Annotated in this window: 86 protein-coding genes and 2 tRNA genes (1 of these 88 running past the window's edge); 50 read left to right on the forward strand and 38 right to left on the reverse strand. The window is 54.6% G+C overall.

Going from position 1 to position 115,343, the window contains the following annotated elements:
* Positions 1-4,612, forward strand: a 4,612-nt coding sequence (locus tag JSS75_00005; GenBank protein ID MBS1902071.1) for a hypothetical protein, incomplete at its 5' end; no start/stop codon positions are given.
* Positions 4,612-6,633, forward strand: coding sequence for an OmpA family protein (locus JSS75_00010; protein ID MBS1902072.1), 2,022 nt, complete (start codon positions 4,612-4,614; stop codon positions 6,631-6,633). The genes JSS75_00005 and JSS75_00010, both read left to right, overlap by 1 nt.
* An 18-nt stretch (positions 6,634-6,651) precedes the next feature.
* Here JSS75_00010 and JSS75_00015 read toward each other — a convergent pair whose 3' ends face one another.
* On the reverse strand, positions 6,652-9,024 hold the full coding sequence (locus tag JSS75_00015) for a TonB-dependent receptor (GenBank protein ID MBS1902073.1): 2,373 nt from the start codon (positions 9,022-9,024) through the stop codon (positions 6,652-6,654).
* 50 nt (positions 9,025-9,074) lie between these two features.
* Entirely contained in the window at positions 9,075-9,680 is a 606-nt protein-coding gene (locus tag JSS75_00020; GenBank protein ID MBS1902074.1) for a TetR/AcrR family transcriptional regulator, read from the reverse strand.
* A gap of 271 nt (positions 9,681-9,951) precedes the next feature.
* Here JSS75_00020 and JSS75_00025 point away from each other — a divergent pair, with 271 nt between their 5' ends.
* Complete coding sequence (locus JSS75_00025) at positions 9,952-10,353, forward strand: hypothetical protein (GenBank protein MBS1902075.1); 402 nt, start codon at positions 9,952-9,954, stop codon at positions 10,351-10,353.
* A 20-nt stretch (positions 10,354-10,373) separates the two neighbouring features.
* On the opposite strand, the gene JSS75_00030 is transcribed toward JSS75_00025, so the two are convergent.
* Positions 10,374-12,185 (reverse strand): T9SS type A sorting domain-containing protein, encoded by a 1,812-nt coding sequence (locus tag JSS75_00030; protein MBS1902076.1) that lies wholly within the window; start codon positions 12,183-12,185, stop codon positions 10,374-10,376.
* 143 nt (positions 12,186-12,328) lie between these two features.
* Here JSS75_00030 and mpl point away from each other — a divergent pair, with 143 nt between their 5' ends.
* Complete coding sequence (gene mpl, locus JSS75_00035; protein MBS1902077.1) at positions 12,329-13,753, forward strand: UDP-N-acetylmuramate:L-alanyl-gamma-D-glutamyl-meso-diaminopimelate ligase; 1,425 nt, start codon at positions 12,329-12,331, stop codon at positions 13,751-13,753.
* A gap of 120 nt (positions 13,754-13,873) precedes the next feature.
* On the opposite strand, the gene JSS75_00040 is transcribed toward mpl, so the two are convergent.
* Positions 13,874-14,842 carry a glycosyltransferase family 9 protein gene (locus JSS75_00040; GenBank protein ID MBS1902078.1) on the reverse strand — a complete coding sequence of 323 codons (969 nt, stop codon included), beginning with the start codon at positions 14,840-14,842 and terminating at the stop codon, positions 13,874-13,876.
* 195 nt (positions 14,843-15,037) lie between these two features.
* On the opposite strand from JSS75_00040, the gene JSS75_00045 reads away from it, so the two are divergent.
* The 8 genes from JSS75_00045 (at position 15,038) to nuoB (ending at position 21,941) form a co-directional block, all read left to right on the forward strand.
* Positions 15,038-16,576 carry a magnesium chelatase gene (locus JSS75_00045; GenBank protein ID MBS1902079.1) on the forward strand — a complete coding sequence of 513 codons (1,539 nt, stop codon included), beginning with the start codon at positions 15,038-15,040 and terminating at the stop codon, positions 16,574-16,576.
* On the forward strand, positions 16,573-16,971 hold the full coding sequence (locus JSS75_00050; protein MBS1902080.1) for a DUF393 domain-containing protein: 399 nt from the start codon (positions 16,573-16,575) through the stop codon (positions 16,969-16,971). The genes JSS75_00045 and JSS75_00050 overlap by 4 nt, the downstream gene beginning before the upstream one ends.
* Positions 16,972-16,999: 28 nt before the next feature.
* Complete coding sequence (locus tag JSS75_00055; protein MBS1902081.1) at positions 17,000-17,614, forward strand: hypothetical protein; 615 nt, start codon at positions 17,000-17,002, stop codon at positions 17,612-17,614.
* 178 nt (positions 17,615-17,792) lie between these two features.
* Positions 17,793-18,728 (forward strand): hypothetical protein, encoded by a 936-nt coding sequence (locus tag JSS75_00060; protein MBS1902082.1) that lies wholly within the window; start codon positions 17,793-17,795, stop codon positions 18,726-18,728.
* Between the two features lie 306 nt (positions 18,729-19,034).
* Entirely contained in the window at positions 19,035-20,108 is a 1,074-nt protein-coding gene (locus JSS75_00065; GenBank protein MBS1902083.1) for a PQQ-binding-like beta-propeller repeat protein, read from the forward strand.
* Positions 20,109-20,327: 219 nt separating this feature from the next.
* Positions 20,328-20,879, forward strand: coding sequence for a phosphatase PAP2 family protein (locus JSS75_00070; GenBank protein ID MBS1902084.1), 552 nt, complete (start codon positions 20,328-20,330; stop codon positions 20,877-20,879).
* Positions 20,880-21,045: 166 nt separating this feature from the next.
* Positions 21,046-21,399 (forward strand): NADH-quinone oxidoreductase subunit A, encoded by a 354-nt coding sequence (gene ndhC / locus JSS75_00075; GenBank protein MBS1902085.1) that lies wholly within the window; start codon positions 21,046-21,048, stop codon positions 21,397-21,399.
* On the forward strand, positions 21,390-21,941 hold the full coding sequence (nuoB, locus tag JSS75_00080; protein ID MBS1902086.1) for an NADH-quinone oxidoreductase subunit NuoB: 552 nt from the start codon (positions 21,390-21,392) through the stop codon (positions 21,939-21,941). Before ndhC ends, nuoB begins: the two co-directional genes overlap by 10 nt.
* An 86-nt stretch (positions 21,942-22,027) precedes the next feature.
* Here the strand turns inward: nuoB and JSS75_00085 are convergent, their stop codons facing one another.
* The gene (locus JSS75_00085) at positions 22,028-23,149 is read right to left on the reverse strand and encodes a c-type cytochrome (GenBank protein MBS1902087.1); all 1,122 of its coding nucleotides are present in this window, start codon (positions 23,147-23,149) and stop codon (positions 22,028-22,030) included.
* Between the two features lie 761 nt (positions 23,150-23,910).
* Between JSS75_00085 and JSS75_00090 the strand changes: the two genes are divergently transcribed.
* From JSS75_00090 to JSS75_00110, 5 genes are all read left to right on the forward strand, one after another.
* The gene (locus tag JSS75_00090) at positions 23,911-24,405 is read left to right on the forward strand and encodes an NADH-quinone oxidoreductase subunit C (protein ID MBS1902088.1); all 495 of its coding nucleotides are present in this window, start codon (positions 23,911-23,913) and stop codon (positions 24,403-24,405) included.
* Between the two features lie 25 nt (positions 24,406-24,430).
* Positions 24,431-25,699 carry an NADH dehydrogenase (quinone) subunit D gene (gene nuoD, locus JSS75_00095; protein ID MBS1902089.1) on the forward strand — a complete coding sequence of 423 codons (1,269 nt, stop codon included), beginning with the start codon at positions 24,431-24,433 and terminating at the stop codon, positions 25,697-25,699.
* Between the two features lie 64 nt (positions 25,700-25,763).
* Positions 25,764-25,985 (forward strand): heavy-metal-associated domain-containing protein, encoded by a 222-nt coding sequence (locus JSS75_00100; GenBank protein MBS1902090.1) that lies wholly within the window; start codon positions 25,764-25,766, stop codon positions 25,983-25,985.
* Entirely contained in the window at positions 25,972-28,191 is a 2,220-nt protein-coding gene (gene cadA / locus JSS75_00105) for a cadmium-translocating P-type ATPase (protein MBS1902091.1), read from the forward strand. The genes JSS75_00100 and cadA overlap by 14 nt, the downstream gene beginning before the upstream one ends.
* 87 nt (positions 28,192-28,278) lie before the next feature.
* The gene (locus JSS75_00110) at positions 28,279-28,722 is read left to right on the forward strand and encodes a carboxymuconolactone decarboxylase family protein (GenBank protein ID MBS1902092.1); all 444 of its coding nucleotides are present in this window, start codon (positions 28,279-28,281) and stop codon (positions 28,720-28,722) included.
* Positions 28,723-28,735: 13 nt separating this feature from the next.
* On the opposite strand, the gene JSS75_00115 is transcribed toward JSS75_00110, so the two are convergent.
* From JSS75_00115 to JSS75_00145, 7 genes are all read right to left on the reverse strand, one after another.
* Positions 28,736-31,006: a carbohydrate binding family 9 domain-containing protein gene (locus JSS75_00115; protein MBS1902093.1), complete on the reverse strand. Its 2,271-nt coding sequence runs from the start codon at positions 31,004-31,006 to the stop codon at positions 28,736-28,738.
* 126 nt (positions 31,007-31,132) lie between these two features.
* Complete coding sequence (gene sdhD / locus JSS75_00120) at positions 31,133-31,516, reverse strand: succinate dehydrogenase, hydrophobic membrane anchor protein (GenBank protein MBS1902094.1); 384 nt, start codon at positions 31,514-31,516, stop codon at positions 31,133-31,135.
* A 12-nt stretch (positions 31,517-31,528) separates the two neighbouring features.
* Entirely contained in the window at positions 31,529-31,936 is a 408-nt protein-coding gene (sdhC, locus tag JSS75_00125) for a succinate dehydrogenase, cytochrome b556 subunit (protein MBS1902095.1), read from the reverse strand.
* A gap of 64 nt (positions 31,937-32,000) precedes the next feature.
* On the reverse strand, positions 32,001-32,864 hold the full coding sequence (locus JSS75_00130; GenBank protein ID MBS1902096.1) for a hypothetical protein: 864 nt from the start codon (positions 32,862-32,864) through the stop codon (positions 32,001-32,003).
* A gap of 4 nt (positions 32,865-32,868) precedes the next feature.
* On the reverse strand, positions 32,869-33,645 hold the full coding sequence (gene surE, locus JSS75_00135) for a 5'/3'-nucleotidase SurE (protein ID MBS1902097.1): 777 nt from the start codon (positions 33,643-33,645) through the stop codon (positions 32,869-32,871).
* Positions 33,646-33,708: 63 nt separating this feature from the next.
* Positions 33,709-34,710, reverse strand: coding sequence for a phosphate acetyltransferase (gene pta, locus JSS75_00140; GenBank protein ID MBS1902098.1), 1,002 nt, complete (start codon positions 34,708-34,710; stop codon positions 33,709-33,711).
* A 12-nt stretch (positions 34,711-34,722) separates the two neighbouring features.
* Positions 34,723-36,861 (reverse strand): peptidylprolyl isomerase, encoded by a 2,139-nt coding sequence (locus JSS75_00145; GenBank protein MBS1902099.1) that lies wholly within the window; start codon positions 36,859-36,861, stop codon positions 34,723-34,725.
* A gap of 167 nt (positions 36,862-37,028) precedes the next feature.
* Between JSS75_00145 and JSS75_00150 the strand changes: the two genes are divergently transcribed.
* From JSS75_00150 to JSS75_00200, 11 genes are all read left to right on the forward strand, one after another.
* A complete protein-coding gene (locus JSS75_00150; protein MBS1902100.1) occupies positions 37,029-38,099 on the forward strand; it encodes an ATP-grasp domain-containing protein in 1,071 nt (356 codons plus the stop codon).
* Between the two features lie 17 nt (positions 38,100-38,116).
* Positions 38,117-39,178 carry a D-alanine--D-alanine ligase gene (locus JSS75_00155; GenBank protein MBS1902101.1) on the forward strand — a complete coding sequence of 354 codons (1,062 nt, stop codon included), beginning with the start codon at positions 38,117-38,119 and terminating at the stop codon, positions 39,176-39,178.
* 178 nt (positions 39,179-39,356) lie between these two features.
* On the forward strand, positions 39,357-39,845 hold the full coding sequence (locus JSS75_00160; GenBank protein MBS1902102.1) for a GNAT family N-acetyltransferase: 489 nt from the start codon (positions 39,357-39,359) through the stop codon (positions 39,843-39,845).
* A 120-nt stretch (positions 39,846-39,965) separates the two neighbouring features.
* Positions 39,966-41,096, forward strand: a complete 1,131-nt coding sequence (locus JSS75_00165) for a KamA family radical SAM protein (protein ID MBS1902103.1) — start codon at positions 39,966-39,968, stop codon at positions 41,094-41,096.
* Positions 41,097-41,535: 439 nt separating this feature from the next.
* A complete protein-coding gene (locus tag JSS75_00170) occupies positions 41,536-46,599 on the forward strand; it encodes an S-layer family protein (GenBank protein ID MBS1902104.1) in 5,064 nt (1,687 codons plus the stop codon).
* A gap of 443 nt (positions 46,600-47,042) precedes the next feature.
* A complete protein-coding gene (locus JSS75_00175; GenBank protein ID MBS1902105.1) occupies positions 47,043-47,819 on the forward strand; it encodes a hypothetical protein in 777 nt (258 codons plus the stop codon).
* A 326-nt stretch (positions 47,820-48,145) separates the two neighbouring features.
* Positions 48,146-49,780 carry a hypothetical protein gene (locus JSS75_00180; protein MBS1902106.1) on the forward strand — a complete coding sequence of 545 codons (1,635 nt, stop codon included), beginning with the start codon at positions 48,146-48,148 and terminating at the stop codon, positions 49,778-49,780.
* 80 nt (positions 49,781-49,860) lie between these two features.
* Positions 49,861-51,972 (forward strand): hypothetical protein, encoded by a 2,112-nt coding sequence (locus JSS75_00185; GenBank protein MBS1902107.1) that lies wholly within the window; start codon positions 49,861-49,863, stop codon positions 51,970-51,972.
* A gap of 164 nt (positions 51,973-52,136) precedes the next feature.
* The gene (locus JSS75_00190; protein MBS1902108.1) at positions 52,137-54,383 is read left to right on the forward strand and encodes a hypothetical protein; all 2,247 of its coding nucleotides are present in this window, start codon (positions 52,137-52,139) and stop codon (positions 54,381-54,383) included.
* Between the two features lie 371 nt (positions 54,384-54,754).
* Positions 54,755-57,349 carry a hypothetical protein gene (locus tag JSS75_00195; GenBank protein ID MBS1902109.1) on the forward strand — a complete coding sequence of 865 codons (2,595 nt, stop codon included), beginning with the start codon at positions 54,755-54,757 and terminating at the stop codon, positions 57,347-57,349.
* A 368-nt stretch (positions 57,350-57,717) separates the two neighbouring features.
* The gene (locus JSS75_00200) at positions 57,718-62,799 is read left to right on the forward strand and encodes a hypothetical protein (protein ID MBS1902110.1); all 5,082 of its coding nucleotides are present in this window, start codon (positions 57,718-57,720) and stop codon (positions 62,797-62,799) included.
* A 284-nt stretch (positions 62,800-63,083) separates the two neighbouring features.
* Here JSS75_00200 and JSS75_00205 read toward each other — a convergent pair whose 3' ends face one another.
* Both JSS75_00205 and JSS75_00210 read right to left on the reverse strand, forming a co-directional pair.
* Positions 63,084-64,145 (reverse strand): HAMP domain-containing protein, encoded by a 1,062-nt coding sequence (locus tag JSS75_00205; protein ID MBS1902111.1) that lies wholly within the window; start codon positions 64,143-64,145, stop codon positions 63,084-63,086.
* Between the two features lie 78 nt (positions 64,146-64,223).
* Positions 64,224-64,922 (reverse strand): response regulator, encoded by a 699-nt coding sequence (locus JSS75_00210; GenBank protein MBS1902112.1) that lies wholly within the window; start codon positions 64,920-64,922, stop codon positions 64,224-64,226.
* A gap of 246 nt (positions 64,923-65,168) precedes the next feature.
* Between JSS75_00210 and JSS75_00215 the strand changes: the two genes are divergently transcribed.
* The 3 genes from JSS75_00215 (at position 65,169) to sixA (ending at position 68,646) form a co-directional block, all read left to right on the forward strand.
* Positions 65,169-66,194, forward strand: a complete 1,026-nt coding sequence (locus tag JSS75_00215; GenBank protein ID MBS1902113.1) for an HPr kinase/phosphorylase — start codon at positions 65,169-65,171, stop codon at positions 66,192-66,194.
* Between the two features lie 49 nt (positions 66,195-66,243).
* Positions 66,244-68,016, forward strand: coding sequence for a hypothetical protein (locus JSS75_00220; GenBank protein ID MBS1902114.1), 1,773 nt, complete (start codon positions 66,244-66,246; stop codon positions 68,014-68,016).
* Positions 68,017-68,148: 132 nt separating this feature from the next.
* On the forward strand, positions 68,149-68,646 hold the full coding sequence (gene sixA, locus JSS75_00225) for a phosphohistidine phosphatase SixA (GenBank protein ID MBS1902115.1): 498 nt from the start codon (positions 68,149-68,151) through the stop codon (positions 68,644-68,646).
* A 16-nt stretch (positions 68,647-68,662) separates the two neighbouring features.
* Here the strand turns inward: sixA and JSS75_00230 are convergent, their stop codons facing one another.
* Complete coding sequence (locus JSS75_00230; protein MBS1902116.1) at positions 68,663-69,952, reverse strand: hypothetical protein; 1,290 nt, start codon at positions 69,950-69,952, stop codon at positions 68,663-68,665.
* A gap of 230 nt (positions 69,953-70,182) precedes the next feature.
* On the opposite strand from JSS75_00230, the gene JSS75_00235 reads away from it, so the two are divergent.
* Positions 70,183-72,582: an aminotransferase class I/II-fold pyridoxal phosphate-dependent enzyme gene (locus JSS75_00235; protein MBS1902117.1), complete on the forward strand. Its 2,400-nt coding sequence runs from the start codon at positions 70,183-70,185 to the stop codon at positions 72,580-72,582.
* 1 nt (position 72,583) lies between these two features.
* On the opposite strand, the gene JSS75_00240 is transcribed toward JSS75_00235, so the two are convergent.
* On the reverse strand, positions 72,584-74,194 hold the full coding sequence (locus JSS75_00240; protein ID MBS1902118.1) for a glycosyltransferase family 39 protein: 1,611 nt from the start codon (positions 74,192-74,194) through the stop codon (positions 72,584-72,586).
* Between the two features lie 97 nt (positions 74,195-74,291).
* Between JSS75_00240 and JSS75_00245 the strand changes: the two genes are divergently transcribed.
* The 4 genes from JSS75_00245 (at position 74,292) to JSS75_00260 (ending at position 79,641) form a co-directional block, all read left to right on the forward strand.
* Positions 74,292-75,437: an AAA family ATPase gene (locus JSS75_00245; GenBank protein MBS1902119.1), complete on the forward strand. Its 1,146-nt coding sequence runs from the start codon at positions 74,292-74,294 to the stop codon at positions 75,435-75,437.
* A gap of 203 nt (positions 75,438-75,640) precedes the next feature.
* The gene (locus JSS75_00250; GenBank protein MBS1902120.1) at positions 75,641-76,168 is read left to right on the forward strand and encodes a hypothetical protein; all 528 of its coding nucleotides are present in this window, start codon (positions 75,641-75,643) and stop codon (positions 76,166-76,168) included.
* A 144-nt stretch (positions 76,169-76,312) separates the two neighbouring features.
* The gene (gene metG, locus JSS75_00255; protein MBS1902121.1) at positions 76,313-78,355 is read left to right on the forward strand and encodes a methionine--tRNA ligase; all 2,043 of its coding nucleotides are present in this window, start codon (positions 76,313-76,315) and stop codon (positions 78,353-78,355) included.
* 50 nt (positions 78,356-78,405) lie between these two features.
* Entirely contained in the window at positions 78,406-79,641 is a 1,236-nt protein-coding gene (locus JSS75_00260) for an MFS transporter (GenBank protein MBS1902122.1), read from the forward strand.
* Positions 79,642-79,707: 66 nt separating this feature from the next.
* Here JSS75_00260 and JSS75_00265 read toward each other — a convergent pair whose 3' ends face one another.
* A complete protein-coding gene (locus JSS75_00265) occupies positions 79,708-80,181 on the reverse strand; it encodes a hypothetical protein (protein ID MBS1902123.1) in 474 nt (157 codons plus the stop codon).
* 62 nt (positions 80,182-80,243) lie between these two features.
* Positions 80,244-81,767 (reverse strand): hypothetical protein, encoded by a 1,524-nt coding sequence (locus tag JSS75_00270; protein ID MBS1902124.1) that lies wholly within the window; start codon positions 81,765-81,767, stop codon positions 80,244-80,246.
* Positions 81,768-82,209: 442 nt separating this feature from the next.
* On the opposite strand from JSS75_00270, the gene JSS75_00275 reads away from it, so the two are divergent.
* Together JSS75_00275 and JSS75_00280 are read left to right on the forward strand one after the other, a co-directional pair.
* Positions 82,210-83,223 (forward strand): T9SS type A sorting domain-containing protein, encoded by a 1,014-nt coding sequence (locus JSS75_00275; protein ID MBS1902125.1) that lies wholly within the window; start codon positions 82,210-82,212, stop codon positions 83,221-83,223.
* A gap of 223 nt (positions 83,224-83,446) precedes the next feature.
* Positions 83,447-83,866 (forward strand): cobalamin B12-binding domain-containing protein, encoded by a 420-nt coding sequence (locus tag JSS75_00280; protein MBS1902126.1) that lies wholly within the window; start codon positions 83,447-83,449, stop codon positions 83,864-83,866.
* Between the two features lie 73 nt (positions 83,867-83,939).
* Here JSS75_00280 and JSS75_00285 read toward each other — a convergent pair whose 3' ends face one another.
* The 5 genes from JSS75_00285 to JSS75_00305 form a co-directional block, all read right to left on the reverse strand.
* On the reverse strand, positions 83,940-84,446 hold the full coding sequence (locus JSS75_00285; GenBank protein ID MBS1902127.1) for a DinB family protein: 507 nt from the start codon (positions 84,444-84,446) through the stop codon (positions 83,940-83,942).
* A gap of 147 nt (positions 84,447-84,593) precedes the next feature.
* The gene (locus tag JSS75_00290; GenBank protein MBS1902128.1) at positions 84,594-87,809 is read right to left on the reverse strand and encodes an efflux RND transporter permease subunit; all 3,216 of its coding nucleotides are present in this window, start codon (positions 87,807-87,809) and stop codon (positions 84,594-84,596) included.
* 22 nt (positions 87,810-87,831) lie between these two features.
* Entirely contained in the window at positions 87,832-88,842 is a 1,011-nt protein-coding gene (locus tag JSS75_00295; GenBank protein ID MBS1902129.1) for an efflux RND transporter periplasmic adaptor subunit, read from the reverse strand.
* Complete coding sequence (locus tag JSS75_00300; protein MBS1902130.1) at positions 88,829-90,103, reverse strand: TolC family protein; 1,275 nt, start codon at positions 90,101-90,103, stop codon at positions 88,829-88,831. The genes JSS75_00295 and JSS75_00300 overlap by 14 nt, the downstream gene beginning before the upstream one ends.
* Before the next feature lie 159 nt (positions 90,104-90,262).
* Positions 90,263-90,745, reverse strand: a complete 483-nt coding sequence (locus JSS75_00305) for a hypothetical protein (protein MBS1902131.1) — start codon at positions 90,743-90,745, stop codon at positions 90,263-90,265.
* 251 nt (positions 90,746-90,996) lie between these two features.
* Between JSS75_00305 and JSS75_00310 the strand changes: the two genes are divergently transcribed.
* Positions 90,997-91,083 (forward strand) — tRNA-Ser (locus tag JSS75_00310).
* Positions 91,084-91,208: 125 nt separating this feature from the next.
* Positions 91,209-91,646 carry a hypothetical protein gene (locus JSS75_00315; protein ID MBS1902132.1) on the forward strand — a complete coding sequence of 146 codons (438 nt, stop codon included), beginning with the start codon at positions 91,209-91,211 and terminating at the stop codon, positions 91,644-91,646.
* A gap of 41 nt (positions 91,647-91,687) precedes the next feature.
* On the opposite strand, the gene JSS75_00320 is transcribed toward JSS75_00315, so the two are convergent.
* Complete coding sequence (locus JSS75_00320) at positions 91,688-93,217, reverse strand: hypothetical protein (GenBank protein MBS1902133.1); 1,530 nt, start codon at positions 93,215-93,217, stop codon at positions 91,688-91,690.
* 654 nt (positions 93,218-93,871) lie between these two features.
* Between JSS75_00320 and JSS75_00325 the strand changes: the two genes are divergently transcribed.
* The 3 genes from JSS75_00325 (at position 93,872) to JSS75_00335 (ending at position 96,181) form a co-directional block, all read left to right on the forward strand.
* Positions 93,872-94,018: a hypothetical protein gene (locus JSS75_00325; GenBank protein MBS1902134.1), complete on the forward strand. Its 147-nt coding sequence runs from the start codon at positions 93,872-93,874 to the stop codon at positions 94,016-94,018.
* 32 nt (positions 94,019-94,050) lie between these two features.
* On the forward strand, positions 94,051-94,488 hold the full coding sequence (locus JSS75_00330; protein ID MBS1902135.1) for a hypothetical protein: 438 nt from the start codon (positions 94,051-94,053) through the stop codon (positions 94,486-94,488).
* A gap of 367 nt (positions 94,489-94,855) precedes the next feature.
* Positions 94,856-96,181: an FAD-dependent oxidoreductase gene (locus JSS75_00335; protein MBS1902136.1), complete on the forward strand. Its 1,326-nt coding sequence runs from the start codon at positions 94,856-94,858 to the stop codon at positions 96,179-96,181.
* Positions 96,182-96,187: 6 nt separating this feature from the next.
* Here the strand turns inward: JSS75_00335 and JSS75_00340 are convergent, their stop codons facing one another.
* From JSS75_00340 to JSS75_00370, 7 genes are all read right to left on the reverse strand, one after another.
* Positions 96,188-96,367 (reverse strand): hypothetical protein, encoded by a 180-nt coding sequence (locus JSS75_00340; GenBank protein ID MBS1902137.1) that lies wholly within the window; start codon positions 96,365-96,367, stop codon positions 96,188-96,190.
* 24 nt (positions 96,368-96,391) lie between these two features.
* A complete protein-coding gene (locus JSS75_00345) occupies positions 96,392-96,961 on the reverse strand; it encodes a hypothetical protein (GenBank protein MBS1902138.1) in 570 nt (189 codons plus the stop codon).
* An 824-nt stretch (positions 96,962-97,785) separates the two neighbouring features.
* On the reverse strand, positions 97,786-98,010 hold the full coding sequence (locus tag JSS75_00350; protein ID MBS1902139.1) for a type II toxin-antitoxin system HicA family toxin: 225 nt from the start codon (positions 98,008-98,010) through the stop codon (positions 97,786-97,788).
* Positions 98,010-98,396 (reverse strand): hypothetical protein, encoded by a 387-nt coding sequence (locus JSS75_00355; protein ID MBS1902140.1) that lies wholly within the window; start codon positions 98,394-98,396, stop codon positions 98,010-98,012. The genes JSS75_00350 and JSS75_00355 overlap by 1 nt, the downstream gene beginning before the upstream one ends.
* A gap of 139 nt (positions 98,397-98,535) precedes the next feature.
* Positions 98,536-99,804 (reverse strand): hypothetical protein, encoded by a 1,269-nt coding sequence (locus JSS75_00360; GenBank protein MBS1902141.1) that lies wholly within the window; start codon positions 99,802-99,804, stop codon positions 98,536-98,538.
* Between the two features lie 37 nt (positions 99,805-99,841).
* Complete coding sequence (locus tag JSS75_00365) at positions 99,842-102,910, reverse strand: N-6 DNA methylase (GenBank protein ID MBS1902142.1); 3,069 nt, start codon at positions 102,908-102,910, stop codon at positions 99,842-99,844.
* Between the two features lie 103 nt (positions 102,911-103,013).
* A tRNA-Ser gene (locus JSS75_00370) sits at positions 103,014-103,103 on the reverse strand.
* Between the two features lie 120 nt (positions 103,104-103,223).
* On the opposite strand from JSS75_00370, the gene lipB reads away from it, so the two are divergent.
* Entirely contained in the window at positions 103,224-103,901 is a 678-nt protein-coding gene (gene lipB, locus JSS75_00375) for a lipoyl(octanoyl) transferase LipB (protein ID MBS1902143.1), read from the forward strand.
* A 44-nt stretch (positions 103,902-103,945) separates the two neighbouring features.
* Here lipB and paaJ read toward each other — a convergent pair whose 3' ends face one another.
* Genes paaJ through JSS75_00400 form a run of 5 tightly spaced genes read right to left on the reverse strand, consistent with a single transcriptional unit; the run spans position 103,946 to position 107,206 of the window.
* Positions 103,946-104,422, reverse strand: a complete 477-nt coding sequence (paaJ, locus tag JSS75_00380; GenBank protein MBS1902144.1) for a phenylacetate-CoA oxygenase subunit PaaJ — start codon at positions 104,420-104,422, stop codon at positions 103,946-103,948.
* 7 nt (positions 104,423-104,429) lie between these two features.
* Positions 104,430-105,188 carry a phenylacetate-CoA oxygenase subunit PaaC gene (gene paaC, locus JSS75_00385; protein ID MBS1902145.1) on the reverse strand — a complete coding sequence of 253 codons (759 nt, stop codon included), beginning with the start codon at positions 105,186-105,188 and terminating at the stop codon, positions 104,430-104,432.
* Positions 105,185-105,565, reverse strand: a complete 381-nt coding sequence (locus JSS75_00390) for a hypothetical protein (GenBank protein ID MBS1902146.1) — start codon at positions 105,563-105,565, stop codon at positions 105,185-105,187. Before JSS75_00390 ends, paaC begins: the two co-directional genes overlap by 4 nt.
* Positions 105,566-105,580: 15 nt before the next feature.
* Entirely contained in the window at positions 105,581-106,570 is a 990-nt protein-coding gene (gene paaA, locus JSS75_00395; GenBank protein ID MBS1902147.1) for a 1,2-phenylacetyl-CoA epoxidase subunit A, read from the reverse strand.
* 60 nt (positions 106,571-106,630) lie between these two features.
* The gene (locus JSS75_00400; protein ID MBS1902148.1) at positions 106,631-107,206 is read right to left on the reverse strand and encodes a TetR family transcriptional regulator; all 576 of its coding nucleotides are present in this window, start codon (positions 107,204-107,206) and stop codon (positions 106,631-106,633) included.
* Between the two features lie 89 nt (positions 107,207-107,295).
* Here JSS75_00400 and JSS75_00405 point away from each other — a divergent pair, with 89 nt between their 5' ends.
* The 6 genes from JSS75_00405 (at position 107,296) to JSS75_00430 (ending at position 111,464) form a co-directional block, all read left to right on the forward strand.
* Complete coding sequence (locus JSS75_00405) at positions 107,296-107,748, forward strand: host attachment protein (GenBank protein MBS1902149.1); 453 nt, start codon at positions 107,296-107,298, stop codon at positions 107,746-107,748.
* 141 nt (positions 107,749-107,889) lie between these two features.
* On the forward strand, positions 107,890-109,065 hold the full coding sequence (locus JSS75_00410) for a thiolase family protein (protein ID MBS1902150.1): 1,176 nt from the start codon (positions 107,890-107,892) through the stop codon (positions 109,063-109,065).
* 37 nt (positions 109,066-109,102) lie between these two features.
* Positions 109,103-109,954 (forward strand): 3-hydroxybutyryl-CoA dehydrogenase, encoded by an 852-nt coding sequence (locus JSS75_00415; protein ID MBS1902151.1) that lies wholly within the window; start codon positions 109,103-109,105, stop codon positions 109,952-109,954.
* 149 nt (positions 109,955-110,103) lie between these two features.
* Positions 110,104-111,021, forward strand: coding sequence for a prolipoprotein diacylglyceryl transferase (locus JSS75_00420; GenBank protein MBS1902152.1), 918 nt, complete (start codon positions 110,104-110,106; stop codon positions 111,019-111,021).
* A gap of 6 nt (positions 111,022-111,027) precedes the next feature.
* Positions 111,028-111,297, forward strand: coding sequence for a glutaredoxin family protein (locus tag JSS75_00425; protein MBS1902153.1), 270 nt, complete (start codon positions 111,028-111,030; stop codon positions 111,295-111,297).
* A complete protein-coding gene (locus JSS75_00430; protein ID MBS1902154.1) occupies positions 111,294-111,464 on the forward strand; it encodes a hypothetical protein in 171 nt (56 codons plus the stop codon). Before JSS75_00425 ends, JSS75_00430 begins: the two co-directional genes overlap by 4 nt.
* A gap of 4 nt (positions 111,465-111,468) precedes the next feature.
* Here JSS75_00430 and JSS75_00435 read toward each other — a convergent pair whose 3' ends face one another.
* Together JSS75_00435 and JSS75_00440 are read right to left on the reverse strand one after the other, a co-directional pair.
* The gene (locus tag JSS75_00435; protein MBS1902155.1) at positions 111,469-113,673 is read right to left on the reverse strand and encodes a hypothetical protein; all 2,205 of its coding nucleotides are present in this window, start codon (positions 113,671-113,673) and stop codon (positions 111,469-111,471) included.
* 133 nt (positions 113,674-113,806) lie between these two features.
* Positions 113,807-115,343, reverse strand: the 3' portion of a protein-coding gene (locus JSS75_00440; protein ID MBS1902156.1) for a DUF1501 domain-containing protein. Its footprint extends 83 nt past the window's final position; only the last 1,537 of its 1,620 coding nucleotides appear in the window; its start codon lies off the right edge, out of view; the stop codon is at positions 113,807-113,809.

The raw sequence follows: 115,343 nt of genomic DNA on the forward strand, positions 1-115,343 counted from the left end.
CGATCTGGTGATCGATCCGTCTCGCACATGGGGCACGTATTTCGGGGGCAGTGGGACGGACGTGTCATTCGATCTGACGGTCGATCCGTGGGATAACATCCTTGTCGCTGGGCACACCACCAGTACCACTGGGGTTGCGACATCTGGTGCATATCAGACCACGTTTGCAGGGAATATAGACACGTACGTTGCAAAGTTCGATAGTGCGGGCATTCGCAAATGGGCTTCATATTTCGGCGGTTCCGCACAAGATTCCCCGAACGGCATTGCGTGCGATTCCACCGGCCATCCGATCGTGTTCGGATACACGACGAGCAATGCCGGTATTGCAACGAATGGTGCATACCAGACAACGTTGCAGGGTGGAGGAGACTTTTTTGCCGCAAAATTCGATTCAAGCGGAAGCCTGCAGTGGGCAACATACTATGGAGGCGAGACCAACGAAGCCAATCCAACGCAGTTGCACGGTGTAGCGTGCGATACTGCTGGAAACATATTCCTAGCGCTTGTGACCTCCAGTACGACTGGGATCGCTACGACAGGTACATATCAAACCTCGCTTGGCGGAGGTCTTGACGCTGCGCTCGTCAAGTTGAGCCCGTCAGGGGCGCGACTGTGGGGGACCTATTACGGCGGCTCGTCGGGCGACGGAGCGCTTGCTGTAGCGACCGACCGAGCCGGGAACGCCTACCTCGCCGGCAGCACGCAGAGCAGTGGTTCGATTGCGACGCCTGGTGCAGTGCAAACCAGTTACGGTGGGGGAACGAACGATGGTTTCCTCGCCAAATTTTCTCCCGGTGGCGCTCTCACTTGGGCAACGTATTATGGAGGAAGTCTCGGCGATTATATCGCAGCGGTGACGACCGATTCTGCCGGAGATCCGTTCGTGATCGGCTATACACGTAGTACTTCCGGAATCGCCACATCCGGTGCTGCGGTCACGACCGCTCCCGGCGGCGACGATTGCTTCCTTGCACGGTTCGATCCGAACGGCGCTCTGCAATGGTGTACGTACTTCGGCGCATCGAGTAATGAAGCGCCTTTCTCTATCGCCTGTCGCGGAACAAGTATTTCATTCGGCGGACAAACCTTCAGTCATAGTGGCATCGCGACATCGAACGGATTTCAAACGACATTTGGAGGTGGATCGTACGATGCATTCCTCGGGAAGATCAGCGGCTCCGGCAGCTTGATCTGGACATCATATTTCGGTGGCGGCGGAAGCGAGTATGCATCTGGAAGCGTAATCGATCATATGGGTAGCCTGATCTTTTGCGGATTCACTACCAGTACGTCGGGGATATCGACATCGGGCGCATTCCAGTCTACCTACGGGGGCGGGACGACAGACGGGTTCATCGTCAAGCTCTGCGACGTCATCACGCCGATACTCTCAGCTACATTCGATACGATCTGTGCCGGTACGTTCGACATCATCGCACTAAGCATGAGTTATTCTTCCGTTCGATGGTACGACGATTCCGTGCAGATATCACGGCTCGACGATTCGCTTCGCTTTGTGCGGTGCGATACGCTTTCGCCAGGGTTGCATCGCATCAGCGTTTCGGTAACGAACCCCACCGGGTGTTCCGGCTCCAGCGATACGATCTTTCTGTTGATTCATGCTTCACCGGTGGTCGATGCGGGTCGCGACACCGTGGTGTGCGGCGGGACACCCGTTGTTCTCTCGCCAACAATCACCGGGGGAACGAAGCCGTATAGCTATGCTTGGTCACCGTCGGCAGGCTTGAGCAGCACCACGATCGAAAATCCGGTGGCAAACCCTTCGTCCACCACGAGATATTATCTCATCGTTACCGATAGTAATGGCTGTCAATCGCAAGATTCGGTCTTGGTGTCGGTCTATCCCAAGCCTTTGCTTTCGATTACACGAGTAGTGACGCTTTGCGGGGGAGATACGGCGACGATCGGCGACAGCGCGAGCGGCGGAACGCCGCCGTATGCGTACTCATGGATCCCTGGCGTTGCGATCAATTCGCTAATCGCCCCTCGCCCATCCGTACACCCATCCGTGACGACAACCTACTACGAGACCGTGACGGACGTGCATGGTTGCTCGTCGTATGATTCGGTTACAGTGATCGTTAATCCTACTCCGCATCCGATCATTACTCCATCCGGAATGGTCGCTCGCTGCGGGAGCGACAGCATCGTCCTCCACGCAGAACGCGGGTATTTCTCGTATCGCTGGAGCACTGGATCCACAAGTGATAGTATTATTGTCGGTTCGAGCGGGACCTTCGCGGTTCGGGTAACCGATGCGCTCGGTTGTCACGGCACGAGTGACAGTGTAACGGTTATAAGCCGACCGCTGCCGATGGTGACGATTGCGGGGCCAAATTCGGTGTGCCCGAATTCTACGGTTCAGTATAGCGTCGCTTCGCTTGCGGGTGAACGATATGTATGGAGTGTGAACGGGGGAGGCTCGGTGGTATCCGGCGGAGGCACAAACACGGTGACGGTCCAATGGACGACGCCGGGTACATGGATGCTTTCGCTGCGCGATACATCTGCTTTCGGGTGTGTCAACGATACAACCATTGCGGTCTCCGTGACTTCTACGCTGACTCCGTCCGTTCTGCCTGCCGGCCCGCTAGCGCTGTGTAACGGGGACACGGTTGTGCTCCGCGCTTCGAGAGGGTACACAAGTTATCACTGGAACACTGGCAGCACTGGCGACTCGATCATTGTCACTGCAACAGGGAGTTACTCAGTAACGGTTACTGCTTCCGGAGGATGTCAGGGGACTTCCGTGCCGGTGAATGTGACGGTCAGACCTTCCCCAAAACCCCGTCCGATTCTACAACCGGCGACAACAGAGTTGTGCGCCGGAGATTCGCTTGTCCTCACACCGACGAGATCCTACACTACATATCGGTGGAGCACCGGGGCGACCACGCCGTCGATCGTTGTTGCTCAATCGGGTACATATAGCGTTGCTGTTACCGATAGTGTCGGGTGTGATGGACTGTCGAACACTGTCAAAGTCACTGTCCATCCGCGTCCGGCACTGACGGTCACCCCAAGCGGCCCGACGACTTTGTGCGAAGGAGATAGCGTCGTGCTGTCTGCGAGTACAATTCCGGTGTCGGGTTTCGTTTGGAGCACCGGCGACTCCACTACTTCGATTATCGTTCGAACGAGTGGTGATTACACTGTGACCGCCACAGACAGTGCGGGATGTTCGAGTCTGCAATCGGTCCATGTCGAGGTGAACCCGCTCCCGCATCGCCAGATCGGTGGACCTGCATCGGTGTGTCAGGGCGAGACGGCTGGATATTCAGTCGTACCCGATGCAGGCGCATCGTACTTGTGGTCGGTCGTTCCGGCGAACATGGCAACCTTGAACGGAACTGCATCAGCATCGACGACTGCCGTGTGGAGCACCGTCAATGGTTCTGCCACTGTCTATGTGCGCATTACTACCTCCGCAGGATGTACTGAACTCGATTCGCTTGTCGTGACCGTTGGCTCCACGCTTTCGCCGAGCATTCAACCTGCAGGGCCGCTGATGCTCTGTGAGGGCGATAGCGCAACGCTTACCGCCGGTTCGGGATACGCTTGGTATCAATGGAAGCTCGATGGTGCTGACCTAGCACAGGACACCGGCAATACGACTATCGTCACTAAACCTGGCTCGTATTCGGTGTTCGTATCGAACACAAGCGGATGTTCGGGATCTTCTGCACCGGTTACGGTCATCGTACATCCGCGGCCTGTGCCGGTGATCCGTTTCGTCGGCGGCGTGCTCGTGACCGATTCGTTCTCGAGCTATCAGTGGAGCAAGAATGGGTCTGCGATCCCCGGGGCGAACAGTGGAACACTCGCTTCTTCGGGTGGTGGCATTTATTCCGTCGCGGTGACGGACTCCAATGGATGTGAGGGCACATCGGCTCCGTTTGATCTTGGCTCGAACCCAACTGCAATTGTTGCGATCGGTCTGGTCGCCGGTGCATCGCCCGGTAGTACCATTGCTGTGCCGATCGAGCTTGAAAACGGCACGAATATCGTCGAAAGTGGCGCACGGCATTTCGTTGGTGTGCTCCGTTTCAACGGCTCGATGCTCGTCCCGATCGGGACGACCCCACTCGGCGTTGCAAGTGGCTCCGACCGGCTCGTCACGATCGACGGAGATACCTCGATCGCAAGCGGCACGCTCACGAGGGTGATGTTTCTTGCTGCGCTCGGAACCGACAGTTGTACTGAGATCGCACTGGATACATTCTATTGGACGGATGCGAATGTCGCGGTGACACGTGTGAACAATGAGTTTTGTGAAACGGGGATCTGCACGTCCGGCGGACATATCAGGCTCGTCGATGCAAGCGGCACGATTGCACTTGGTGAAAGTCGGCCGAATCCAGCCTCGCAGATTGCGCATATCGAGTTCAGTGTCAGTGAACCAGGAGTGACACGGCTCCTCATTTCCAATGTACTTGGTTCGCATGTACGAACGGTGCTCGAAGGAGAGTTACGACCCGGTCACTATGATACAGAGGTGGATGTCAGTACGCTTGCGTCGGGTACGTATCTCTACACGCTCCAAACGCCGACAGTCGTTCTCACGAAGGTGATGCAGGTGTCACACTGATGAAGACTCATACCACATATCGAGCCATTCTCTTGTTGCTGACGCTTGCCGTTCTCACGCCGGATGCACACGGACAGGATTCGGTGCAGTACCAGCGACGTGCGGCGTTTGGTGTATTCGGCGGATTATCTCTCGACCAGCAATATGCGAACGTTGTATCGTTGCCCGGTACCGAGAATTGCGGTTCTGTCTTTACGCATGGGTTTGGTACCGGGCCCGATCTTGGGCTCTCCTACCGCATGCCGCTCGGATCCGAGTTCTGGCTCGATCTTCGCGGCGCATTCCGAAGCCAACACACGACGTTCAATGCGGATGAATTCTTCCCGTTAGCGGTCAACGGGACGACCGTGCAGGCAACCGACCGGCATTCGCTTCAAGCGACGCTCTCGCGCGTCGCACTGCAGCCCGTCGTTGAGTATCCTGTGTTCGGATCGCTTAGTGTCATTGCGGGCGTGGAGATCGCGTATGCACTGAGCGGTAGCTTCTCACAAACGGAGACGTTGACCCAGCCACTCGGGAGTTTGTTCGTTGAGAATAACAGCCGGAGTCGCAATGCGCAGTCCGGGCAAATCGCACAACTCTCCAAAGTCGGTGTATCAGCTATCCTCGGCTCGCAATTGCGGCTGCCACTCAATCGCGACCGAACACTGCACGCCGTTCCGACTGCATCTTTTTCTATCGGTCTGACCCCGATTGTACGAGATGTCTCATGGTCAAGCTCCTCGTTCGCTATCGGTGTGGGGATCGAGTATGCACCGCTCCATGTAACTGCGGCACCGCCGCCTCCTCCGCCACCGCCTCCTCCTCCGCCGCCTGCGGCACCTCGTATTACTGCGGCAGTATCGGTATCGGGACTGGACTCGGCGGGTCAAGAGTCCGCCATCGTAGAACTACGTGTGGAAGAAATATCTCAAACAGAAACAGCGCCCATTGTGCCGTATCTGTTCTTCGACGCAAACTCCGCACATTTTCCGCCGCGCTATGCAGTGTCGGCCGATAGTCTGCATCGTGCCGATCCTACTCAGGCTCGCTGGCCGGACCGTCTGCAACTTTATGCTCATGTCCTTGACGTTCTGGGGGCCAGACTTCGAGCGCATCCCGATGCAGAACTTACAATTGCGGGATATACCGACGGCAACGAATCGAAGGGATCGCCGACACTTGCAATCGCTCGAGCCGAAACGGTTGCCGACTATCTTCACACTATTTGGGGCATCTCGAATGATCGGCTCCATCGATCGGGAGGTGGGTTGCCGTCTCATCCCTCGCCTGTGCAGGATACCGATGGAATGGCCGAGAACCGACGCGTCGAGTTCGCAAGCGATGACCCGGCGATCCTCGGGCCGATCGTGATCGTTGATACCATGCGCTCTGCAACCCCCCCAGCGATTCGCATCAGGCCGAATGTCACTGCCGAAGCGGGCTTGCGCGACTGGCATATCGATGCAATACAGAACGGGACACAACTTGCCCACTATGAAGGCACGGCGGCAATGCCGAGCATGATTGAATGGGATCTTGCCGCCGACCAGCAGCATATCCCAAGGGCGCCGGGGCGATTAGACTTCGAGCTGCATGCGATCGATCGTCTTGGGACTATCGCGCATGGCTCCGTGTCGATCCCGGTCGAACAACGGACGCTTCGCAAGAAACGCGAAGAGATGGCCGGCGACTATCGTTTCGAGCGGTTCAGCCTGATACTTTTCGATTTCAATTCTTCGGAGATGACATCTGCGAACGAGACGATCGTGCGGTTTATCCGGTCGCACATTACGCCCACGACACAAGTGTCGATCACGGGGTATTGCGATCGTATCGGTGACGCTTCGCTCAATCAAGTGCTTTCCTTGCAGCGCGCACGTGCAGCGGCGCTACGTTTGGGCACAACGAATGCCGTCATCGTCGGGAAGGGGAGCGCATCCCCGCTCTTCGATAATAACCTTCCCGAAGGTCGCATCTATAACCGAACCGTGGAAGTTGTGCTTCGAACGCCGCTCACGATTGCACCCCACCGGCCGTGAACGAGCGATAGAATCTCTTTAGAATTCTATTCGAAACCCGCCGTATGGGAAGATGCCGAGTTGGTTGATTGCGACGATCTGGTTCTTGCGTGCATCCCAGGCGTATTGGAGAATATTCTTTGCGTTCAGAGCATTCTCCGCGGTCACGAAGCCGACGATCGATACTGAGCCGAGGTTCTGTCGGAATTCAATCTTGACGTCGAGGCGCTTATAGTCCGGGTATCGCACGGCGTAGGCGCGGCTCTCGTCGAGATACTGCGGTCCGAACTCACCCGATGCATTAAACATCCGCGAGCGCACGGTGTCAACCGACGTGTACGGTGCGCCTCCTGCAAGTGTCAGTTTCCCCGAGAACTCGATGGAGAACGTCGGGCTGAGCTTCCATTCATAACCCGCGAGCAGGTTTATGATGTAGCGGTTATCGAACGCGCCGTCGCGCCAGACACGGTCGGAGCCTGTGAATCGTTGCTTGAAGAGCGATGTCGTGGCGGTGAAGTAGTAGCCGTCTTCGAAGTGCTTCATTAGTGTAAGCTCGAGTCCGTAGGTTCGGCCGAGGCCAGTACTGACGAGCGGGTGATTGCTCGATACGTTGCCGAACGTGCTGCCCGAGTTCAACAGACTGACGGGCGAAAGGGTATCTCGCTCCACCGGTGCATGCGAGATGTCTTTGTAGTAAGCCTCCGCCTTGAAGAGTAGATCGCTTGCCAAACGATTTGTGTATCCGAGGACGTAGTGCAGGCTTTGGGTGAAGTCGAGCGATTCGTTCGCACTCGTGCCGAAATACACCACCAGCGGTTGGGACTGTCGATGCACGCCGAAACCGAACGTGAGATCCTGTCCGTCGGCAACATTCCATTGTGCACCAAAGCGCGGTTCGATCGACGTTTGTTTGCTGATCGCGAGGTATTGTGTATGGACGCCGGTGTTGAACGTGAGGGCGTCGTTCGGGCGCCATTGCCAATTAATGTAGCCAAGCGCATGGAAGCTGCTGCCGTCTGCGCTGATCGAGAATGGCACACCGCTCGGCTCGTCGCGCACCGTGGTGCGGTGTTCGTCGATCGTATAGTACGGTAATCGTGCTTCGATGCCGGCAGTAAAGAAGTTCGAGACGTCGAGCGAGTAATTCAATTTGTACTTCGCCGAGTAGAATCCCTCGATCGAATTCGCAACGTAGAACAAGTCTTTGCTCGTGACCGTGTTGTTCAGCACAGTGAGCGAGTCGACGGTGGTGTGATATTTTTGATACACGTCGCTGAGTGAGAAGTCGCCGACCGTCTTGCTGCCGAACGTATGCTTCCACGTTGCACCGAGAACACCGATGTCGGAACCGCTTGTGATATCGAAGTTGCCGGTAAAGACGGAGTCTTTCTTGCTGTCGAAGAGGTCGATGGTGCCGGTGCCGCCAAGCGCGACCACGCTCAGTGCGTCGTTCGCACCGAGTGGGATATCCGCTTTTGCGGTGATGTCTTCATATTTCGGAATACCGGCGAAGCCGAAGTCGATGCCAAGCGCATCCATAATCTGAAGCGTCGATTTGCGATAGCTGACAATAAACGAGGAGCCGTTTCCGAAGAGCGGACCTTCGGCCATCGCCTCGACGCCTGCGAAGCCGAGCTGGCCGACGAATTCGAACCGTTCGGTATTGCCTTTTCGCGTGCGAAGGTCGAACACGCCGGATATCTTATCGCCGTACTCGGCAGGGAAGGCGCCGGTAAGGAAATCGCTGTTCGAGAGCAGATTCATATTGATCGCATTCACCGGTCCGCCCGTTGCACCTTGCGTGGCGAAGTGGTTCGGGTTCGGAATGTCGATCCCGTCAAGCCGCCACAGCAGTTCGATCGGCGAGCCGCCACGAATGATGATGTCGTTGCGTTGATCGTTGACGCCGACGACACCTGCGAACGTTTGGGCCATGCGCGCGGGATCTTCGCGGCTTCCGGCAAAACGCTTCGCTTCGTCAACCGTGAATGTTGTCGCGCTCGAGAGTGCTGCCTCGTTGATCGGTTTGAAATTATCGTTGGCCTGTACGACGACCTGTTCGCCCTGATACACTTTTGTTTTCATCTCGATCGTCACGACAACCTGCTTGCCGCTCGTGACGAGGATATCCTGCACCATTGTTTCATAGCCGCCGCAGACAATTTTGAGTTCGTGACGACCGACCGGGACTTTTTCAATGCGGAAATTACCGTCGGCCTTCGTGCGGGTACCCAGTTTTGTATCGACGACGAAGACAGTGGCGCCGATCACAGGTTGGCCTGTGCCTTGTTCGCTGATCGTCCCTTTGACGGTTTGCGTAGGGACAGACTCTTGCGCAATCGCATTCGGTCCCGATAGGTGCAGAAGAACTTGAGTCAGAATGAGAACAAGGATGAGGTGGATGGAGCGCATATTTATCAAAGACTATTTAATGAACATTGTTTAGTAAACCAGAAAAAAAATTACTTCCGAATCAGTACCAAGAAGTTATCGAGCATAGCCTGAACCATCGTCTCTTCCTGCTCGCGCGGGACAAGCACCCGACGTTTGATAATCAGCGAGACAATTCCGTGGAGCATGTTCCAAGTCATGAACGAAGCCAGTTGGACGTCTTTGATCCTGAGCTGTCCGTGCTCGATACACGCCTGAACTCTCGAAACGAGAATGGCAAAACACTCTGTCCCGAGGTCTTTGCAGTGCTGCCCGATGATCACGTTCATCGGCATTTCCTGAATGAACATGAGGTCATAGAGTTTGGGGTTCTCGAGTGCCCAATCCACGTATAGCTTGCAGCCGGCATAGAGAACATCCCACGGATCGTCAGTCTTGGGCTGGGCTTCGAGTGCCGCGATGAACCGTCCGAATGCAAGAGTATAGAGGCCATAGAAAATGTCCTCTTTGTCGGTATAGTAGAGGTAGATCGTCGCCGGCGAGAACTCGATGCGCTCGGCGATATTGCGGATCGTCACACTTTCGAGGCCGTTCTCGATATAGAGCTGCATAGCAGCATCGAGGATCGTTGCCCTCATCGATTCCCGCTCCCGCTCTTTGCGTTCTTGAATTCCCATAACAGTGGTCAATAACTAAACGCTGTTTAGTATGATTCCAAGAAAAATTGTATTTCTCGTACCCCACCCTTTGGAAGCACTACCACACATGTTGATATAGAATTCATACGGGCATTGTCACATGCCTCGGAAGAGACACGTTAAACCGGTAAGACACATGATGCTCTAATCGGTGTCGACGCCCCCGCTCATTACCAAACGATGAATTTTCAGTCACTTTGGCCCCCAAGTGAAACACTTGGACCCTTCGAGGGTTATTATGCCAAATAGTATGAAGTACGCATTAGTCATAACGCTTATAATGTCGCTCGGTCTCTCGGCCAAAGCCCAGCTGGTCGCGCGAAACGATCTGCCGAGTCCCGAACCACGATCCACGGTGACCCCGTCCGCGATTCCCGGCACCATCGAACATGCAAGCTATTCGGTGATCCTGGTACAGAACAAGAATAATACCGCATTCGAAGTGATCTCGCCCCGCGCAACCAAGGCGGATGTGAAGCTCGTCACGCCGGACGGCAACGACGTCTGCACCATTCACAAAGGCGCGATCCACATCGGCCGCAACCGCTTCTCGCTTGCCAAGAGCCGCAAACTCGGCAAAGGCATCTACTACGCGATCTCCAAACTCTCGAACGGCGAGCAGTTCGCCGATCGGATCGTGGTGGAAAAATAACCCACTCGCTTCTTCCGGTCTTACCGCTTGACGATCACACTGGTTGCCACTGTCCCTTGCTTCGTCTTCGCTACCAGTTGATAGCTCCCCTCCTCCACTTCTTGTAGCGGGAAGTACATCGTCGTGAGATTCGGGTCGGTGTCTACGGCGACGGACATCACTACGTGACCTAGAAGATCAACAAGACTTACCGTTACCCGCTCGCCGCTCGAGCGGAAGGTGACGGTCGTGCCGCGAGTTGCGGGGTTTGGGTATGCGCCGAGCTCTTCGCGGCTCTCGAGTTTGACTGGCACCGCATACTTCTGGTTCAAGTGGATCGGGATCTTCGGTGAGCCGTGCAACAGCAGCAACCCACTCGAGTCGGGCGTAAGGCTTCCGTTGGAGTAGGTCGAGTAGGCCTGAAAGAGTACATCGGCGAATTTGTCATTGTCAGCATTCACATCAACTGCTTCGACCGTTGCGCCTTGTTCGTAGCCGATCGCAATATCGGCCTTGTCGTCGATTGCGTCGCCAAGCACGTAGTAGTAGTCAGTGCCGGGCGAAAATGCTCCGCCTTCCCCGTTCGTCTTGATCACCGGGCGACCGGTGCCCGTAATATCACCACACTGCGTGATGAAGCCACCCCAATGATAGTTCTTGTATGCCGGATCGATCACTCCCGGATGCCGCAGGATGAACTCAGCCTGCTGGAATTCCCCTGAAACCGACGCACCGGTATCGACGGTCAATCGCTTCGTGCCAAACTCCACTCCGCCACGGAAAATCCAGATCGAGTTCTGCATGAAACCGTCGGTCTGGAGCGGAATTAGGAGATCGACCGAGTGGTCGTCCGGTTTGCGTGGAAGTGCCTGCATTGGTGGGTACTCGAACGAAGGAGGGAGTTGCGGAAGAAGGTGAAGATTCTGGGACACCGATATCAGAGTATCGAATTCGGATGCTTGATAGTACTTCGCAAGCGAGAATGCTCGAGAGGACTGGCAGTAGAAACAATTTCCATACGCATCAAAGTAAACGACATCAATTCGACCGTCACCGTTGAAATCGCCGATGAAGCCGTCACGAGTTGGATCGCGTTTCACCGTATCACGTGGCTTCCAATCAGGAAATTCGTATACAGAATCTGATAGTACCGGAGATACAGACTCATACAATTGTTCGCCACCGTGGAAGAAAGCAAATCCGTAGCGAGAGCTGTCCAAATCAACTTGATACGGTGTCCAATTGGTGTATAACTCCATTAGGATGTCGTCAACCGTGTCGTTGTCCATCGGACCAATAACTAAGGGGGCAGCCAGACTGAACCCGTATCCCCCTTCGGGATGATCGTTTCCCTGTAAAGAAGACCAGAGAAACGTCACATGGCTCGTATCATACCGCCCCAGCGAGTCTGCCCAGTAAATGGAGGGGCGCCCGTGATTCCTAACGTCAACAGGAATAAGCATATCGAGATCAACAGCATCATGAAAGTGACCAAACCGAACGCCATATTGTGGGCTGCCTCCGTCGTTCTTGATTCGTAGAACGCTCACGAACTCCAGTTTCGAAAGATCGAATGGCTTCGGGGACCGGTAGATCAGTGGGTAGTAGGGTTCAGTCTTTTCGTCGTTTATCGTGAAATACAGGTGATCCGTGTCATCCTTCGGCGCAGGAAACCACGCAATGTCGGCACCGAAGTATGGAATCTGTTTCATCGAGACCATTTTCTCGTCGATGCCATTTCCGATTCGCGGTTTCCAGCAGCTGGGGTCAAGAACGGTCTGGGCGTGTGCCAGAGTCGCCACCATTGTCAGGAGGATCAGGCTGACGAAGACAATTCTTCCGTAACGTTTCATAGAGAAAGGCCGGAGCGGGAAGCGATGCGTCTCGCGCTCATGAATTCCAACCGTCGACGAGGCACAATGTTTCCATTTCATGCGTTGGGGACGAACATTTCCCCACGCTCGGCACGGAGCGTCTGCACCCCACGAATACATTCATGTGCACCGGTGTTAACCACACTCGTATGCGAATCTATTTTATCGGGATCTGCGGGACGGCGATGGGGAACGGTGCACTCCTCATGCGCGAGATGGGCTATGAGGTGGTCGGTTCGGACGAGAACGTCTATCCGCCGATGTCGGACCTGCTGGCCGCGAGCGGCATCACGGTCTATTCCGGCTACTCGAGCGACCATTTTGCGCATAAGCCCGATCTCGTCGTGATCGGTAATGCGATGAGCCGCGGCAACGCGGAGGTGGAGTTCGTGCTGAACGAACGTCTGCGATATACATCGCTCGCGGAATTACTGAAGCATCACGTCATTCAAGGGCGCGAGTCGGTCGTTGTCAGCGGCACCCACGGCAAGACGACGACATCGGCGCTGGCGTCATGGACGTTCGAGTGCGCCGGCCTGAAGCCGAATTTCCTCGTCGGCGGAGTGCTTGAGAATTTCGGACGTGGATATCAGGCCAATCCCGAGAGCAACTACGTCATCCTCGAAGGCGACGAGTACGACACCGCGTTCTTCGACAAGCGCTCGAAGTTTTTGCACTACCTCCCGACGACGCTCATCGTCAATAACATCGAGTTCGATCATGCCGATATTTTCTCATCGCTCGACGAGATCAAGCTCTCGTTCCGTCGCCTCGTTGGGCTCGTGCCGCAGAATGGCGTCGTGATCGCCAACGGCGACGATGCGAATGTGATCGATGTCATCGCGAACTCGCTCGCACCTATCGAGACCTTCGGGATCACTGCGGGCTGTGCGTGGCGTGCCGAGAACATCGTCTATGGCGAGAGTTCGTCCACGTTCGATGTCGTCCACAATGGCAAGGTCGAATCGCGGTTGAAAGTGAACTTGCTCGGCGAGTTCAACGTCCGCAATGCGCTGGCGGTGACGATCTCAGCACGGCATCACAACATTCCCTACGACGAGATCGCCGTCGCGTTCTCGACGTTCGAAAATGTGAAGCGACGTCTTGAGTTCAAAGGAGAGTTCGGCGGAGTGAAGGTGTACGATGATTTCGCGCATCACCCAACCGCCATCCGCGAGACGCTCAAAGCCTTCCGAAATAAGTATCCCACCGAGCGCATCATCGCAGTCTTCGAGCCCCGCTCGAACACCACGCGCCGCAACATCTTTCAGAAAGAGCTCGCCGAGTGTTTCGCCGATGCGAACGTCGTCTTCATCTCACAGATCGCGCGGCTGCATCTTCTGAGCGAATCGGAACGCCTGAACCCCGAGCAAGTGATGAGCGACCTGCGCACGGCAGGGAAGGAAGCATACTATTTGCCGGATGCCGATACCATCAGCACAAAGGTAGCGGAAGTCGCAAAGGGCGGTAATGTCGTGATCGTGATGTCGAACGGCGGGTTCGGGGGGATACATGGGATGCTGAAGGAAAAGCTAAGCTCGAAGTGATCTGTCCTTAGCTGTCATTCTGAGGAGTGGCTTTAGCCCGACGAAGAATCCCTTTAGGATTGCCGAGAGAGTCGTCCATACCGAGAGAGATTCTTCGCTCTGCTCAGAATGACAGAGGGATCACGCGTTCTCTATCGCCACCATCACCTGCTCCGGTTCGATCTCGCGCATGCACCGGAAATGACCCTTCGGGCAGCGCGACATGCCGATCGTTGTGCATGGTCTGCATCGCAGCTTCTCTACCTCTAATACGATTGATGACTTCGCACGCGGGAAGAATCCGAGCGAGCGCACCGTCGGTCCGAACATCGAAACAGTCGGCACTCCGGCTGCAGCCGCGATGTGCATTAGTGCCGAGTCGTTCGTGACGGCGACATGCGCACGGGCGAATTCCTCGGGCAATGCTTCGAGCGGGACTTCGCCGCAGCGGATGCGAAATGAGTCCTTCGGCAAGTCCTCTGAGATGTACTGCGCTAACTCGCGCTCGTCCGCAGAACCGAAGCATTCGATGGTATATCCCTTCTCCACTAACTCTTTCGCAAGCGCCCGGTAGTATGGCGGCGGCCATTGCTTGTTGTAATGCTTCGCGCCAGGGCAGAATGCGATAAGTTTGTCGTCGGGCGTGATCGGCGCGAGATCGAACGTCGGCGCTTCGCCGGTGTCCTTCACGTCGAGCGCGGCTGCGGTCTCGAAGTAGCGGCCGATGGCGTCGGGATCGTGGCGGAGGAAATCAAACTTCAGATCGACGAGAAACCAGCGCTTGATAGGACGTTTGCGAATAATAGCAATCTTCGCGCCACTCAACTTGCGTAATACCCGAGAGCGCAGACTTCCGTGCAGATCGAGGACGTGGGTGTAGTTCTTCGCTTGCAGCTCAGCGCGCATAGCGCTGAGCTTCGTCGCTTTGGTATCGAAGGCGATGATGTTCGTCAGCCCCGGAAATCTGCGGGCGAGCGGCTCAAACTGACTCTTGACGATCAGATCGATCTCGGCATCCGGATATTTCCGACGCAGCGCGCGAATAAGCGGCATCATCAGTACGATGTCGCCAAGCGAACTGAGGCGGATCAGTAGGATGCGTGGGGTCATGAATAGTTATAACAGCCTCTCATTCTGAGTGAAGCGAAGAATCCCTTCAGGTCTGGCGAAACGATCCGTACACGCCTCAAGGGATTATTCGTTCGGGCTGAAGCCCTCCTCAGAATGACATGTGTGCACGAGTTGCATTCATTCGCAACCCGCACGTGTTTTATCGTATAATCATTCCTAACAACGCAGGCAACAATGAAAAAAGCACAAACGCTCGGCGAGCTTCGGGCCTCGGGCTACCACGTGCAGAGCATCAAGGATGAGGTTCGAAAGAATCTGGTCGAGAAACTTCGCGCTAAAGAGACGCTCTTTCCGGGCGTGATCGGCTACGAAGAGACCGTCATCCCCCAGATCGTGAACGCGCTGCTGGCTAAGCATGACATCATCCTGCTCGGCCTGCGCGGACAAGCCAAGACGCGCCTTGCGCGCAGCCTTGTGAATCTGCTCGACGAGTGGACGCCCATCATCGCGGGCTCCGAGGTCATGGATAATCCGTACGACCCCATCTCGTTCTACGGTCGTTCGCGCGTTGCCGAACTTGGCGACGACACGCCGATCGACTGGATCCACCGCTCCGAACGCTACGGAGAGAAGCTCGCGACGCCTGATGTCACGATCGCCGACCTCATCGGCGACATCGATCCGCTCAAAGCCGCCGCGCAGCGTTTGCATTATTCGCACGAAGGCGCGATCCATTTCGGCATCATCCCACGCACGAACCGCGGCATCTTTACGATCAACGAATTGCCCGATCTGCAGCCGCGCATTCAGGTGGGCTTGTTCAATATCCTCGAAGAGCGCGATATCCAGATCCGCGGATTCAAAGTTCGCATCCCGCTCGATTCGATGATGATCTTCACGGCGAACCCGGAAGATTATACGAACCGCGGCAATATCATCACGCCGCTCAAGGACCGCATCGCGGCGCAGATCATCACGCACTATCCGCTCGATCTCGACCACGCCATCGCCATCACCGAGCAGGAAGCATGGACGAAGCGCTGGGGCGAGGAAGGACTCGTCGTGCCATACTACTTCCGCGAGATTATCGAACAAATCGCGGTCGAAGCGCGCGCATCGGATTGGGTCGATCAGAAGTCGGGTGTCTCGGCACGTCTGAGCACCAGCGCGATGGAGACGCTCATCTCGAACGCCGAACGCCGCGCGCTCTCGAACGGCGATACCATCATCGCGCCGCGCATCACCGATCTTGCCGCAGTGGTGACGGGCATCACGGGCAAGGTCGAGTTGGTATTCGAAGGCGAAGAGGAAGGTATCTCGACCGTTGCGAAGGCGCTTATCGGTCGCGCGGTCAAGACGATCTTCAAAAAGTATTTCCCCGACCCGATGGCCAAAGCCAAGCGTAAGCCGGGCAACGAGCCGCCTGAGAAATCCGACTACGATGAGATCCTCTCGTGGTTCGCCAAAGGCAACAACCTTGCCATCAGCGACACGATGACCTTCGATGCATACTCGCACGAGCTTTCGCGTGTGCCGCGCTTGAAAGAACTTGCAGCAAAGAATATCAGCGTGCCGGAAGCCGACCGCTTCTCGCTCGCATCGGCGATGGAGTTCATCCTCGAGGGCTTGCACCAACACTCGAAGATCGCGAAGGCCGATTCGTTCGGCGATCCGAAGGTGAGCTACGGCGATATGGTCGGCGCTCTCTTTACCGGCGGCTTCGCGACCGATGACGAAGACGACGACAGCGAGGAGGAGATCGACGACCTGTGAGCCAACACGTCATCCTCTTCGATGGCGTCTGTAACCTCTGTAACTGGTGGGTCGATTTCCTGCTGCCGCGCGACAAACACAAGCGCTTCCTCTTCGGCGCGCTGCAATCGGAAAGCGGCGAAGCGCTCGTCAGTCGGTTTGGCACAAGTGACAAACGTCTTCGGTCGGTGGTCCTGATCGAAGACGAGCACAACGTCTATACCCGCTCGACCGCGATTCTGCACATCCTGAAGATCCTCGGCGGCCCGTGGAAATTGCTCTACGCCTTCATCATCGTCCCCCGCCCGATCCGCGATGCGGTGTACGACTTCATTGCCCTCAACCGCTACTCATGGTTCGGCAAACGAATAGTCTGCCGCGTCCCAACGGAGGGAGAGCGGGAGAGGTTTGTGTGAGGGATAGGCTGATCTAAGAGTGATCGCGATGACGATACTTGAGTCTCAGATCATTGATTGTGCCCGCGAGGACGAGCGCGTCCGCGCAGAGCTTGCTCAGAGCGAAGAGCTCTTTGGCGCTTACGCTCCGCGAATGGAAGAAGTGCATGTTCGAAATGCGACGGTTCTTGAGGCGGTGATCGCACAAATGGGTTGGCCAGTCTCGCAGAACGAAGAAGTGATGAATGCGGCGAAGCTCATCATTTTGCACGCGATCTCGCTGCCGTCGTTCCAAAAACGCATGCTTGAACTCCTCAAGTCAAGCGAGCACGGATACCCCGATCAATTTTCCGCATACCTTGAGGATAGGATACTTGTGTTCTCCGGCAAGCAACAGAAGTACGGTACGCAGTTCGACTGGAACGCGAACGGGATGCTGAGCCCGTACCCGATCGCCGACGCCGAACATGTTAATGAACGCAGAGCCGCGGTCGGCCTCGATTCGCTCGAAGCCGCCACCCAACGCATGCGTCGCCGCGCAGCGGAAGAAGGAGAATTGCCGCCCGCAGATATGAACGCATACACAATCAGACGGTTGGAATGGATGATGCGGGTGGGGTGGACGGGTGATACATCCGACAACCGCTTATGCGCAGTGTCGTGATCCGACAAGAGGAGTCGTGCGGTGAGAGGTTGAGAAGATTGGACGATGTTCCTGGGACAACTGCTGGGTGAAAAGGTCCTTTTAATCGTGACAATCGCTGCAAAAACCATAGGTAAAATCTCGGAGTTCATATTAGTTAGATAAACGGCACGCAATGTAACAACCGAACAACATCAATATGCAACCAGTTAGGTACAACCAGATTCTCCGACAGATTGCGAACAGACTTGAATTTCCGCGTTTGTCTGAGACTATTCATGAGATAGTTCTCTCGAATTTCGGCACAAATCGTGCATTGCCCGACACCGTTCGGACAGGCGCAATTGGACTCCTCCAGCGGCTTCTCGTCGAGCTTGATTCCGTCCAGAAGGATTCCGATATGAGTGCTGTTTGGAATTTGTGGTCAGGGAACGACTTTGTTAGCGTGGATTTTTTGGCTCAGTTTCTTGCCAATCTTAGGGTTCATGGCCACACGGGCCCGTTCAACTCACCCGCCGAAACAGCCAAGTATGCCACTGTTCATACGTTCATTCAAGCATTCAACACTAACATTCGCGTGAACGATGAGGTGCTTCACGTTGGACGGTTGAGGCGACTCGATGAGGAAGTGATAGTTTTTCAACTCTTGAGCGAAGATGAAGACCCACCGTCCTTGGAGCACGTAACGGAGACTCTTACCGAGATCCGGCGACTTATTGGATATGTTCAACAGCTCTACCAGCTCGCACAAGAGTCGGTTGATATCGTCTATCTTGAAACGGGGAGCGACATCGCACTTAGAGTCAAAGTCGGTGCGGCAGTAACGGCTTTTTTGCTCGGAGTTGCAACACTTATTTCTGAGAATATTCATTATGCAGCTTTGCAAACAGCAGATAGGCCACATCAACTTGCCACTCTCCTGGCCGTTAATCGTGAACTAGACCTCCAAGTTCAGAAGGGTGATCTAGACGAAGAACGCGTGAAGCTTCTTAGAGGCAAAGTGATTGAAGAGATCGATAAGTTGTATTCATTGAACGTTGTGATTGATGACAAAAGGTCAACTCCAACCTCACTTCGTAGACTGCTCCAATATAAGAAGGCGCATGAGTTGCCGCCGGGAGCCACTGAGAACTGATTGATGAATGCTTCAAACCAATGTGTGATCCAAGATGCTTCTTCGACACGAGTGAAAGGCCGAACTGCCCGGAGTGTCTCCTGCATAGTATCCTTCTATGCAAAAGAGCGCGCTTGTTCTCATCTCACCGTTGCACCCTGTTCGGCACTACTCCCGGTACATCTCTGCACAGTTAGTTATGTGTTAGGAAATGAGTTGCGGGACGAATTCTTCGGGCGGGCACTACTCAGGGTGGTGGTTGGTGGCTGGTTGTTTGTGGTTGGTAAACGGTTGCTTCGGGGGCGGTGTTCTGAGCTGCCGAAAACTATGAAGCCTTTACTTCTGACCCTCTTCTCCTGTCTCGCCGCGGTTTCGGCGGTGGGGCAGACGAACGATAGTGTGACGCTCCTGCGGCATTCGCGCTGCTATGCGGGTGCGCCGATCCGAAAGTTCTCGGATATGACCGATCTGGTGCGCTTGAAGGATGCGACCTTCATGCCCGCTTCGCCTGCAGTATATGACGGCAAGCCCTATTCGGCGACCTCGAAAGGCCAGGTGCTCGTGACCAGCTCGATGAGCATTGACGGCGGCTTCGAGGTCAAGGGCTCGATCGAAGCGACGCCCGCGGTGAGCGCGACGATGGTGGTCGTCGGCTCGACGGCGAAGTTCGTCACCGCGCACGACCGCGTGACGGGTAACGTTCGGTGGTATCACAAAACGAAGTCGGCGGTACGCACGTCGCCTATCATCGCTGGTGGGTTTGTGTATGCATCGTGCGAGGACGGGACGGTCGTCGCGCTCGATACGCTTGGGAAGCTGAAGTGGTCTGCAAAGCTTAAAGGTAAGCCGGGCTCGCCGGCCTTCGACGACGGCCTTGTCTTTGTAGGGACCTCCGAAGGCAAGTGCGTGGCGCTCGATGCCATCACGGGCAAGCAAGTCTGGACGAGCGATGCCGGTGGCCGAACGCCTGCGGTTGCGAACGCGATGGTGTACGTCATCAATCGCAACGGCGCGGTGATCGCACTCGACGAAAAGACGGGCGCCGAGAAGTGGCGCTACGATGCCGACGCCGAGCCGAAGTGCTTCGAGATCGCGGTGTCGAACGAGTATCTGGCGTATGCTGAAGGCGTCTCGCTTATCGTGCTGAATGCGAAGACGGGGAAGAAGGAATGGGCGATAGGCTTTGACCGCCCCGTCTGCGGCGCACCGATGATCGTCGGCGATGTCGTGTATCTGCCAATCTCGAACTGGAAGCTCAACGGCTACGATCTGAACACGAGCATCAAGCTCTGCTCAGCCGACATCGGCTTCGCGCCGTGGGGTTCGCCATCGTACGGCGGCGGGAAGATATTCTATCCGAACAAGGAGACGTTGTACACGTTTTCGGGGGAGGAGCAGTAGAGGTTCGTAGGGGCGACGCACGCGTCGCCCGTCGGCGCATGGCGGCCGAACGTGCGGGCGAGGCATGCCTCGCCCCTACGGGAGATTCAGGTTGTCATTGCGAGGAGGGCTTCAGCCCGACGAAGCAACCTAGAATATTTCAGCAGCTCACTGGCTCCGGATTTGAGATTGCTTCGTCGGTCGCTACGCGCCCCTCTCGCAATGACAAGTTAAAGTATAATGGACACACTCGACATCACCATACTCCACACCATCAACGCCGGACGGCCGGTGATGATGGACGGGTTCTTCCGCCTCGTCAGCGATACGACGGGGTGGATCGCGGCGCTCGTGCCGCTGGTGATGATCGTTGTGGGGTTCGTACGCAAAGACCGGGCAACGAATCTTGTCGGCTACAAAGTAGCGGCGGCGTATCTGCTCTCGGTCATCGTTGCGAATTCGCTGAAGTATATCATCGCCAGGCCTCGGCCGTTCGTGACGTATGCTTTCATCCAGAAGCTTTCAAGCGGCGGCAGCGGGTCGTTTCCGTCGGGGCATACCTCCGATGCGTTCGCCCTGGCGACGGCGCTGACGCTCTTCGTGCCGACGAAGAGGCTCTGGATACCTGCGTTTCTCTGGGGGTTGACGGTCGCCTACTCGCGGATGGACCTCGGGGTTCATTATCCGAGCGACGTTCTCGGCGGGATGATCGTCGGGGCAGGGAGTGCGGCGGTGTGCTGGTGGTGGGCGAAGACGAAGGCGCCCGGAATGTCATTGCGAGGAGGGCTTTAGCCCGAACGAAGCAATCTAGAATGCGGAGGTTGGTATCTTACTTCAGGTTCTCAGATTGCTTCGTCATCCGCTGCGCGGAATCCTCGCAATGACACGTTGAAGATCGATTTGGGGCCCCAATCCCCCCGAAACCGTATTTTTGTAGGACGTATAAGAAGAATAGAGAATGTCGAATTACATTCCAATAGTGCTCATGATCGGGATTGCCGTAATATTCGGCACGATCATGGCGAATTTGTCGAAGTGGATCGGTCCGAAGCGGCCGAACCGCGAGAAGCTGTCGGTCTATGAATCGGGCATGAAGCCGATCGGTTCGACGCGCGAGCGGGTCTCGGTGAAGTATTATATCGTCGCGATGCTCTTCATCATCTTCGACATCGAAATCGTCTTTTTGTATCCGTGGGCAGTGACCTTCGGGAAGCTCGGAGCATTCGCCCTGTGGGAGATGTTCCTCTTCATCGCACTGCTGTTCATCGGCTACATATACATTGTGAAGAAGGGAGCCCTCGAATGGGATTAAATGACATGGTTCAGGAGCAGGGGTTCGTTACCTCGCAGCTCGATGCGCTCATCAACTGGGCGCGGAAGAACTCGGCATGGCCGATGCCGCTCGGCATTTCCTGTTGCGCCATCGAGATGATGGCGTTCGCCGGTCCGCGCTACGACGTCTCGCGTTTCGGCAGCGAAGTGTTTCGCTTTTCACCGCGCCAGTCTGATATCTTGATCGTCGCCGGTACGGTGACGTATAAGATGGCGAAGGTCGTCAAAAAGATCTACGACCAGATGCCGGACCCGAAGTATGTGATCGCAATGGGCGCCTGCTCGTCGAGCGGCGGTATCTACCGTACGTATTCGGTGGTGCAGGGCATCAACCAGTTTATTCCGGTGGATGTGTATGTGGCCGGGTGTCCGCCGCGTCCGGATAGCGTCATTAAGGCGCTCATGGAAGTGCAGGCGATGATCTCGGGCGACAAGCCCTTCCAGCGCGGGACGGTCATCGGTAACGAAGAGAAGATCTACGAGATCGGTCTGCCGGAACACGGCGAGCTCGTGAGCGCCTGATCTCGTTCTTTGAAAACTGTGAGTAAAGAAAAACCCCGGCACTGCCGGGGTTTTTCGATCTTACGGGCTGTCGTGGTGTGTGTGCGTTACTTCACCCACGGATTGCTGAAGGATGCGTCGGTCGTGAACTGCGTATCGGTCAGCGTCTCGAGGAATGCCTTCAAATCCGAAAGCTCCTGCTGGCTGAGTCCGAGTGGCTTCACTGCGGGGTCTTTATAGTATGTTTGGTTCGAACCGCCGCTGTTATAATGCTGCAGCACATCGTCGAGGGTTGCGAAGCGGCCGTCGTGCATGTACGGAGCGGTCAGCGCGATATTGCGAAGCGTCGGCACCTTGAACTTGTTGATGTCCGCCACGGCCTTGGTGATCTTGAAGCGTCCGAGATCCTTGTCGCTCGGCACCAAACCGTTGTTACGGAATTCGGAGTTCGAGAAGTTGTAGCCGTTATGGCAGGCGATACAATTCGCCTTGGCCGGATTGATGAAAAGCTGGAAGCCACGCTTTGCCGCGTCGCCGATGGCCGTCTTGTTACCTGAGTTGTACTGGTCGAACGGGCTCGAATGGCTGATCATCGTACGCTCGAAGGACGTGATCGCTTTGACCATCCGATCAAGCGTGATGTCCGACGTACCATACGCATCCTTGAACATCCCGGAGTAACCCGGCATACCTTGCGGGGTGGAGTTCAAGCGGTGGAAGAGGAACATGGTGTCATTCGACCCCGGATCGGAGCCATAGCCGTTGGCGGTGCTGTCGTTCTGGAATCGCGAAAGATTGTTGCCCATCTCGATCGGGCTGAACATCGGTCCCGGCGTATGTTTCTCGAGCGTCGCAAACTTGCCGTCCCACGTGAACGACGTATTGAATGCGACATTCGTCAGCGTCGGAGCATTGCGAACGCCCTGTGCATTCTCGACGCCGACACTGAAGCTGCGGTGGTTCGGGTCAGTGAACGCATATTGCGGGTCGTGGCACGACGCGCAGGCGATGCCGCTCGACGGCGAGAACTTCACGCCGAAGCTGTCACGAGGGTTCATGGACTTGAGCACACTGATACGTCCGTCGTAGAAGAGATGCCGACCGAGATCGATCTTCGCGGCTGTCATCGGATTGTCATCCGGTGCAACGACATTAGGAGCAGTCGTTGGGATCGGCGACGGAAGATCCGTCGGATTGGACGGCTGGTTATTCGTCGAGTTCGGATCCACGATAGGGTCATCTTTTTTACAAGACGAAAGGAACAGCATTCCGCCGAGAGCCAATAACAGTGATGTGAACCGGACTCTACGGTTCAGGGAGAAGGCGATTTTCATACGAGTACTTATGAAGGAGATGATGAACGATGCGACCGCGAGAACTCCATCGCGACGGTTTCGGGGATACAACGTTGTACCCGAATTCGTCTGAATCCTCACTTCAAATAACACCCTGACCCCATAAAAGTTACGCATGGTGCAAGGATTTTACCCTGTAGTCGTTTCATGAATAACGACCCCCCAAAAAAACAAAAAGAGAACCGCTGTGCCACTCACACGACGGTTCTCTTTACCAAGGTTTCCTGTTAAGGCATTCGATTGGCTCTAAGCGCAACAGGATATGTGTCGCTCATTGTGCCGTCGTTCATGCGGTAACATATTCAAACTTCTTAGTTAAGCCATTCAATGAGCGTAGATGAATATTTATTCATCGTAAATCTATAATTGATTGATTTACAACACTTTCCATGACATTTGACGTGGATCCTCTGTGGTTCGCAAAAATGGCAAAATCTTACTCGTCAGCAAAACGAGACTAAAATGAACAGATTTACCAAAAAATTCAGTCAGTAGCGGAATCCTGTTAGTATAGATTTTTGAGAATGTCGAATCAGACTTGGGGTGGAGTTCATATGGGCCCTCACGAACCCACGGTCTATAAGTTATTCTATTTTCTCGCACAATCTCGAATTGCAGATTGTTATTATTGCACTATGTTCAGCTTCGACCAGATCACAGCGGCCTTTCCGGGATTCCGGTATGAGGCGATCGATATCAACGGCACTCCGGGAGCGATCGTTGACCGCGATCAGATACTCAGCGTTGCGCAGATGCTGCGCGACGAATTTGGTTTTCGTCACATCGTCGATGGTCTCGGCATCGATCGTTTCGAGCGGAAGATGCGCTTCGAGATGACCTATAATCTCCGCAACCTCGACACGAAGGAACGTGTGTTCCTAAAAGTACGATGTGACGAGCGCGATCCGCACCTTCCGTCGCTTACCAAGATCTGGGGCGGTACTGGCTGGCATGAGCGCGAAGCGTACGATATGTATGGCATCGTCTTTGACGGCCATGCCGATTTGCGCCGGATGTATATGCCGGAGGAATACGAGCATCACCCGTTGCGCAAAGACTTTCCGCTGACCGGTGTGCCGGGCTCGATCCCGTTGCCGGTCGATACGACCTTTACCGACCGCTTGAATTAAGATCCACCACGATCCGCCTGACGTCATGGAAGAACGTTTCACTCGCGAGAATGCGCCGAACGAGAAGATCATCGAGGCTTTGCTGTCAAAGGACACGAGCGTGGTCATGGAGGAGGATGCACTCGAGCACGAGATGATCCTGAATATGGGTCCGCAGCATCCGGCGACACACGGCGTGTTGCGTGTGGTGCTCCGCCTCGACGGCGAACTGGTGCTCAGCGCGAAATGCGAACTCGGGTATCTGCACCGCGGCTACGAGAAGCTGGCGGAGAATATGACCTATCACGAGTTCATTCCGCATACCGATCGTCTCGACTATATCTCGCCGATCGCCAACAACGTTGCATACGTGATGGCAGTCGAGAAGCTCATGAAGATCGAAGTGCCGCGTCGCGCACAGATCATTCGGACGTTAGCATGTGAGCTGGCTCGCATCAGTTCGCACCTCATGGCCGCGGGTGCGATGTCGATGGATGTGGGTGCACTCACGGTATTCGTCTGGGCCCTGCGCGAACGCGAAAAGATCTACGATATTTACGACGTGTTGACCGGCGTTCGGTTTACCGTCAGCTATATGCGCATCGGTGGTGTGGCTCAAGACATCACGCCCGAGTGCATCAAGATGATCCGTGACTTCCTCAACGGTCTGCCGGAAACCACCATCGAGATCGGTAAGATGCTTCATAAAAACCGCATCTTCCTCGAACGATGCGAAAACATCGGCATTATGTCGGCCGAAGAGGCAATCGATATCGGTTGGACCGGTCCGAACCTTCGGGCCTCGGGCGTTGCGTACGATCTGCGCCGCGACGAGCCATATCTGATCTATCCGGAGCTTGACTTTAAGGTTATCACGCGTACGGAAGGCGATGCGTTGGCACGCTATTTTGTCCGCTTCGATGAAGTTGCCGAGAGCGTAAAGATCTGTAAGCAGTGTCTCGATCTGCTCGAGCGCGAACCCGGTCCGGTGCTTGCCGACGATGCAAAGCATGTGCTTCCGCATAAGGATGAGGTCTATACCTCGATGGAAGATCTCATCAACGACTTCATGCTTGTCAACTTCGGCCAGCAACCTCCGAAGGGCGAGAGCTATGCAGGCATCGAAGCGTCGAAAGGCGAACTGGGTTGGTATTTGGTTTCCGATGGCACGGGGCAGCCGTGGAGATCGAAGATTCGCAGTCCAAGTTTTGTAAATCTTCAGGGACTTTCTCGTATGCTCGAAGGGGCGATGATCTCCGACGTTGTCGCGATCATCGGATCGATCGATCCGATCATGGGCGAAGCGGATAAGTGATCGGCGGCGTGTAACGCAGGCAGCAATAGATCGTACATGAGTTAGATAGAATCGAAGGATACGTATGAAACAGGAAACGATCGCAATTGAAGGAATGCATTGCAATGGCTGTGTCCGTAGTGTTACCAATGCATTGAAACAGGTTCAGGGTGTTGCGGACGTCGAAGTCTCCTTGCAAGAGCAGCGTGCGCGGGTGACGTACGATGAAGTAAACGTCGCGTTCGCCGATCTGCGCCATGCCGTAGAAGAAGCCGGTTATTCGGCGAGCGAATATGTCGCTGCCTGAATCCGCACCGGCCACGAAGACACTCCCGACACGAGAAGAGCGGTTCCTTGTTGAGGGGATGGATTGCGCGGCGTGTGTCACGCGCATCGAGACCGCCATCAAAAAACTTCCCGGTATCGAGAATGCGTCGGTAAACCTTGCTACCGGCGAGGCCAGTGTACGCTATCGTCCCGATCTCGTCGCAGCGATCGAACTGAAAAAAACGGTCGATAAGGTTGGCTACCATGCTGTCGATCTGCCCGAATCGGACCTCCACGAGCATCACGTTGCAGAAGCAGCAGCCATTTATCGAACCCGCAAAGTAAAGTTTATTGTCGCCGCCTCGCTGACTTTGCCAATCCTCGTGATCAGCATGTTCATGCTTGATTTTGCAGGAAGCGATTGGGTACAGTTCGTGCTTGCAACTCCGGTGGTTCTTTGGAGCGGCTCGCACTTTTATATCGGCGGCTTCAAGTCGGCGCGTGCAAAGGCGCCGGATATGAACACACTGGTTGGTCTGAGCGTGGCCACTGCCTATCTGTACAGCACCGTTGTTATTGTGTTCCCGCATCTACTCGCGCACACGACCGGTCACCATGTGTACTTCGAATCTGCGGCGACGATCGTTAGTTTGATTTTGCTTGGCGGTCTGATGGAAATGCGAGCGTCGCGAAAAGCAGGCGCTGCGATGCGCACGTTGCTCGGACAACAGGCGAAGATGGCCACGATCGTTCGCAACGGGAGCGACACGACGATCCCGGTCGAAGACGTTCGCACAGGCGATGTGCTTCTGGTCCGTGCCGGCGAGAAGATCCCCGTTGATGGGCGAATCACCAACGGGGCAGGCCTTCTTGACGAAGCGATGATGACCGGGGAATCGAAACCTGTGCGTCGTTCGCTCGGCGAAGAGGTGATCGGTTCGACGGTATTGCAGGAAGGAGTTATTCAGATCGAAGCGGTTCGCGTCGGAAAGGCGACGATCCTTCAACAGATCGTCCGGCTGGTCGAGCGTGCACAAGAGACCAAAGCGCCGATCGCACGACTTGCAGATACCGTGAGCGGATATTTCGTACAAGGGGTGATCCTTGTCGCACTTCTGACGTTTGTCGTGTGGTTCGTACTCTCACCGGCCGATAAATTTTCTTCGGCGCTGGTGCCGTTCATTTCTGTGCTGATCATCGCATGCCCGTGTGCCCTCGGACTTGCGACACCAACCGCCATCATGGTTGCAACAGGCAGGGCATCCGAGCTCGGGATCCTCATTCGCAAGGGGGATGCGCTGGAGAAAGCATCAAAACTCGATACAATCATTCTTGATAAGACAGGGACGCTGACTCTGTCGGAACCGACGGTCACCTCGTTTACTATAGTTGGCGGAGCATCGCGCGAACGAGTTCTTTCGTATGCACTCTCACTCGAACGCAACTCGTCCCATCCGATCGCCAAAGCGATCGTCCGCTATGCAGAAGCGAACGGCGCGTCGGTTGCCTCAACCTCCCATTTCGAAGCGGTCGAGAGCAAAGGCGTGATCGGTACAGTGGATGGCTCGAACGTTCTGATCGGCAATGCAGCGTTCTTAGCCGCGCATGGTGTACCGCTACAGACAGATACAGACGACAAGATATGCGTGGGCATGGATGATACGCTATGTGCCACCATCGCCATCGGCCAGGGATTGAAACCCGGTACTTCAGAAGGTGTCGCGCGGTTGCGGGCATTCGGAATCGACGTCGTGATGATGACGGGGGATACGGAGTCTGCCGCACGCGAGATTGCAACGCAGGCTGGTATCGCGAACGTCATGTCGCAGGTGCTCCCGTATCAAAAAGCGGAGATGGTGCGGCAATTGCAAGCCGAAGGCAAGAAAGTCGGCATGGTTGGCGATGGGATCAACGACGCCCCCGCACTTGCGCAGGCCGACGTCGGCTTTGCAATCGGTTCGGGGACGGACGTCGCAATGGAGGCTGCCGATATTACACTGATGCGTGACGATCTCGGTGCCGTAGCGGACTCACTCGTTCTCTCGCAACAGACACTTCGCGTGATCAAACAGAATCTGTTCTTCAGCTTTGTCTATAACAGTCTCGGTATCCCGATCGCCGCGGGGGTACTCTATCCTGCCTTTGGTCTCTTACTTAATCCCATGATCGGCTCGTTGGCGATGGCGTTTAGCGACGTGAGCGTGATTGCGAACAGTCTGCGACTTCGCCGGGCAGCCGCTCGCTGAGAAAAAATTTCGTATTTCTCCTTGCGCGCGATACATTCCTTTTGATACACCGTAGGTGGGCATAATTCACTGTTTGAGAAGAGAAGCATGAATAGGATTAGCATCAAAACATTAGAACCGAAAGCATACGAAGCAATGCTTGGCCTCGAACGATATCTTCGAGAGTCGCCACTGAAGAAACCGCACATCGAGCTTATCAAAATCAGAGCATCGCAGATCAACGGTTGCGCATTCTGTCTTGGGATGCACACCTACGACGCGAGGAAAGCGGGCGAAACAGAGCAACGTATTTATGCGCTCAACGCATGGGAGGAATCGCCGCTGTACACGGAAGAGGAACGTGCAATTCTTGCGCTGACAGATGCCGTAACACTGATCGCCGATACCCGCCTACCCGACGAGGTATATGCCAAAGTCGCTGCCGTGCTTGACGAGCACTACCTTGCCGCCGCGATTATGGCGATCGTGACAATCAATGCCTGGAATCGCATCGCGATCTCGACACGGATGGTCTGGCAGGATCCGCAATAACGATGAGAGCGCCTTACCCTTGGATGAGGTACTGAATCTTGGCAAAGAAGTGACGCTCGGATGGTTGTAGTGTCGTCATGTTCGGGTCGAAGCTGCGATAGTCGTGCGACGAACCGAGGTAGATACTACTGAATGGGTTGAGCTGATATGTCAATAGCGGATCGATTTCCAACGCCCGGCCGAAGCCGTCGTATTGTACGATCGTCCGGGCGCTGAATTCGCGTGAAAATTGGTACGTAACCTTCGCCCGGTAAATAGCGCCGCTGACAAGCGTCGAGCTTCCATCTTCCGATCGGAGTTGCTCATATGCATAATTCGGTTCGATCGTTAAACCGGCGACCGGTTTGATCTTTGCTGAAAACGAGAGATCGAGCGTACGCGCAAGAACCGGAATATCGAGAAATCGAGCGATGTTCGTGCCGCTGCTGACATCCCACGAGAACGATAACCATTCTGCCGGACGTGTGTCCCCATACACATCGAAGAAACCGAGGCGATTGAACTGGACACTGTGAAACCGCTCGGACCAAAGCCGATAATAGAGGTGGAGGTTCGATTGTCCGATGAAACCGAGATCGATCTCCGGCTTGATTGCGAAGAGTTTTCGGGCCCCGTTATATTCGAACTGCGAGTTTGTACTGAAGCTGATATCGAACTCGGACAACAGCCGCATCAGGCCGTGGTCTTCTTGCACGTACCACTTGTAGCCAAAGAAATCCGAGAAGTAGACAACGTCGGTTGTGGTGACGAAGCCGTTTGGGGTGCGAAAGGTCGGGCTCATGTTTCCGGCATTGAGCTGTATGTCGAGTGTGGGGGTGAACCGTTGAATGGTATACGATTGCGCAAACCCGTTGTATCGCTCGCCGTCGAGAGCATCGCTAAACTTGCCGTGATCGAACGATGTGTCGAGCCCTGCGATCGTGAGCGATTGTTCCTTTGTATCGCTATAGAGTACTTGCCCCGAGACCTCGATATTCTCGACAAGCTGCGCATGCCCGTCAAATCCGAATACCCCGGAGATCCCGCCGTGTTCGTAGTTGCGGACATTCGCAAGCATCCCGAGCACGCGGTTGTCGCCGAACGAATGTTGCACACGAAGAATATTCGAGAGACTCCGGCCCACATCGGGCAGGACGACGGTGTTCTCCGTCAACGGTATGAGCATCGGAGAATGCTCGTCAACTGCTCCGATATATGAGATGCTCGTTGCCTCGTTTCGTATGATTGCCTTCGCAGCAACGATCGGAGAGTTGATCGAGCGGGTATAGACGGCAAAGATGTTTGTATTGAATAGGTCCGCACCGTCTTGGAAGAACGGTCGGCGCTCGGGGTAGAACAATGCCAGCGTGGTGTTCGCGCTGATCTGTGCGGCATCGGACTCGACCTGACTGAAATCCGGATTAATCGATGCTTCGAGCGCCGTCGCTGTACCGAGCGCATATCGTGCACCGAACGAAGGATTCACCTCGACCTTCTCGTTGACCAGCGAAGCAACGCCATCATGTCGCAACGCTTGTTGAGAACCAACGATAGAAGGAAGCAATTCGAGCGAGCCGGACGGATGGATGTTCTCGATACCCGTAAGTGTGCCGAACTGACAAAACGGACATGGCACTTGAAAATTAATCGCTGCCCAGCTCATCTTATATGTTTTTTCCCGCGGATAGCTTCGCCAGAATGTTGCGTGGAAATGTTGTTGCGACAGATCAGGGAAGCGTAGCGAACGGAAGGGAATTTTCATCTCCATCTGCCAGCCGGTCGCAGTGATCTTCGCCTCACTCTGGTAAACAATATCGTACGATCCGTCCTCATTGTTCTGGGTCCAGAACAAGTCTTCCTGAATGCCGAGCGGATTACAGTAGATCTCGAATGCACGTGTACCATCTCCATAGGTGTCGAGGATAATCCCCATGAAATCGTTATCTCCGCCATTATCTCTGACCGTGCGCGAGGCACGAATGCTTGAGGGGTCCGGGTCGTCGGCGATCATGGCGATGTACAAGTTGTCATCGTCGTACGTGATGAGCGCACGTGTAGAAACCGGGGGCTTCATATTCGGCAGCGGAAACGACTGCGTGAAATCAGTAGCAATCGCAGCATTCGCCCACCCCGGATCCGAGACGTCGCCGTCGATCGTAATCTCGCCGGCACGCCTCGAGACGGCAAGCGACGGCTTGATCTGCGGTCTGAATTCCGTTTGCGCGGTGATCGGCTGCACATGCAACAGGAGGAGCAACGAGTAGAAAGCGGCCAGGAGAACGCCGCGGAGTAGTGAACGATACATTCTTCGGGGTGAAAGCGATGATAATAACCATTACCCCTACGACCGGATATTCCGTTAGGTTACGTTCATGAAACACAAAAGCCCCGTGATGGGGCTTTTGTGTACGATTGGTTGTCACTACAAATATTACGGCTTGTTCGGATCGAACGTGAGCATCGTATTCCATCCCATGCCGAGGAAGATCAGGGCGAACACCACGAGACAGCCGAGGATCGTGTATGTGTACGATGGCTTGAGCTTGAAATCACGCACGATATTCCAGAGCCCTTGCACGCCGTGATACATGCCGATCGTGATGAACGCAAGATAGAGCCCCTTATAAATAGGCTGTGCGAGGCGGTCGGCGGTCGAACCGAAATCGTGGCCGCTCTTCGCTGCATAATGCATCATGAAGTAGTGGCCGACAGTCAGCACGACGAGCGCGACGCCCGAAATACGCTGGAACATCCAGGCGCTTGCGCCGCTCTTGCCTTTCGCGTAGGTTCGTAAATGTTTGACGGATTGATCCATGGTCGAAGCTCCTTATTTGGCGAACAGGTCGTCGTGGAAAATGAGGAAGAACATGATGGCGACGACGATGATCGTCAGCGAGTATGCCAGACGAAGCAGCGACTTCTGCTTCTTTGCACCGGCGCCGAAATCAACGAGGGCGATACGAACACCGTTGAAGGCATGGAACATCACGAGGATGCCGAGTGCCCATTCGAGAAACTTGAATGGCGGCGACGAGAACGTTTGCATCTCTTCGTTAAATGCGGCTCGGCCCTTGGTCAGCGAGCTGAGTGCCCAGATGTGTACGAAAAGATAGGTTGTAAGTCCGATACCGCTGATGCGGTGCAGAACGTATGCCCAAGAGCCGCCGTGGCGACGATATGCCATCATGATCTTCGACCATGATCCGACAGGCTCTCTATTTGGAATATATGCCATTTCGACAGGTTCTATTTCATACAAATTTACGACAATTCCGCCCCTTGCTCCGGCAGAACCGACCTCAGGCCATTCGCAGTCGCAACGAGCTGAGCACCGAACCGATCAGGCCGAGAACGCCGCCGAGGGCAACGATCGCCGCGATGATCATGCCGATCTCCTGCGATGTAGCGGTGGTGATGGCAAGATCCGGCGCGATACGCGGAATTGCGAATTGGTGCAGCGCAGCAAGCGCACCGACGGCCAGCGTGCCGCCGGCAATACCCGCCGCCGTCGCCTCGAACGCATACGGCAACACAATCGTCGAACGGCCTGCGCCCAGGAGTAACATTGTCCGGATCGCTTCGCGGCGTGCCAGCATCGCAAGACGCGCCAGGCTCGCTGCCAATGCGATCGAGACCAATAAAAGAAATCCTCCGACGGCGTAGGTGAGTGTATAGAGTGTCTGTCTGCGCTCTTCGAGCGAGCGAAGCGTCTTGCCATCGAAGAGGACTTCTCGAATCCCCTGTGATGCACGGAGCGTCGAAATGATCTGAGCGGCCCGTGCAGTCGAGAGATCGGAGAATGTCAGTCGAAGACCGGCCGGCAATGGGTTATATCCGATTACACGCTCGACATCTTCCCCGGAAGCTTGGGTGTACTCATGTAGTGCATCTTCTTTCGAGACGAAGACCGAGGTTCTGACATTCTTTAGTTGTGAGGTGATCTGTGCAGCGATGGTCTGTGCCGCAGGGGAAGAAAGTTGCGGTTCGAAGAACGCCTCGATTTGCAGCTTCGAACGGTAGTCGTCGAGTGTTTGCGACGCACGTAACGATACGAGCGCAAAGACGCCAACCACCGCAAGCGAAATGGCGATCACAAATGCTGTCAGCGTACTCAGCAGCGGAGTACGTCGGATGGCGGCAATCGCTTCGCGTAAGATCAGCATGCGCTCAGATCAACTCCTTCCACTGCTTGCGCATGTGATCGAGAAAGATGTGATTCGTCAGATCGTAATGCAACGGGCTGACGGTAATCTTGTCGTTGGCTAGGGCAACATCGTCGGCCTCTTCGTGGGTATCGACAAGGTGATACGTGCCGCGCAGCCAGTAGTACGGGCGTTCCTGCGGATCGAGTCGACGTTCGAATGTGTCGTCCCAGTATGAGTTTCCTTGCCGCGTATAAACCATACCTTTGATCTTCTCAGGGGGCAGTGCCGGGACGTTCACGTTCAGGAGCGTCCCCTTCGGCAGCCCTTGTTCGGCGACGTACGGGGCGAACTGCTTGATGAAGTGCATCGCTCCGCTGAAGTCGGGCGAATGACGATAGCTTGCGAGCGAGACGGCAATCCCAGGCACATCGAGCACGGTCGCTTCCGTTGCTGCACTCACGGTGCCGGAATAGATGATATTGACAGCCGTGTTGCGGCCATGATTGATACCACTGACGACAAGATCGGGGTAGGGAAGTTCGCGTTCGCGCAAGAAGGTGCGAAGTGCAAGCTTGACACAATCGGCAGGTGTGCCGTCCACGGCAAAGCCGAAGAACGCGTCGTTCTTGTGATACTCCGTCACCCGCAGCGGCATGGCCACCGTCAGCGCGTGCCCGACGGCCGATTGTTCGCCGAGGGGCGCCATCACACTGACGTTCGCAATGTCGCGCAACGCCGTTACCAGCGCCGCGATCCCCTGTGAATTAATGCCGTCGTCGTTGGTGACGAGAATATTCAGTCGCTTTGATGATGCGCTCATGGAATACAAAAATACGCCCATGTACGCAATGACAAGTCAGGATTAGCTTGTCTGCAGCGCGGTGACCGCGATCATCGTCACGATATCGTCTACACTCGCGCCGCGCGAGAGGTCGTTCATCGGTTTTGCAAGACCTTGCAGGATAGGACCGATGGCCTGAGCACCGCCGAGTCGTTCGGCGATTTTATAGCCGAGGTTCCCTGCGTCGAGATTCGGGAAGATGAAGACGTTCGCATCTCCCCCAAGCGGACTTCCGGGCGCTTTACGCTGCGCGACAGCCGGAACGAAGGCCGCATCGAATTGGAGTTCGCCGTCGAGGGTGAGTGTACGGTCGCGCTCTTTGGCGATTTCGGTGGCGAGCCGCACGATCTTCGTCGAATCGCTTTCGGCAGAACCCTTTGTCGAGAACGAAAGCATTGCGACACGCGGAGCCTGACCGGTAAGCGCCGCATAAGTACTTGCGGTCGAGAGTGCGATGTCAGCAAGTTGATGCGCGTCGGGATTCGGAAGGACGGCGCAGTCTGCAAACGCGAGCGTGCACGGCTCCGCACGCAGACCGCCGATCGCCGGAAAATCCAGCAGGAACATGCTCGAAAGCGACCGGACACCTTGCGCGAGGCCGATGCCGCGTAACCCTGCGCGAATCACGGAAGCCGTTGTCGAAAGCGAACCGGCAACGACACCGTCGGCAACAGCGCTGTTCGTCAGCAGGGCAGCGAACAAGAGCGGGTCGCCGAGCACTTCGCTTTTCGCAGTCTCGATGTCCGAGATCTTGCTGCGGCGCGATTCGTAATACGATACGATCAGTTGCTCGGTTGCGGGATACTCGGTCGCAGACCAGATCTGTATATCGCGGAGAGACGGTGCATGGACGTCAATCGCCGATCGGATTGCTGCGGCATCTCCGACGAACGCGACGGTCGCAAGCTTCGTCTGACGGGCGATCTCGGCAGCACGAAGGACGCGTTCGTCGGTTGCATCGCCGAGAAGGATGGTTCTTCCAAGTGTCGCCGCCCGTGCTTTGATCGACTCGATCGTAGTCATACGAGGGTATAGTTACTTATAGGGAATAACGTTCTCGACCTGATCGTCGAGTTGGATCTTGTCGATATTTTCAAGATTCCGGACGACCTTTCCCCAGATCGTGTATCGCGTATCGAGATGCGGTGTCGGGCAGTGCGTAATGAACCACTGCGAGCCCTCGGTGTCTTTTCCGTCTGACGCCATGCCGACCATCCCTTCCTCATCGTAGCGAGTCGGCGAGATCTCGGTGCGGATCGCATAGCCTGGTCCGCCGAAGCCGGTTCCGGTTGGGTCACCGGTCTGAATGACGAAGTTCGGTACGATGCGGTGGAAGTAGTTATTGACGAACAGATATGTACGTGCAAGTTTGAGCATGTTGAGGCATGTCAGTGGCGCGTCGTACGGTAGAAGCTTCACGAACAGGAAGCCGAACCGCGTCGGCACGAGTAATGTGTCCGGGGCTACTTCGAGAGCTTTCCAGTCGATGGAGTCGTGCGGGATCGTTATCTTGAGCGTTGGAATGTTCGTTGCTCCGAGCGAGTCGAGTGCCGCGCGTGCGAGTGACGCGATGTGAGCATTACCCCACTTTGTCGCCGCATTAGTATAGACCGAGCGAACTGCATCGATGAACTCCTTACCCGGTGGCCGCAACGCAGCAACGGCTCCTAACACTGCCGAGATGTGCTCACCATGACTGGCATCGTTGAATTTCGAGAGGTAATTCAATAGATATGTACTCGCTTCCGTTTTGAACGAATCCACGACGACACGAGGGTCGGCCACCATATCCATCGTTGTCCCGACGATGGCGGCCATATCTGTTTGGTCGGCAAAACGGATGACGAGATGCCGGTAGGCCGGCACATACTTAAAGCTGTCGAGAAGTTTCCAGTATCCGCTGTCGCGTAGTGCCAACTGCCACTGTTCATGGAGGCCATCGAGCAAGTAGGGAACATCGACGGCTTCGCTTGCGAACAACCGGCGAAGCAGTACATACATGGCCGCTGTGTCTCGGTAGTTGCCGACGGCCTTGCTGATGATCGTGCTTACAGCGCGGTTATGGCGCGCGTATTCGTCGGTGATGTCCCGCAGGGCCATACACGAAGTACCGAAGCGAGCGGCGGTCACGAGCGCGGTTGCGCGGACGATCAGCGGTTTGTCCTCGTAATTGTTTGCACTTGGATTGAAAGTAGCGAACCACTCGATCAGCGTGACGGAATCGGCCGAAGATACCCTTCCTTCGATGAGCATCCGATCGATTGCATTGAGAGCGGCGATCGCAGCATGCATTGTCACGGTTGTATCATTCGACGATTCGGCAACGGCTTTCTTCGCAAGATCGAGCAACCCCGACGGATAATAGGGGAGGCGGGCAATGGCATTCAGTAGGTTCACCTGTACTCGCCACTCGCTCTCGCTTCGTGCCGCAGTGAGCAGGATCTGTGCAACTTCAGTATTATGAATATTCCCGAGGGCAGTGGCGGCGAACATGCGGCATTCCGGCGACCCGACATCACTGAGATATTCTTTGATCACATCAAGATGACGTGCAAGCATTGCCGAGTCGCCACCTCGGACGAGCGAGTAGATGGCATGCCAGCGCGTAGCGGGATCCGCTTCGCCGTCGAGCACATGCAGAAGACCGATCGCTTCGTCGGTCATGAGCTTCCGTAACCCGATCTGCGAAAGCCCAAGCGAGACGGAACGGGCACGCTCGGGTGATTTCTGTTGCAGTTCGGTCGTGAACAAATTAACGAGCGCCGGGACGGATTCTTTTGTCACCGTGCGACCCAATGCCACCGCAATCTCATCGCTGAAGCGCATCGAAGCTACGTCGACGAGCGCCTCATGCGACTTTGCATTGGCCCCAAGCACACCAAGCGCGAATGCGAACGCATCGGTGACGACTGGTCGGGTCTCCTTTTCGATGCGGGCGATGAGCGCGCCCCGTGCGGAAGAATCACCGATATTCGCGAGGGCGATCGCGGCGCGCGAGGCGGTGTGTTCGTTTGGAGATTTCAGATACTTGACGATCTCGTCGATGCCCGTACGGCGATCGGCGAGCTCGATAATCTTCTTTTCGTCAGCATTGAACTTCGCACCTTGCGCAAAGAGCGTTTCGGCGAAGAACATCAGAGCGAATATGAGAACGATACGAGTTGTAACTGTCATGGGTCGTTGGTTGTCTGCTGAGAGTCTCGAGTGTCAATTAATAACAGACACGCAGTTCTCTCCGGCGCAGGTGGTTTATCAACATTTTTTTCAAAATAGTTGATATTCTTTTTTAAAATGTGTTATTTCGCTCGCTTGCTTCACAAGTGCACCAACAATACGAACGCATGCGCGTCGCGTTACTCGCAAATATCAAACCGCAAGGGCTCGACCTCTGGAATCGTACCGCCGACGGCGGAGTAGACGATACCTACGCCGAGTGGGATACCTTCGAGACCGTCGATGCCGTTCGCGCAGCGCTGGCAAGCCATCCGGATGTCGAGTGTGAGATCGTCGAGGCAGTGCCCGAGATCGCGTTGCCACGCCTGATGGTCCGGGCATACGATATCGTCTTTAATATTGCCGAAGGGTTGCATGGCGCCGACCGCGAAGCACAATTCCCGGCAGTGCTCGAGATGCTTCGCATTCCGTATACCGGCTCCGGTCCGTGGACGCTTGCCACGGCGCTCGATAAGTACCGCACCAAGGAGATCCTTGCGCAGGGCGGTGTGCCATGCGGACGATTCGCCGTAACGACCGACCGGGCGGCGTCGCTTGCGAATTTGCTCCCGGGGTTAGAGTATCCGGTGGTCGTAAAGCCGACATCGGAAGGTTCGTCAAAGGGAGTGAAGAATTCGTCGTTCGTCAATACCGACACTGAACTTCGCCGCGAGATCGCCCGCATCATCGCAGAATATGGCCAGCATGCGATCGTAGAAGAATTTCTTCCCGGCCGCGAGTTCACGGTTGCCGTAATCGGCAACGGACGGGAAGCGCGGGTGCTGCCGATCGTTGAGATTAAGCTCGGCGAACTTCCGCCCGAGGCGAATGGCATTTATTCGTACGAGGCGAAATGGGTGTACGATACGGCCGAGCATCCGCTCGACATCTTTTCCTGCCCGGCAGAGACGACGCCAGAACTCACGAAGGAGATATCGGATGTCGTGCTGGCGGCCTACAATACGCTCGGCTGCCGTGACTGGTCGCGGCTCGACGTTCGTCTTGACCGTCACGGGCATCCGAATATTATTGAAGTCAACCCGCTTCCCGGCATTCTACCCAACCCGGAGGATAACTCCTGCTTCCCGAAGGCCGCGCGTACTGCAGGAATGAGTTATAACGAGACGATGCTCGCGGTACTGCGGGCAGGATGTACACGTTACGGTATTGAACTTTCCGTTACCCCGAAAGGCTCTTAGTTTCGATCATACGCCTCATGCGATTCGCCCTTATTTATAATGAGCCGAAGCACACCGAGCCCGAGCAACACTGGCTCTCGAAGTCGGGCACGCAGCTTTCGGAGGATTTCCGCGATGCATCCGAGTTTGGCGTGCTCGAAGAGATCGAGGGGATCGCAGCCGCGCTTCGCGAAGGCGGTCACACGGTGACGATCTTCTCCGTGGATGACGACGTCGAGCGGCTTGTGTCATTCCTCGAGAACGAACGGCCGGAGGCGATCTTCAATTTGTGCGAATCGGTACTCGGTCGTGCCGATCTGGAGATGTGCATTGCGGGTGTCTATGATCTGTTCGGCATTCCGTATACCGGCGCCGGTACGATGGCGCTTGGCATCGCGCTCAACAAAGCAGTATCGAAAGCGATCTTCGAAGCCAACGGCATCCCGACGCCGAGATTCCGGGCCTTTGAACCCGGAGAATTGCCCGCCGATGACAATGTCCTTACCTTCCCGCTGATCGTAAAGCCGTTGCGCGAAGATGCGAGCATCGGCATCGATAATAACTCGATCGTGAACGATCATCCGTCGCTTCGCGAGCGTGTCGGATTCGTTCATCGTGAGTTCGTGCAGCCCGCACTCGTCGAAGAATATATCGACGGACGAGAGTTGAATGTCGCTGTGCTTGCCGACGAGCACGGTGTGTTCAAGGCGCTTCCGATCTCCGAGATCACCTTCGACGCACTCCCGCCCGGCAACCCGCGCATCGTGAGTTACGAAGCGAAGTGGGTCGAAGAGTCGCCATTGTATAAAACAACGATCCCGCAATGTCCGGCAAATGTGAGCGACGATGTCGCGACACGCGCACGCTTGATCGCCCTGAAGGCCGCGCAGGCCGTGGGGTTGCGCGACTATGGCCGCATCGACATGCGCTTACGCGATGACGGAGCGCTCTTCGTGCTCGAAGCGAATCCGAACCCGGACATCTCACTCGACGCAGGGTTCATGCGCGCATGTCAGACAAGCGGACTCACGCACACGGATGCGATCAATCGAATCGCATCGCAGGCCGTCGCACGCTTCGCCGCTTCGAGGAGGTTATGATCGACTGCGCGAAAAAAAGTCGCGCTCGGATTTGCATTCCAAAATTTGTTTTCGTATTTTTGTAACAATGAAGAACAATTCACGAATTATTCTTCGTGACGAGTTCTTTAAACTGTTGCGTTCATTCCGTCATCGAACAAGTTGATCGTCTGACGAGAAGCGCGAATCTCTTTCGACGATGATCCGACCAGCCACTACTCACGATCGAAGCGCAGTGACCGAGATCGTGAAGGCGACCGGAAATTTCAGCGATGACGAGATCGCGATCGCAAACGAGCTCATTGATATCTTTCTGACGCAACCCGAGCAGCGCGATTACTTCGCGTACGTCTTCGATGAGAACGGCCGAGCGGCCGGTTTCCTGATCGTCGGACCGACGCCAGCGACGACCGGTACGTACGATATGTACTGGATTGCCGTGCATCCGGACTTCCACGGACGAGGCATCGCTCAGGCGCTCGATCGGTTTGCGGAAGATTTCGTGAAAGAACGTGGCGGCTATTGGCTCATTGCCGAAACAAGCGGCCAACCGTCGTACGAACGAACCCGGGGCTTTTATCAGAAGCAAGGATACCGGACGATCTCACGAATTGCAGATTATTATAAACCTGGGGACGACCTCATCGTCTTTGGGAAGCGGCTCGACGGAGGAAAATACGAGCGATGAGATATGAACTATGAAGGTTCACGTAGTGCATTCATAGTTCATCGTTCATAGTTCTTATTTTCACAACCACCCGCCGTGCTCTCCGAGATGTCGGAAGCAATGGCACGAAAAGGATACGACATGGAATACTGGCAACAGCTGTTGCGTGACAGCGTCGAAACAAAAGAACAGTTGGTAGAACGCTTCGGCATCAAAGCCGAAGTAGCCGATTCGCTCAACGAGTTCTTCCAAACACGCATCAATCCCTACTACCTATCACTCATTCGCCACAAAGGCGACCCGATCTGGCTCCAGAGCGTGCCGGACGAGGCGGAGCTTGCGGATATTGACGCACCTGACGATCCGCTGAATGAGGATGGGATGAGTCCGGTGCCCTCGATTACGCATCGCTACCCCGACCGCGTACTCTTCCTTGTCACGAGCCAATGCTCGATGTACTGTCGTTTTTGCACGCGCAAGCGAAAAGTCGGCGATTCATCGAAGATATCGATGAAGTATATCCAAGAGGGGCTCGACTACATCGCCGCACATCCCGAGGTCCGCGACGTCATCCTCTCGGGCGGCGATCCGCTGACGCTCACAGACTTTATGCTCGAGAAAGTCCTGAAAGGACTTCGCGAGATCCCACATGTCGAGATCATCCGGCTCGGAACGAAGATTCCGTGCGTGTTGCCACAGCGCGTTACGCCGAAGCTCTGCGACATGATCAAGAAATATCACCCGATCTACGTCAATACCCACTTCAATCATCCGTGGGAATGCACTCCGGAAGCCAAGCAAGCCTGTGAAATGCTTGCTGATGCGGGGTGTCCGGTTGGCAACCAGATGGTGCTCATGAAGGGTGTGAACGACGACCCAATGGTGGTTCGCGAGCTGATGCAAAAGCTGCTGGCTATGCGAGTTCGCCCCTACTATATATATCAGGCTGATATCACGAAGGGCGCGAATCATTTTCGTACCCCCGTGCGCGTGGGGCTGGAGATTATGGACAAGCTGCGCGGCTGGACAAGCGGCCTTGCCATTCCGCACTATGTCATCGACGCTCCGGGCGGCGGTGGCAAGATTCCAATCCTACCCAACTATGTCGTCAGTCACGACGAAAATACATGGGTATTGCGAAATTATAAGTACGACATCTATTCATATCCTGACGTCCCCGAGGACAAGCCCAAGCCGCCGGTGCGGCGCAAGCCGATCCGGGCACCACGGAAAAAGAAGGTGTTCGCACAGAAGAAAGCTTCAAACGATTGATCGGCACGGCCGCCTCGGGAACGGGGCGGCCTGTGTTTTTTTATGTAGCCTTTGGAAGATACGCTAGTGTTAATCGTGCAAATCTATGTCTCCGAAGGTGTAACTATTGGGAAGTCCCGAAGTTAGTAATGGAGTCTTAAAGCATTTGCGCGAACGCGTACATGCCGCCCCAAAACCGAGCGACGTCGTTAAAGAATGTTTGGTGTGGTAATTAGTTGTAATATATGAGCTTGGGCTGCGTCGACCGTTTCGGTGTTGTTAATTTTTTGTGATTTCCTTGGAGTCAGGAAAAAATTGTGGTATATTTACACTTTAGAATTCCCTACGTGGAATCCTGCGCTTTACTTGTGCTCGGTTATGGGCGCACTTCAGCACGATCCACGTCCCCTGGACCCAGGAATTAAAAAAGTTTGAGTACAACAATACAACTGTGATAAATATGAGACGTATCAACAAAATCGCGCTTGCATTGCTAGGCCTAGCAATCGCATCCTCGAGTTCGTTCGCTCAGACCAGCCCGCGCGTTTTCGGCGCAGGCGAGCTGAAGTTGGACGATGGTAGCGGTAATAACGTTTACCTTTCGACGAAGACCGGTACCCTCGGTATCGACGCGTCGGGTAACGTGATCCCCGGTGTGCAGACCTTCCCAAGCAACTGCGCATTGTTGGACCTGACCTCCACAACGAAAGGCTTCTTGACGCCCCGCATGACGACGGCGCAGGAGCTCGCAATTTGTGGCGGCACTCCGAACGAAGGTTTGATCGTCTATAATACGACGACCCACACCCTCGATATCTATAATGGTATCAGCTGGGGCGCGGTCAGCGGTTGGAATCTTACCGGTAATACGCTTCCCGCAGCGGGCGGCGGCACCGGTGTCGGCCAGAATTTTATCGGTACACTCAACGGACAGGACTTCGTCATCGCGACGAACGTCGGTGTTGCAGGTTCGGGTGCCGGTGAGCGCATTCGCGTAACGAGCAGTGGTAATGTCGGTATCAGCGCTACGGGTAGCGCCTTCACGCCGGCGAAGCTTTTCAACGTTGACGGTACGGCTGGAACGGCAAACGTTCGCCTCGCTTCGTTGAGCGGCGCTCCGCTTCTTGTGCCGGCGCTGAATCTTGCAAACGACGGTATCACGATCGCGGGCATCAATGGTGACCTGTTGAAGTACGATGCCGCAACGGTCGTCGGTACGGTAGCGTGGCTCCGCACGGGCAACACGGTGCTCGATGGTAACAATACGCTTGGTACGATCAACGATATCACGATCAATATCAAGACAAACAATACCACTCGCGTCACGATCGGCAATAGTGCTTCGGCAAATGCAGTAACGATCACCGGTAACGAAACCATCAATGGTAACGATCAGGTGAACGGTACGCTCTCGAGCACAGGCAACACAACGCTCGGCACGAACGCTGCTACGACGAACAGCCTCGGTAATACCGGCGCTTCGACGAACAACATCGGTAACGGTGCTGGCGCGACGAACAACATCGGTAACGGCGGCGGCGCAACGAGCAACACCTTCGGTGCAACCGCGAACCTCAATAACTTTGGTAACGGCGCGGTGAACAACCAGTACGGTAATGCCGCTGGTACGAACCTCTTCGGTACGAATGCGACGACCAATAACATGGGAACGTCGGGTACGTCGACGAACAATATCCTCGGTGCAACGAACATCAACGTGACGGGCGGCAATGCGACGAACATCGCAACGACGGCCGCTGCGACGACGAGCATCGGTGTGACTGCCGGTACGAACAATATTGCTGGCGCAACCAATATCAACACCGGTGGCGCAGCAACGACCAACATCAACACCTTTGCAGGTGGCGGCGCAGTCAATATCGGTGGTACGACCCACACAGGTGCCATCTCGATCGCTGCAAACACGGGTTCGGCAATCACTCTCGATGTTGCGAATACGGCAAACAATCTTATCGCGAACAACATCAACCAGGATAACAGCACGGTTAACCTCTTGACCCTCACGGGCGTCAATAGCGGTAACGTCCGCACCCGTACCCTCAGCGGTATCATCACGGGTTCGAACGGCGTGGATGTGACCTGGAATGGCACGACCTTCGATGCGCATCTTGCTCCGGATAATGCAACGGTGCTCTTCGCAAATAACCGTTTCATCAACACGAACGCAAGCACGCTTTCGATCACGAGCGGTAATCCGGGCACAACGGTGCTCTTCACGGCTGCTGGTAACACCGTCAATGTGAATAACGCCGTTGCCGGTACGACCAACATCGGAAACGTTGCTGGTTCGACCAACCAGATCGGTAGTTCGGCAACGTTGAACCAGGTCGGCAATTCCGCGGCAACGAACCAGTTCGGCAACAACGCGACGAGCAACAATTTCGGTAACGTTGCCAATACGAACCAGTTCGGTGAAAACGCAACCGGCAACGAATTCGGCGTTTCTAATTCGGCCGCTAACGTCACCAACGCGATCGGTTCGAACACCAACACGGGTAATGTGACCAACAATATCGGCAATCGTGCCGGTGCTGGCGCAGTTACGACCAATATCGGTACTGTGGGTACCACCGCGATTAACATCGGTAGCACCGGTGCCGGTGGAAATGTTTCGATCTCTGCATCGAACGGTCACCCCATCACGATCGACGTTGCAAATACAGCGAATAACCTCGTCGCGAACAATATCAATCAGGACAATACGACGGTTAACCTGCTCACGCTTACGGGCGTTAATAGCGGCAATGTCCGTACCCGCTCGCTCAGCGGCATCATTACCGGTTCGAACGGTGTGGATGTGTCCTGGAACGGTGTTACGTTCGATGCGCACCTCGCTGCGAACAACTCGACGGTACTCTTCGCGAGCGATCGTTTCATCAATACCAATGCTAGCACGCTGCACATCACGAGCGGCGGCCCGGCCGGTACAGATTTCGCTACGTTCGCAGGCACGACCATCGGCCTCAACAATACGGCTGTTGGTACCAACAATATCGGTTTCACTGGCGGTACGAACACCATCGCCGGTAACACGACGATCAATAACAACGTCAACAATACGACGCAGATCAATACCGGTACCAGCACGGGTGCTGTGACGATCGGTGCAGATAATGTCGGCGCTACGACGAATATTCAGTCGCGCACGACGAGCATCGGCACGAACTCTGCTTCGCAGACGGTCAATGTTGGCACGAGTGGCATTGTCAATGTGCAGGGCGCTCCGGTTAATATTAACCAGGCCGGCGCAGGTGCAACGAACATCAACCGCACGGGTACGGGTGCTACGAGCATCGGTAATACGACGGGTGGTTCGAACTTCACTGGTCGCGTCACGCTCAACGCTTCGACACCGATCAATGACGGTGCTTCGGACGGTACAAGCAATCAGGTGCTCCACTCGAATGGCGCAGGTAATACGCCGACCTGGATCACCCTCCAGACCGACGCTGCAACACTTATTGCCAGCAACGGTATTGGAACTCCGTTCGCAATCGATCTGACCCATGCTAACACGTGGACTGGTAACCAGACCTTTGGTACGGGCGCAAGCAATAATACCACAACGATCGATGTCGGTGCAGCCGGCCAGTTTGTGATCAACAACTTGCTCACTGACGCAAGTCCGACCAACTGGCTCTCGATCAATGGTGCAAACCAAGTTCGCATGACCCCGATCGCCGGCACGGCGCTCGAAGGTATCGTCTACTCGACCGGTGCGTATCGCCTCGGTTCGACGACGGCCGGTAACGGCGCGGGTACGAACCCGTTCCTCGCGAACCGTCACGTCAATCTTGACAACTTCTCGCTCGATTTCACGGTCGGCAACAACACGTCGCAGCTCTTGACGCTCAATGCAAACACGAACGCTGTGACGGTCAGCGGCGCAACGAATAACGTTAACGGCACTACGCTCATCAATAACAACGTCAATAGCAACACGTCGATCAACACCGGCGCCAGCACAGGTGCGGTTACGGTCGGTAATGCTGCTGCAGGTGCAATCGCAATGACGACTGCAACAACGTTGAACATGACAAGCGGCACGACCACGACCATTGCATCGGCAACGACGAACGTCAATACGGTCTCCGGTAATGTCGGAGTCGGCAATGCCGCCGGTACGGTCGGTATCGCCGGTACCACGTCGATCAACGCAAGCGTCAATGATGCTACGAATGTCAACACCGGAACCAGCACCGGTGCGGTGAACATCGGCAACAATACCGCAGGTAGCGGTGTGGTGACAATCACCTCAAACAAGGGTGGTAATGCTAACTCAATCGTTCTCGATGTGACGAACTCGGCAACGAACAACCTTCAGTTGCTCAACATCGCAGCGGACGCCGCTCCGACGCAGGTCTTGACGCTCAACGGCACGAACCAGGTTCGCGTCACGTCGATGGCCGGTACGGCACTCGAAGGCGTCGTGTACACTGGTGGTGCATACCGCCTCGGTTCGACGCTCACGAGCGGTGCAGGTTCGAATCCGTTCCTCGCAACACGTAACGTCAACCTCGATGCTTCAAACTTGAACTTCACGTCCAACAACGGCGCACTCACCCCGGTACAGATCGTCGGTGGTGCAACTCCGCAGTTCAACGTTGCGGCGACAACCAACATCAATACGGGTACGTATGCATTGACGAAGATCGGCAACGGATCGTCGAACCACCAGTTGGAAATCAACGGTGTAGTTGATGCAGTCTCGGGTGATGCTCTTGCTAGCGGTCACTGGGATCTCGCAGTAACGGGCGATATCGCAGCTTCTGGGATCATTAAGTCCGGTGCTTCGATCATCATCGATGGTGTTGCAGCAACCCGCCAGGTATTGTCGGATGCCGCAATGAACATCGTAACGAATGCCGGTCAGTTGACCCTTATCCCGGGGTCGGGTACCGCCCAGGTCACTGGTAACCTCATCGTCACAAACGGTGAGACGGTACAGAACGGCGGTCTTACCGTCTCCAATGGTGGTATCGTCGCTTCGACGGGCAACATTACGGCAACGACCGGTGACATCGCCGCTCCGGCAGGTAACTTGAATGCAGGCCAGAATGCTACCATCACCGGTAACATCACCTCGACCACCGGTAACATCACCGCATCGGCTGGCAACATCGTTGCTACGGCAGGTAACATCAACGCTACGGCTGGCTCGATCCAGACCAATGGCGTCACGCGTATCGCCAACAATGGTGTCGTAACGGCAACTGGTCTCCGTGGCAACTTCGTCACGAAGGCAGCCAACTACACGGTTGATGCAGGCGGACCGGACTATTTCATCAAGGCTACCGCAGCCGCAATCACGATCCAGCTCCCGGCTTCGGGTGGTAATACGGGTCGCATTATCGTCATCCGCAATACCGCTGGTGCTGCGATCAACGTCACCAACTCGGGTGCCGATACGATCGACGGTGCAGCCGCTGTTGCCGGTAATGTCGGTGCTGGCGTAACGCGCACCTTCGTTGCCGATGGTGCTGGCGACTGGGTCAGCTACTAAGTAACTTTCACCGTAACCCCGCTGCAAATTGTGCAGCGGGGTTACGGTCTTGTTTTCGGTTTTTACACGGGATACGTTCGCTACCGATCCATCGGGTTGGTATTGGAGTTGAAAAAAGAGAGAATTGTTCGGTACGATACGGGACGATCAGCGCAGCACGGCAGCACGCGAGACGGTCTCAAACCCATACCCACAGCAACCGGTAGGCTACCCCTTTTGCGCTATTAGCGCCGCCGGAGCCGGTGCAGAATGTGATGCTACGACTCTATTATATTGAGGGTCGTTCTTCACTCCATACATGATACCATATTCGGTTTCATGTCCCGTTCCTAAGCAACGTAGTTCCTTTGGATTGCGCCGTTAATGTGGTGCATCGAGGAATAGGTTGAACACGGAGCTGTTTTGAGAAACCCAGTGACGATTGTTAACTCATACCCAAGTACATGAAGACCACGATTTTTGCTTACCTTGCTCTGTTGCTTTTTGCCAATATCAGTCTTGCGCAGCACCGGTTGCAGATTGATAATGGACCAAGCAAGATCGGCATCTTAGATGGCTCGCTTCTTCCGGCCGGGACTACCGTCCTTCAATGGCCTGCCACAGGCGGAACGATCATGACTCAAAGCGGAGGCATCACTTCATTCAACGGAGTGAGCTACGCGTGGCCTGCGGCAAATGCGGCCGGTGTACTGACCAATGACGGTTCTGGAAATTTGTCCTGGTCGCCGGTTGGTGGTAGCACCTGGACCGGCGGCGGTAGCGCCAACACGATTGCATACTGGACCAGCGCAACCAATCTCAGCTACAACTCAAATCTTACGTACAACGGAACGACGCTTTCGGTATCAAATAATTCGTCTTCGAACGCACTAACCGTTGCAAACGCAGGTACAGCCGGTGTGGCGCTCGGTATTGCGAGCGGTCTGGTGAAGCTGTCGACTGAGACGATCGCTATGCCCATAGGCGCAGGCGCAGGGAACATCAATATCGTCGGTAATAATGTGATCGTCGTGATCACGGATAATGGTGGTACCGGTGGTGACAAGACGATCGTGTTGCCTAGTGGAGTTGATGGTCAGATCTTGATCATTATTAATAATGACAACAACCAAAAGGCAAAAGCACCTGCGGGTAGTGGCGCCGGTTCGGATCTTGATACCGCCGCTAAAGATACCGGTATGTGGATCTATTATGCCAGTGCATGGCACCGTTTAGACTAATGTGCCGATAATTTTTGCCGCTGGCATCAGGCAGGCACAGTTGCCCGATGCGAGTGGTAGTTTCTTGGATTCTTGTGATGAAAAACCGATCCGCCTTCCCCACAAGCGGCACGGTGTGTGTGTGAAAACCCAGTGAGTTGTCGTATTGTAAGAAGTTACGGGCTTCTCGCAGTACAATACCCACCTATAGACTTCCTGCGCGTCTGTCCAGAGCGACTAGGAAGAAAAAATTAGTACTCTTGATCTGACGAATACGGGCGTCAAGACAACGAGAGATGCTTTTTACAGCGCTAGCTGCACCCCCGGGCAGCTTTCGGGATACAACGATGAAAAAAGTACACAATCTGATCGCAGGTGCGGCGTTATGCGTTGCATGTCTTTCTGTGTCATCCGTTCGAGCCCAGCACAATGTGCAGGTCGATGATGGACATGGGCACTATTCGCTCATTACCGGACAGACGGTCAACGCCTCCGACGTATTTATGCTGCCGACCGGCGGCGGTACGCTCATAACGGCCCCAACTCCAGGAACACCGAGCCTTGTATGGCTGACAGCAGGGAATACGCTGTCGGCTGGACAGGTCTTCGGATCGCTTAACGCCTTCGATGTCGTCATGAAAGCCAATGGCGCCGAGAAGATGCGCTTGGTCTCCGGCGGTGGCGTGACGGTCGGCTCCTCGCTGACGATCAGCACCTTCGCAACGGCCGGCATCGTTCATAATGCTGCAGGCGGTCTGCTTTCGTCGGGGCCTGTGAATCTGGCCAGCAATGGCGCCGGCGGCGATGTGTCCGGCGTGCTTGCTCCCTCAAATGGCGGTACTGGAGTTTCCAACTCCAATTCCAACACGATCACGCTTGGTGGCCCTGTATCCACCGGCGGATCCCTGACCTTCTCCGGCGCATTCGCTACGACGATCAACGTCACCGGCGCTACGAACATCACCCTTCCTACCGCAGGGACACTAATGGCATCGGGCGCAAGCGCCGGCGGTGATCTCTCGGGCACGTATCCGAACCCGACGGTTGCGAAGATAAATGGCGTTACGCTTGGCTCGACGACTGCAACCGCAGGAAATATCCTGATCGGTTCCGGCAGCCAGTGGGTATCGAACGCAATGAGCGGCGACGTGACGATGAATAGCACTGGTGTCACGGCAATCGGCGCAGGAAAGGTCTTGAACTCGATGCTCGCGAATCCGAGCTTGACAGTCACCGCAGGCACCGGTCTTTCGGGTGGCGGTTCGGTTGCGCTTGGTTCGTCGACGACGCTCAATCTTGCGAACACGGCAGTAACGGCAGCTCCGTATGGCGATGCGACGCACGTTGCCACGTTCACAGTAGATGCACAGGGCCGCTTGACCGCAGCCGCAAACGCACTCATCACCGGCGTCACGCCGGGCGGTGCTGCCGGCGGCGATCTCTCGGGCACGTATCCGAACCCGACGGTCGCAAAGATCAACGGCAATACCGTGCCGTCGAATGCAACAGGCTTCTTGCAGAACAATGGCTCCGGTACGCTTTCGTGGGCCGGTGTCAATCACGATGCGACCCTCGCCGGTAATGGCGTGACGGGCTCGGCCATCGGTCTCGATCTTACCCACGGCAACACCTGGACTGGCACACAGACATTCGGTGCTGTTGCCTCCACACCCACCACCCCGTCCGCATTTGCGGCCGGCAATAATAATAACGTCGCTCTGAGCGGATCCAACTCGTACTTCCGCGTCTCCGGCGCGTCGGGCGCAGTGCTCACCGGTATTAGCGGCGGTGTTGATGGTCGTTCCATCACACTGCTCAATGTCGGTGCAAATGCGATCACGCTCAAGAATCAAACGACGTCCACTGTCACGAATCAGTTCGATCTGCCGGGAGGCAGCGATATCATCCTCGGGCCCAAGGGTGCGATCACGTTTATCTACGATGGTACACTCGGCTTCTGGGAGGTTACTTCGACGAACTAACGATTTCCTTTTTACTTGAAAGATCCTGGCCACGGGGGTTGGGAATATTCGCAATTACAACACGGGATACAATCGCAATTATGAAAAAGCAACTATTCACCGCGCTCGTAGTCGCGCTTGGGTTCGCCGGTGCAGCTTCTGCACAGACGTACAAGCCTGACTACGCAACGAAGGTCGTGCTCGCCGGTAGCGGCACTGACCTTACAAAAACCATCAGCCTCGTTGGAGCTACGCCAGGGACTGCTGTTACATACACCTTGCCTGACAAACCGGCGTCAAGCGGCTACATTCTTGCCTCGACGACCGGCGGCACGATGAGCTGGGTCGACCCGACCTCCGTTTCCAGCGCATGGAATCTCACCGGTAATGCAAGCGGCGTATCGAATTTCATCGGGACGACCGATGCTACGAATCCGTTCGTGATCAAGACGAACAGCGCAACCCGCATCTCGATCGGCGGAACGGGTACGATCAATGTCGCCGCATTCGGCACGGGCATCGTTCATTCCAGCTCGACCGGCGATCTCTCGTCGAGCCCCGTTTCCCTCACCGCCGATGTCAGCGGCATTCTGCCCCCGGCAAACGGCGGTACGGGCGTGAACAACGGCTCGAACACGATCACCCTCGGCGGAAATATGTCCACCGGCGGCACGTTCTCGACGACCGGCACATTCTCGTCCGGTGGTAACTTCTCGACGACGGGTACGTTCTCGACCGGTGGTAACTTCTCCACGTCGAACGCCTTCACGACCACGACCGGCCCGATCACGCTCAACGCATTTGATGCAGGCGGGTCGAACGTCACCCTCCCGGCTTCGGGCACGCTGCTCGCAGCAGGTGGTGCAGGTTCGTTCTCGACCCTGACCTCGACGGGCAACTCGACGATCGGCACGAGCAGCTCGGCAACCAACAACAGCTTCGGTACGGGCGCTAACGCAAACAGCGTTATCAACACGATCGGCTCGACCGGTACGGGTTCGATGACCACCATCAACGGAGGCGTCACTCTTGGTGCGCTCAACACCGCGGGTGTTGTACACACCGATGCTTCGGGAGTGCTGTCGACCACGTTGATCGTCAACGCCGACATCACCAACGGCACGATCGCCAACGCAAAGCTCGCTAATTCGTCGATCACGTTCGGCAGCACCGGTTCGACCCTGACCTCGTCGGGTTCGGTCTCGCTCGGTGGTACGGTTAACTACGACATCGACCTCACCCACGCTAACAACTGGACGGGCAAGCAGACCATCACCGGCGCTGGCAACTTCATGTATGTTGATGGGTTCCAGGCTGCAGGTTATGTCCTGACTTCGGATGCTTCCGGTAATGCCAAGTGGGCCAGCCTTTCGGGTCTCGGCATCACGTCCGTTGTCGGCACGTCGCCGATCAATGTCAACACGGTTTCCGGCACGGCGACCGTCTCGATCACGCATGCCGACCTCACCGCTGACGCAACAACCACCGGCCTCAGTGTCACCGGCGGTACGGGTGCCGTCATCGGCAGCGGCGCTTCAGTCTCGCTTGCACACGATGCAACCTTGAAGGTAGCCACGAGCCAGCTCGGTATCGACCTCGGCCACTCCAACACCTGGACGGCTGACCAGCTCCTGCCGACCTCGAGCTCGACGCAGGCTGACAACATCGTTGCTGTGCTTAACAATAGCACCACGGCGCTTGGCGTCACGCATGGCGGTACGGGCACGACGACTGCCCCGACGCAGGGCGGTGTCGCATTTGGCGTGTCGACCAGCGCACTCGGGTACACCGCTGCCGGTACGGCAGGGCAGGTGCTCCAGTCGAACGGCACCAGCACACCGACGTGGGTCAATGCAGGTGCAACGACGACGTATGCATCGAGCACCACGAACAACATCGCGGGTGCGACGAACAACTTTGCGATCTCTTCGACGCAGACTGTCTATTACCTGCAGAACTCGACTGCTTCGCCGCAGAACCTGACCGGTGTGGTCGCCGGCGCTTCGGGCCGCTTGATCATCCTGATCAATAACGGACCGGACCCGATCGTCCTCAAGGACAAGAACGCGGGCAGCACTGCAGCGAACCAGTTCCATCTCCAGGGCGCTTCGGACATCATCCTTGGCGTCGATGGTACGGTAACCCTCGTGTACGATCCGAACGCCAGCAACAGCACCGGCACCGGTGCATGGCGCGTCGTCGCGAACTATTAATGGATTGTCGCGTGGCGCGGAATTGTGTTCTGCGCCACGCTACCCGCTTGGGTAGCGAAGGTGGCCGTTGGGGCCTGCCACGAGCTTGCGCTTCGGCTCCTTCGCTAACCGGCCGTTTCTCTTGAATGCGGTTTTTCGAACAGCTTGTTTTTCGCTATACTACGATGAAACGATTTCTATTCGGACTTGCAGTCTTCTCATTAGCGATACTGGTTGCGACGCAGGCTATGGCCCAGACGTACGCAAATCGGTTCGGAAAACTCGTGCTCGGCGGCAACGGCGGCACCGACCTTACGAACACCCTTACGCTCCTGACGAGCGGAAGCGGCTGGACCACCGGCGCGAAGACCTACGTCTTCCCGCTGCCCGGGACCGGCATCTTCCACTCCGACGGATCCGGCACCCTGACGCTCGGCGCCATCAACCTCGCTTCCGGCGATGTTACCGGCATCTTACCGCCTGCCAACGGCGGTACGGGCGTCAATAACGGCACCAATACGATCACCATCACCGGCGGCAACGTCTCGATCACGGGGCCCTTCAGCGGCACGCCGGTCGCTTCGAGCGGTACGCTCACGGCGAACCGTGTCGTCACGACCGACGGCACCGGCAAGCTCCAGACGACGGACCTTGCCAACGGACAACTGCTCATCGGCAACGCCAACTCGTTCACCGCAGCAACGCTCACGGGTACGGCCAACCAGATCACCGTTACCAATGGTACCGGTACGATCACGCTTGCGACGCCGCAGAGCATCGGCACTGCTTCCACGCCGACCTTCGGCGGCCTGACGCTTTCCAATCTTACCGCGCAACCGGGCGTCGTGCATAATAGCTCGGGCGGTGTGCTTTCATCCGGTGCGGTGGCACTCGGTACGGAAGTGTCCGGTACGCTGCTCCCGACAAACGGCGGTACGGGCGTCTCGAACTCCAACTCCAACACGATCACGCTTGGCGGACCGATCGTCACGGCAAATAGCTTTTCGACGGCGGGCAACTTCCCGCTCACGCTCACGACCACTGGCACGACGAATATCACGCTCCCGACATCGGGGACGCTTATCGCCAGCGCCGGGGCACTAACGAATAACGGAGTCGTCTCGACCAATGGGTCGGGCAATCTCGTGTCAACTGCGCTGACCAACGGACAGATCCTCATAGGCAGCACTGGAGCTGCTCCGGTGGCAGCGACGTTGACCGCAGGTTCGAACATCACGATCACCAATGGCGGTGGCACGATCACGATCGCTTCGACTGCCAGCGGGAGTGGGACAGGTTCCAGCATATACACGGCACCATTCACGGTTGTCGCTGCTACTGGGTCAAGCGGGACGACTCTTGTTGATGCCGGACTAAACTTCCCGGTAGCGGCGAACGAGGTTTGGGTATTTGAGGCATTTTTATCTTGTAAGGGTGGTGTTGCAGCTCAAGGTATGAATGTGGCGATTTCGTTCACATCCGGTACGCTTGAAGCAACATCATTTGGGTATAAGGACGGCTCACCGTACCATGCTGGGTCTTTCCGTCATACGACCTCAGGGCAGACAAGTAATATTGCATATCTCTCAGATGCTAGCCTTGAGGGAATAATTCGAATCAGCGGTCTAATCGATAACACTGGCGGTAGTGCAGAAAATGTCAAGATTCAATTCGCATCGGCGGGCACAACAGATGCAACCACGGCAAATGCGTGCCGCGTCTACAAAGGTTCATACTTGGTAGCAACAAAAACAACCACGCAAGCAGCTGGCAGCACTACAACCTACACTTCAAGCACCACGTGGGTAGTGCCCACAGGTATCTACGCCATCAATGTTGAGGGTATTGGCGGAGCCGGCGGCGGAGGCGGCGGTGGCGCAGATGCAACGAATGCGGCCAACACCCGTAGTGGTGGTGGTGGTGGTGGTGGTGGTGCCGGTGAGTACATCGCAGCAAGGACCGTGTCCGTCGTCCCAGGTGAAACGCTAACCATTAGCATCGGGGCTGCCGGGACAGCGGGTGCGGCGGGCGTCGGAAATACCAACACGGCCGCTACGAACGGTGGCAATGGAGGTACAACAACAGTTGTTGGGTCGACCTCGGGGACGCTATTGAGTGCGAACGGAGGCACAGGCGGGACTGCAGGCACCAACGCAGTTGGGGCAAGTGGTACTGGAGGCGCGTTGGGTGCAGGCGGGGTAGTCGCAGGTAGCAGTCCTGCAGGTGGTACCGCGGGTAATTCAGGAACTGCGGGTGGCAACGGCGCAAATGGCGTCGCTGGAACAGCAGGGAATGGAGGCAGTGGCCCGACGGGTGGCAACGCGAACACTGGTGGTGCGGGCGGTGCAGGCGCGCTTGGTGTTACCGGCGTGTTTGTCAACGGCAACGCCGGCAATGCCGGCACAGGTGGTTACGTGACGATCTCCTACTAGTAAGTTGAGGGGTGTTTGACTCTCCCTAGCACGGCAGGCCTTCGGGCCTGCCGCTTTTGCTTACCTACGTTTTTTGTAAAATTCTTGTTTCTAAAGTTGTTTATTATCAATAGTTTACAGAAAAAATCGTGTAGTGTGATTGCGCGAGGTCGTTTCGCTTGGAATATGGTCCTTGTCTGCGTATATTTGCCTTAGTTATCAATCGCTTTTGCCCTTTTACACTGCGGATTGTTGAGAGACTAGCCATAGGAATCCGCACTCCGGCGATCAACTGGATCTACGCTTGCCGTCCAGCACGGTAGGCGTAGTGATGCTCTGCATGCAGCACCGTGTACTGGATAACGTTGATTTTTTTTTACCCAGAAAAACAAATGAAAAAACTGATCGCACTTGCCGTGTGCCTGTTGCTCACAGGACAAGCCACAGCTCAACGCCATAGCGCACAGATCGATGACGGCGCTGGTCATTATTCACTGATTACCGGCAGTAACCCCGGCGGCACGTTCGTGCTACCTGCGGGCGGCGGTTCGATCCTCGTCGCAACGACCCCCGGCGTCTCGTCGGCGTGGCTCTTGGGCGGGAATCTCTCATCGAGCCCGAACAACCAGATCGGGACGCTCGATGCGACAAGCTTCAATATCGTCACCAACGGCGTTGGCAATGTCCGGATGTCGTTCTCCTCAGCCGGTGCAATCACGATGCCTGCGTTGTCCAACGGCGTGATGCACATCACGGGCGGCACGGGCACGCTTGCGTCGAGCTTGATCGTCGACGCCGATGTCAGCGGCTCGGCATCGATCGGCTACGGAAAGCTGAATCTGACGAACTCGATCCAGAACGCGGACATCGTCGCCAATGCCATCACGACTTCGAAGGTCGCGAATGGTACGGTCACGACGAGCAAGTTAGCCGACAGCGCCGTCACCGGCTTGAAGCTGCTTTCGCACTCCGTCACGCCGAACCACATGGATATGACGGGTTCGAGCAACGGTAATGTTCTGACGAACGTTGGCGGCAGCGCGACGTGGACAGCACCGAGCGGCACCCCGACCGGCCCCGCCGGTGGTGATCTCGGCGGTACCTATCCGAATCCCACGATCGCCAATAGCGCGGTCACGAGTGCGAAGATCTTGGACGGCACGATCGTTGATGCCGATGTGAGCCCGACAGCCAACATCGCATACTCGAAGCTCGCACTGACGAACTCGATCCAAAACTCCGATATCGTCGCCAACGCCATTACGACATCGAAAGTCGCCAACGGTACGGTGACGACCAGCAAAATGGCCGATAGCGCGATCACCGGCTTGAAGCTGCTTTCGCACTCGGTCACGCCGAACCACATGGATATGACGGGTTCGAGCAACGGCGACATCTTGACGAACGTTGGTGGGAGTGCGACGTGGACAGCACCAGCCTCCGCGACGGTGACAACGAACTCGACGCTCAGCGGTAATGGTACCGTCGGTTCGCCGCTTGGCATCAACCTCGGGAATTCGAATACGTGGACAGCGAATCAGACATTCGGCGGCACATTCCTGATCACGGCAAACTCTCGCATTGCGATGACCAACAGCGACAACCAGGCACGCGATATCCGCTTCCAGGAACCGAGCGGCACGGGTTCGCAGTATGTCGGCTTCCGTTGTCCGTCTGTGTCGAACAATGGCAACTACCTGTTCCCGGCAGCCGTCGGCGCCGTCGGCGATGTTCTGACGCTTTCGTATAGCAACGGTGTTGACTCGGCCTACATGGTATGGTCGACGCCCAGCCATTCGCCGACTGGCGCAGCGGGTGGTGATCTGACGGGTACGTATCCGAACCCGACGATTGCTGCGAATGCAATCACGAGTGCGAAGATCCTCGACGGTACGATCGTCGATGCCGACGTTTCAGGAACGGCTGCGATTGCATATTCCAAGCTTTCGCTGACGAACTCGATCCAAAATGCAGATATCGTCGCCAACGCCATCACGACCTCGAAAGTCGCGAATGGTACGGTGACGACGAGCAAGTTGGCTGACAGCGCCGTCAGCGGGTTGAAGCTGTTGACCAAGGCAGTGACCCCGAACCACATGAATATGACGGGTTCGAACAATGGCGATGTGCTGACGAATGTCGGCGGAAACGCCGCATGGACGGCACCGACCGCGACGCCGACCGGCGCTGCAGGTGGCGATCTGACCGGCACGTATCCGAACCCGACGATCGCTGCAGGTGCAGTGACGAACGCGGATATTGCCGCTGCAGCCGGAATCCCGTACTCGAAGCTTACCCTGACGAACTCGATCCAGAACATCGATATCGTCGCTAATGCCATCACGACCTCGAAGGTCGCCAACGGTACGGTGACGACGAGCAAGTTGGCTGACAGCTCCGTCAGCGGGTTGAAGCTGCTGACACATGCGGTTACATACAACCACATGAGCTCATTTGGCGCGAACTCGGGCGATGTGCTCACGAATGTCGGTGGCACGGTGCAGTGGGCTGCTCCGAGCTCGAGCTCGGGTACGACGATCACGAAGGCGAAAGTCAGCGATGAGTCGCGCACGAGCACCACGACCTTGGCCGATGACGGCGCGTTGGCGTCGATCGCTCTAAACGCAAGCTCAACCTACACGGTATCCGGCATGTTGAACGTCGAGTGCGCGAACAACGCACCGGATGTGAAGATCGCCTTCAACTTTACGGGTACGACCACAACAATGCGCATTGTCACGCATGACATCGGTCGCGGCGCCGGCAATAACCAGGTTAACCAGGAGGTGGTATGGAATACGAGTGGTGGTGCCCAAGCCTTCACGAACGACGGCGGTACGAATAAGCACACATGGATCATGTTCAGCGGTGTGATTCAGACGGGTGCCAGCTCCGGCAACCTCAGCGTCCAGTGGGCGCAGAACACCAGCAGTACGAACGCAACGACCATGCTCACCGGCTCGAACATCACAGTAGTGAAGCAATAAAGCCGACCTGAGGATCTACATCTTATGAAAAAGCAGGCCCATCCGGCCTGCTTTTTTTGTCCTATATACGAGTCCGTCGTCTCCCAACCTATTAATTTTATTCGAAATAAGCTATTGTGTGTCAAAAAGAGGGCATTATAGGCCTAAAATCCGAATAATTTGGATTCGATCAAAAACCGTTGTATATTTGTATGGAAGTCAATGGATTTTTGCCCTTTTATTTCGGACTGTTGAGAGAATTAGCCATGTGAGAGTCCGAGCCCAGATACAAACTGGAATGTCGAAGTAATAGTATAGTGGCGGAGCAATAGTGTTCGCCAGCAGCACATTAGGATTTGCAGTTTTTTTGATACTCAGACATTCGAATTATGAAACAGTCGATCGCATTCCTGCTTTGCGCGTTGTTCGCAACGACGGCGCTTGCCCAGCAGCCTCATAACCTTCAGCTTGATGACGGTTTGGGGCATTTCTCCCTAATCCAGGGATCCTTCACTGGTGGAACATATACGCTACCTCCTGGCGGCGGCATGATCCTCACGGCTCCGCAACCCGGGACGGCCTCGCTTGCGTGGCTTACCCACGGCAACTTGTTGCTTGACAGCGACTGGACCAACAATATCCTCGGCAATCTGGATAACTATCCGTTGCGCATCGTTACGAATGCGATGACGCGTATCTATGTCGCGGCTGATGGAACGACCAATATCAATGACAGTGCCTACGCTGTTACGCATATCGGTAACGGTTCGGCAAATCCGCAGCTCGTTATTCAGGGTTCGCCCGACGCAATTTCTGGCGACTCGTACCCGAGTTCGAAATGGGATCTCGACGTGCAAGGCGATGCAGCCGTGTCCGGGATCGCGCGTTTCGGGCAGTCCGGCGCCAGCATCTGGATCGACGGATCGAGCTTCCCGAATAATTCGATCGTTTCGGATTTCAACCTTGCGCTCGAATCGTATCCGAGTTTCTCGGTGCTGATCAACGATGCGAACGGCAACAATACGAATATCAACTCATCGGTATCGGCAACGACGACGATCGGCACGAATTCCAACGGTTCGACGATCAACCTCAATGCCCCGACGATCTCGGCGCCGAATATTCCCTCGAGCGTGACGGCCACAAATGTGCTCGTGCTCAATAGCGGCAATATCGAGCAATCGTCACTGTCGTTCGTCACCGGCTCCGGCACCGTGAATACGATTCCGAAGTGGACGCCAAGCACGAATACGCTCGGCGATTCGAAGCTGACAGACGATGGCACGACCTTGAATTACAACAGCGGCTCGTTCACGGCTGCGGCGACTGGTATTACGATGACAGCCGATGATCCGGGTGCGGGCGTCGGAGACGCCGGGCAGATCGTGGTTCGCGGCTCGACCGATAATAACCAGCAGCTGAAGATCGGCTACAATACGAGTGGTGACTATGCGACGATCATGTCCATCCGCCAGGGGTTCGGCGGTCGCGCACTGTATATCAATCCGCTCGCCGGAAATGTTGGAATCGGATATACCGGCGGCACGTCTCTGACCGCTGCCCTCAACGTCAATGGTACCGTCAAGATCGCTTCGCTTCCGGCAAGCGCATCGAGCACGGTCGTGACCTCGAATAGCGGTACACTCGAATCCCGGCCCATTGGCGAAATCGCCGTTACAGGTACCGGCACGCAGAACTTCATTACAAAGTGGAATAACGCAGGCGGTACGACCATCGGCAATTCGTTGCTCTCCGACGACGGTACAACTTTGAACTACAACACCGGCATGTTTACGGTCGCATCCGCAACCGGCAACACAGTGACCGGCGGTTCGCTCACAGTTGGTAACTTGACGACCAACGGCGTCGTGCACGCAACTGGCGGCACGGGCCTTTTGGCTTCGAGCCTGATTGTCAATGCAGACGTCGATCCGGCGGCTGCGATCGCCTACTCGAAGTTGAACCTCGCATCGAGCATTGTCAACGGCGACCTCGCCGGTGGCGTGTATGGCGCGATCACGGGTATCGGCACGCAGAGCCAGGCGCTGAACATGAACTCGCACCTGATCAACAACGTGACCGACCCGGCTTCTGCACAGGATGCGGCCACGAAGAACTACGTTGATAATTCGATCACGAACGCCGTCACTGCCGGAACAATTGGGCAGCTTGCGATCTATACAGGCACCAACTCGATCGGTAGCACGAATCTCAGCGGCGATGTGACGACCAGCAACAGCGCGGTCACCACGATCGCGACCGGTGCAGTCACGAGCGGTAAGATTCTTGATGGTACGATCGATAATGTCGATGTCAGTGCTACGGCAGCGATCGCCTACTCGAAGTTGAACCTCGCATCGAGCATTGTCAACGGCGACCTCGCCGGTGGCGTGTATGGCGCGATCACGGGTATCGGCACGCAGGGCCAGGCACTCGACATGAACTCGCACCTGATCAATAACGTGACCGACCCGGCTTCCGCCCAGGATGCTGCCACGAAGAACTACGTCGATAACACCATCACCTCGACGGCATGGGTACACACCGGCAACTCAGGGTTGACCGATAACACGAATAACTTCCTGGGTACGTCAGATGATGTTCAGTTGCGTATCGTCACCAACGGTACGACACAAATGATCGTAGATAATTCGGTCAATCCGCATACACTTGACATGGTGGCAGGCGGTACGGTGACAAACGTTGGACACATCAACGCTGGGGGCGGTACGATCAACTTGGACGATAATACGGATCTGAACAACCACGACCTCAGCAATCTCGGCTATGTGACGATCAATACGGGCGGTGGGGCAACCATCAAGTCGGCTACCGGAACAGACGGTGTGTCGATCAACGACTTCGTGGATATGAATAACCATCGGATCGTTAACGTCGTCGATCCGACATCCGCTCAGGATGCTGCGACGAAGAACTACGTGGACAACTCGATCACAACTGGCATCAACGGCGCAGTCAACGGGACGACGGGCCAGCTCGCAGTCTTCACCGGAACGCATGCAGTCGGTAATGGCGATCTCAGCGGTGATGTGACTACCGCCGGAACAACTGCGACAACGATCGCGAACGGCGCGGTGACGAGCGCGAAGATTGCAGACGGTACGATTGATAACGTCGATATTAGTAACACGGCAGCAATTGCCTACTCGAAGTTGAATCTCGCTTCGAGCATCGTCAACGGCGACCTCGCCGGTGGCGTGTACGGCGCGATCACGGGCCTCGGCACACAGAGCCAGGCGCTCGACATGGGTACCACCAATAAGATCGTCAACTTGGCCGATCCGACATTGGCCCAGGATGCTGCGACTAAGAACTATGTCGATAACTCGATCACGACGGGCGTCAACGCTGCAGTTACCGGCACGACCGGTCAGCTTGCGGTCTTCACCGGAACGCATGCAGTCGGCAACGGTAACCTTACCGGGGATGTGACGACCAGCGGTACGACGGCGACGACGATTGCGAACAATGCGGTGACTACCGCCAAGATCGCAAACTCGAACGTCACGTACGCAAAGTTGCAGAACGAGTCGCCACTGACGATTCTCGGCAATGCTTCCGGTAGTGCCGCAGCACCGTCAGAAATCACGCTCGGCACCGGACTGACCTTCCCGACCACGTCGTCGATCGCGTTGGCAAATACGACGGTCTCGGCAGGTACATACGGCAACGCGACGACTGTCCCGACGATCACCGTCGATGCACAAGGCCGTTTGACATCCGTGGTTAGTACGACGATCTCCGGCGTTACGCCGGGCGGCGCGGCAGGCGGCGATCTCACCGGAACGTATCCGAATCCAACTATTGCGAACTCGGCCGTTACGAGCGCAAAAATCTTGGACGGTACTATTGTTGATGCCGACGTTAGCCCCACAGCGGCGATTGCCTACTCGAAGTTGAATCTGACGGGTAGCATCGTCAATGCGGATGTATCGGCTATTGCCGGGATCGTGTACTCGAAGCTAAACCTCGCAAGCAGCATCGTCAACACGGACATTGCACCTGCTGCTGCGATCGCATACTCGAAGTTGAACCTGACAAACAGCATCGCCACTGCCGACCTCACCAATAGCTCGGTTACCTACGCGAAGATCCAGAACGAAACCAATGGAACGTTGCTGGGTAATAACTCTGGCGCTGCAGCGGCTCCGTCAGAGCTCACGCTGGGTGGCGGGCTTACGTTCGCATCGGCTTCGTCGATCGACCTGTCAAATACTACCGTGTCCGCGGGTTCCTATGGTGACGCGACACATGTAGGTGCGTTCACCGTTGACGCTCAGGGCCGCTTGACGGCAGCCTCCAGTGTCCTGATCTCGGGTACCACACCTGGTGGTGCAGCTGGCGGCGATCTCACCGGAACGTATCCGAATCCGACAATTGCGAATGGTGCAGTGACGAGTGCGAAGATTGCAGACGGTACGATCGATAATGTCGATATTAGCAACACGGCAGCGATTGCCTACTCGAAGTTGAATCTCGCTTCGAGCATCGTCAACGGCGACCTCGCCGGCGGTGTCTATGGTGCGATCACGGGCCTCGGCACGCAGAGCCAGGCACTGGATATGGGTACCACGAACAAGATCATCAACTTGGCCGATCCCACGTTGGCCCAGGATGCTGCCACAAAGAACTATGTTGATAACGCCGTGACAAATGGCGCCCTTGGCGGTGATCTGAGTGGTACGGTTGGTAATGCAACGGTTGCAAAGATCAACGGCGCAACGCTCGGTACGACGACGGCAACGGATGGTAATATCCTTGTCGCCGATGCCACAAACCTGTGGCAGTCCGTTCCGATGTCGGGTGATGTTACAATCGTGAATACCGGAGCCACGACGATCGGAACGGGTGCTGTGACTACCACAAAGATCGCCGATGCAAACGTTACCTACGCAAAGATCCAGAACGTAGCGGATGCAAGGCTGCTGGGTAATAACTCGGGTGCTGCTGCGGCTCCGTCCGAGATCTCGCTCGGTACCAGCCTCGCATTCACCGGCTCGACGCTGAACACGATCCAGGACATCCGCACGACGGCTACGCCGACGTTTAGCAGTGTCACCGCGACGAACAATGTGAATGCAAGTTCGGGCTCGTTGCAGACCGCCGGGACGACCCGTATCAATAACTCTGGTACGGCGACACTGACGGGTATCGCGGGTAGCTTTGTTACAAAGACTGCAAACTACACCGCAACCGCGACAGACCGTTTCGTGCTCGCCGATGCTGGTACTGCAGCAGCAGCGCTCACGATTACGTTGCCCGCAGCAACCAATGCCGGACTGATGATCACGGTCATTGCAAAGGGTACGACCGGTGCGAACACTGTTAGTGTCGTTGCGGCCGGAACCGATGTCATTGTTGGCGCAATCCCGGCCTTCAATGGAATTGACGGAGCAGTATCGCTGGTGGCGGATGGATCTGGTACATGGTACGTCTACTCACATGAGTAAGCACTAGCGACTGGCTAATTAGTCATGATAGAAAGCGGGCCCTTGTGGCCCGCTTTTGTTTTCTGGGAGAACTGTTGTATATTGATTTACCCCATGACAGGCACCACTTGTAAGTCAGAATGACGAGGTCAGAAATCAGCATCGAATGGTCGCACAGAAATTCAGGGCACAAGTTCTCCGTCCCAGGACTGATCGACCAGCGTGCGTTCAGGTCAGTGGGAGAACGTGCGATTGTGTAAAATTAGAACGTTAAAATACAAGGAGTTACGTAGTGCCCGAGGAGGTCAGTTGCGGGGCTTTTTCGGTAGCGTGACCGAGAAGCTGGAGCCTTCGCCGCGAGTGCTTTTGACCGAGATCGTGCCGTGGTGGGCCTCAACAATATGTTTGCAGATGGCGAGTCCGAGCCCGGTTCCGCCGGGCGACATTCTGGAGCGGTCCTTGTCGACACGGTAGAAGCGCTCGAAGAGTCTGGGCAGATGTTCGGCCGCAATGCCGATGCCGGTGTCGTGGACGACGATCGTGACCTGGTTTTCCCCTGGCTGCTTGTCGTAGAGCTCGACTTTGACTGCTCCCCCTTGTTCGGTGTATTTGATCGCATTATCGATCAGATTCACCATGACTTGTTTGAGGCGGTCTTTGTCGCCGAAGACTTCGACTTCGTGGTGGGGCAGAACGTTGCCGGTAAAGTAGAGCTCGATCTGTTTTTGTGCAGCGATGGCGCTCATTTCGTGGACCAGATCGCGAAGGAACGGCTGGATGTCAAAGAGCCGAAAGCTCATGCGCATCTCGCCGGACTCGATGCGGCTAATGTCGATCAAGTCATTGAGCAGGGCATTGAGACGTTCCGACTGACCATGAGCTCGTTGCAGAAAGTCGCGATTGACGTTCGGGTCGTCCACCGCTCCGTCGAGCAATGTCTCGAGAAAGCCCTGAACGGCGAAGATCGGAGTACGTAGTTCGTGGCTGACATTCGCAAGGAATTCGCTCCGGACTCGTTCGAGCTTCTGCATGGCTGCGTAATCGAGTGCCTGCTTTTCGGCGATGGCGTTAATGGCGGTGGCCAGCGAACGCAGCTCATCGGGGACTTCGGTCGGGCCGAAGTTCGAGACTTCGAGGCGCCCTTTGGCAACTTCCGCAGCCTGCGGCGCAAGGTCGGCGATCGGCCGGACGAGTCTTGCACTGTGCAGCCAAAAGAAAATGATCGAGAGCGCACATGCCGTTACGGCCGTCCAGAGGAAGCTCGGTTGCAACTCGCCGAGTGTTGCGAGTACTGCTGTAGCGACCGCAAACGCGGCGACAACGAACAGGATCGGGATAAGAAATGCGCGGTTACGTAGTGACGACACGTGCAGCGAGTCGGTGATCAGGAAGGATAACGGTTCTCAGGGGCTATGAGTTTAGCCTCTACGCCGTTTGCACATCCGTTAGTTTGCGAACCGGTATCCGACGCCTTTGACCGTCTCGATCCGGTCGCCAAGTGTTCCGAGCTTCTCGCGGACTTTGAAGACATGAACGTCAACGGTTCGCTCGACGACATACGCACCTTCGCCCCAGATTTTGTTCAAGAGGGCATCGCGTGAAAACACGCGACCAGGATGCGTTGCAAGATAGAAAAGGAGTTCGAATTCCTTGCGAGGGAAGAAGACTTCTTTACCGCCGATCTTGACGCGATAGCTTGTGCGATCGATCTCAAGATCCTCGATTCGCACAATATCATCGACCGCATCTTCCGGCAGTTTCGGCGTACGTTCGTTCGTGCGCCGGAGCATCGACTTGACTCTGGCGACAAGGACGCGGGGTGAAACCGGTTTCTGGATATAGTCATCGGCTCCGAGTTCGAGACCGACGATCTGATCGACCTCTGCGCTTCGTGCGGTTAGGAAGATCACCGGAAGGGTTTTCCATTGATCGTTCGCTCGGATCCGCTTGCAGACTTCGAGACCGTCGAGGCCGGGCATCATGATATCGAGAATGACGAGGCTGACCGTATGCTGAGCGAGCTGGGTCAAGGCCTCGTTGCCATCGGCGGCGGTCAAGATCCCGAATCCTTCTTTCGAGAGATTATAGGCGAGGAGGTCACGGATGTCTTTTTCATCATCGACGATCAGTACCGTCTTGGACATAGGCGTAGTTTGTTGCATATTGTGCGTCCTATGTAGCCTAACACTTGGGCAACGAAAAAGTGCTCATAGCATGCTGAAAACAGCGATTCTTATCCGATACTTAATTGTCAGGTAATGGAAAATTAACATTAGGCGATGATTGGCGACTCTGCGAACGCATGCCGAAATTCGGGGTGAACCCTGACGCAAATACGTTGTTTCCATATTCTTACTATGGCAGACCAACAAGGGCAGCAACCGGCCTGGATGAACTTTAAGCCTCTCCATAAGGAGGAGCTTTCTGTTCGCTACTTCTATCAGAAGATGAAAGATCGGTTCAAGCTCACGCTTGTGGCCGGTGAGTCCGGGCTCGATACCAAACGTATCACCGATAAGAATCTGCACCGACCTGGACTCGCGCTGGCAGGATACGTCGGCCTCTTTACCTTCCACCGCCTGCAGATCTTCGGGAACACCGAGCTGTATTATCTCGAATCGCTTCTCAAAGAAGATCGCATCAAGGCGTTTAGCACGATCGCGTCGTTCGATATTCCGTGCATCGTGATTACCAACGGGAATAAGCTCTCGCCCGAAATGCTTGCCATTTGTGACGAGCATGCGATCCCGACCTTTACGACGCCGATCGAGACGACAAAAGCGATTTACCTCATTAGCGATTTCCTCGACGATCAGTTCAACCTCCATACCACGATCCATGGCTCGTTCATCGATGTGTATGGCGTGGGTATTCTCTTTGTCGGAAAAAGCGGCGTCGGAAAAAGCGAAGTAACGCTTGATCTCGTCGAGCGCGGTCACCGCCTCGTTGCCGACGACGTTGTGGTGGTGACGCAGAAGGGTGAGGGGATTCTGATGGGTTCCGGGACGGACTTCGGCGAGCATTTCATGGAGATACGCGGACTCGGTATCATCAATGTCCGGGAAATGTTCGGTATTCGCGCCATCCGATTTCAAAAGCGTGTTGAAGTGATCGTCGAACTGGAGGTATGGGATGCGACAGCGACCTACACTCGCACCGGACTCGACGAGTCGACCATCCATGTGCTTGGTGTCGAAGTCGAGCGGGTGAAGCTGCCGATCATTCCCGGGAAGAATATTACCGTAATCTCGGAAGTCATCGCACTCAATTACTTACTGAAGCACTACGGCTACGATGCAAGTGCGGCATTTGCCCGGAAGCTCGATGAAAAACTAACTCGGGTAAAAACAGGGAAAGGCGACTCGACAACGAGCGGCGAGCGGGTGATCGCCTATTTCGAACATGATTTTGAATAGAGTAACCCGATACTCTAACCCTGCATATTTTTCTTATATTCTGTTTGACATGAAAAAGATAACTGTGATAGCGTTGCTGGCAGCGATGATCGGTTTTGTAGGCTGCGGCAAGAAAGAGGGGGGACCGGGAAACCAGTATAACCTCTCGACGAAAAACAACGTCGTATGGTGGCAGCTTTCCGACGTCACGAACCTGATCCCGTATGTAAGTCACGATGCGAGTGCACCGTATGTCTTCCAAATGATCTGGGAACCCCTGAATAGCTCGAACCCGAAGACGCAGGAATTGATCCCGTGGATCGCTTCACTGCCCGAAGTTAGCCCCGATCATAAGGTATATACCTATACGATACGCAAGGATGTTACGTTTAGTGATGGTCAACCACTTACCGGTGAAGACGTAATCTATTCGTTCAAGACGGCGATGAATCCGAATATTCTCGATGCGACGTCGCTTGGTAACTATCTCAATTCGGTTGACAGTGTCGCGCTCGTCGGTGGCGATAAGTACAAAGTTGCGTTCTACCTGAGTGAACCGTACTATCTGATGGATCGTGTGCTCGGTGGTGGTTACGTGCTTATCCTGCCGAAGCACATTTTCGACCCGAACAACATGACGGACAAGATTGCATGGCCAAACCTCAAGCATGGTCCGGTACCATCGGGTCCGGGGAAGGATTATGCAGACAAGTTTGACGAGATCTCAAAGGATCGCAGCGGCAAGTACTACATCGGTTCGGGCCCCTATCTCTTCAAGTCATGGCGGACGAACGACAACGTCACAATCTCGTTGAACAAGAAGTACTGGGCGAAGGACATTCCGTGGGGAGAAGCCTACGTGGATGAGATCATTTACAAGACGATCACCGATCCGAACGCTGCAGTGACAGCACTCAAAGGGAAAGATGTCGACTTCATGGATAACGTTACCCCGCCGGCGTTGTGGGTGGATATCAAACAACCCTACATTAAGCGTGATACATACTACTTCAATGTCGAAGCATATCTCGCATGGAACTCCGAGCGACCGCTATTCAAAGACAAAAAAGTACGTTGGGCTCTCTCACATCTCGTCGATCGTGATCAGATCATCAACACCGTCATGAAGGGGCTTTGTCAGAAGGTTGACGGCCCTATTATTTTCACGCAACCGAACTACTGTCCCGAACCGCCGGTCAGCTATAATGTAGATTCTGCAAAAGCTTTGCTCGCAGAAGCGGGCTGGACCGATTCGGATGGCGATGGCGTGCTCGATAAAGTGATCGACGGAAAGAAGATCCCATTCAAGTTCACGTTCCAGACGAATGCGGGTAACGAAGCTCGCAAACAGATCTTGTTGATCGTTGCCGAACAGCTCCGCAAGGTGGGTATTCAGGCCGAAGTACAAGCAGTGGAGTGGTCTGTGTTCTTGCAGAACCTTCGCCAGCACAATTTCGATGCGTGCTTCTCTGCGATTACGGGGAATGCCGGGGAAGACGATCCGTTCCAGTTGTGGCACTCGTCACAGGCGAAGAATCGCGGCTCGAACATTTACTCGTTCATCAATCCGGAAGCCGACAAACTCCTTGAGCAGAATCGCATGGAGTTCGATCCGGTCAAGCGTAAGGCGTTGATGCAGCGATTCTCCGACATCGTCCATGAAGAACAGCCGGTAACGTTCCTTTGGGCACAGCCGGAGCTCATGGCGCGTATTGATCGCTTCGACAACGTCGAGTTCAACCGTCAGCGCCCGTGCGTAGCGATCCCGGTGTGGGTTGTCCGTGGGTCCGGTGTGACTCCGAAACCCGGTGCGCCGTCGACAGTGAAAGAAACGTCGAAGTAATCGCAACACGTGACAGTAATCTGCGGGGTGTTGGCTGTTGTTCTCAGCCGACACCCCGTTTGGTTTCTTATACGATGGTCGAAAACCTGATTAGGGGCGTCTGACGTTAGTAACGAGTCAAAGTATGTACCGGTGATCATCTATTTACTTCGTCATGGGATCGCAGAAAACCATAGCCGCAGAGGCTCGGATGCGGAGCGTGAGTTGATGCCCGAAGGTCGTGAAAAGACTGCAACGGTGATGGCCGCTGCCCGACAAATGCGGTTAGCTTCTCCCGTTCTTGTTGTATCGAGTCCGTTAGTGCGCGCCGTACAGACTGCCGAAATTGCCTGTTCGGAATTTGCCGTATCGGCAAACCGAGTGATCTCCGATGTCCTGTTGCCCTCCGCCGATATCGATCGGACCATGGCCTTTATCGGTTCGGTGATTCATGAACACTCGCCGGTGATGCTTGTCGGACACGAGCCACATTTGTCGACGCTTGCGGGTGCCCTCGTCGGCGCCCATGGACCTGCGATCGAAATGAAAAAAGCATCGCTTGCTGTATTCGAACTCTATCGGCTCGATGCACCCAGAATGAAAGCAATCCTGACAGCACTGCTGCCACCGCGCATCGGCGAATTGGTCTGAGGTTGGAGCGGTACGTCTAAAAATGGAAGGCTAACGAAAAGCCGATGTCCGCATTGCCAAGTTCGACACGCTCCGCTGGAATATACAGATACTGCATCTCGTGGATCGATACCGACCCGATATAATAATAACTTCCCTCCAATCCGAGGGAGACGGCATCGGAAATATAGTATGAAGCCTCGATAGTCCCGAAGATACTTGGGTAGAGCTTACGGAATGAGTTGTCATACTCATTCCGAATGACAATAGCGTCTGACGAATCAAGTTCGATCGCACCGCCGAGATCCAATCGAATGGAAGCAAAACCGAGCCCGACGGTCCCTCGAAATTCGAACAAGTGTTCGCCGGACGGGTGGTAGATCGGGAGCGAATAACTCGCGGTGGCATAATATGCACGTGAATCGAGGTGTTCGTGAAATTCGCGAAGCGCAACGATCGGCGGGTCATCCGATAGCAGGCTTGAGTAGCGCGCATCGAACCGCGGTTCACTTAACCAACTCCAGGCTACTCCTGCCTCTATATTTGGGACAATGGGATAACTAACCGATACGGTCCGGCCCCAGTTGAAGTCGTTGGCGTCTTGAATGCTTGGGACGTCGTAGTTCGCGAATCCGGGTGCGAATTCCGCATAGTATGTATCCTTCGACTGATAGTTTGTGATTTCCAAACCCGCATCCAGAGCGTGTTGGCGGTATGTCCGAGCAAGCGAAGCAAACACTGAGCCGCCGGTGACACCGATCCTCAGCTTCCGCTGCCTGACGGGCCGTTCGATCAACGACTCCATTGTATTCCATGTGGCTGCTGCCTCGGCGGAGTCGGGGCTAAAGTATAGTGTAGTTTCGGTTTCAATGTTGTGGTCGAACAGATACCCGATCCCTCCTCCGACAGCAATGCCGAGCGCCATGATCCCGGCCGTTGCATATACGTTGAAAGAACCACTATTCTCTGATGTCGCGTACCCGCCTCCAAAGGTGTTCGCACTGAGAAATCCCCCTGGCTGTGCGGCAGCGGTGCCAAATATCATATTTGCGACGTATATCCCGGCGTACGATCCGATCCGAAATCCCTCCGGACGGATGGCCTTTGGTCGAAATACGATTTTTACGATATCACGCTTCGCAAGATATTGGTAGTCGTTGGTATACACCACAATCGTATCGCGATCCGACCTCAGAACATTTGCTGCAAAGCCCTCTCCATGACGAAGGTAGATAATGGCATATCCTTTATCCTCACGGAGCGGTTGAGCATCTGCACTCTTAGCACTGGAAAAGACGACAACAACGATCAAACAGACTGTCCGCACAGCGTATGCCTTGAAGAACAGGTGAGGAATCCGACCGGTGTGCTCTACGATTCGTGGCAGTGCCAACATGGCATGTGCAGTGATGATGTACCCCAAATCAACGGTTCGCCGGTCGATTTGTTTCCGTCTGCGATCCTGTGAAAAGTGAGGTCATTTTGACTCGAATCGGTGTTTATAAGACCTTTGGAATCGTATTTTCGCATTTTGCGCCAATAATAAGGAGACTGCGCGTGGACCTGTTCAAAAAAGCGTACGAGTTTACCCGAGCCGATGATGCCAAGAAGGCGGGCTACTACCCATACTTCCATGCCTTCGAGGCAAACGAAGGACCGGTGGTGTACCTCAATGGCCGCAAGATCATTATGGCGGGCTCGAACAATTATCTGGGCCTGACGATCGACCCTCGTGTCAAAGAAGCCGCGAAGAAGGCAATCGATCAATACGGCACCGGTTGCTCCGGTTCGCGATATCTCACCGGTACCACACGGCTACATAATCAGTTGGAAGAAGAGCTGGCCGACTTCCTGCAGAAGGAAGCCTGTCTGCTGTTTTCGACCGGCTACCAGACCGCCCAAGGCGTGATCCCGGCACTCGTTCAACGAGGCGATTATGTAATCAGCGACAAGGATAATCATGCCTGTATCGTCGCCGGTCAATTGATGGCGAAAGGGATGTACGGAGAGGTTATCCGGTATGCTCACAACGACATGCAGGACCTTGAGCGGCGCCTATCGAAGTTGCCGCTCGATGCCGGCAAGTTGATCGTGACAGACGGTATCTTCTCTACGACTGGCGAGCTGGTCGATCTTCCGCACATGGTCGCTCTTGCGAAAAAATATAATGCCAGAGTAATGTGCGACGACGCTCACGCCAGCGGTGTGATCGGCGTCGGCGGTCGTGGCACCGCGAGCCATTATGGTGTGGTCGACGATTGCGACCTCACGATGGGCACGTTTTCCAAGACGTTCGCCAGTTTGGGTGGGTTTGTCGTTGGCGCTGAACGTGTCATCAACTTTATCAAACACACCTCTCCGGCGCTAATTTTTTCGGCTTCGCCGACGCCCGCATCCGTCGCGTCGGCGCTCGAAGCGCTTCGCATCCTCCGCAGCGAACCATGGCGGATGGATAAGCTTGTGGATAATGCGAACTACATGCGTCGCAACTTCAAGCAGATGGGCTTCAAGATCATCGAGAATCAGAGTGCCATCGTGCCCGTGATCGTCGGCGACGACATCAAAGCCTTCGTGTTCTGGCGCAAACTCTTCGATGCCGGTGTATTTGTCAATGCCTTTATTTCACCCGGCGTGCCGGAGGGCAACCAGATGATGCGCACGAGCTACATGGCTGTGCACGAGCGTGAGCATCTGGATCGGATCCTTGAACTCTTCAAGGAGATCGGAGAAGAAGTTGGGGTACTCGACAACGATGATGAAACAATCGCTGCCGAGACGACGCGTTCGACGCACGAGGAGTATAAGCTCAACGGACCCATCATCATTTCGGAAGCCGAAAGCCGCAAGGAAAAGCTCCGCTTCATTCGGATGACGTGGGATCTCTATGCTGGCGTAGAAAACTGGGTCCCGCCGCTCGAAATGGACAAGATGCGTCTGATCGACGAGAAGCGCAACCCGTTCTATAAGCATGCGGACGCGAAGTTCTTCGTTGCAGAAAATAACGGCAAGATCGTCGGACGCATCGCGGCGATCGTTAACCATAGTCATAATACCCTGCATAACGACCGGACGGGATTCTTCGGCTTCTTTGAGTGTGTCAATAATCAAGAGGTCGCCGACACATTGTTCAAGCGCGCGGAGGAGTGGCTGGTTTCAAAGGGGATGACGCATGTTCGCGGTCCGATCAGTCCGTCGATCAACGACGAAGTCGGTCTGCTCGTCGATGGATTCGATATTCCGCCAGCATTCATGATGCCGTATCATTTGCCATACTATCGCACCCTCATCGAACATGCAGGGTACGGGAAGGTGAAGGATATGCTGGCCTGGAAGCTGGAGGCGTCGAAAACGCTGACGCCAAAACTCAAGCGCGTAACGGATATGCTCCGCGAACGTGGCGGCTTTACGGTACGCCCGCTTGATATGAATCATTTCGATCGCGATGTCCAACTCATCAAAGAACTCTATGGGAAGGGCTGGGAGAATAATTGGGGCGCTGTACCGCTCAATGACGAGGAAATCAATGCCCTCGCCGCGGAACTCAAGCAGGTGATCGAGCCGAAGTTCGTTATGTTCGTCGAAAAGAAACAGCCGGGCGGGAAGACAGACACGATCGGTTTCACTCTGACTCTGCCGGATATCAACCAGGCATTCCTTGCCGGATCTGCGATTCCGAAGGGTGCGCTGAATCTGCCCGTGGCGATCAAAAACCTGATGACCAAGCGGAGCTCGGTCAAGGCCGCTCGTATTATTCTCCTTGGCGTGCTGCCGCAATACCGCGGGCGCGGCGTGGATGCACTGCTCTACCGTGAAACGCTCGAACGAGCACTCGACGAGAATATGACCTATGGTGAAGCATCATGGGTGCTGGAGGATAACGATGCGATGAACCGTGCTGCCGAAGCGATGGACGGCACGGCGTACAAGCGCTATCGGGTCTTCGAGAAAACCATTTGAGTTATTGGTGTTCGTAGATGACGAAATGCCCGACTGTCTTCCAGTCGTGGTAGTTCGTATGTACGAATGACGCCAGTTCACTCCACTGTTCGAGATGCTGCCGCGAATCGAGTGTGTCGCCGGTGATATAGGGGCGAGCGTCGTTTGTCTCGCAAACGAAAAACCGAGGCGGTGCAGTCTGGAGTTGTCGCAGCAGCGTATCTTTCCAAGTCTGTGGCGTCCAGCTCGTGACGAGTGGAGTGTTCGTCAGGCAGATGGTCCGAGGCTCGACCTCCGTGCGGAAGTATAGGCCGACGTTGTTTCCCCACAGGAAGATCGTTTCGTTCGGACGAAGCGCCGATTTCAGCTCCGACGCGGCACGCTCTTGGTCGGCATAGTATAAGCCGCCGAATTTACTGTCGGCCGCAGCCCCAACATCGCCGCCTTTCAAACGGAGCTGTGCCCAGTAGAGTGGGTTTGTCACAACCCGAACAAGTGGCGAATAGAATACGGCAATTGCGGCAATGCCAATGACGGCCGTTTGGCGCAGGGTCCGTTGAATGCCCCTGAGATTCCTGAGTGAAGAGAGGTACTCTGTCTTTAGCTCCCATGCACTGCGCGTACCGAGGATCACGAACGGGACGAACGCGAAGTACACTCGGGAAAAGTGATACGGGAAAAACTTGCGTTCGTACAATACCGAGAATAAGCCGAACCCAAGTTGAATGAGCAAGTGCGAGTAGATCGTTGCGGGCTTCGTCTCGCTGCGGCGATTGCGGAAGATGCCTACGAACGCAAGCACCAATGTTGTCGGTAACAGTGCGGTAACGACCGCAATCGGGAACTGCCGAAAGTATAATTCTCCGATCGTATGTGCACCCAGAACCGGATCGATCCCGGCATATCCGCTGAGCCATGCGAGTGTTTCAAAAAAGGGTCGCAGTGCTCCCGCCCACGACATATAACCGATGACTACACCCAGCAAGATGCCGAGCGATGCCACAGCTCCGAATGCGAAGCGGATACTATTGCGATATGTGCGATCATCGGAGTACAGCACAAGATAGAGGACTGCGCCCGCAGGAACAACCAAGAGTGTGAATTTCAGGAGGAAAAGAATCGCCGAAGCACATCCGACGAGAATGCCCTTCGATAGAGCATGTGCGCCATTTCGTGCCTGTTCGCTCAGAGAGAGTATCCATACGATCGGGAGCAATGCGAAGGTTTCGGCTTGGCCGGTCATCCAGAATCCGCTCGTGACATACAGTACAATGTATAGCAGCACGGACCCGAAGGCGACAGCCGTATCCTTGGTGGAGCGAAGAAGGACTCGATAGAAATAGACGAGGGTAAGCGCTTGAACGATCGCATCGAACAGACGCGGTGCCCATTCGTGATGGCCGAAGAGCCAGATCGCAACCCCATAGATCGTGAATATAAATGGCGGCTTCGTGTCGAGAAAGTCACGGTAGGTAACGGCGCCGTGCTTGATCGAGAGTTCTCCGGCAACTGCAAAAACAGCCTGGTCATACCCGAACGGGTACGCCAGCAAGCAGAGCAACAGTCCTGCACCAAGAAGCAGCAGCACAATGGTGAGCGGTTTGCGCATCCCGACAAAAATACGGCTGGGCATGCACGGATGGACAAATGTGCGCAATTATTACCCCGACTCCCGATACATTCCGAGCATAGGAGCCTGTGCATCTCGGAGTATCGTATTTTTGCATTCGATGTGGAGTAATGTCGTCGGACAAGAGCGGGTGAAGCGTATTCTGCGCCAGGCGTTGGACCAACGCAAGCTTCCGAACGCCTATTTGTTCACTGGGCCTTCCGGGACAGGAAAGGATGCGATTGCGCTCGAACTTGCAAAAGCGCTCAATTGTCTCGATCCTGCGATGAAAGGCATCGAGGCCTGCGACCAATGCGAGAACTGCAAAGCGATCTCGACATTTGCTTCGCCTCTCATGCAGTTCATCTTTGCGATCGGTAAGGATAGCGAGGATGCGTCGAAGAAGTCGGACGATGCATCGGCCGAGTTGATCGACATCATCCGCGAAGAGCTCGCCGCAAAGTCGGCCGATCCGTATCACGACACCCATATTCCGAAAGCGATCGCGATCAGCATCGGTCAGATACGCGAATTGATCATGCTACTTTCCCGAAGCATGGGCGGGCAGGGGAAGCGAGTGGTGATTATTAGCGAGGCGGACACCATGCGTGCTGCTGCGCAGAATGCATTCCTGAAGACGCTCGAAGAACCGCACGAGAATACAATCATTATTCTGACAAGTTCGAACCCTTCTCATCTGTATCCGACGATCCTCTCGCGATGTCAGGACCTGCGGTTCGATCTGCTCTCGGGTGAAGAGATCGCGGATGTGTTGGAACACCGAGACGGCATCGAAAGACAGCAAGCCGAGTTTCTTGGTCGTCTCTCGGGCGGGAGCTTATCGGTGGCACGTTCGCTGGTGAATCAGGATGTTGCAGAACTCCGTGCACAAGTCGTGCAATTCTTGCGCATGGGCCTGACACGCAGCCGCAAAAACGCACTCGACGAGATCGACAAATTTCTTCCGCGTCGCGGCGGGGCATTCCTCGAAAAGCGGCAAAACGTCGAACAGATGCTCCAACTGCTCGAATTGTGGCTTCGGGATGCACTTGCGCTTGCGAGCGGTGCAGGCAGCGTAGTGTTCAACGTCGACCAACTCGACGCGCTCGAACGATTCACTTCCAGATTCGGTAACCCCGCAGCCCTCATCGAAGCGATCCATTCGGTCCATGCTGCAAAGCGGAATGTCGCGTTACAACTCCAACTTCGTCCGGTGATGCTTGAACTTGTCATGGATCTCGAGCGGTCGCTCGTCAGCACTACCTGAGATATTTTTTCGGGCCGTGTCACGTTGCACTATTATTGTGTCGTTATATCAATAGAGTGTTCGGCCGTCGGTTGAATGCTTTGCGTTATGGGTCATATGGGTGCGCATATGATATGACCGTCGCATGTTCGCTTGTTCTTCTTCATGGCACGATACTTGTTGCCGTTCTGCTCACTGTTAATTTCATCGCACCTGTAACTATTATGCTAACCACACTACGATCAGTACTGCTACTTCCCGCAGCTCTCCTGCTGCTTGTTGTCACTGGTGCTACTCCGGCGGCTGCGCAAGGCCCTCGCGGTAACGATTTCGGATTCGGCATCGTCCTGGGTGAACCACTGGGCGGAACCGTCAAATATTGGACCGCACCAGATCAGGCCTTTGTCGGGTCGATCGGCGGTTCGTATTTCGGAGCGCCGCGTGTCGGCGTCGATTACCTCTGGCACTTCGATGCGTTTCGTTCGCAAGTGGTGAAAATGTACGCCGGCCCGGGACTGGCAGTTGGCTTTGGAAATGGCAGTTATTATTGGCTCTATACGAAGCACGGCGATTACTTTTACGTCCGCGATCCCGGCTCGACGGGTTTTGCAATGCGCGTAGTCGTCGGGTTGAACATCATTCCCCGACGCACACCGATCGAACTCTTTCTCGAAGCGGGGCCGCTTATCGGTATTTCGCCCGCATTCGGGGCCGCGTTCGACCTCGGACTAGGAATTCGGTTCTATCCATAACAACAACGCTCACCACCTCCCGCGCAAGAACTTGCGGATGCCCGTGTCGTAGCCGGCATCCGCAAGTTTGTGTGTTTCTATACGTCTTCCAAAGCGGTGTCCGCGCAACCCAATGCCCGCTAAAATTGTATTCTATATCCAATTATGCCAGCCAAACGCACACTCGTTACCGCCGCGTTGCCCTATGCCAATGGGCCGCTCCATGTCGGACATCTTGCCGGGGCCTACGTCCCCGCCGATATGTATGTGCGGTATATGCGGTTGCGTTACGGCAAGGATAGCGTGCTCTTCATCTGCGGCTCCGATGAACACGGTGTGCCGATCACGATCAGCGCCGAAAAAGAAGGGGTAACCCCGAAGGACATCGTGGATCGTTATCACACGCTCAATAAATCCACGTTCGAGCGGCTTGGTATCTCATTCGATTATTACGGACGCACGTCGAGCGAAGTGCATCGCGCGATGTCGCAGGACTTCTTCCGTACGCTCAACTCGAGCGGCAATCTCTCGGAGAAAGAAGAACCGCAGCTCTATGACGAGCAGGCGAAGATGTTTTTGCCCGATCGCTACGTCGAGGGGACGTGTCCGGTGTGTTCGAACCCCGAAGCGCGCGGCGATCAGTGCGACCGTTGCGGGACGTATCTGAACCAGACAGAACTAATCAATCCGCGTTCGAAGATTACGGGTAACAAGCCTGTCGTACGTCCGACGAAGCATTGGTATTTCCGCTTGTCAAAATTTCAGAAGAGCCTCGAAGAGTGGGTCGAAACGAAAGCAGGCTCATGGCGCGAGATGGTCGTCCAGCAGACGCGTAGTTGGCTGAAATCCGGGTTGCAGGACAGACCGATCACCCGCGATCTCGATTGGGGCGTGCCCGTGCCTGCCGAAGGAGCCGACGGAAAGGTGTTGTATGTGTGGTTCGATGCACCGATCGGCTATATCAGTGCGACGAAAGAACTGTTGCCCGATTCCTGGCAGAACTGGTGGCGCGAAGACGAGAACCTAAACTGGGTTGCGTTTCTTGGCAAGGACAACATTGTCTTCCACACGATCATGTTCCCCGCGATGCTCGAAGCATATAATGCGGCGAACACCGGGCTTCGCTACACGCTGCCGACGAACGTCCCGGCGAACGAGTTTATGAATCTCGAGGGGCGCAAACTATCGAAGTCGAAAGGCTGGACGATCGAGCCGCACGAGATCCTAAGCCGGTATGATGCCGATCTCATTCGATATGCCATTGCGTGTAATCTGCCCGAGTCGAAAGACTCCGACTTCTCATGGAAGGATTTTCAGGCGCACGTTAATAATGAATTGGCGGATATTTTGGGCAATTTCGCTAATCGTGTTCTGACGTTTGTTAAGAATAACTTCGATGCGAAAGTGCCCGATGCCGAACCCGATGCGTCCTTCCTTGATGAGTACACCACGCTGGCCGATACGATCGCAGGTCATTATGAGCGATTCGAATTCCGCGAAGTAACGACACTCTCGATGGACTTCGCTCGCCGCGCAAACAAATACTTCAACGACAACGCACCTTGGAAACTCGTCAAGACGGACCGCGCTGAAGCCGGGCGAGTGCTACGAACATGCCTCGAAGCGCTTCGTGCGATGAGCGTCTATCTCGCACCGATTTTACCGAACACATCTGCTCGTCTGTCCTCGATGCTCGGATGCGAACTCACAAGTGACTGGGCAGGTGCCGCTGCCGCAAGGCTGGAGAAGAATAGGTCGATTGGCGAGGTGGGGATACTCGTCACAAAACTGGAAGACTCTCAAACGGCAGAGGAATTCCAACGGATGGAAGCAATGGCGGCGAAGGCGGAGAAGCCTCTTGCGGAGGTTGCACCTACAGCACCGGCGCTTGTCTCGATTGACGATTTCAAGAAGCTCAAGTTTCGCACCGCGAAAGTGCTTGAGGCAGAGCGCGTGCCGAAGTCGAAGAAGCTCTTGAAATTGCAGATCGACACCGGAGTTGACAAACGCCAGATTGTCGCGGGCATCGCCGAAAAGTATTCGCCGGAAGAGCTTGTAGGGAAGACGATCGTCGTTGTGGCAAACTTGCAGCCGGCGAAGCTGATGGGCATCGAATCGAACGGAATGCTTCTTGCCGTCAATGACGAGAAGGGCCCCGTGATGCTCATCGAAGCGGATGGCGTCGCTCCCGGATTGGAAGTACGATAGAGTTTCTGTTGTGTTGTTGTGTGCCGCGCACACATTCATCATCTCTATACATGCAGGACGAACTTGTACCGCATACCAGGCGGGCGGTCACACTCGCTGTGATCGTCGCCGCGCTCGGGTATTTTGTCGACATTTACGATCTGTTGCTCTTCAGCATCGTCCGTATCCCAAGCTTGAAAGCGCTTGGAGTGTCGGACGCAGTGTTGCTCGACAAAGGCGCCATGCTCCTATCAATGCAAATGGGCGGTATGCTTGTCGGTGGCATACTCTGGGGCATCCTTGGCGACCGCCGAGGGCGGTTGTCGGTTCTCTTCGGTTCGATCGTGCTCTATTCTCTTGCGAATATTGCGAACGGGTTGGTTCAATCGATCAATCTCTACGCCGAGCTTCGGTTCATCGCCGGCGTTGGGTTGGCGGGCGAACTCGGAGCCGGAATCACTCTCGTAAGCGAAGTGATGAGCAAAGAAGCACGCGGTTGGGGCTCGACTGTCGTTGCCGGGATCGGTGTTCTCGGCGCAGTACTTGCCGCGCTGATCGCCGATGTGTTCGAATGGCGAACCTGCTTCTTCATCGGCGGAGGCATGGGGTTGGCGTTGCTTGCGCTGCGCATCGGTGTGTATGAATCCGGCATGTTCGAACATGTCAAGAAGTCGAACGTCTCGCGAGGTAACTTTTTCAAGATCTTTGCGAAGCGCCGCAATTTGTGGAAATATCTGCGGGTGATCGGGATTGGCATGCCGACATGGTTCGTCGTCGGTATCCTCATCACATTTTCTCCAGAGTTCGGTAAAGCATTCGGCATGAGCGAACTTCCGAATGCAGGGAAGGCAGTATTATTCTCGTACGTCGGTCTGTCGATCGGCGATGTACTATCGGGATATACAACCTACACGCTGCGCAGCCGTAAGAAGGCAATGCTAATTTTCCTGACGATGACCGCCGTTTTCATCGGCTCCTACTTTGTCTTTGCCCCGATCCCCATCGGTTGGTTCTATTTCATCTGCGCGTTGCTTGGCTTTGGGACGGGATATTGGGCAATGTTCGTCACGATCGCCAGTGAGCAGTTCGGGACCAACATCCGAGCCACAGTCACAACAACAGCCCCGAACTTCGTGCGCGGCGCTGTCGTCCCAATCACTGCATTGTTTAATCTCTGGCGCGGACCGCTCGGCATTAGCGGCAGTGCGCTCCTTGTGGGTGGGATCACACTCTTCCTCGGCTTCCTCTCACTCTATGAGATGGAAGAAACCTACGGGAAAGAGCTGCACTACGTGGAAGAGCTGTAGTCACAGGAGGTCGAGTGTTGAATTGATCGTGCGCCAATTCAACACTCCACCTTGAACACTCCCGAATTACGGTTTTACCGTGCCGAGGATCAGATTGATGATCCCGAGTGCATTCATGATAATACCGATCATTGCTGCCTTGCTCGCGCCGGAACGGATCTCGTCGGTTGCTAACCCACCGGATTTGATCTGACCCATCACGAGGGGCATTGTCTTTTTCGCGACAGGCATCATCGTGCCGAAGTTCACGGCAAGGATGACGATATAGATCGTCTGCTTCCAGGCCAACCAGCCGTAGTTCGTGAAATCGAACCAGCCGTAGTGCGCAATCCCGGCCATTGCACCGCCGGTAATGAGCAAACCGATACCGCCGATCATTCCCATGAAACGGCCGATACCGAATTCCGATGCAATGGCGATCAACTCTGCCGGTGTCCCTGCTACTTTCTTATTGTACGAGCGAAACCAAAACCCAAGCGGCAAGAGTCCGAGCGTCATTGACGCACAGAAGATATGAATGACTTTGAATGCGAGATACATGAGCGTTTGTGAATTGTGAATGAAGAAAATGAAACTATGCTACCACGATATCATACAGTGCGTTAGCGCGGGTCTGAATGATCGGGTGCCGATGGTACGGCAGTAACGTCAAGACGTTTCGCCTCGAATCCAGCGCGTTTAGCAACGATACGATAATCGAACTCCGCGTTCGACGATCCTCCTGCCGTCTCGATCACCTCGAATGAGGTGAACCCTTTGCGAACATATACCGGCTTGGTCTCCCCATTCATCTGGACGAATACCTTCATCGGATGTTGTTCGTCGATCGTCACAGTCTCAAGGAACGTCGGGTCGAGCGAGACAGTCGCATGCCCGTTGACTAAGCGTCCTGAGCCATAATCGCTGAAATAGATTTCGGCGGCTTCTTCGCAATAGAGCTTGCGATAATGCTGGCCGTCTTTCGTCAGGACGGTTGCCGCTTTCGTGCCGTTGAACACAGAGAAATTTCCCATCACGAACACACCCGCACCCCCGTTAAAATAGCCGGAGTATGCATTCGCGTTGTTGGAAGCGGAGCCATAGATGCCGAAGCTCGACGCATTATTTACCGATGCAACTCCTGCAACACCGATCGGCCCATAGCCCAGCATACCACAACCAGCCGAAGCGGCTGAGTTAAAACCATACACCCCGGCGGAGTTTCCAAATGCAGACGACACCTTGCCAACTATACCGAACACGCTCGTTTGTGTCGATGTATTGTTGTTCGTCCCGACGATTGCTGCTCCGGTCGGCTGGTTTAGCGTGGTCGAGGTCGATACGGTCGCATTGATGGCGTTGATATTCTGCGCAGCAGAAGTATTCGTGACCGAGAATATAGACGATGGGGAAGTGGCAGTTCCAGTGTAAGGGAGTGTCAGGCCGTCCACACCATTCGATGCGGCAGTGACACGACCCTTGGAATCGACGGTGATGGATGCAAGTGTGTACGAACCAGGCGTTACGGCTGTCGTCTTGAGCGTCGGGTTCGGATATGTGCCGGAAAGGTCGCCACCAGCATTTCCACCCGGAACATACGAGTTCGGTGTCCCCGTGATCTTCGCCCAACTGACGCTCGTGATCTTCGAATCGGTCACACTACTATTCTGTAGTTTCACAGACGAAATTCCCGCATCTGCGATCGCAATAGTTGCATTCGGACCGGTACCGTTCGAAACGGTGATCGATCCATCGCTCGGCGTAAGAGAGGCAATGCCAGCACCCGTTGCGGCTGCAAGCGCATACGGTGCGGCGGTGAGCGGAGTACGTGGGTTCATTTCAGAACCGCCTTCGAAGCTCACACCCATGAAATACGGTTTTGTGAACGATACCCCATCCGGGATCGAATCAAGGATCACATTGAACAGGCCATTCGTGGTGGTCACTGTCGTCGATTTCGAATACACGATCGTGCTGCCCGTGCGCGATGTATAGAGCGTCAGTGTCACAAGATGATCGCCGTCGATAACTGGCGTACCCTTTTTATCGACGACTTGCCCCTGATAGGTGATTGATCGGGGAATCTGGGCAAGCGAAAGGCCTGCGCACGTACACAGCATGATGATAGCAGCAGTAAGTCTTCGCATAGTCGTGGCTATGGCTGTAAAGGCAATGCAAACGAAATCGCCTGGGGTATGGGTTCGGGTATTTATGAGCTGATAGAAGGATGCCCATACCTCGGGGACCAGAGGCTTTTGTCCGTTTACATCCAAATTAGACAAGGAAACCACATCATTGCGGCAGGCTATCAGGCAGGGAATAATTCTAGTTATGATAGGGTTGCCATATTCTAAATATAGTCCATCAACTATGAAACATATCGGTACTCTCTTTTTTGCTCTGGCACTACTAATACTTCATACCGCTCTGGAGGCACAAACGTTGGTATGGACCAAAACAGACTTGCCAAACACAGACCAAGTTTACGGATGGCACTGTGCGCCAAACGGGCTCATTGCCTTTGCGTGCTCTGGCAAGGCATTGTACCAATCTTCAGATAGTGGCAAAAGCTGGCTTCCGAGCGGGGGAATGTTCGCGACTCGACCGGCCTATTTCGTCATTCGATCGAACCATGCGTGGATGGTCGGGTCCGACGTCCCGGGTACAACCGACGTGATGGGATTATATCGGTCACTGGACAATGGTGTGACTTGGGATAGCTGTGGATGGATCGGCACATCAGGCGTGCAATCGAATTCAAAGGGGTTGTTCGTCGGTGGAGGATGGGTTGACGGAATTTCTCGTTCGACGGATGACGGTTTCCACTGGACCGCATGTAAATCACCCGCTATATCGCCGGGCCAAATCATGGACATGGTTGTGACTGATAGCATGATCGTTGCCAAGACCTTTGACGGTACTTCTATGCAGTATTGGATATCGACGAATCTCGCGTCGTCGTGGAAACAGATTCAAGTACCCCAAGGAAACTGGGATGCACGGTGCGCCTGGGGATCGACAATCATCATCGCGACAAATACCGGACTGTTCCGTACGCTCGATCAAGGCGAATCATGGAAGCAAATCTCCGCTGACTCCGGTGTAACGAAGCTGGCAATGCGTCGAGACATCGTGCTCATGGCAATGCGAGACAAGCAAGTAAAGGTGTCTTTCGACCGCGGGGCATCGTGGACCCCAGCGAACAGTGGACTCGCCGATACCGTCGCAGACGATTTTGCTATCGACGACGGGCAAGTATTTGTTTCACTCCACGGGGAGGGGTTATACCGAGGTGGAATCGACGGATTGTCGGCAGTTCATTCGTCGGATCGGACCACCGAAAGCGCGATGATTCAAATCACCCCGAACCCGGTATCGACTCATGCGACGGTATCGTACTCACTTGCCGCGGATGCCGATGTTCAGGTAGATCTTATCGATGCGTTGGGAAGAGTGGTTGCCACCGTTCTTCCGCAGACATACCAATCTGCTGGCATGCACTACCTTCCAATAGAAGTTGCACAGATTCCAGCGGGGATTCTGGCATGCCGCGTCCGGATCGGCACCTCAAGCGTTGTCGGGAAATTGGTAGTAACACACTAACAGACCCGGATTCGCTGGCTGCAGGTAGTGGATCAGTTTTGACAGTATTCCAATAGTCATTCTGAGCGAAGCGAAGAATCCCTGAGGCGGAGCCTCACAGGGTTTCATCGAGGGATTCTTCGCTTCGCTCAGAATGACAACTCCTTACCCCGTTTCAAACTGAGCCACGACCTGGCTGCAAATCCGAGGACACTTTGGCCGAATTTTGTGTTTAGAGCGTCCTATGGACAGAAAGATCAGAGTCTTGATCGCCAAAGCAGGCCTCGACGGCCATGATCGCGGCGCAAAGGTTATTGCGGCAGCTCTGCGCGATGCAGGGATGGAAGTGATCTATACGGGTCTGCGTCAGACCCCCGAAATGATCGTCGAAGCAGCATTGCAGGAAGATGTCGATGTAATCGGCATTTCGATCCTCAGTGGTGCGCACATGACTATCTTCCCACGCGTGCTGAAGCTGATGCAGGAACGGGGGATTGGTGACGTATTGCTTACTGGGGGCGGGATTATTTCCAATGAAGATAACGCTGCCCTTTCAGCGATGGGCGTCGGCGATTTGTTTACGCCAGGTGCACCAATGTACGAGATCGTCGAATACATCCGCAACTGGTGCGCGGAACATCGCGGGATCGCCGTCCCGGCCTGAACAGAAAATAATTGTAGCAAAAAATGGCAGGGGTGATACCATCCCTGCCATTTTTTATAAACAGAGGTCCTTCTTAACCCTTTGCAGCCATCATTTCCTCGATGGTTTCAGCAGTCGCACCGTAGATGACAGGGTTGCGAACCCCCATCGAACGGTAGTAGGTTGAAAGCTGCCCACGGTGATGGAGCATATCGGAGTGGTGATGGTAGCACATATCGCGAAGCGATCGGGTATAGAGCTTGTTGCCCCAGACATAGAAATCCACCGGCTTTTCGTCCCAGGTTTTCTCATCAAGCTGTTCGATCATTGCCAGTAGACGTTTTGTCTGCGCCTCGATCGTTGCGGCGGCCTCCTCGTAGGTGGCGAACTCCGTTTCGTTTCGATGGTCGATTCGTCCTTCGTTGATGCCTTGGATGAGATCGTCGGGATGGCCGATCAGGTGCGCGACAATACGGCGAGCCGAACGGGCCTTGGCGTCGGGTGCATACGTATCGTTGTCCGCTGGGATCGAGCGAATGCAATTCAACAACGCGGGTAGTTCTTCGTTAGTCAGAGCAATGAAATAGTCTTTGGTATGCATGTGGGTTATAGAATAATTGATGTACGTCTTTTAAACAAGCAGATCGGAGAAACGGATGTTACTATTCGGTAACGATTCAAAAAAAAGAGGCGGAGGATTGCTCCTCCGCCTTTTCATCATCATCAGTATGAAAGGGAGCCAGGGAAACTAAACGTCATCGTCGTGTGGTGCACGCAGATGCCGCTTATGCTCCTCTTCCAACTCTTCGTCGTGGATCCTGGTCTCGAGTTCTTCAATATCGATCGCTTCGGCAACCGGATTCGTCTTTGCCCTCGACTCGATGAGGTAATAGAGTGAGGGGAGGACGACAAGTGTCAGGATCAACGCACTGGCAAGTCCGCCGACGATGACCGTGGCAAGCGGTCGTTGAACATCCGAGCCAATCCCGGTTGCGAGCGAGGCCGGAATCAACCCGAGCATCGCCACCAGCATCATCATCAGGATCGGTCGGAGCTCTTCTTCGGCACCTAACACAACCGCCTCGCGCAGCGATAAATGCCGGTCGAACCGCAAATAATTGAATCGGCTCACAAGTAATACGCCACTCATTACCGCCACGCCAAAGAGCGAGATGAACCCCACACCGCTCGATACCGAGAAGTTCATTCCGCGCAGTAACAGCGCAATGATACCACCGACAAGCGCCAGCGGGACATTCACCAGTACAATTAGCGCGTACTTCGCCGATCGGAATGTAAGAAACAGGAGTGCGAAGATAAGAAAGAGCGTGATCGGCAAGATCACCATTAAGTGATTTCGCGCTCGGGTCAGGTTCTCAAACTGTCCGCCCCAGTCGATATCGTATCCCTTTGGCAGATGAAGTACGGATGCTACTTTTTGCTGCGCTTCGGCGACAAAGGTCCCCTGATCGCGGCCTCGGATATTGGTGCGAACACCAACCTGACGGTGACCGTCTTCACGGGCGATGATGGTTGAGCCGTCTTTGATCTCGACATCAGCAACATCGGTCAGCGGGACGCGCAGACCGGTAGGCGAGGTGATTTCGAGACGGGAAATATCATCCACGGTCGAGCGGTCAGTCGCCTGGTAGCGCACGACGATATCGAAACGCCGTTCTCCTTCGTACAGTACCGAGACCGGTCGCCCCGCCACGGCAAGCTCGATCATGTCTTCGACATCCCGCACATTGATGCCATATCGTGCGGCCGAGGTGCGATTGATCTTGATAAAGAGTTGTGCTTGGTCGCCTTCTTCCTCGATACCGAAATCAGTTGCCCCTTTCACGTTTTGAATGACACCCAGAATGGTATCGGCGTAGTTGCGGAGTTTCGTGAGGTCGTTCCCATTGACAAGCACTGCAAGGTCTGCCGACGAGCCAGTGACCGCTTCCGTCACGTTATCGAGGATCGGCTGTGAAAAGCTGAACGTCGCGCCGGGGATCGATGCCTGCAGTTTTGTTTTAATCTCATCGATCAGCTTGTGCTTGTCCATACCCGACGGCCATGTGTCGTACTTCGTAAGTTCGACATGGGTTTCGATACGGTTCGGTCCGTATGGATCCGTACCATCATCGTTTCGGCCGAGTTGGGTGATCACAGCGCGGACTTCGGGATACGGACTGACTACCTGTCGGATGATCGGCGGATATTGCGAAGCCGTCTTAAGCGAAATACCGGCGGGCAATACCGTTCGAATGACGATTGCGCCTTCGTCGAGTTCGGGCAAGAACTCCGTGCCGAGTTTTGTACCGAGGAGCGTCGAGCCAACAACCACGATCACCGCCGCACCGACCACGAATACGCGCCGCTCGATCAGGAAGACCACTGTCTTCTGGTATGCCTTCTGGAGCCAATGGAACAGAGGATTGTGCCATTCCTTCACCTCTGATTTGCGGAAGAAATACGTCGCGAGCACCGGTACGACCGTCAACGCGAGGAGCAACGAGCCGGCGATCGCAAAGCCGAGCGTATAGGCCATCGGCGAAAAGAGTTTGCCTTCGACACGCTTAAGTGTAAATAACGGCAAGTAGGCAAGGATGATGATCACGACAGAGAAGAAGATCTGCTTATCGACATCCTGTGTTGCTTCGACGATTAGTCGCAACGACCCTTTCTCGGTTCGCTCCGCTTCGGGTGTATGGACGAGCCGTCGCATAATAGCCTCGATCATGATGACGGCGCCATCGACGATAATCCCAAAGTCGATCGCACCGAGCGACAACAGATTCGCCGGAATACCGGTGAAGCGCATCATGATAAATGCCCACAACAACGAGAGCGGGATCGTTACCGCTGCCAGCAATGCCGCACGAACATTACCGAGGAAGAATAGCAGCACGATCACCACGATCGTGACGCCTTCAATGAGTGTGTGGCTGACCGTATGCAGTGTGTTGTCGACGAGTTCGCTTCGATCGTACAACTCTACTAAATGCACGCCTTCGGGTAACGCGGCCTTTACTTCTTCGAGTTTGCCTTTAAGACTTTCGAGTACCTCGGACGGATTCTCACCTCGTCGCATCAGGACGATACCCTGCACGCCGTTATCGACGTCTCGATGTTCGGTATTATTGGTATATCCAAGGATACCCGATGGCGGCAGCGCTGTGATCTCGATCGTGCCGACATCTCGGACATAGACCGGTGTGCCGGTCGAAGCATTATTGAGCAAAACGATCAAGCCGATATCCTCGGCCGTCTGGATACGACCGATCCCTCGGATTGCAAGCCCTTGATTGCCGCGTTCGATAATGTTGCCGCCGGCGTTCGCGTTGTTCGCCTGAATCGCATTTTGGACGGCTGTCATGGTCAGGCCATACTTGCGTAGTTTGATCGGATCGACGATCACACTATATTGCTTGACCAGGCCGCCAAAGTTCGTGATATCGGCAATACCTTTCGCCTGTAACAGCTTCGGGACGACGACCCAGTCCTGCAAGGTTCGCAGATCCATCGGCGATTGTTCCGGTCCACCTTCAAGAGCATATCGATAAATCTCGCCAACAGGAGTCGAAAGCGGTGCGAGTTCGGGTGTAAGTCCGTCCGGGATATCGGCATCGCGTAACTTTTCGATCACCTGATTACGAGCGAAGTAATCGTCGGTGCCTTCGTCGAACGTCAGACGAACGATCGAGAGGCCGAAGATGGTACGCGAGCGCCTGTTTACCACCCGTGGCACGGCATTCAAGGCGCGTTCGATCGGAACCGTCACCTGTTCTTCGACCTCTGCAGCTGCTTTGCCCGGATACTTGGTAATGACGTCCACCTCGGTGTCGGCAACGTCAGGGTATGCTTCGATCTTGAGCGTCAGATACGCTCCGATCCCGCCTACGATGATCACCAATGCGAGCAGGAGCGTCAGCATCCGCTGACGCATCGCAAAATGTACGAGTTTTCGGATCATGGGAGTTTCCTTTCTATTTGGATCACGATCCGAAGCTCAATCCCTTGAGCAGAAACGAGCCTTTGGTCACAACGACATCGCCCGGAGTCAGGCCGGAGAGGACGATAAACCAGTCGCCGGTTTGCGTTCCGAGCGCAACTTCGCGTCGTTGGTATGTATGGTCGGCAGTGCGAACGAACACATACGATCTTCCTTGAACGGAGACGACACTTGTGCACGGCACGACAAACTTTCGTGCGACGTCCGTCCCGAACGAGGCCTTCGCGAACATTCCCGGGCGTAACGTATGCTTGGTATCCGAGAGATTGATCCGCACGTTGAATGTGCGGGTCGTCGGATCAAGCGCCTTTCCGATGTCGATCACCCTGCCGTGCAAGATCTCGCCTTTAAATGCATCGAATTCAATCTGTGCATCTTCTCCTTTCTGCACAGTCCATATTTCAGATTCCGGTACGTTCGCAAGAACGAGCGATGTGTTTGGTAGAAGATGCTGCAAGTCGCTCGGCGAGAGGCCGCTCTGGAGCATGCGCGATTGATACCCGGTGATTGCGACCTCGATGGCCCTCAGATCGCTCTCCGCCTGCATCAGTTCTTTGCCGGCAACAGCGTTATGGGCAAGCAAGTCCTTTAACCGCTCCACCTCACGTTTCGCATGTGCTTCGTCGTTGAGCGCCTTCGTATAGTCCGTGAAGAGCTGCGTCAGATCCTGGCTTTCAAAGACAGGAATGGCAATCGAACCGTCTTCGATGCTGGTGGTCGAAAAGACAATGCGGGCCGGGGTAGTGGTTGTGACGGAGACGTTGCGCTCCTGCGCGCTATCGAATGCGAGCAAATGCTGGAGCGTGTCCTTCTCTTCGAACCGGATCTCGCAGCCGCCATTGCTCACATGCGGTGCGGTCGCGAGTTTGAGCGCGACGGTATCGGTCGCAGGAGCTTGTTTTGACGATTCCCCGCTCGTGCAGGCAGACAGAACTACGAGTAGAATTATACTTGCCGCTATAGCCGGCATCTGACGGAGATTATTGAATGACATAGAACAGATCCTTTCCAGTGACATAGTCGAGATTGATGAGGCTCTTGGCGTATGCGGCCAAGGCATCGACATAGAGTTCGCGCAGCTCGTTCTCGGTGCGTGCGACATCGAGGAAATCGACGAGCGACGTCGATCCTCTTCGATATGCGTATTCGACGGACGATCGAACGAGTTTGGATTTTTCGAGAATGCTTGTGCCGAGTCGGCGGAGCGATTCTCGCTTGGCCTCGACATCGAGCATTGCGCCGCGGATATCGGCTCGAAGTTGGAGCAGTGCCGCTTCGGTTTGTGCCTTCGCTTCGGCGCTCATTGCTTCTGCACGCTGGATGTCGCCTTGGTGACGGTCGAAGATCGGCAGTGGGAATGAGATGCTAGCCCCCCAGAATGTGACTTCCTGCTGGCGCATTGCATCGAGCGATACACTCAGGTCGATCGACGCGAGCGATTTCGCAACGGCGATCTGGGCTTGTGCGGCTTGTTCGGCTGCGAGCAATACGCGAATGTCGCTTCTGGATTCGGCGGCGATCGATACGATCGAATCGATCGAGGGGAGAGGCCGTTCGATGAGCGACGCCACGCGTGAGATAGCAGTTGTATCCGGTTGTACCAGTACCGACGCTTCGGTCCCGCGTCTGCCCAGAAGTCCGAGCAGGGCAGTTGACGTCGTTCGATAGGATGTTTCGTTCGCAAGCACGTCGAGCGAGAACCGCTCGCGCTCGACCTCACTGCGGGTGAGGTCAACGGCCGGAATGTCCTGACCCCGAACGCGGGCACTATCGAGTACGACAAGCGAATCGAGGAGCACTAAGCTCTCGCGCATGACACCGGTCTTGACGTAGGCAGCCGTCAGGTCGATATATGCGTTCTTGACGGCGAATTGGGTTTGCCGTACTGCATCCTCGTACCGTCGTTCGGTAACGGATTTTGCTGCGCTTGCAGCACCAAGACGCGCGTCGCGCTTACCGCCAAGCTCGAAGGGAAGGATAAGTGAACCCCCGTACTGCTTCTGTTTCGGGCCGTAGCCGTCGCTCGGGAGCAGGTCGCCGTTGATCGACAGCGAAGGGTTTGGTCGCAGACCCGCGGTGACAATATCCGCATCGGCTGCGGCGCCCTCGAACGAGAGCGCATGCAGCGATGGGTTGTGTAGTACTGCTTCACGCAGCGCTTGTAAAATGGTAAGCTGTTCCGCCGCCGGTGTCTGAGCATCCATCGTACCCTTAAGCATCAGTAGGCACACGACGGACGGAACGAGCTTACGCACAATTGTTTGTCGAATCCAAAATCGTTCGTTCATACATCTGTTGTTTCGAAGAGGAGGGTGATCTCGAAGGGCGGCGCATCACCCGAGTACGGGAAATGCGAACGCGCCGGCTGCCATGCCAATCGAGGCATGGTAGTCAGAATATTTGATCGAACGGAATTAGATCAGGATCTGCTGGAACGTGATGATCCTGTCGAGAGATATGGTTGGCGTAAGAACTCGTTGCTCGGTCGGGGGATGAGAAACGTAGATCGTGGAGGCTATTTCGGCAGACGTGGATGCATCCTGAACGCCAGGGCTATCCTCGTCTTCGTACACGGAATTATGACTCGTAACGCCGTCGTCACCAACATGCAGTGCTGCCGCGTTGATGTGTAGCTGCCGATTAGTGCGGTGATGTTGAGCGAACACCGACTCGTGATGGGAGGGGCCGACATCGAAGAGCGAGTCGCTAATCGCTGAGTCGTCAACGAAGTTGATCTTCCCGAATAGCGACGCGTAAATGACGTCGAGATTGAGGGTGTCACAAACGAACAACGCGAGATACAGTCCGAAGAACGCATTCACCACGCCTCGACGGACACTCGTCGAACGTGTGTTGCCGGACGTGGAAACGATATCTCTAATTCGCTGTAGTGACATACGCTGAACACTAAGAAGACGCATCAGTGGTGAAAAAGTTTCAACTCCACACATTCGCGTCCGTTCTGAACTTCAATTTTGACACTACAGAATGTCGATTGACCTTCGCCGGAACATGGGTACCGATATGTTGCCAAGAACGATTGTCTGACAGGGGAGAATCGGTCGACGGTGCGGTCATGGGAACCACAGTAATATGCTTTTGCGTAGTACTGCACTCTTTACGCGTATGTGTAAATAGTAGCACCGACGGAAGGGTGCAAGAGTGGTTTAATTGGCACGCCTGGAAAGCGTGTGTGCGTGAAAGCGTACCGAGGGTTCGAATCCCTCCCCTTCCGCTAAGATTATGCAAAAGATTCCCTAATTCCCCTCTCTTTTGTATCTTGCATTTCCCTTGTTGTGTGTGTATATTTACAGGCAATCTATTACAAAGTATTGCCGCCTAGTGATGAACTATCGTACCATGAATACTACTGTCACCGCATCTTCCGTTCTCGGAAGGTCGCTTGCGCTTCTTTGCATCTGTGGATTATTTTCCTGTTCGCAGCCGTCGTCCGGTCCGAACGAGGTTTCGGTCGTGCCAACCTTCCAGAAGGACGGGGCCATGAGGGCTCAGTCCGATGATAAGAAGAAGGACAAAAAACTCTCGATCAGGAATAAATCAAAGCATGATGTTACCGTCGACGTCACCTTCGACAGCGGGGATGCAGATTCATTCTCCTGCAATAGCGGGACAAACACCGACTATCAAGTGGGAGGGACCGCATCGGCGCTGAGCCTCAATAGTACCTCGATTTCATCCAATACCGCCACAACCATCACGCTCAGTGACGGCTCACAAATCACTGTGACGTGGGATGGGAATGTTATTGTTGTTGTAGACACTCTTGAGATGAACTAAATTCTCTATTGAAGTAGTACGCGGTCCTTCGTAGAGGAAGTTTAGATTTTCCCTTCTTTATGCTTTTGGGTGAGCATACTTACCGTCGTTTGCCATAACCATTCAAACGGTAGTATCTGAAGACCGTCCTGGGCTTCTACGGCGTCAGACGTCCGTTGGCTCATTCGCTCAAAATAGGGGAGTGCCTTACGACGCGTAATCTCCGGATCGAACGAATTACCTTCCATAATTTGGAGCATCTTAAAGAAAAGGGCACTACGTCTATTAGAATTGACCTGGAGGTATCGATTTCTATAGGTACGCAGTGCATCCATTCGTCCGATAATCGAGCCAAAATCATTCTGCTCGAGCAGTAACATAATGTGAAGAATCAGAATTGCGATGTTGTACCCCCGTTTGTCGCGTTTGAACGTCGGGACTGTCCGTAGGAAACGCTCGGGATCGATCCTGCGGCGATCCTGTCTACGGGACTGTATGCCGCTTTGACGCAATGCGAACTCAAGGTAGAGATCAAAAATCTGCCACTTCTCTTTTGCTTCGTTGCTGAGGAATTGGAATCGCGGATGGTTCATCGTCCGAGTTAACACGTCCTCAGCTTCTGAAAAGTGCAGGGTGTGGATCTCAAGCAAAAACCAGTATTCCATCAACACGAACCAGTTCGCTCCACCTTCCGGGAATAGCTCGATGCATCGATCGACAGTCTTCCTTCCTTCAGTGTAGGATCGAAGGTAGAGGTAGCAGCCAAGTTTCTGGATCTGAAACTCACCAAATAAGATCTTGTATGCAATATGGCTATTCTTCGCAAGATAATTGTCAGCTTCGTCACAGATCTTCACAGCGTCGATGTAGAGCTGGCCGATCTGAAGAAACGCAATTTTCAGTCGGTAGTAATAGAGTAAGAAACTAAACGAATGGTAGGCTTCCGGTACCGCTTCGAGCTGTTGAATATAGGACAGACAGATATCTTTGAGATCTGGTTGCTCAGCCACCGATCTTGTGAAGCGAATCGTTAGTCGTTCATAGAATTCCTGGGCCAGCAGTTCTGCCTGAAACGTACCTTGTAACTCGTTTAGGAGGTTCGTATATCGATCATACTGCGTATAGGAACCACTGAAGCGGCTGTAATTGCGCAATACGGTGGCTGCTTGGATCGCATTTATGGTGAAATTGTACTTGAGCGCCTGCTTAAGCGTGCTTTCGGCGAGTTTGATTGCACTGCTTCTCGCACCGAATTGCGTGAGGGTGTTCATCCAGAATATCGCTTTTCCATTATGGTAGCGGGCGACCAACTGCTCGGAAAAGTCCTTTTCCCGGATATCAAGGAAGAAGAGCAGATTCATCATCTTCTTCTTGAGTCGATTTTTGAGGGTTGTATACTTGGTGTCTATTTGAGCCGAGCCATAGACATATTGGGCGGCCTCAAGATCAGAACCTATTTTTCCGTCCTTAAGACCAATATATAGTTTGGAAACATAGTCCGTCTCGTCTGCGGAAGCATCAGAATCAATTAAATCTGGATTCTTTTCCCGAAACCGAGTGACAATTTGAGCGATTTCGCGTAGATACTGCATTCGTGTTATTGTCTGTTAAATGATTGTTTTACATAGCTTTAAGCTATAAATACAGTTTATTCGGAAGGATGGTCGAACATCAAATCCTGCGAAAATCAAGAGAAAAAACTATTTTGATCGTGTGATAATTTCAAATTTTTTGATTTCTTTTAATTCCGGTCGCAAGCTATTTTTGTATAGTGATTCACGAACAAGATACAGAACGCTTGATTCTTGAGTCTGAGGCTTTCTGGGGGATCATTGAATTTTGAAGTTTGACCGAGTTTTAAGTTTGCAACGGCACCTAGAGACGACCAAGCCGATAGCGGCGGTCGAGAGTGAGTGAAAAATAGAGAATAGGAAGCATCTGCCAGGGCTCGCAGAACTTTTTGCGCCCCGCAAATGTGATTTTTTGCACTCAAGCGTGCAAAAAGATCGATAGTTCATTGAAAATCGAGCGATTGTCAAGTGATTGTCATCTAATTACTTGTGGGTGTGTGAAACAAAAAATCACCACCTCTAACCACTTGTTGGCACTGAAATTAACTTAATTTCGCCATGTCTTTCGAGTGATAAATAGGGGTGAACTGTTCGCAATAAGTGGGTTTGCACAGTGTAATTTTGTATCACGATAGTCAAACAAGTAGTTTTTCAATCACAAAACGACTGACGACAATGGTACAAGCAATCGTACTCGCGGCTCAAATTACGTTTCAGGTGCTTTTTGGAGCGACCACCACATCGGTCACTTCTACCGGCACAACAGTCGGACCGACGCAGACGGGTGCGATCGTTGTGGTTGATACACTTGAGATGAACTAATTCTCAATTCTCACACCTGCCCCACAATGACGATGAAGACCATCTTTACCACCATGAACCGTTTCGCAAAGTTCACATCGGTTGCAATTCTTTTTGCTGCTCTTGCAGTATTTACTTCTTCATGTGCACCGTCAACGGACTCGGAAGCTCCGACGTCGATTGGTGTTCAGAAGAACGCTGTGACATCGACAACAGCTACATACACAGAGACGGTTAACAACAAGAGCTCTGAGTTTGTAAACTTCACGTTGAATTTAGCCGATAATTCGCAGTTCTTTTACGGTTCGGCTCCGTATACCAACGTTGGTGTGATTACTCCGGCCTCGGTGGTGGGCGTCATGGCAAATGGGAAGAATATCCCGATTAATACGCCGACAGTGGTAACCATGAGTGATGGCAAGAATGTCACAGTGACGTGGGATCCCACGACCAATGCGATCGTAGTCGTCGACACGCTCGAGATGAACTAAGTGATTCATTGAAAATTGATTGTTTGATTTTGGGTTCTCTCAACTACAAGTACTATCCATCCAGTGATTAGTAGCTTGTATCCCGTGGCAGGGGCATTCTTTCGGGAATGCCCATTTTTTTTTTCTGTAGTTTTGTACTGCTATGCCACCTAAACCGGCACGTACACCCCTCCTGAGAGCGATCCAGCGAATCGCCTCGCAAGTCCTTGAAAAGCAGCAACAGTCTCAAGATACTGGTGGACATATTGTCAGCCGGCGCGCTTTTTTGGCAGGATCTGCGGCCCTAACAGCCGGTCTGCTCGTCGGTGACCAAGTAATACTTGGTGCCGGAAAATCCAACCCTCGAATAGTTATTATTGGGGCGGGAATGGCAGGTCTTAATGTCGCCTGGACGTTGAAAAAGGCTGGGGTCGCCTCTACACTTTATGAGGCCTCTGGAAGGGCCGGGGGACGGATGATGTCCGTTAGTAATGCCCTCATTCCGGGAGTACGGACGGAATTTGGCGGGGAATTCATCGACACCAACCATCGAGATATACACTCGCTTGCTAGTGAATTTAGCTTAAAATTGCTCGATCGGCGGAATTCGGCGATAAACGAATTAATTCGGCAAGCCTATTTTATAGACGGAAAAGTATATTCGGAAGAAGATGTCGCCGAGGCACTCAGACCATTGCTGCCGACGCTGCAATCCCATGCATCGGTCCTGACATCTGTCCCTACCTTCGAAGCACCCGGTGCTGCCGAAATACTGGACAAGACCCCACTTTCCCGCTATCTGGCCGAACTCCGTTTGCCTAATTGGCTCTGGAAGCTTCTCGAAGCTGCGTTCGTCACGGAGTATGGGCTTGAATTGGGGAAACAGTCGGCCCTCAATTTGCTGATCACCATCCCCACCGTCAATGACGACGGGTCGGTATCGATGTTCGGCGACAGCGACGAACGCTATAAGATTGCCGGGGGCAATGCAAGACTCCCAGAAGCAATTGCATCGCGATTGAATTCCCAGATCCGCTATTCAAGTGTTCTGAAGTCCGTCAGTATGAAGGCGGGTCGGTATCAACTTGAATTCGTTACCTCCGGCGCCAGTCAAACGACCGAGGCCGACATCGTCGTCCTCGCGATCCCGTTTAGCGTCCTTCGAGGCGTGACGCTTGACCTGGACCTCCCGGATTGGAAAACCCGTGCGATCCGCGAGCTCCCATACGGGACGAACACGAAAGTTATGATGGGCTTTTCGCGTCGCATCTGGCGCGAAAAGGGGTTCGTCGGCGAAGTCTTTAGCGACGAGCAATTTCAGCTTGCCTGGGACAATACCGAACTCGAGCATTCACCGGCTGGGGCCTTAACGATCTATACCGGCGGTGATGCAGGCGTTGAGGCGACGAAGATAAAGCTGCAGGTCCAAGTCGAGTCATATCTCGAATTGTTAGAGAAAATATTCCCCGGCATTTCAAACACTCGAAATTCAAAACAGGCGCGGATGAATTGGATCGACAATCCATTTTCAAAGGGGAGCTACGCCTCCTACGGCCCCGGACACTGGACGTCCATTCGCGGGGCGGAATTCAAGCCGATCGGCAATCTGCATTTTGCAGGTGAACACTGCAGCCTCGATTTTCAAGGCTTTATGAATGGCGCCGCCGAAACCGGTCGGCGCGCTGCCGAGAATATTCTCGCTTCCCTGAAGTAACCCCAACTACGGCGTCTTTTTCGACGAGCGGTTTACGTTGCGGATCAACATGCTCACGCCCCAAAGGATGAGCATTGCAGGGAAGATCACGTCCCAGAGCGGGAGGTCGACGCCGAATACATTACGAAGCAGGATCGTGCCGCCTACGACGACGAGTAATATTCCCCAAAACAGACTACCGGACATAGATACAATCTCCTTTCTCTCGAGTTAGAACGTGGTGGTTGACGAAGTATCCGGGTAGATCTTCAGATCACCGAAGACCACATCGCATCGAAGATCGACGAACGGCTCGCCCTCGCGGTAGCCGGGCGATGTGTAGCGGCGCTCGCCGAAGGTCACGAGGTTGCCGTCCGGCAGACGCCCGCTGCCGAAGGCAGACGATATTTTAATCTTCATCGGAGTGTTCGGGTTTACCGTCAACGTCGCGCTGGCAAAGACCGCATCGACATCGACACGCGTACCCGGCTTCGCATTGCGCAGGTCGTACTCCGTCTTGCCGAAGACCACGCTGTGCTTGCTGCCTCCGTTGACCGTCGTCTGCGTATGATTGAACAGCACCGTATTATCGTCATCGGCCGGCGATCCCTTCGACCCAATGAGCAGGCTCACACCCCACGAGATGATAATCACCGGGATGATCACCCCCATTACAGGAATATCGAGCTTGAAGACATTCTTCAGGATCATGAGAATGCCGGCGAGGATCAGTATCCCGGCCCAATAGGTCTCGCGAAAGAGGAAATTCATGATGATGTTGGTTTTTGCAAAGATACGCATACCCCGCCAAGATTGTAACAGCCCCGAACCCGCATTTCGCCCAATGTCCCATTTTCTTACTCCCCACCGCAGTAGGACGGACTCTCAGTCCGTCCATCTTCCCACACACCACAGTAGGACGGACTCTTAGTCCGTCCACCCTTCCCACACACCCAGTAGGACGGACTCTCAGTCCGTCCATCTCTCCCACACCACCCACCTTGATCCTCGCCCCACACCCATAGGTGCCCATCAACCCAGTCACCCCCCAGCTAACTAATTGATTTCCCGACATATCACACAGCACACACCACCCAACCACCTCAAATTCCGGCTTCCTGCGACAACCACGATCCCGCCGCGCCAACGCACCCCCACCATAGGTGCCCATCAACCCGGTCACCCCCCAGCTAACTAATTGATTTATCGACATATCACACAGCACACACACCAACCCGCCAGAAACAGAAACGTCCGCCGAAGCGGACGTTTCTCTGACGATCTGTCTCCCGAGCGGGGGCGCATTATTCATACCACAAATATACGGAAACATGTCCTTTTTAGCAACAGGCTAAGTGATTATTTTAGAAATTTAACAAAAGAAGCACCTACCAATCAGCCTCCCTCTCCTTGAAATGAGCTTGTCCTGAGCTTGCCGAAGGAAGAGGGCCGGGGTGAGGTCAGCCCAGTAGGACGGACTCTCAGTCCGTCCATCCTACCGACGACACACAATTCCCATGAGAAAGAGGTTGCGATGATCACAGTTCACATGCCTCCCAGCGGACGAAACGAATTCGGCAATTCAGGGCAGAACCTTGATGCCCCATGGAAGGGGCTTGTCAACCCTATGCAAAGAAATCATCTTTATTCAAGCCCATCAGACGCAATAAGTTCTTTACCACGAACTCAGGGACGGGATCGATGTGGCTGGAAAATGTGAGGGGCCGGGTAAGGTCGCTTCTGGTCCAATGCTCATGCCCGCCCGTTGTTCGCGTGCACTTGCAACCCTGCTTTTTCAGGAATGCTCTGAGTTCGTCGGGAGAAATGTTCTTGAGTTTCCGCGTTGACATCAAGCATACTGCGGGATTCTTATTGGTTGGCGAATGACCGTATGCGGGACCGACTCAATGATCTGTTGAAAGTGCGGATTCCTCTCCTGAAGCGTTTCGAATGACGGCGGAAATGCTGTCTTCTTCGTCTTGCCGCTAATGCTCCACCCAAGTCTGGCAAGTTCTTCGAAGATCGTCTTCTTTGCCATAGTATAGCGAACAAACTCTTCGAGTGCGATCTTGAATGATTCTAACGCCTCGGACTCCGTCTTGCCATAACCGGACATGTCCATCGCAGCAGAATAGACAATATACGTCCCGTCCTCCTGGAAGCTGATGAGGTTCAGATTCGTCTCGACCGCAACACCCTGTTCCTTGAACTGCGCGTTTACCCTGTAGTTGCTCATTGAGCCCTTCGATAGAGATTGCTTACTGATAACAAGGTGATTTTTGGAATTGTGCCGACAGCACACCCAAGGCCCACCGAGGCGCTGTACTTGCAGCCCAGGGTTTAGGCCGCAGGCCTAAACCCTGGGTCAAGTTAGATCAGAAGGGGATGATGTCTTTGATCCGGTCCAAAGGAAATTCCTTTCCAAAATACAGATAGTAGCTTGGGGAAAGCAGCGAATTCCCGTAGACCTCTCCCCCTAGCTTCAGGCCATACTTCAATTCCATCACGCGGAACCTGACCTGGTAGAACCACGACTTCGGGTCGAAGTTGATGCTGTAGTTGTTGAGGCTTCCGTCGAAGTCGGTAGACTCGATATAGTCGGTGCCGCTTTGCCAACAGTAACCGGTTACTGCTGTGATCTTGCAAGCGACATCGGCAGTCGATAGATCCAAGAGCAGACCGACCCCAAGCTCGATCTGCGAAAACCGTGAAGTATATCTGTTTTCAAGCTGGCGTTTGCGCCCAACGATCGTGTCCTTCCCGAATACGTCAATGCTGTCGAGGAGGACGAAGTTGGCAGTCGAGCTGGAGGTATACGTGCGGTAGCCGAGATGTGGAAACGTTAAGTACACACCTTTAGCGAGCCCCTCGAGCAGGTTCAACGCTATGTTGTTCTCGGAAGATGTTGAGCTACGCGAGACTGTGCTGGGAAGGGCGTACCAAACATCGGAGTTTGCACCTGAAGTAGTATCGAAATGACGTACGTTCACGAAGTATGAATCCCGAAGCAGGTCCCTCTGGAGTGAGTCAGCTGACTTGGTTTGGACTTTTCCCGCCGTAGAGACCACCCAACCATCGACTCCCATGGACGTGCTAACTCCGAGAATAGGCAATGCAACGTCTTTCCAGACGATCGGCATATAGAATGTGCCTTCAACGTAGGGAGAGGACACAGAAACGCTCTTGTTCGCAAAATCGAGTGCGCCTCCCACCGTAATAGCTCCGATCGACGCACGATACTCCGACTCCTTTAGATCGGCATTCTTGTCCACAAGTTCGACGAGCTCCTGGTCGATTGCTTTGCCCGAATTATCTCGAAGAACGAGCATGAACTTGGTGTTCAATTTTGCCTTGCCTTTGATCGTGAGCGGCAGCGAGTACTCCATCGCTCCGTTCGCTTTGGCGATGACCACCGATGCAGGAGGTGAGAACGCAAAGTCCACGTCGGGTTTTGCATCCACCGGAAGTGCCGCTATATTCAGAGTATCATCCGTACTTTGGCTCGAAGGCGCAACGAACCGGATCATGATGGTCCGGTCTGTGTCTGCGACAGCGACCGGTAGTGTTCGTTGTTGGAAGTGGATACCCTGTGCTTTCACCGAGCCCGCCGCCGCAAGGAGAATCATCAGATAGATGTGTTTCATAGTAAGTGATGTGATTGTTGATGACAAAACGAAAAAACTACTCCATCCTCAACCCCGCGATCTCCTTCACCGCTTTCACCGTTTCGAGGCTGACCGTGATGACTTGTTTGATGAGGCGTAGGATATAGCCCTCGTCATCCTCGCGGTTCGGGTCGTTGGTGATGCCGCTGCGTTTGTCGGTCGAGACTTGGTATTGGTCGATCACCCACTCGAGCGCGCTGCGGTTACCGAGTTTGTAGTCGAACACTTCCGGCGGGATGCCGCGCAGCGTCAGGTCGGCGTTGTAGATGAGCGACGCTTTGTCTTTCGTCAGCTTCATCTTCTCCACCCGCAGGTTCAGGACCGAACCCTTGCGCCACTCTTCTTCGAGGTCGAACTCCTTCGCAGACTCGTAGTTCACGTGCAGATCGGCAAGATGCTTGCCAAGCTCCGAGATCCGGAAAAAGTCCGGCGAGATCGGCACGCGCGGTAACTCCCGGCGCAAGTTCGCCGCATACTTCGTCCGATACTCAGGATGATGCAGAATGCCGTAGATGTAATAGAAGATGTCCCACTTCGTGACCTCCTTCTTGGTCTTCAGCTTTGTTTTGAATTGCTCAAGCGCCCAATCGGTGATGTTCTCTTTTCTGTTGGTGCCATCTTCGTTGTAGGTGTAAAACGCGAAGCACTGGCTATTTGGAGTTAGCTGTACATCCGGCAAGATGTTTGTCGCGAGCGCCGAGAAAGGCGAACTCATTCCAATGCCGTGCAGACTTATCACAAGATTTTCCTTCTCCGATTCCGGGGTAGGCAATATCCGTGTAAACTGGTAGGTTCGCTCTATTAATGCCTTCTCAAAGTAGACGAATTGACGTTCAAAGGGCCTCTGTAGTACCACCCGGACATTTTCATCATCAACAATCAGCTGCTTACCTTTGCGCAATTTGTTCTTAAGGCCCTCGCTCCACGCAATCTTCCTGTCATCATAGTCAGTTGTGGGATCAAGTTCTAGCCGCTTTCCAGCATTAGCGAGCTTGATCAAGTGACGATTGAACTCATCGGTGAGCGTTGTAACATTCTTGAGTAATGCGCCTTCGTCGAAATTATATATCCATTGATCCCGATTTGTCTTTATTCCACTCGAGTAAATCTTGAAGATGGTACCACTACCACCAGCCGCCTTGCCTTCCTTAGTCCCCATCGCTAGGAGGCTGTCAAACCCTTCAATCATTCCGGCTGTCAACCAATTCCCTTTAGCACTTGGCTCCAAACGTTGCCAATCAATGCCCGTGACGTCAACTGCAGTGCTCAGAGCAGAATACTTTTCGCTCTTGCGAGCGAATTCATCAGTCCTCGAGTAATAAATTGACGCTGTTGTGCCCTTCTTATGAGACTTCCGCCGGACAAGGATATTTATGCTAACGCCTACCTGGATCCCAAATACGTTATGCGTTGTGCCCGACAGTTTAGGGTTCTTGCGGACATTCCCTCCGAGGTTGAAAATAAATATCTCATCAAACTCTTCAGATAGCTGCTTCCGCATGCCATCGAAAGCGACATCTTCAAGAAAGCTAGAATTTGAAACGAAAGAGATGACGCCCTCTCCATTAGCTATAACTCTGTCGCTCGCAAAGCGAAATGCCTTTACATATGGATCAGAAAGTGCAATCTTGTTCGTTGCCCGACTTTCCTTTGAGTAAGATTCTGATACACGCTTGTCAATAACCGGATACTTACGATTCTTATTGTTATCGTTCTCATTCACTTGGCCTGCATTGTATGGTGGATTGCCAACAATGACAAAGATTGGTGATTGCTTCTGGCGTTTGACGCGCTCCGTATTTTCTGTAGAGAACAGGGCTCCCTGGTCCGGCTCCGCAAGCTCGAACGTATCCACCAGACAGATCCCTTCGAACGCCTCATACTTCCCGACCTCGGAGTAGTACTCGTGCTCGATGTTCATGCTTGCGATGTAATAGGGCAGGAGCATGACCTCGTTGCAGTGGAGTTCGTTCTTGTATTTATGAGGTAATGCGGTGCGCTTGATCTCGCGCATGATGCGCATGATGAAGTTGCCGGTCCCGACGAAGGGGTCGAGGATATGGACGTTCTTATCCGAGAGCGAGCGGTCGAACTCGGTCTTGAGGATATGCTCGACCGAGCGCACCATAAAATCGACGATGGGCTGCGGCGTATAGACGATGCCGTGCGTATCCGCGACCTTCACCGCGAAGCCCTGGAAGAACTTCTCATAGACGGTGTTCAGGAAGTGCTGCTTCTGGCTCCAGTCGGTGATGGATTTCGCGCGATTTTCGAGCGCGACATAGAAATGATCGAGCGGCGCGAAGAACTGATGGCGGTTGAAGCTCTGCGAAGTGAGGGCGTCGATGACGGTCTCTATCTCGGCGGCGATGACGTTGCGGCGCAGGAACTCGGCGTTATCGAACACCGACGAGAATATGCGCGACGTGAGCAAGTGCTGGACCAGCATTTCCTCAATCGCAGGATCGGCAAGGTTCGGGTTGATCGAAGCACGGCAGAGCTCGGCGAAGGTCTTGAATGCCTCTTTGAAGCGAGTATTTGTTTTCTTCTCCTCCTCGATCATCGAGATAAGCTTCTCGGCTGATTCCGGGATGCGCTGTTTGAACTGCGCGACGAGTTCTTCCCAATCGGCCTGTTCGTCGGCCTTGTAGCCGAAGAACGTTTCGAGGCATGCGACGAGGCGTTCGGGCTGGGTCAGGTCGTAGGTATCGACGAGGATGCCGTCCTGGTACAGTACAGCAAGATCAGGTTGCTGAAACAGAATGTTACTCTTGGGGTAGCCCTTTTCAAACTTCGCTTTGATCTCCTTTTTCAGATCATCTTGCGTGTCCTTTGCTTCCCAGAAACCCATGGGGGTCGTCATGGCATCAGTCAACGCACCGTCAACCGAACCCTTGTTCTTATTCGCGAGTGTGATCGTATATTCTTCGGTGAGCGTCCATTTCAGCTTCTTGGCGTAAAAGGAGAGCAGGTCGGCGAATGCCCCGCGTACAGAGGTCTCTTTGGTTACGCCGTTCTTCGAGTAGATCGCGAGCGCAGCGTAGTAATTCTTAATGGGCTTATGGGACGGCTTGATGTCGAGCATAATGGGTACAAATATAAGTTACGGCGGGAGAATGCTTATCAATATACGGGGTAGAGGGCGTAGCGATCAGGCCGGGAGTTCGGCTACGGAGGGAAAACGAGAGCGGAGAGGGAGGGATTCGAACCCTCGATAGCGCTTTACACACTATGACGGTTTAGCAAACCGTTGCCTTCAGCCACTCGGCCACCTCTCCTGCGCTATCAGTTGTTGAAGCGAAGAGTAAACCTCGCTTTTCTTGGAGTCGTTCCGAAATCCGTGGCTGGCGTCGGGTCGCCCAACTCATCCGCGCCCGGCGCTGTTGAGTGGGCTACGTATGGCTACGCGAACCGTTGAATTGCGCACACTTGGGCCAACCCCGTATCGGCAGGTGTGGGACGTGCAGCACCGAATCTTCGACTCTCTCTTGGATGGGTCCGGGAATGATACGCTTATCCTGTGCGAACACAAGCCGGTCTTCACGCTCGGCCGCGTGACCGATGTGACGAACGTCCTCTTTAGCGATGCCGAACTTGCGAAGATCGGCGCGGAGAAGTTCGAGATAGAACGCGGTGGCGACGTGACATTCCATGGCCCCGGGCAGATCGTTGGATACCCGTTGTTGAATTTGGCGCACTTCAAAGAAGATCTTGGCTGGTATCTGCGCTCGCTTGAAGAAGTGATTATTCGCACGCTAGCAACCTACGGCATCGAAGCATTTCGTGTTGAAGGACGTACCGGAGTGTGGGTAGGGAAGCCGCCGTTCGAAGAGAAGATATGCGCCATCGGTATCAAGGCATCGAGGTGGTGCACGATGCACGGGTTTGCGTTCAACGTGAATACCGATCTTCGGTACTTCGACTATATCGTTCCGTGCGGGATCAGTGATCGGAACGTGACGAGCATGAAGAAGTTGTTGGGGAGAGACGTTGATATTGCCGAGGTCCGCGACCGACTCAGCCGCGCATTTGAAGAGGTGTTTGACGTAAGACTTGTCACTACGTCAGATGAGTGACCTGCCCAGATTCCTCCCTTCGGTCGGAATGACAGGAGTGTGCATCACAATGGTTTGAAGCGTTCGAAGCCTTGCTTACAGTTGTTGCAGAAATGAATGCTGCGACAGAGCGTGGAGCCGAACATCGAGTTCATCACCGTATCGGTGCTGCCGCAATGAGGACAGGTGGCGTGTTCGATCTGGTCCATGTCCAGCACCCCTTCGATCTGCACCGGCGCTCCGAGTCCGAATGCGGTGAGCAGCTCGCGTCCGCGGTCGGTGATCCGGTCGCTCGACCATGAATGCTCGGTATCAAGCTCGACTTCGACATTCCCAAATCCCGATCGCTCAAGCTGCTCCTTGATATTCGCGGAGATGACGGACGTTGCCGGACACGAGACGAATGTCGGAAGTAGGCGCACGCGAACGCCCGCGTCGGTCTCGACAACCCCCGTGATCATCCCGAGATCCACGACGGAGAGCGTCGGGATCTCGGGATCCATCACATGGCGCAATGCGTCGATGACATGGGCTTCGTTCATCGTTGTCTTACCACACGGCTGTGGGTTCTTCGCTCCGGTAGACTTCGGTCATTTCCTCGAGCATCGGCGCGAGGTACTCGGTATGATATCCCTTACGACCGCCATACTCCGCTTCGATCTTCGAAAGGTCAGGCATCGTGAGGCCGGCCTTCTCGATGATCGGCGTGATTGCGGCAAGCCACTCTTGCTGCAATGCGTTCTCACCGATGAATACTCCGGATTCGATCAGCTCGTTCTCAAACTCGCCCGGCTCGAACATTCCAAGGGCGAACCGCATGCACTCGTTGAGTGCCGATTGCATACGGGCATGGCTTTCCTCAGTACCGTTGCCAAGCTTCGTCACCCAGAGATCTCCGTGGAGCGTGTGATACTTCAGTTCGCCTTTGATCTTCTTGGCCAGCGCTGCAAGCGGTGCGAAGCTCGAGCCCTGGAGCGAAGTGAAGCGGCACTGCTCGGCGTGATCGAAGAGGAAATCGCGCATGAGCGAGAAATCGTATTCTCCGATCGGCAGCTCGACGAAATGGCAGCACTTGTACTGCATTTCATCTCGCCCGAACGCGATGCGGTCCGGATCCGGCTCGGCGAATTCTTTTTCCAGCAACGTATAGAGCGCGAGCGCATGCCCGATCTGATCCTGCGCGAGCGAGCTGAACGCAATATCCTCTTCGAGGATCGGTCCGAGGCCGGTCCATTCGCTATTGCGGTGGCCGAGCACAAGGGCGTCGTCGCCCATCTTATAGAGTAGTTCTTTGATCGCTTCGCTCATGAGTGTGCCTCCTCGAGATCGTGCAGGTACTTATTGATGCGCTTGCGCACGGGATAGCCCGATGCTTCGCGGTAGTTCTTCTCCGGGACCGTCGCGAACATATCCTCATCCTCGTGACGGAACGTATAAATATCGGTCGAGCGGACGACCCACATGTTCACGGTCTTCTTGCGGCGGCCGTACTGCTCCTTCGCGAACACGAGGGCAAGTTCGGGGTCCGGCGCATGAACAATCCCGACGAAGACGTGCGCGTCGCCGCGCTTGTCCTGATGAAAGACGGCGAATGTTTCCCAGTTCTCGTTTTCACCGACTTGGTTGAAGCCGCTGGCCGAATCAAGATCGGAGCGGCGAATGCGTGGGTCAAGACTGTTTTGCATTTTCGTGGCTCCTTCTTATGCGTAGGGGACGTGATGAACCTGCTTCGGATTCTTGAGCGCTTCGCGCACCCAGCGACCGCTTAGTTCGGCGTAGCGGCGCACAGCCAATCGTTCTTTGTTGCAGGGGCCATCACCGTTGATGACGCGGAAGAACTCGTCCCAATCCGGTTGTGTGTATTCCCACTTGCCGGTGGTCTCGTCCCTTCGGAGTTTCGGGTCGGGAAGGGTCAGGCCCATTTCCCAGATCTTCGGGACGTACTGGTCCATGAATTCCTGACGCATCTCTTCATTAGTCATCATTTTGACTTTCCAACGAATGAGCTCTTCGCTATGTACCGAGAGATCGTCCGGCGGGCCGAAGAAGTGCATCAGCGGGGGAAACCACCAGCGGTTGAGCGCGTCCTGCACCATCGCACGCTGCTTCGGCGTGCCGGCAGCGAGCGCGACGAAGGCATCGTAGCCCTGCTTCAGATGGAATGACTCTTCGTAGCAGATCCGCTCGAGTGCGCGGCAATACGGTCCGTAGCTCCCTTTCGAGTTTGCGAGCTGATTGACGATCGCACCTGCATCGACGAGGAAGCCGATAACCGCGATGTCGGCCCAGGTTTTCGCCGGATAGTTGAAGACATTGCTGTACTTCGACTTTCCGTTGAGTAGATCGTTGATCATCGCTTCACGCGACTTCCCGAGCGTCTCGGCGGCAGCATAGAGCAAATGGCCGTGCCCGACCTCATCCTGCACCTTCGCGATCAGGGCCAGCTTGCGTTTGAAGCTTGGTGCGCGTGTGATCCACGTGCCCTCGGGCAGCGCGCCGATGATCTCGGAGTGCGCGTGCTGCTCGATCATGCGAATGAGCGTCTTGCGATATTTCGCCGGCATCCAATCGTCGGGTTCGATCTTCTCGCCACGCGCGATCCGTGCTTCGAACTCTTCCAGTTTTACCGGATCGTCAACGTCCGTCGAAGGACGGATGTCGTTCTTGTCAATGTATGCGTTACCGTACATAACAGTAGTGTATATCGAGTGCAACGATCAACTTCATCATCGTACCGTAGCGAGCGAATGCTACTGTACGATCAAACCATCGAGCAATAACGAGCCGATGAGCTGGCTCATAGCTTTTGGCGACACCTTCCCGTTCGGGTTATACCATTCATAAGTCCAGTTCATCGACGAAAGGATGGTTCGGGTTGTCATAATAACATCGCCTTCACGGAAGTCGCCGGTTTTCATGCCCGATTCGACGATAAAACGGAACATGCGTTCGTAGCGACGGCGCATCAACCGGAAATCCGAGAGATACGGTTCGCCCAAATGTCTCCATTCGTGCAGAAACACCGCAGAGGCATTCGAGTTTGCCGCGATCACCCCAAGATGCGCTTCCATCGCTGAACGCAGCTTCTCGGGCGGAGCAAGATCGGTATCCACGATCGGCTCCAGCGCGGCGAAGAACGCCGTCGCCATCGAGAAGCAGATATCCTGCAGAATCTCCTCTTTGGAGGTGATGTGATTATACAGGCTTGCCGCCTCGATTCCGAGCGAATCCGCAAGGTCGCGCATCGACGTCGATGCGTACCCCTTCTCCCGGAACAGGAGCTGGGCCTTCTGGCGGATTTGGTCTTTACGCGGTTTCGATTTCATCTATACTAACGAACACTTGTTAGTTTGACTGTGTTCCGTACAGTGAAGATAGACATTGTTTTTCATCCACCTATCTTTAGGAGACGAGTATGAAAAAGGTTGAAGTCATTATCACAGCGAACTTTGGTGCTCTGAAGGCATATCGCATCGAAGAGAAGTCCCTTGTCCATCGTCGCGGTTGCGAACTCATTCGTAAGACGGAGTATGAACGCGCCCATAAGAAATTGTCGGAGATCGTGACCGATCGTGCCGGGCGCTTCCGTGGGTCGGGGGTAGCGACGAATAAGAACCGCTCCTTCGGCGAGGAACATCATCTGGCTGACGACTTGAAACAGAAGGCGGTAAAGCAGATCGCCCATGATATCGACGGTGTTATCAAGCACACACCTGCAAACGGATATTATCTTGCGGTCCCAAAAGCAATCTCGAAGGACATCCTCGATCGATTAAGTGCGGCGACGCGGTCGAAGATTACCAAGCGTGTCGATGTCGACATCGTCAAGGAGCCCGTACAGGCGATCAGAGACCGATTCAAGGTCTGAGTTCGACCCCGACTGATTGCTCGAATAGTTACTAATTGCGGGAAATCGCGGTAGCGCCCCCGTAAAAAAACAGACAGGCAAATTCTGCGAGACGGAATTTGCCTGTCTGTTGTTTTATACGGTCTATAATAATTGCATCAAATGAATACGACCGTTATCTTGTCTGGCGCCCGCACTCCGATTGGCGCATTTATGGGAGCCCTTTCCGATCTTACTGCGCCGCAGCTTGGTTCTGCCGCGATCAAGGCCGCGCTGGAGCGCTCGGGCGTTAAACCGGAAGAAATCAATGAGGTATTGATGGGCTGCGTGTTGACAGGCGGCATCGGTCAGGCACCTGCACGTCAGGCATCGCTCGGAGCTGGCATCCCGAATTCGGTGCCGTGTACCACCGTCAATAAAGTGTGCGGTTCCGGCATGAAGACTGTTATGCTCGGTACGCAGAGCATCATGACCGGCGATAACAAGCTGGTCGTCGCCGGCGGCATGGAATCGATGTCCAATGCACCGTTCATTCTTCCGAAGGCGCGCAGTGGGTACAAGATGGGTAACGGAACGCTCGTCGACAGTATGATCAACGACGGACTCTGGGACCCGTACAATAATTTTCACATGGGCAACTGCGGCGAGATCTGCGCCCGCGACCTGAAGATCACGCGCGAAGAACAGGACGAATTCTCGATCCGCAGTTTCAAGCTCGCCAACGAGTCGCTCGATAAAGGATACTTTGCAGACGAGATCATTCCGGTTCAGGCCCCGAAGGGGAAAGAGACCGTGACGGTCAGCGAGGACGAAGGCCCGCGCAAAGTGAAGTATGATAAGATCCCGACACTGAAGCCGTCGTTCGATAAGAATGGCACGATTACTCCGGCAAATGCCAGTTCGATCAACGACGGAGCGGCTGCACTTGTCCTTGCGGACGAGGCCTACGCAAAGGAAAAGGGATTGAAGCCGACTGCGAAAGTGGTCGCGTACTCCAGCTATGCACATGAACCGCACCTCTTCACGACGGCGCCGGTCACCTCGATCGAGATGGTATTGGCTCGTGCCGGCATGAAGGTGAGCGATATCGACCTCTTCGAGATCAACGAGGCGTTTGCTGTCGTCCCGCTCGCCGCACAGAAGCAACTGGGTATCCCGACCGAGAAGCTCAACACGATGGGCGGCGCAGTCGCACTCGGGCATCCGATCGGCGCAAGCGGCACCCGCATTATCCTGACCCTGCTGACGGCGCTCAAGCGCGCGAACAAGAAGATCGGTCTCGCATCGATCTGTATCGGGGGCGGCGAAGCGACGAGCATTATCGTTGAGCGCTTCTAAACGATCACTCACATCCACGATCTAATCGAAGAAGACTATGTCGATCAAGCATGTCATGGTAGTCGGTGCGGGGACGATGGGCAACGGTATTGCTCATGTGTTCGCACAAAGCGGGTTCAACGTTACGCTCGTCGATATTAAAGACGATTTCCTTACACGGGCGCGTGATACGATCGGTGCGAATTTGGCACGTCAGGTCAAGAAGGGCGTATTGACAGAGGACGATTCGAAGGCGACACTCGCTCGTATCACTACATCGACCGACCTTGAAGGCTCTGCGAAGAATGCCGATTTTATCATCGAAGCGGCGACAGAAAATTTCTCGCTGAAGAAAGATATCTTCAAGAAGCTCGATGCGAACGCGAAGACCGGCGTGATTCTTGCGACCAATACCAGCTCGATCTCAGTGACCGAACTGGCCGCACAGACGGGCCGCAGTGAGCGGGTGATCGGGATGCACTTCTTCAATCCGGTGCCGGTGATGAAGCTCGTCGAGATTATCCGTGCTATTCAGACCACGGACGAAGTGTATGCACAGGTGAAGCAGCTTTCGGAGCAGCTTGGCAAAACTCCGGTCGAAGTGAACGACTTCCCGGGCTTTGTCTCAAACCGCATCCTGATGCCGATGATCAACGAAGCGATCTACTGCGTGATGGAAGGGGTCGCGAAGCCGGAGGATATCGATACGGTCATGAAGCTCGGCATGGCGCACCCAATGGGACCGTTGCAACTTGCAGATTTTATCGGCTTGGATGTCTGTCTTGCAATCATGAATGTCCTTCACGAAGGGCTTGCCGACACCAAGTATCGTCCGTGTCCGCTGCTGAAGAAGATGGTGGCGGCAGGGATGCTCGGCAAGAAGTCGGGTAAGGGATTCTACAACTACTGAGTTGTAATAGCATTCACTACGAGAAGGCGGCCGAGAGCCGCCTTTTCTATTACAGGCCCACAACTCATCGGGGACACCCGTGCTGAACACTTCATCGCATGATGCCGCTCGGAGCTCCTTGAGGGCGGGCAACCACATCCCATAGCCGAGTGTTAGCACAAACACTTTCGCACGAAGACCACCGTATGTATCCGATCCTGTTCAGAATCTTTGGCTTGCCGATATACAGTTTCGGGCTGATGATGGCGATCGCGTTCATGGTTGCGCTGTCGCTGTTCGGCGCTGAAGTGAAGCGCCGCGGCCAGAATGAAAAGCTCGTTAATGGTGTGTCCATGCTTGCACTGATTCTTGGCGTTGCAGGCTCCAAGCTTTTTTCCGTATTCGAGGATTGGGATGCATTTACCCGAGCACCGATCAAGACATTGTTCTCTCCGTCTGGTCTGACGTTCTATGGAGGCTTTATCTGTGCAACGATCGGTATTCTCATCTACCTTCGCAAGCACAAAGTGCCGTTCCGGCTATTCGCGGATATGATCGCGCCGATCGTGTTTCTTGCCTACGGCATCGGTCGTATCGGCTGCCAGCTCGCGGGTGACGGCGACTATGGCATCCCGACGCATCAGGCCTGGGGAATGCACTATTCGGGAGGGACAGCAAAACCCACGTATGTGTTCGAGGAGTACTTCGCACGATACCCCAACGAGAGAGTGGCATGGCAGTACGATTCGCTTCGCGCGATCAAGACCGGTACCGATGCGCTCGGCCAGACGATCACTCGCTTCGACGAAGTGGTCACGTGCCAGCCTACGCCGATCATGGAGACGATCGCAGCCGTTGTGTGCTTCTTGTTTTTGTGGTCCCGCCGCAAACGAGACGAGCGACAACCGGGAAAGATGTTTGCAATGACGGTCGTGCTGATGGGGATTGAGCGATTGCTCGTCGAGTTCATGAGGATCAATCCGCTGTACTTCTCGCTCTCGATGGCGCAGTGGATATCGATCGGGCTGATCATCTATGGTATTGTGGCGATTGCACGCATGAAACCGGCACCCATCAAGTCCACATAGATTGTTATGGCGACACCTCAGGTTCAGTTTATCACGAAAGAAGGCGGCTGTTCGCTCTGCGACGATCTGTTCGCAGAGTTGGAGTCTGCCGCAGACTACACCGAGTTCGATCTTGAAATCCTCAAGATCGATTACGATGACGAGCTTCGAGAGAAATACTGGGACAAGATCCCCGTCGTGATCATCAACGGGAAGGTTGCATTCAAATATCGTGCGACCCGCGACCAACTCATCAAAGCCATCGAAGGCCGTTCCGGCTGGAAGTTCTGGAAATGAAGAATCTGCTAAAGTTCGTTCAAGCGCTCGGGATCGCCGTTACGGGTGTGGGGTTAGTATCGGGCATCGCTCGCGACTCGATGGGCGACGAATATCTGTATGCCTCCATCGGCATAGGCCTTTTCTTCATCGCCCGGTTTGTCGAAACGCGAATGTTCTCGGAGTAATACCTTAATTATGGCTCACCAGCAGCCAGCCATTCTTGCTGGAGCTATAGATCAATGTGACCGCATCGAACTGATAGCCATTCGGCGTCATATATGCAAGCGCATTCCCGGTGAAGATCCGGTTACCTGCCGCTGAATTGACGTCGTTACTGGTGATCGTCATTGCCTGTCCGCTCGAATTATACAGAATAACGATTTTTCCGTTCGTACCGCCGCTGATCCCCGTGATCGAGAACGGAGCCGTTGGTCCGCTGACCTGAATGAATGTATAGGCGCCGATCGCAAGATTGTTGTTATTCCCGTTAACAAGCGTTACCTGATGCTCCCGCGTTGCGAGATCTCCATTAACGTCGACGGATGTTCCGGGGGAAGTAGTGCCGATCCCGAGACGACTGTTCGTGCCGTCCCAGTTTGCGCCGGAGGTCCAACTCCATTGTCCGCCGGTGGTGCTTGTCAGCAACGCGCCGTTCGCTGATGGTGCCGCAGTCGGAAGAGTGTAGGTAATGTTCGTGCTCTGTGAGCCTGCTTTGAACGCGGTATAGTTGGTGTTTGCACCTGGATACGTGTATCCACCGTTCTGTCCCTCATAGAGCCGAAGTGCATGCGTCGTAGAGTCCGTACTACCGATCCATAGATCGACATTGCCGAAATATGCTGTCTGCGAAGCTGAAACGACGGCGCTGTCGGCTGAGAATCGTCCGCCGTTGAACCCGAACGAGTTACTGCCGACCAGACGCATATACGATCCGCCGGGGATAACAGAACCGTCACCGGAGATCACATCATTATACCCGCCACCGATGGTCGATATCGAACCGACGATCTTTCCATTGATGCCGCCTCCGATCGTTGAGCCGTCGCCGCCGCTGAGTGAATTGCCGTATCCACCGCCGATGGTCGCGTAGTATCCCGTTCCGATGGTGCTCGACGTTCCGCCGGCGATCGTGCCGCCCACGCCTTTGACGTAGTTGCTGGTACCACCTCCGATGGTTGCAGTATAGCTCGTCGCGGTATCGGAAATGCCTCCTGCGATCACAGAGCCGTTACCGCTGGCAAGATTCGATTGTCCGCCTCCAACTGTGGAGTACGTCGACGATGCACTGTTATGGCCGCCGCCGCTCACGACGGCGAAGAGGTCCGACGCAACGTTATTTGCACCTCCGCTTACCGTTGTGTACGAACTGGTTGCAGCATTCGTAATACCGCCGCCCACCGTGCTGGTAGAACCGGATGCAGTGTTGTATTCGCCACCTCCGATGACGGCATCGTCGCCGCTGGCAACCTGAAGCGTGTTCGAGCGAGCCGTCTGCAGATCGATCGCTCGTTTACCTCGCGCGTTTCCGTTACCGTCTCGCTGCAACGACCCATTCGGATTCAACCGAAGACTAATGGTATTGTACGTTCGCAGATCCAGTGCCTGAGAATCGAGCGTGCCGAGAAAATCCAGACCGGATTGTGTTCCGGAGTTTCCGATCGTTAACCAGCCGCCGTTGCTTCCGCCACTGATCGGGTTAGCCGGCGCCCATTTACTGCCGTTCCAGGTGAGTACTTGTCCGTATGCAGCATCCATCGAAGTAAACTTCTGCGCGGTGATCGAACTATCGGCAACGTCGAGCGATGTGATCGGACCCCGGGGAGTTATAATAGACACTGTATGTTGCGGGGAGACCAGTTGGTGAACCCCTTGCGGGTTTGCACTGATCGTGATGCCACGCCCGTTCTGTACAATACTTATAGTACTATCACCAACAATCCGGATCGGACCATCCACCTCATTGATCGATGTTACCACACCCTGAGCATCGGCAGAGACAGAGCTTGCGCGGTCGGCAGTTTGGGCATGCAATGCGTACGGAGTTGAGACGAGTGGTGTTCGAGGCGACATCTCCTCCGCACTATCGATAGAGATGCCCAGCCAGTATTGATTGGAAAAATCGAGTGAGTTCGGTATTGCCCCGCTTGCACCGATGATGATGTTAAACACTCCGCTGGTTATGTTGACCGGCTGTGATTGCGTGAACAGGACAGTCCCGCCAGTTGGGGCGTCGTAGAAGGATGTTTTGATCACATGTTGTCCGTCAGCGATCGGATGTCCTTGATGGTCGGCTATGACGCCTTGATAGCTGATCTGCCGAGGAATTTGTGCGTATGCCGGCGCAGCAACGATAGCTGCAAACAATGCCACGAGAAGAGATACTGTGTTTTTCATAGTTGTAAGCGATGTACCGCAATACAACCATGAAATACTGAAAAAGGACTCCCAACCGCGGCGTTGAAGAACTACCCGATCGTCTGTTCACTTCGGCAGGACGCGCACCGACCGAAGCGAAAAGACAATCAGGTTAATGCACGATCAACATCCGTTTCGTTATGGTGCCGACCGGAGTTTGAAGACGGTACAGGTATGTACCGGATGGCAACGATCCCGGTTTGAATACGGCAAGATGAGTGCCGGCTTCCTGACGGGCGTCGATAATACGCTCTACCTCGATGCCGGACGTATTGAATACACCGAGCGTGACGGGCATTGAGGCTGGCAATACGTATTCGATCGAAGTCTGGCTCGACACCGGATTAGGATAGTTCTCCAATAGCATAAGTCCCGGCGCATCGCTCGATGTCACGACATTGCTTTGTGACTTTACAAGACCCAAATACTTCCACGATGCATTCTGGCTGTATGTATTCCCGTCTCCTGCCGTGAGTACATTGCCGATGAGAGCAGTTTTATCGGTGTCGGCGCCATCGAGAAGCCACTCATACATCATCGTGGCATATATGTTGCGGAAGTCGTGGTCTTGCTGGTAGGTTAGGTTGCCGGAGCCCGCAGTAAGCGACGCAGCATCAAGAGCCGGATCGTTGCCATACACGCCTGCATTGACCTGCGTGCCGACGATAAAGAGCGGTGCCGCAGTACCGTGATCTGTCCCGGAGCCATTTTCCTGCGGTCTGCGACCGAATTCCGAATACGTCATCGTCAGTACTTTATCCGCCACAGCGAACGCTTCGAGGTCGTCTTGAAAGGCTTTCAGCGCATCGCTGAGGTCTTGAAGGTTTGCGCCTTGATCGCTCAATTGATTACTGTGCGTATCGTATCCACCTTGATAGACGAGATAGATCTTCGTGCCGAACCCACTTGCGATACACTGTGCGACTTGCGCGAGTTGGTCGCCGAGTGTGTTATCGGTCGGATAGGTCACCTTGTTTGTGGTGACCGAACGGTTGAGTAATGTTTTGCTATACACTTCCGTCTCTTCCTGAATCGTGCGGACATATTCAAGTTCGACGTAAGGGATTGGCGGATTTGCGGGAATGTCGTCGTAGTTGTGAACACTCTTGTTCGCAGATGTCGGCAGTTGATTGATGGCAATACCCATCCCACCGCTCTTGGAGAGGAATAGGTTGCTCAGTGACGCGCCGAACTGGATCCCGAGCGGTGTACTCCCATCGGGGATTTGGGATGGCGGGTAGTTTGGGTTCAGTTGGCTTAAGAAGCGGCCGATCCATCCGGTCGTCGCGTAGATATTGGAGTCGGTGGATGTATTCCAAATGTCAGTCCCTCGGAAATGTGAAAGCTCCGGGTCAGGGTACCCCACGCCTTGGACGATCGCCATCCGTTTGTTGCTGTAGAGGCTTGCAGCACCACTCATATTGAAATGAAGCGCCAGGCTCTGGTGATCGGGTAGCGGCAGGATGTTGTCGCTCGGTTTCAATCCGAGCGTTGGCCGCAGTGCACTGTAGTTCGGATCGGTGTACGGGATCACACAATTGAGACCGTCGTTGCCTCCGGCAAGCTGGACGATCACAAGTATATGATCGTTCGCCGTCGCCGATTGTGCGAGCAGGTCACGAAGCGGCGATCGGCCGAAGGCTTTCACA

The organism is Bacteroidota bacterium (genome assembly GCA_018266755.1).
In the GTDB taxonomy this organism is placed as follows: Bacteria; Bacteroidota; Ignavibacteria; order Palsa-1295; family Palsa-1295; genus JAFDZW01.

Coding starts and splice junctions, on each gene's coding strand:
- JSS75_00295 (MBS1902129.1), bottom strand. CDS start 88,842: ATGTCATTCAATAATCTCCGTCAGATGCCGGCTATAGCGGCAAGTATA.
- JSS75_00210 (MBS1902112.1), bottom strand. CDS start 64,922: ATGTCCAAGACGGTACTGATCGTCGATGATGAAAAAGACATCCGTGAC.
- JSS75_00090 (MBS1902088.1), top strand. CDS start 23,911: ATGTTCAGCTTCGACCAGATCACAGCGGCCTTTCCGGGATTCCGGTAT.
- JSS75_00065 (MBS1902083.1), top strand. CDS start 19,035: ATGAAGCCTTTACTTCTGACCCTCTTCTCCTGTCTCGCCGCGGTTTCG.
- JSS75_00390 (MBS1902146.1), bottom strand. CDS start 105,565: ATGCAAAACAGTCTTGACCCACGCATTCGCCGCTCCGATCTTGATTCG.
- JSS75_00155 (MBS1902101.1), top strand. CDS start 38,117: ATGCGATTCGCCCTTATTTATAATGAGCCGAAGCACACCGAGCCCGAG.
- JSS75_00435 (MBS1902155.1), bottom strand. CDS start 113,673: ATGAAAAACACAGTATCTCTTCTCGTGGCATTGTTTGCAGCTATCGTT.
- mpl (MBS1902077.1), top strand. CDS start 12,329: ATGTGCACCGGTGTTAACCACACTCGTATGCGAATCTATTTTATCGGG.
- JSS75_00335 (MBS1902136.1), top strand. CDS start 94,856: ATGGCAGGTCTTAATGTCGCCTGGACGTTGAAAAAGGCTGGGGTCGCC.
- JSS75_00045 (MBS1902079.1), top strand. CDS start 15,038: ATGAAAAAAGCACAAACGCTCGGCGAGCTTCGGGCCTCGGGCTACCAC.
- JSS75_00405 (MBS1902149.1), top strand. CDS start 107,296: ATGAAAAAGGTTGAAGTCATTATCACAGCGAACTTTGGTGCTCTGAAG.
- JSS75_00030 (MBS1902076.1), bottom strand. CDS start 12,185: ATGAAACGTTACGGAAGAATTGTCTTCGTCAGCCTGATCCTCCTGACA.
- JSS75_00220 (MBS1902114.1), top strand. CDS start 66,244: ATGAAAAAGATAACTGTGATAGCGTTGCTGGCAGCGATGATCGGTTTT.
- JSS75_00150 (MBS1902100.1), top strand. CDS start 37,029: ATGCGCGTCGCGTTACTCGCAAATATCAAACCGCAAGGGCTCGACCTC.
- JSS75_00340 (MBS1902137.1), bottom strand. CDS start 96,367: ATGTCCGGTAGTCTGTTTTGGGGAATATTACTCGTCGTCGTAGGCGGC.
- JSS75_00190 (MBS1902108.1), top strand. CDS start 52,137: ATGAAACGATTTCTATTCGGACTTGCAGTCTTCTCATTAGCGATACTG.
- JSS75_00200 (MBS1902110.1), top strand. CDS start 57,718: ATGAAACAGTCGATCGCATTCCTGCTTTGCGCGTTGTTCGCAACGACG.
- cadA (MBS1902091.1), top strand. CDS start 25,972: ATGTCGCTGCCTGAATCCGCACCGGCCACGAAGACACTCCCGACACGA.
- JSS75_00015 (MBS1902073.1), bottom strand. CDS start 9,024: ATGCGCTCCATCCACCTCATCCTTGTTCTCATTCTGACTCAAGTTCTT.
- JSS75_00285 (MBS1902127.1), bottom strand. CDS start 84,446: ATGCATACCAAAGACTATTTCATTGCTCTGACTAACGAAGAACTACCC.
- JSS75_00410 (MBS1902150.1), top strand. CDS start 107,890: ATGAATACGACCGTTATCTTGTCTGGCGCCCGCACTCCGATTGGCGCA.
- JSS75_00240 (MBS1902118.1), bottom strand. CDS start 74,194: ATGCCCAGCCGTATTTTTGTCGGGATGCGCAAACCGCTCACCATTGTG.
- JSS75_00280 (MBS1902126.1), top strand. CDS start 83,447: ATGGACAGAAAGATCAGAGTCTTGATCGCCAAAGCAGGCCTCGACGGC.
- JSS75_00245 (MBS1902119.1), top strand. CDS start 74,292: ATGTGGAGTAATGTCGTCGGACAAGAGCGGGTGAAGCGTATTCTGCGC.
- JSS75_00020 (MBS1902074.1), bottom strand. CDS start 9,680: ATGGGAATTCAAGAACGCAAAGAGCGGGAGCGGGAATCGATGAGGGCA.
- paaA (MBS1902147.1), bottom strand. CDS start 106,570: ATGTACGGTAACGCATACATTGACAAGAACGACATCCGTCCTTCGACG.
- JSS75_00180 (MBS1902106.1), top strand. CDS start 48,146: ATGAAAAAAGTACACAATCTGATCGCAGGTGCGGCGTTATGCGTTGCA.
- JSS75_00215 (MBS1902113.1), top strand. CDS start 65,169: ATGAACTTTAAGCCTCTCCATAAGGAGGAGCTTTCTGTTCGCTACTTC.
- JSS75_00250 (MBS1902120.1), top strand. CDS start 75,641: ATGCTAACCACACTACGATCAGTACTGCTACTTCCCGCAGCTCTCCTG.
- JSS75_00060 (MBS1902082.1), top strand. CDS start 17,793: ATGCAACCAGTTAGGTACAACCAGATTCTCCGACAGATTGCGAACAGA.
- paaC (MBS1902145.1), bottom strand. CDS start 105,188: ATGAGCGAAGCGATCAAAGAACTACTCTATAAGATGGGCGACGACGCC.
- JSS75_00055 (MBS1902081.1), top strand. CDS start 17,000: ATGACGATACTTGAGTCTCAGATCATTGATTGTGCCCGCGAGGACGAG.
- JSS75_00350 (MBS1902139.1), bottom strand. CDS start 98,010: ATGTCAACGCGGAAACTCAAGAACATTTCTCCCGACGAACTCAGAGCA.
- JSS75_00010 (MBS1902072.1), top strand. CDS start 4,612: ATGAAGACTCATACCACATATCGAGCCATTCTCTTGTTGCTGACGCTT.
- JSS75_00130 (MBS1902096.1), bottom strand. CDS start 32,864: ATGCTGATCTTACGCGAAGCGATTGCCGCCATCCGACGTACTCCGCTG.
- JSS75_00345 (MBS1902138.1), bottom strand. CDS start 96,961: ATGCGTATCTTTGCAAAAACCAACATCATCATGAATTTCCTCTTTCGC.
- JSS75_00170 (MBS1902104.1), top strand. CDS start 41,536: ATGAGACGTATCAACAAAATCGCGCTTGCATTGCTAGGCCTAGCAATC.
- lipB (MBS1902143.1), top strand. CDS start 103,224: ATGGCTACGCGAACCGTTGAATTGCGCACACTTGGGCCAACCCCGTAT.
- JSS75_00185 (MBS1902107.1), top strand. CDS start 49,861: ATGAAAAAGCAACTATTCACCGCGCTCGTAGTCGCGCTTGGGTTCGCC.
- JSS75_00110 (MBS1902092.1), top strand. CDS start 28,279: ATGAATAGGATTAGCATCAAAACATTAGAACCGAAAGCATACGAAGCA.
- sdhD (MBS1902094.1), bottom strand. CDS start 31,516: ATGGATCAATCCGTCAAACATTTACGAACCTACGCGAAAGGCAAGAGC.
- JSS75_00025 (MBS1902075.1), top strand. CDS start 9,952: ATGAAGTACGCATTAGTCATAACGCTTATAATGTCGCTCGGTCTCTCG.
- JSS75_00325 (MBS1902134.1), top strand. CDS start 93,872: ATGGTACAAGCAATCGTACTCGCGGCTCAAATTACGTTTCAGGTGCTT.
- JSS75_00195 (MBS1902109.1), top strand. CDS start 54,755: ATGAAAAAACTGATCGCACTTGCCGTGTGCCTGTTGCTCACAGGACAA.
- nuoB (MBS1902086.1), top strand. CDS start 21,390: ATGGGATTAAATGACATGGTTCAGGAGCAGGGGTTCGTTACCTCGCAG.
- JSS75_00330 (MBS1902135.1), top strand. CDS start 94,051: ATGAAGACCATCTTTACCACCATGAACCGTTTCGCAAAGTTCACATCG.
- JSS75_00305 (MBS1902131.1), bottom strand. CDS start 90,745: ATGTCACTACAGCGAATTAGAGATATCGTTTCCACGTCCGGCAACACA.
- JSS75_00115 (MBS1902093.1), bottom strand. CDS start 31,006: ATGTATCGTTCACTACTCCGCGGCGTTCTCCTGGCCGCTTTCTACTCG.
- JSS75_00430 (MBS1902154.1), top strand. CDS start 111,294: ATGAAGAATCTGCTAAAGTTCGTTCAAGCGCTCGGGATCGCCGTTACG.
- JSS75_00320 (MBS1902133.1), bottom strand. CDS start 93,217: ATGCAGTATCTACGCGAAATCGCTCAAATTGTCACTCGGTTTCGGGAA.
- JSS75_00175 (MBS1902105.1), top strand. CDS start 47,043: ATGAAGACCACGATTTTTGCTTACCTTGCTCTGTTGCTTTTTGCCAAT.
- pta (MBS1902098.1), bottom strand. CDS start 34,710: ATGACTACGATCGAGTCGATCAAAGCACGGGCGGCGACACTTGGAAGA.
- JSS75_00100 (MBS1902090.1), top strand. CDS start 25,764: ATGAAACAGGAAACGATCGCAATTGAAGGAATGCATTGCAATGGCTGT.
- sdhC (MBS1902095.1), bottom strand. CDS start 31,936: ATGGCATATATTCCAAATAGAGAGCCTGTCGGATCATGGTCGAAGATC.
- JSS75_00425 (MBS1902153.1), top strand. CDS start 111,028: ATGGCGACACCTCAGGTTCAGTTTATCACGAAAGAAGGCGGCTGTTCG.
- JSS75_00355 (MBS1902140.1), bottom strand. CDS start 98,396: ATGAGCAACTACAGGGTAAACGCGCAGTTCAAGGAACAGGGTGTTGCG.
- JSS75_00265 (MBS1902123.1), bottom strand. CDS start 80,181: ATGTATCTCGCATTCAAAGTCATTCATATCTTCTGTGCGTCAATGACG.
- JSS75_00365 (MBS1902142.1), bottom strand. CDS start 102,910: ATGCTCGACATCAAGCCGTCCCATAAGCCCATTAAGAATTACTACGCT.
- JSS75_00160 (MBS1902102.1), top strand. CDS start 39,357: ATGATCCGACCAGCCACTACTCACGATCGAAGCGCAGTGACCGAGATC.
- JSS75_00070 (MBS1902084.1), top strand. CDS start 20,328: ATGGACACACTCGACATCACCATACTCCACACCATCAACGCCGGACGG.
- JSS75_00290 (MBS1902128.1), bottom strand. CDS start 87,809: ATGATCCGAAAACTCGTACATTTTGCGATGCGTCAGCGGATGCTGACG.
- JSS75_00260 (MBS1902122.1), top strand. CDS start 78,406: ATGCAGGACGAACTTGTACCGCATACCAGGCGGGCGGTCACACTCGCT.
- JSS75_00400 (MBS1902148.1), bottom strand. CDS start 107,206: ATGAAATCGAAACCGCGTAAAGACCAAATCCGCCAGAAGGCCCAGCTC.
- metG (MBS1902121.1), top strand. CDS start 76,313: ATGCCAGCCAAACGCACACTCGTTACCGCCGCGTTGCCCTATGCCAAT.
- nuoD (MBS1902089.1), top strand. CDS start 24,431: ATGGAAGAACGTTTCACTCGCGAGAATGCGCCGAACGAGAAGATCATC.
- JSS75_00270 (MBS1902124.1), bottom strand. CDS start 81,767: ATGCGAAGACTTACTGCTGCTATCATCATGCTGTGTACGTGCGCAGGC.
- JSS75_00040 (MBS1902078.1), bottom strand. CDS start 14,842: ATGACCCCACGCATCCTACTGATCCGCCTCAGTTCGCTTGGCGACATC.
- ndhC (MBS1902085.1), top strand. CDS start 21,046: ATGTCGAATTACATTCCAATAGTGCTCATGATCGGGATTGCCGTAATA.
- JSS75_00275 (MBS1902125.1), top strand. CDS start 82,210: ATGTTCGCGACTCGACCGGCCTATTTCGTCATTCGATCGAACCATGCG.
- JSS75_00315 (MBS1902132.1), top strand. CDS start 91,209: ATGAATACTACTGTCACCGCATCTTCCGTTCTCGGAAGGTCGCTTGCG.
- paaJ (MBS1902144.1), bottom strand. CDS start 104,422: ATGAACGAAGCCCATGTCATCGACGCATTGCGCCATGTGATGGATCCC.
- JSS75_00165 (MBS1902103.1), top strand. CDS start 39,966: ATGGAATACTGGCAACAGCTGTTGCGTGACAGCGTCGAAACAAAAGAA.
- JSS75_00415 (MBS1902151.1), top strand. CDS start 109,103: ATGTCGATCAAGCATGTCATGGTAGTCGGTGCGGGGACGATGGGCAAC.
- JSS75_00360 (MBS1902141.1), bottom strand. CDS start 99,804: ATGAAACACATCTATCTGATGATTCTCCTTGCGGCGGCGGGCTCGGTG.
- JSS75_00145 (MBS1902099.1), bottom strand. CDS start 36,861: ATGACAGTTACAACTCGTATCGTTCTCATATTCGCTCTGATGTTCTTC.